103 protein-coding genes and 1 tRNA gene (2 of these 104 only partly in view) are annotated in these 115,343 nt (G+C 66.9%); 66 read left to right on the top strand and 38 right to left on the bottom strand.

Annotation, left to right across the window (positions count from 1 at the left end; translation table 11 throughout):
• The 6 genes from ACZ6IE_RS11065 to ACZ6IE_RS11040 form a co-directional block, all read left to right on the top strand.
• Positions 1-1,429: the final stretch of a DNA polymerase III subunit gamma and tau gene (locus ACZ6IE_RS11065; RefSeq protein WP_464607999.1), read on the top strand. It extends 1,766 nt beyond the left edge of the window; the window shows 1,429 of its 3,195 coding nt (coding positions 1,767-3,195); the start codon falls outside the window, past its left edge; its stop codon occupies positions 1,427-1,429.
• Positions 1,430-1,432: 3 nt separating this feature from the next.
• Positions 1,433-2,029: a recombination mediator RecR gene (gene recR / locus ACZ6IE_RS11060; RefSeq protein ID WP_464607998.1), complete on the top strand. Its 597-nt coding sequence runs from the start codon at positions 1,433-1,435 to the stop codon at positions 2,027-2,029.
• A 168-nt stretch (positions 2,030-2,197) separates the two neighbouring features.
• Complete coding sequence (locus tag ACZ6IE_RS11055) at positions 2,198-3,463, top strand: aspartate kinase (protein ID WP_464607997.1); 1,266 nt, start codon at positions 2,198-2,200, stop codon at positions 3,461-3,463.
• Positions 3,464-3,569: 106 nt separating this feature from the next.
• Entirely contained in the window at positions 3,570-4,625 is a 1,056-nt protein-coding gene (locus ACZ6IE_RS11050) for an aspartate-semialdehyde dehydrogenase (protein ID WP_464607996.1), read from the top strand.
• 14 nt (positions 4,626-4,639) lie between these two features.
• Complete coding sequence (locus ACZ6IE_RS11045) at positions 4,640-6,292, top strand: sensor histidine kinase (protein ID WP_464607995.1); 1,653 nt, start codon at positions 4,640-4,642, stop codon at positions 6,290-6,292.
• A 15-nt stretch (positions 6,293-6,307) separates the two neighbouring features.
• Positions 6,308-7,489 (top strand): diguanylate cyclase, encoded by a 1,182-nt coding sequence (locus ACZ6IE_RS11040; RefSeq protein ID WP_464607994.1) that lies wholly within the window; start codon positions 6,308-6,310, stop codon positions 7,487-7,489.
• 6 nt (positions 7,490-7,495) lie between these two features.
• Here the strand turns inward: ACZ6IE_RS11040 and ACZ6IE_RS11035 are convergent, their stop codons facing one another.
• A complete protein-coding gene (locus tag ACZ6IE_RS11035; RefSeq protein WP_464607993.1) occupies positions 7,496-8,128 on the bottom strand; it encodes a hypothetical protein in 633 nt (210 codons plus the stop codon).
• Positions 8,129-8,360: 232 nt separating this feature from the next.
• Between ACZ6IE_RS11035 and ACZ6IE_RS11030 the strand changes: the two genes are divergently transcribed.
• Complete coding sequence (locus ACZ6IE_RS11030; RefSeq protein ID WP_464607992.1) at positions 8,361-9,851, top strand: glycosyltransferase family 2 protein; 1,491 nt, start codon at positions 8,361-8,363, stop codon at positions 9,849-9,851.
• Positions 9,848-10,231 (top strand): hypothetical protein, encoded by a 384-nt coding sequence (locus ACZ6IE_RS11025; RefSeq protein WP_464607991.1) that lies wholly within the window; start codon positions 9,848-9,850, stop codon positions 10,229-10,231. Before ACZ6IE_RS11030 ends, ACZ6IE_RS11025 begins: the two co-directional genes overlap by 4 nt.
• 275 nt (positions 10,232-10,506) lie before the next feature.
• Here the strand turns inward: ACZ6IE_RS11025 and ACZ6IE_RS11020 are convergent, their stop codons facing one another.
• Both ACZ6IE_RS11020 and ACZ6IE_RS11015 read right to left on the bottom strand, forming a co-directional pair.
• Complete coding sequence (locus ACZ6IE_RS11020) at positions 10,507-11,520, bottom strand: response regulator transcription factor (RefSeq protein ID WP_464607990.1); 1,014 nt, start codon at positions 11,518-11,520, stop codon at positions 10,507-10,509.
• Between the two features lie 95 nt (positions 11,521-11,615).
• Positions 11,616-12,623 (bottom strand): glycoside hydrolase family 6 protein, encoded by a 1,008-nt coding sequence (locus ACZ6IE_RS11015; RefSeq protein WP_464607989.1) that lies wholly within the window; start codon positions 12,621-12,623, stop codon positions 11,616-11,618.
• A gap of 133 nt (positions 12,624-12,756) precedes the next feature.
• Between ACZ6IE_RS11015 and ACZ6IE_RS11010 the strand changes: the two genes are divergently transcribed.
• Positions 12,757-13,473, top strand: a complete 717-nt coding sequence (locus ACZ6IE_RS11010; protein ID WP_464607988.1) for an SGNH/GDSL hydrolase family protein — start codon at positions 12,757-12,759, stop codon at positions 13,471-13,473.
• A 4-nt stretch (positions 13,474-13,477) separates the two neighbouring features.
• Entirely contained in the window at positions 13,478-14,959 is a 1,482-nt protein-coding gene (locus ACZ6IE_RS11005) for a malate:quinone oxidoreductase (RefSeq protein WP_464607987.1), read from the top strand.
• A 776-nt stretch (positions 14,960-15,735) separates the two neighbouring features.
• On the opposite strand, the gene ACZ6IE_RS11000 is transcribed toward ACZ6IE_RS11005, so the two are convergent.
• The gene (locus ACZ6IE_RS11000) at positions 15,736-16,101 is read right to left on the bottom strand and encodes a hypothetical protein (RefSeq protein WP_464608654.1); all 366 of its coding nucleotides are present in this window, start codon (positions 16,099-16,101) and stop codon (positions 15,736-15,738) included.
• Between ACZ6IE_RS11000 and ACZ6IE_RS10995 the strand changes: the two genes are divergently transcribed.
• Positions 16,025-16,186: an LPXTG cell wall anchor domain-containing protein gene (locus tag ACZ6IE_RS10995; RefSeq protein WP_464608629.1), complete on the top strand. Its 162-nt coding sequence runs from the start codon at positions 16,025-16,027 to the stop codon at positions 16,184-16,186. The two genes, ACZ6IE_RS11000 and ACZ6IE_RS10995, sit on opposite strands and share 77 nt — an antisense overlap.
• 641 nt (positions 16,187-16,827) lie before the next feature.
• Here the strand turns inward: ACZ6IE_RS10995 and ACZ6IE_RS10990 are convergent.
• Complete coding sequence (locus ACZ6IE_RS10990) at positions 16,828-17,316, bottom strand: hypothetical protein (protein WP_464607986.1); 489 nt, start codon at positions 17,314-17,316, stop codon at positions 16,828-16,830.
• 49 nt (positions 17,317-17,365) lie between these two features.
• On the opposite strand from ACZ6IE_RS10990, the gene ACZ6IE_RS10985 reads away from it, so the two are divergent.
• The 4 genes from ACZ6IE_RS10985 (at position 17,366) to ACZ6IE_RS10970 (ending at position 19,936) form a co-directional block, all read left to right on the top strand.
• Positions 17,366-17,515, top strand: a complete 150-nt coding sequence (locus ACZ6IE_RS10985; protein WP_464607985.1) for an LPXTG cell wall anchor domain-containing protein — start codon at positions 17,366-17,368, stop codon at positions 17,513-17,515.
• A gap of 215 nt (positions 17,516-17,730) precedes the next feature.
• Positions 17,731-18,378 carry a thymidine kinase gene (locus ACZ6IE_RS10980; protein WP_464607984.1) on the top strand — a complete coding sequence of 216 codons (648 nt, stop codon included), beginning with the start codon at positions 17,731-17,733 and terminating at the stop codon, positions 18,376-18,378.
• Positions 18,375-18,572 (top strand): hypothetical protein, encoded by a 198-nt coding sequence (locus tag ACZ6IE_RS10975; RefSeq protein ID WP_464607983.1) that lies wholly within the window; start codon positions 18,375-18,377, stop codon positions 18,570-18,572. Before ACZ6IE_RS10980 ends, ACZ6IE_RS10975 begins: the two co-directional genes overlap by 4 nt.
• Before the next feature lie 281 nt (positions 18,573-18,853).
• Positions 18,854-19,936, top strand: a complete 1,083-nt coding sequence (locus ACZ6IE_RS10970; protein WP_464607982.1) for a hypothetical protein — start codon at positions 18,854-18,856, stop codon at positions 19,934-19,936.
• Positions 19,937-20,033: 97 nt separating this feature from the next.
• Here the strand turns inward: ACZ6IE_RS10970 and ACZ6IE_RS10965 are convergent, their stop codons facing one another.
• Together ACZ6IE_RS10965 and ACZ6IE_RS10960 are read right to left on the bottom strand one after the other, a co-directional pair.
• Positions 20,034-21,086 (bottom strand): ABC transporter ATP-binding protein, encoded by a 1,053-nt coding sequence (locus ACZ6IE_RS10965; protein WP_464607981.1) that lies wholly within the window; start codon positions 21,084-21,086, stop codon positions 20,034-20,036.
• Positions 21,083-22,117 carry an ABC transporter ATP-binding protein gene (locus ACZ6IE_RS10960; protein ID WP_464607980.1) on the bottom strand — a complete coding sequence of 345 codons (1,035 nt, stop codon included), beginning with the start codon at positions 22,115-22,117 and terminating at the stop codon, positions 21,083-21,085. The genes ACZ6IE_RS10965 and ACZ6IE_RS10960 overlap by 4 nt, the downstream gene beginning before the upstream one ends.
• A gap of 177 nt (positions 22,118-22,294) precedes the next feature.
• On the opposite strand from ACZ6IE_RS10960, the gene ACZ6IE_RS10955 reads away from it, so the two are divergent.
• The 7 genes from ACZ6IE_RS10955 (at position 22,295) to ACZ6IE_RS10925 (ending at position 30,495) form a co-directional block, all read left to right on the top strand.
• Positions 22,295-23,503: a dipeptidase gene (locus ACZ6IE_RS10955; RefSeq protein ID WP_077055161.1), complete on the top strand. Its 1,209-nt coding sequence runs from the start codon at positions 22,295-22,297 to the stop codon at positions 23,501-23,503.
• Positions 23,504-25,120, top strand: a complete 1,617-nt coding sequence (locus ACZ6IE_RS10950; RefSeq protein WP_464607979.1) for an ABC transporter substrate-binding protein — start codon at positions 23,504-23,506, stop codon at positions 25,118-25,120.
• Positions 25,121-25,217: 97 nt separating this feature from the next.
• Positions 25,218-26,180: an ABC transporter permease gene (locus tag ACZ6IE_RS10945; RefSeq protein WP_077055163.1), complete on the top strand. Its 963-nt coding sequence runs from the start codon at positions 25,218-25,220 to the stop codon at positions 26,178-26,180.
• Positions 26,181-26,200: 20 nt separating this feature from the next.
• Entirely contained in the window at positions 26,201-27,214 is a 1,014-nt protein-coding gene (locus ACZ6IE_RS10940; protein WP_464607978.1) for an ABC transporter permease, read from the top strand.
• A 2-nt stretch (positions 27,215-27,216) separates the two neighbouring features.
• Positions 27,217-28,422 carry a M24 family metallopeptidase gene (locus ACZ6IE_RS10935; protein ID WP_464607977.1) on the top strand — a complete coding sequence of 402 codons (1,206 nt, stop codon included), beginning with the start codon at positions 27,217-27,219 and terminating at the stop codon, positions 28,420-28,422.
• A 67-nt stretch (positions 28,423-28,489) separates the two neighbouring features.
• Positions 28,490-29,437: an alpha/beta fold hydrolase gene (locus tag ACZ6IE_RS10930; protein ID WP_464607976.1), complete on the top strand. Its 948-nt coding sequence runs from the start codon at positions 28,490-28,492 to the stop codon at positions 29,435-29,437.
• Entirely contained in the window at positions 29,332-30,495 is a 1,164-nt protein-coding gene (locus ACZ6IE_RS10925; RefSeq protein ID WP_464607975.1) for an Lrp/AsnC family transcriptional regulator, read from the top strand. Before ACZ6IE_RS10930 ends, ACZ6IE_RS10925 begins: the two co-directional genes overlap by 106 nt.
• Before the next feature lie 111 nt (positions 30,496-30,606).
• Here the strand turns inward: ACZ6IE_RS10925 and ACZ6IE_RS10920 are convergent, their stop codons facing one another.
• Entirely contained in the window at positions 30,607-31,551 is a 945-nt protein-coding gene (locus ACZ6IE_RS10920) for an NAD-dependent epimerase/dehydratase family protein (RefSeq protein ID WP_464607974.1), read from the bottom strand.
• A gap of 136 nt (positions 31,552-31,687) precedes the next feature.
• Between ACZ6IE_RS10920 and ACZ6IE_RS10915 the strand changes: the two genes are divergently transcribed.
• Positions 31,688-32,413: a TetR/AcrR family transcriptional regulator gene (locus ACZ6IE_RS10915; protein ID WP_464607973.1), complete on the top strand. Its 726-nt coding sequence runs from the start codon at positions 31,688-31,690 to the stop codon at positions 32,411-32,413.
• 2 nt (positions 32,414-32,415) lie between these two features.
• Here the strand turns inward: ACZ6IE_RS10915 and ACZ6IE_RS10910 are convergent, their stop codons facing one another.
• Positions 32,416-33,297, bottom strand: a complete 882-nt coding sequence (locus tag ACZ6IE_RS10910; protein ID WP_464607972.1) for a MurR/RpiR family transcriptional regulator — start codon at positions 33,295-33,297, stop codon at positions 32,416-32,418.
• 117 nt (positions 33,298-33,414) lie between these two features.
• Between ACZ6IE_RS10910 and ACZ6IE_RS10905 the strand changes: the two genes are divergently transcribed.
• From ACZ6IE_RS10905 to ACZ6IE_RS10885, 5 genes are all read left to right on the top strand, one after another.
• The gene (locus ACZ6IE_RS10905; protein WP_464607971.1) at positions 33,415-34,779 is read left to right on the top strand and encodes an MFS transporter; all 1,365 of its coding nucleotides are present in this window, start codon (positions 33,415-33,417) and stop codon (positions 34,777-34,779) included.
• Positions 34,776-35,942: an anhydro-N-acetylmuramic acid kinase gene (locus ACZ6IE_RS10900; RefSeq protein ID WP_464607970.1), complete on the top strand. Its 1,167-nt coding sequence runs from the start codon at positions 34,776-34,778 to the stop codon at positions 35,940-35,942. Before ACZ6IE_RS10905 ends, ACZ6IE_RS10900 begins: the two co-directional genes overlap by 4 nt.
• Before the next feature lie 55 nt (positions 35,943-35,997).
• Entirely contained in the window at positions 35,998-36,936 is a 939-nt protein-coding gene (gene murQ / locus ACZ6IE_RS10895) for an N-acetylmuramic acid 6-phosphate etherase (RefSeq protein ID WP_464607969.1), read from the top strand.
• 24 nt (positions 36,937-36,960) lie between these two features.
• Positions 36,961-37,731, top strand: coding sequence for a glucosamine-6-phosphate deaminase (gene nagB / locus ACZ6IE_RS10890; RefSeq protein WP_464607968.1), 771 nt, complete (start codon positions 36,961-36,963; stop codon positions 37,729-37,731).
• A gap of 111 nt (positions 37,732-37,842) precedes the next feature.
• On the top strand, positions 37,843-38,787 hold the full coding sequence (locus tag ACZ6IE_RS10885; RefSeq protein ID WP_464607967.1) for an AraC family transcriptional regulator: 945 nt from the start codon (positions 37,843-37,845) through the stop codon (positions 38,785-38,787).
• Positions 38,788-38,817: 30 nt separating this feature from the next.
• On the opposite strand, the gene ACZ6IE_RS10880 is transcribed toward ACZ6IE_RS10885, so the two are convergent.
• A complete protein-coding gene (locus ACZ6IE_RS10880; protein WP_464607966.1) occupies positions 38,818-39,423 on the bottom strand; it encodes a TetR/AcrR family transcriptional regulator in 606 nt (201 codons plus the stop codon).
• A 129-nt stretch (positions 39,424-39,552) separates the two neighbouring features.
• On the opposite strand from ACZ6IE_RS10880, the gene ACZ6IE_RS10875 reads away from it, so the two are divergent.
• On the top strand, positions 39,553-40,587 hold the full coding sequence (locus tag ACZ6IE_RS10875; protein ID WP_464607965.1) for an NAD(P)/FAD-dependent oxidoreductase: 1,035 nt from the start codon (positions 39,553-39,555) through the stop codon (positions 40,585-40,587).
• Positions 40,588-40,656: 69 nt separating this feature from the next.
• Here the strand turns inward: ACZ6IE_RS10875 and ACZ6IE_RS10870 are convergent, their stop codons facing one another.
• Positions 40,657-41,610 carry a lysostaphin resistance A-like protein gene (locus ACZ6IE_RS10870; protein ID WP_464607964.1) on the bottom strand — a complete coding sequence of 318 codons (954 nt, stop codon included), beginning with the start codon at positions 41,608-41,610 and terminating at the stop codon, positions 40,657-40,659.
• A 157-nt stretch (positions 41,611-41,767) separates the two neighbouring features.
• Between ACZ6IE_RS10870 and ACZ6IE_RS10865 the strand changes: the two genes are divergently transcribed.
• From ACZ6IE_RS10865 to ACZ6IE_RS10820, 10 genes are all read left to right on the top strand, one after another.
• The gene (locus ACZ6IE_RS10865) at positions 41,768-43,234 is read left to right on the top strand and encodes a tyrosine-protein kinase domain-containing protein (RefSeq protein WP_464607963.1); all 1,467 of its coding nucleotides are present in this window, start codon (positions 41,768-41,770) and stop codon (positions 43,232-43,234) included.
• 125 nt (positions 43,235-43,359) lie between these two features.
• Positions 43,360-43,965, top strand: coding sequence for an arsenate reductase/protein-tyrosine-phosphatase family protein (locus ACZ6IE_RS10860; RefSeq protein WP_464607962.1), 606 nt, complete (start codon positions 43,360-43,362; stop codon positions 43,963-43,965).
• 3 nt (positions 43,966-43,968) lie between these two features.
• Positions 43,969-44,976 (top strand): hypothetical protein, encoded by a 1,008-nt coding sequence (locus tag ACZ6IE_RS10855; RefSeq protein WP_464607961.1) that lies wholly within the window; start codon positions 43,969-43,971, stop codon positions 44,974-44,976.
• 283 nt (positions 44,977-45,259) lie between these two features.
• Complete coding sequence (locus tag ACZ6IE_RS10850) at positions 45,260-46,963, top strand: sugar transferase (RefSeq protein ID WP_464607960.1); 1,704 nt, start codon at positions 45,260-45,262, stop codon at positions 46,961-46,963.
• A gap of 329 nt (positions 46,964-47,292) precedes the next feature.
• The gene (locus ACZ6IE_RS10845; RefSeq protein WP_464607959.1) at positions 47,293-49,047 is read left to right on the top strand and encodes a glycosyltransferase; all 1,755 of its coding nucleotides are present in this window, start codon (positions 47,293-47,295) and stop codon (positions 49,045-49,047) included.
• Positions 49,044-49,940: a glycosyltransferase family 2 protein gene (locus tag ACZ6IE_RS10840; protein WP_464607958.1), complete on the top strand. Its 897-nt coding sequence runs from the start codon at positions 49,044-49,046 to the stop codon at positions 49,938-49,940. Before ACZ6IE_RS10845 ends, ACZ6IE_RS10840 begins: the two co-directional genes overlap by 4 nt.
• On the top strand, positions 49,937-51,340 hold the full coding sequence (locus tag ACZ6IE_RS10835) for an O-antigen ligase family protein (RefSeq protein WP_464607957.1): 1,404 nt from the start codon (positions 49,937-49,939) through the stop codon (positions 51,338-51,340). Before ACZ6IE_RS10840 ends, ACZ6IE_RS10835 begins: the two co-directional genes overlap by 4 nt.
• Positions 51,341-51,345: 5 nt before the next feature.
• On the top strand, positions 51,346-52,335 hold the full coding sequence (locus ACZ6IE_RS10830) for a glycosyltransferase (protein ID WP_464607956.1): 990 nt from the start codon (positions 51,346-51,348) through the stop codon (positions 52,333-52,335).
• A complete protein-coding gene (locus ACZ6IE_RS10825) occupies positions 52,325-53,788 on the top strand; it encodes a lipopolysaccharide biosynthesis protein (RefSeq protein WP_464607955.1) in 1,464 nt (487 codons plus the stop codon). The genes ACZ6IE_RS10830 and ACZ6IE_RS10825 overlap by 11 nt, the downstream gene beginning before the upstream one ends.
• 53 nt (positions 53,789-53,841) lie before the next feature.
• Positions 53,842-55,086, top strand: coding sequence for a polysaccharide pyruvyl transferase family protein (locus ACZ6IE_RS10820; protein WP_464607954.1), 1,245 nt, complete (start codon positions 53,842-53,844; stop codon positions 55,084-55,086).
• 12 nt (positions 55,087-55,098) lie between these two features.
• Here ACZ6IE_RS10820 and ACZ6IE_RS10815 read toward each other — a convergent pair whose 3' ends face one another.
• A complete protein-coding gene (locus ACZ6IE_RS10815) occupies positions 55,099-56,418 on the bottom strand; it encodes a NosD domain-containing protein (protein ID WP_464607953.1) in 1,320 nt (439 codons plus the stop codon).
• 269 nt (positions 56,419-56,687) lie between these two features.
• Here ACZ6IE_RS10815 and ACZ6IE_RS10810 point away from each other — a divergent pair, with 269 nt between their 5' ends.
• The 3 genes from ACZ6IE_RS10810 to ACZ6IE_RS10800 all read left to right on the top strand — a co-directional run bounded on the left by ACZ6IE_RS10810 (position 56,688) and on the right by ACZ6IE_RS10800 (position 60,601).
• Positions 56,688-58,514 (top strand): DUF4012 domain-containing protein, encoded by a 1,827-nt coding sequence (locus ACZ6IE_RS10810; protein ID WP_464607952.1) that lies wholly within the window; start codon positions 56,688-56,690, stop codon positions 58,512-58,514.
• A 68-nt stretch (positions 58,515-58,582) separates the two neighbouring features.
• Positions 58,583-59,125, top strand: a complete 543-nt coding sequence (locus tag ACZ6IE_RS10805; RefSeq protein WP_464607951.1) for an LPXTG cell wall anchor domain-containing protein — start codon at positions 58,583-58,585, stop codon at positions 59,123-59,125.
• 168 nt (positions 59,126-59,293) lie between these two features.
• Positions 59,294-60,601, top strand: coding sequence for a UDP-glucose dehydrogenase family protein (locus ACZ6IE_RS10800; RefSeq protein WP_464607950.1), 1,308 nt, complete (start codon positions 59,294-59,296; stop codon positions 60,599-60,601).
• 729 nt (positions 60,602-61,330) lie between these two features.
• Here ACZ6IE_RS10800 and ACZ6IE_RS10795 read toward each other — a convergent pair.
• A complete protein-coding gene (locus ACZ6IE_RS10795) occupies positions 61,331-62,341 on the bottom strand; it encodes a DMT family transporter (RefSeq protein WP_464607949.1) in 1,011 nt (336 codons plus the stop codon).
• A 33-nt stretch (positions 62,342-62,374) separates the two neighbouring features.
• Here ACZ6IE_RS10795 and ACZ6IE_RS10790 point away from each other — a divergent pair, with 33 nt between their 5' ends.
• The 3 genes from ACZ6IE_RS10790 to ACZ6IE_RS10780 all read left to right on the top strand — a co-directional run bounded on the left by ACZ6IE_RS10790 (position 62,375) and on the right by ACZ6IE_RS10780 (position 65,273).
• Positions 62,375-62,974 carry a TetR/AcrR family transcriptional regulator gene (locus ACZ6IE_RS10790; RefSeq protein ID WP_464607948.1) on the top strand — a complete coding sequence of 200 codons (600 nt, stop codon included), beginning with the start codon at positions 62,375-62,377 and terminating at the stop codon, positions 62,972-62,974.
• A 298-nt stretch (positions 62,975-63,272) separates the two neighbouring features.
• Complete coding sequence (locus ACZ6IE_RS10785; RefSeq protein ID WP_464607947.1) at positions 63,273-64,295, top strand: acyltransferase family protein; 1,023 nt, start codon at positions 63,273-63,275, stop codon at positions 64,293-64,295.
• Positions 64,296-64,736: 441 nt separating this feature from the next.
• Positions 64,737-65,273: a hypothetical protein gene (locus ACZ6IE_RS10780; protein WP_464607946.1), complete on the top strand. Its 537-nt coding sequence runs from the start codon at positions 64,737-64,739 to the stop codon at positions 65,271-65,273.
• Positions 65,274-65,421: 148 nt separating this feature from the next.
• On the opposite strand, the gene ACZ6IE_RS10775 is transcribed toward ACZ6IE_RS10780, so the two are convergent.
• Entirely contained in the window at positions 65,422-66,456 is a 1,035-nt protein-coding gene (locus tag ACZ6IE_RS10775; RefSeq protein ID WP_464607945.1) for a zinc-dependent alcohol dehydrogenase family protein, read from the bottom strand.
• A 252-nt stretch (positions 66,457-66,708) separates the two neighbouring features.
• On the opposite strand from ACZ6IE_RS10775, the gene ACZ6IE_RS10770 reads away from it, so the two are divergent.
• The 3 genes from ACZ6IE_RS10770 (at position 66,709) to ACZ6IE_RS10760 (ending at position 68,619) form a co-directional block, all read left to right on the top strand.
• Positions 66,709-67,287, top strand: coding sequence for a hypothetical protein (locus ACZ6IE_RS10770; RefSeq protein ID WP_464607944.1), 579 nt, complete (start codon positions 66,709-66,711; stop codon positions 67,285-67,287).
• A gap of 361 nt (positions 67,288-67,648) precedes the next feature.
• A complete protein-coding gene (locus ACZ6IE_RS10765) occupies positions 67,649-68,137 on the top strand; it encodes a hypothetical protein (protein WP_464607943.1) in 489 nt (162 codons plus the stop codon).
• Positions 68,134-68,619 (top strand): hypothetical protein, encoded by a 486-nt coding sequence (locus ACZ6IE_RS10760; RefSeq protein ID WP_464607942.1) that lies wholly within the window; start codon positions 68,134-68,136, stop codon positions 68,617-68,619. Before ACZ6IE_RS10765 ends, ACZ6IE_RS10760 begins: the two co-directional genes overlap by 4 nt.
• A gap of 36 nt (positions 68,620-68,655) precedes the next feature.
• Here ACZ6IE_RS10760 and ACZ6IE_RS10755 read toward each other — a convergent pair whose 3' ends face one another.
• On the bottom strand, positions 68,656-69,153 hold the full coding sequence (locus tag ACZ6IE_RS10755) for a VanZ family protein (RefSeq protein WP_464607941.1): 498 nt from the start codon (positions 69,151-69,153) through the stop codon (positions 68,656-68,658).
• Positions 69,154-69,322: 169 nt separating this feature from the next.
• Between ACZ6IE_RS10755 and ACZ6IE_RS10750 the strand changes: the two genes are divergently transcribed.
• Positions 69,323-70,045: a hypothetical protein gene (locus tag ACZ6IE_RS10750; protein ID WP_464607940.1), complete on the top strand. Its 723-nt coding sequence runs from the start codon at positions 69,323-69,325 to the stop codon at positions 70,043-70,045.
• A gap of 7 nt (positions 70,046-70,052) precedes the next feature.
• Positions 70,053-70,126, top strand: a tRNA-Pro gene (locus ACZ6IE_RS10745).
• A gap of 91 nt (positions 70,127-70,217) precedes the next feature.
• Here ACZ6IE_RS10745 and ACZ6IE_RS10740 read toward each other — a convergent pair.
• Positions 70,218-71,462: a DUF1254 domain-containing protein gene (locus ACZ6IE_RS10740; RefSeq protein WP_464607939.1), complete on the bottom strand. Its 1,245-nt coding sequence runs from the start codon at positions 71,460-71,462 to the stop codon at positions 70,218-70,220.
• A 146-nt stretch (positions 71,463-71,608) separates the two neighbouring features.
• Between ACZ6IE_RS10740 and ACZ6IE_RS10735 the strand changes: the two genes are divergently transcribed.
• Together ACZ6IE_RS10735 and ACZ6IE_RS10730 are read left to right on the top strand one after the other, a co-directional pair.
• Positions 71,609-72,298 (top strand): Pr6Pr family membrane protein, encoded by a 690-nt coding sequence (locus ACZ6IE_RS10735; RefSeq protein WP_464607938.1) that lies wholly within the window; start codon positions 71,609-71,611, stop codon positions 72,296-72,298.
• A 162-nt stretch (positions 72,299-72,460) separates the two neighbouring features.
• Entirely contained in the window at positions 72,461-73,339 is an 879-nt protein-coding gene (locus ACZ6IE_RS10730; RefSeq protein ID WP_464607937.1) for a PfkB family carbohydrate kinase, read from the top strand.
• A gap of 27 nt (positions 73,340-73,366) precedes the next feature.
• Here the strand turns inward: ACZ6IE_RS10730 and ACZ6IE_RS10725 are convergent, their stop codons facing one another.
• The 5 genes from ACZ6IE_RS10725 to ACZ6IE_RS10705 all read right to left on the bottom strand — a co-directional run bounded on the left by ACZ6IE_RS10725 (position 73,367) and on the right by ACZ6IE_RS10705 (position 79,489).
• The gene (locus ACZ6IE_RS10725; RefSeq protein WP_464607936.1) at positions 73,367-74,257 is read right to left on the bottom strand and encodes an amidohydrolase family protein; all 891 of its coding nucleotides are present in this window, start codon (positions 74,255-74,257) and stop codon (positions 73,367-73,369) included.
• A 5-nt stretch (positions 74,258-74,262) separates the two neighbouring features.
• Entirely contained in the window at positions 74,263-75,570 is a 1,308-nt protein-coding gene (locus ACZ6IE_RS10720; protein WP_464607935.1) for an MFS transporter, read from the bottom strand.
• 100 nt (positions 75,571-75,670) lie between these two features.
• The gene (locus tag ACZ6IE_RS10715) at positions 75,671-76,981 is read right to left on the bottom strand and encodes an MFS transporter (protein WP_464607934.1); all 1,311 of its coding nucleotides are present in this window, start codon (positions 76,979-76,981) and stop codon (positions 75,671-75,673) included.
• A gap of 130 nt (positions 76,982-77,111) precedes the next feature.
• Positions 77,112-78,113 (bottom strand): amidohydrolase family protein, encoded by a 1,002-nt coding sequence (locus ACZ6IE_RS10710; RefSeq protein WP_464607933.1) that lies wholly within the window; start codon positions 78,111-78,113, stop codon positions 77,112-77,114.
• Positions 78,110-79,489, bottom strand: coding sequence for a homoserine dehydrogenase (locus tag ACZ6IE_RS10705; RefSeq protein ID WP_464607932.1), 1,380 nt, complete (start codon positions 79,487-79,489; stop codon positions 78,110-78,112). Before ACZ6IE_RS10705 ends, ACZ6IE_RS10710 begins: the two co-directional genes overlap by 4 nt.
• Before the next feature lie 170 nt (positions 79,490-79,659).
• On the opposite strand from ACZ6IE_RS10705, the gene otnK reads away from it, so the two are divergent.
• From otnK to ACZ6IE_RS10685, 4 genes are all read left to right on the top strand, one after another.
• The gene (otnK, locus tag ACZ6IE_RS10700) at positions 79,660-81,000 is read left to right on the top strand and encodes a 3-oxo-tetronate kinase (protein ID WP_464607931.1); all 1,341 of its coding nucleotides are present in this window, start codon (positions 79,660-79,662) and stop codon (positions 80,998-81,000) included.
• Positions 80,997-81,704, top strand: coding sequence for a class II aldolase/adducin family protein (locus ACZ6IE_RS10695; protein WP_464607930.1), 708 nt, complete (start codon positions 80,997-80,999; stop codon positions 81,702-81,704). The genes otnK and ACZ6IE_RS10695 overlap by 4 nt, the downstream gene beginning before the upstream one ends.
• Before the next feature lie 49 nt (positions 81,705-81,753).
• Positions 81,754-82,545, top strand: coding sequence for a DeoR/GlpR family DNA-binding transcription regulator (locus tag ACZ6IE_RS10690; protein WP_464607929.1), 792 nt, complete (start codon positions 81,754-81,756; stop codon positions 82,543-82,545).
• Between the two features lie 61 nt (positions 82,546-82,606).
• Entirely contained in the window at positions 82,607-83,497 is an 891-nt protein-coding gene (locus tag ACZ6IE_RS10685; protein ID WP_464607928.1) for an SDR family oxidoreductase, read from the top strand.
• Positions 83,498-83,685: 188 nt separating this feature from the next.
• Here ACZ6IE_RS10685 and ACZ6IE_RS10680 read toward each other — a convergent pair whose 3' ends face one another.
• The 5 genes from ACZ6IE_RS10680 to ACZ6IE_RS10660 form a co-directional block, all read right to left on the bottom strand.
• Positions 83,686-83,916, bottom strand: coding sequence for a hypothetical protein (locus ACZ6IE_RS10680; protein ID WP_464607927.1), 231 nt, complete (start codon positions 83,914-83,916; stop codon positions 83,686-83,688).
• A 144-nt stretch (positions 83,917-84,060) separates the two neighbouring features.
• Positions 84,061-84,606, bottom strand: coding sequence for a Dps family protein (locus ACZ6IE_RS10675; RefSeq protein ID WP_077055207.1), 546 nt, complete (start codon positions 84,604-84,606; stop codon positions 84,061-84,063).
• Positions 84,607-84,729: 123 nt separating this feature from the next.
• Positions 84,730-85,623, bottom strand: a complete 894-nt coding sequence (locus ACZ6IE_RS10670; protein ID WP_464607926.1) for an SMP-30/gluconolactonase/LRE family protein — start codon at positions 85,621-85,623, stop codon at positions 84,730-84,732.
• A complete protein-coding gene (locus tag ACZ6IE_RS10665) occupies positions 85,620-87,416 on the bottom strand; it encodes a glycoside hydrolase family 15 protein (protein WP_464607925.1) in 1,797 nt (598 codons plus the stop codon). The genes ACZ6IE_RS10670 and ACZ6IE_RS10665 overlap by 4 nt, the downstream gene beginning before the upstream one ends.
• A 77-nt stretch (positions 87,417-87,493) precedes the next feature.
• On the bottom strand, positions 87,494-87,976 hold the full coding sequence (locus tag ACZ6IE_RS10660; protein ID WP_077055210.1) for a pyridoxamine 5'-phosphate oxidase family protein: 483 nt from the start codon (positions 87,974-87,976) through the stop codon (positions 87,494-87,496).
• Positions 87,977-88,217: 241 nt separating this feature from the next.
• Between ACZ6IE_RS10660 and glgX the strand changes: the two genes are divergently transcribed.
• From glgX to treZ, 3 genes are read left to right on the top strand one after another with little or no spacing between them, the layout of a single operon-like run.
• Positions 88,218-90,413, top strand: coding sequence for a glycogen debranching protein GlgX (gene glgX / locus ACZ6IE_RS10655; protein ID WP_464607924.1), 2,196 nt, complete (start codon positions 88,218-88,220; stop codon positions 90,411-90,413).
• Entirely contained in the window at positions 90,413-92,887 is a 2,475-nt protein-coding gene (gene treY / locus ACZ6IE_RS10650) for a malto-oligosyltrehalose synthase (protein ID WP_464607923.1), read from the top strand. Before glgX ends, treY begins: the two co-directional genes overlap by 1 nt.
• A complete protein-coding gene (gene treZ, locus ACZ6IE_RS10645) occupies positions 92,884-94,659 on the top strand; it encodes a malto-oligosyltrehalose trehalohydrolase (RefSeq protein ID WP_464607922.1) in 1,776 nt (591 codons plus the stop codon). Before treY ends, treZ begins: the two co-directional genes overlap by 4 nt.
• Before the next feature lie 96 nt (positions 94,660-94,755).
• Here treZ and ACZ6IE_RS10640 read toward each other — a convergent pair whose 3' ends face one another.
• Positions 94,756-95,754 (bottom strand): metallophosphoesterase, encoded by a 999-nt coding sequence (locus ACZ6IE_RS10640; RefSeq protein WP_464607921.1) that lies wholly within the window; start codon positions 95,752-95,754, stop codon positions 94,756-94,758.
• Positions 95,751-98,288, bottom strand: a complete 2,538-nt coding sequence (locus tag ACZ6IE_RS10635) for a transglycosylase domain-containing protein (protein ID WP_464607920.1) — start codon at positions 98,286-98,288, stop codon at positions 95,751-95,753. Before ACZ6IE_RS10635 ends, ACZ6IE_RS10640 begins: the two co-directional genes overlap by 4 nt.
• 54 nt (positions 98,289-98,342) lie before the next feature.
• On the opposite strand from ACZ6IE_RS10635, the gene ACZ6IE_RS10630 reads away from it, so the two are divergent.
• Together ACZ6IE_RS10630 and ACZ6IE_RS10625 are read left to right on the top strand one after the other, a co-directional pair.
• Positions 98,343-98,513: a DUF4177 domain-containing protein gene (locus ACZ6IE_RS10630; RefSeq protein WP_143459285.1), complete on the top strand. Its 171-nt coding sequence runs from the start codon at positions 98,343-98,345 to the stop codon at positions 98,511-98,513.
• Positions 98,513-98,983, top strand: coding sequence for a RidA family protein (locus ACZ6IE_RS10625; protein ID WP_464607919.1), 471 nt, complete (start codon positions 98,513-98,515; stop codon positions 98,981-98,983). The genes ACZ6IE_RS10630 and ACZ6IE_RS10625 overlap by 1 nt, the downstream gene beginning before the upstream one ends.
• Here the strand turns inward: ACZ6IE_RS10625 and ACZ6IE_RS10620 are convergent.
• Positions 98,980-101,343, bottom strand: a complete 2,364-nt coding sequence (locus tag ACZ6IE_RS10620; RefSeq protein ID WP_464607918.1) for a glycosyltransferase family 39 protein — start codon at positions 101,341-101,343, stop codon at positions 98,980-98,982. The two genes, ACZ6IE_RS10625 and ACZ6IE_RS10620, sit on opposite strands and share 4 nt — an antisense overlap.
• On the opposite strand from ACZ6IE_RS10620, the gene ACZ6IE_RS10615 reads away from it, so the two are divergent.
• A complete protein-coding gene (locus ACZ6IE_RS10615) occupies positions 101,342-102,529 on the top strand; it encodes a ThiF family adenylyltransferase (protein WP_464607917.1) in 1,188 nt (395 codons plus the stop codon). The two genes, ACZ6IE_RS10620 and ACZ6IE_RS10615, sit on opposite strands and share 2 nt — an antisense overlap.
• Positions 102,530-102,538: 9 nt before the next feature.
• Here the strand turns inward: ACZ6IE_RS10615 and ACZ6IE_RS10610 are convergent, their stop codons facing one another.
• From ACZ6IE_RS10610 to ACZ6IE_RS10600, 3 genes are read right to left on the bottom strand one after another with little or no spacing between them, the layout of a single operon-like run.
• On the bottom strand, positions 102,539-102,904 hold the full coding sequence (locus tag ACZ6IE_RS10610) for a MoaD/ThiS family protein (protein ID WP_464607916.1): 366 nt from the start codon (positions 102,902-102,904) through the stop codon (positions 102,539-102,541).
• A gap of 3 nt (positions 102,905-102,907) precedes the next feature.
• Positions 102,908-104,077, bottom strand: coding sequence for a GTP 3',8-cyclase MoaA (moaA, locus tag ACZ6IE_RS10605; protein WP_464607915.1), 1,170 nt, complete (start codon positions 104,075-104,077; stop codon positions 102,908-102,910).
• Positions 104,078-104,086: 9 nt separating this feature from the next.
• The gene (locus ACZ6IE_RS10600) at positions 104,087-105,547 is read right to left on the bottom strand and encodes a glycosyltransferase 87 family protein (RefSeq protein WP_464607914.1); all 1,461 of its coding nucleotides are present in this window, start codon (positions 105,545-105,547) and stop codon (positions 104,087-104,089) included.
• 144 nt (positions 105,548-105,691) lie between these two features.
• Here ACZ6IE_RS10600 and ACZ6IE_RS10595 point away from each other — a divergent pair, with 144 nt between their 5' ends.
• Together ACZ6IE_RS10595 and ACZ6IE_RS10590 are read left to right on the top strand one after the other, a co-directional pair.
• Positions 105,692-106,975: a molybdopterin-dependent oxidoreductase gene (locus ACZ6IE_RS10595; protein WP_464607913.1), complete on the top strand. Its 1,284-nt coding sequence runs from the start codon at positions 105,692-105,694 to the stop codon at positions 106,973-106,975.
• On the top strand, positions 106,972-107,478 hold the full coding sequence (locus ACZ6IE_RS10590; protein ID WP_464607912.1) for a hypothetical protein: 507 nt from the start codon (positions 106,972-106,974) through the stop codon (positions 107,476-107,478). Before ACZ6IE_RS10595 ends, ACZ6IE_RS10590 begins: the two co-directional genes overlap by 4 nt.
• A gap of 3 nt (positions 107,479-107,481) precedes the next feature.
• On the opposite strand, the gene ACZ6IE_RS10585 is transcribed toward ACZ6IE_RS10590, so the two are convergent.
• From ACZ6IE_RS10585 to ACZ6IE_RS10575, 3 genes are read right to left on the bottom strand one after another with little or no spacing between them, the layout of a single operon-like run.
• Positions 107,482-108,198, bottom strand: a complete 717-nt coding sequence (locus ACZ6IE_RS10585) for a class I SAM-dependent methyltransferase (RefSeq protein WP_464607911.1) — start codon at positions 108,196-108,198, stop codon at positions 107,482-107,484.
• Positions 108,179-108,874, bottom strand: a complete 696-nt coding sequence (locus tag ACZ6IE_RS10580; RefSeq protein ID WP_464607910.1) for a TIGR04282 family arsenosugar biosynthesis glycosyltransferase — start codon at positions 108,872-108,874, stop codon at positions 108,179-108,181. The genes ACZ6IE_RS10585 and ACZ6IE_RS10580 overlap by 20 nt, the downstream gene beginning before the upstream one ends.
• On the bottom strand, positions 108,871-109,542 hold the full coding sequence (locus ACZ6IE_RS10575) for a glycosyltransferase family 2 protein (RefSeq protein ID WP_464607909.1): 672 nt from the start codon (positions 109,540-109,542) through the stop codon (positions 108,871-108,873). The genes ACZ6IE_RS10580 and ACZ6IE_RS10575 overlap by 4 nt, the downstream gene beginning before the upstream one ends.
• 105 nt (positions 109,543-109,647) lie before the next feature.
• Here ACZ6IE_RS10575 and ACZ6IE_RS10570 point away from each other — a divergent pair, with 105 nt between their 5' ends.
• Positions 109,648-111,474 (top strand): molybdopterin-dependent oxidoreductase, encoded by a 1,827-nt coding sequence (locus ACZ6IE_RS10570; RefSeq protein WP_464607908.1) that lies wholly within the window; start codon positions 109,648-109,650, stop codon positions 111,472-111,474.
• A gap of 665 nt (positions 111,475-112,139) precedes the next feature.
• Here ACZ6IE_RS10570 and ACZ6IE_RS10565 read toward each other — a convergent pair.
• The 3 genes from ACZ6IE_RS10565 to ACZ6IE_RS10555 all read right to left on the bottom strand — a co-directional run bounded on the left by ACZ6IE_RS10565 (position 112,140) and on the right by ACZ6IE_RS10555 (position 114,760).
• The gene (locus ACZ6IE_RS10565; RefSeq protein ID WP_464607907.1) at positions 112,140-112,517 is read right to left on the bottom strand and encodes a hypothetical protein; all 378 of its coding nucleotides are present in this window, start codon (positions 112,515-112,517) and stop codon (positions 112,140-112,142) included.
• Between the two features lie 252 nt (positions 112,518-112,769).
• Positions 112,770-113,852: an NAD-dependent epimerase/dehydratase family protein gene (locus ACZ6IE_RS10560; RefSeq protein WP_464608628.1), complete on the bottom strand. Its 1,083-nt coding sequence runs from the start codon at positions 113,850-113,852 to the stop codon at positions 112,770-112,772.
• 8 nt (positions 113,853-113,860) lie between these two features.
• On the bottom strand, positions 113,861-114,760 hold the full coding sequence (locus ACZ6IE_RS10555; RefSeq protein ID WP_464607906.1) for an MTAP family purine nucleoside phosphorylase: 900 nt from the start codon (positions 114,758-114,760) through the stop codon (positions 113,861-113,863).
• Between the two features lie 158 nt (positions 114,761-114,918).
• Between ACZ6IE_RS10555 and ACZ6IE_RS10550 the strand changes: the two genes are divergently transcribed.
• Positions 114,919-115,343, top strand: partial view of a molybdopterin molybdotransferase MoeA gene (locus ACZ6IE_RS10550; protein WP_464607905.1) — the beginning only. The gene runs 964 nt beyond the window's last position; 425 of the gene's 1,389 nt are visible here — the first part of the coding sequence; it begins with the start codon at positions 114,919-114,921; its stop codon lies beyond the right edge, outside the window.

The following is a 115,343-nucleotide window of genomic DNA, read 5'->3' as shown; positions in this document are numbered from 1 at the left end:
GCCGTCTGCCGACGAGCCGTCTGCCACTGTGCCCCTCGCCGACCAGCCCCTCGTCGATGCCGCGGACACCGCGTCGCCGGGTGCCGACCAGGTCGATGCCCCGATCGCCGCCGACACGCATCCGGCCGCGGCCTCCGCACCGGGCGCTGCAGAGAAGGCCCCCGACCTCGCGGCCGCTCCTGCCGTTCCCGCTGCCGACCTGGCATCCCCGGCGTCCGGCACCGCCGCGGCACCCGTGTCGCTGCAGCAGCTCAAAGACGCCTGGCCCGAGATCCTCGAACGCGTCGCCGACACGAGCCGCCCGGCGTGGCTCGTCGCCGCGACGGCAACCGTGCGAGCGCTGCAGGGAGACATCCTCACGCTCACCTTCCCGAGCCACAACGACGTCGAAGGCTTCAAACGGGCCGACGCCGGCGAGGGCCCGAGCGAATGGCTGCGCCGCGCGATCGTCGATGTCCTCGGCATCCGGGTGAAATACATCGCCCGCGTCGACCCCGGTCCCGGATCGGGTGGCACGCGCGGTCCCGCCGCCGGGCCGCGGGACGGAGAACCCGGCGCCCCCGCGAACGCGCCTCGTGCGAACCCGGCACCCGCCGCCGGTCGGCCGGCCGACGACACCAGCGCGGACGCCTCCGGCGGTGCGGACCAGACCGCGTCTTCCTCCTCCCCGGCCTCAGCACGCGACGCGTCCGCGGGGCGTTCCGCGAACCGCGCCGCCGCCGCTCCGAACGCACCCGCCGCGACTGTCGACGGCTCTGGCTGGCACGTCGTCGCCATCCCGCAGTCCGACGTCTCGTCCGACGACGACAACAGTGCCGCGGCGTCGGCCGCGGATTCCGGCCGGGCCTCCGGGGCGACCGGTGGCGACGCGGGAATCGCCGCTGCCTCCGAACGTGTCGCCGCCGAGACCACGGGCGCACCAGAGCCGGGCGCGGCATCTGCAACACCTGCGGCTGCCGCCGCCCCCGCGAAACTTGCCGCTGTCGGCACCCCCGCGACATCCGACGCCGAGGCGCCGCCCATCGACGACGAGCCGCCCTACGACGACATGCCTCCGCCCGAAGACGACGAGGCGCCGTTCCCCGACCCCGGGTTCGGTTCGACCACGCCCGCCGAGGCCTCGCCCTGGGCCACGCCGTCTTCCGGCCCCACCATCATCCCGCCGGTCGGCCCGCCGCCCGTCGCGCCGCGCGCCCGCCCCGCCGCGGCCCCCGCAGCCGCCGCCCCCGACGTGCCGGCACCCGCCGTCGCTCGCGCCAAGAAGCGCGCCGCCGAGCCGAAAGTCGACCCGGGCCCCACCGCCGGGCACCAAAGCCACCCCGCCGCCTCCACCCGCTACGGCGAGGCGGTCGTGCGCGAACTCCTCGGGGCCACGTTCCTCGAAGAGCAGCCGCACGTACCCGCCACACGATTCAATCGAGGCCAATAAGCAATGTACGAAGGAATCGTTCAAGAACTCATCGACGAATTCGGGCGCCTGCCCGGCATCGGCCCGAAGTCGGCGCAACGCATCGCGTTCCACATCGTGCAGACCGAAACGTTCGACGTGGCCCACCTCGCCGAACTCCTCACGATCGTGCGCGACAAAGTGCACTTCTGCGTCATCTGCGGAAACGTCGCCGAACAAGAAACCTGCTCCATCTGCCGCGACCCGCGCCGCGACCTCAGCCTCATCTGCGTCGTCGAAGAAGCCAAAGACGTCGTCGCCATCGAGCGCACCCGCGAATTCCGTGGCCGCTACCACGTGCTCGGCGGGGCCATCAGCCCCATCGACGGCATCGGTCCCGACGACCTCCGCATCCGCCAGCTCATGCAGCGCCTCGCCGACGACACCGTCACCGAGGTCATCATCGCCACCGACCCCAACCTCGAAGGCGAAGCAACAGCCACCTATCTCTCCCGCCTGATGAGCCCCCTCGGCATGCGCATCACGCGCCTCGCCTCGGGCCTGCCCGTCGGCGGCGACCTCGAATACGCCGACGAAGTCACCCTCGGCCGCGCCTTCGAAGGTCGCACCGTCGTCAAATAAGCGGCGTGCACGCTCGAACAGAGGGAACCCTCGCACCGGCCGCCGGCAACGAACCGGCGGCGAACGCGGCCGTCTCGTGAGGGTCGCCGACACATTGACGAAGCGGCATGTCGCCGCCCCTACAATGGTGGTTCGGGCCCCGGCCCCACGCCCCCACAGGAGAACCACGTGAGCCTCATCGTGCAGAAGTTCGGCGGATCATCCGTCGCCGACGCCGAAAGCATCAAACGCGTCGCCAAGCGGATCGTCGAAACACGCCGCGCCGGGAACGACGTCGTCGTCGCCGTTTCGGCCATGGGAGACACCACCGACGAACTGCTCGACCTCGCCCACCAGGTGACGCCGATGCCCGAACCCCGCGAACTCGACATGCTGCTCTCGAGCGGCGAACGCATCAGCATGGCCCTGCTCGCCATGGCCATCAAAAGCATGGGCTACGACGCGCGCTCCTTCACCGGCAGCCAGGCCGGCATGATCACCGACGCCCAACACGGCGCCGCCCGCATCGTCGACGTCACACCCGTGCGCCTGCGCGAAGCCCTCGACGAAGGCTCCATCGTCATCGTCGCCGGCTTCCAGGGCTTCAACCGCGACACGCGCGACATCACCACCCTCGGCCGCGGCGGCTCCGACACCACCGCCGTCGCCCTCGCCGCCGCCCTCGGGGCCGACGTCTGCGAGATCTACACCGACGTCGACGGCATCTTCACCATGGACCCGCGCGTCGTGCCGCGCGCCCGCAAGATCGAGACCATCACGAGCGAAGAGATGCTCGAACTCGCAGCGGCCGGCGCCAAAGTGCTCTACATCCGCGCCGTGGAGTACGCTCGACGCCACGGTGTCACCCTGCACGTGCGGTCGTCGTTCAACAACAACGAGGGAACCCTCGTCATCAACCCGAAAGAAGGCGAACAGGTGGAACAGCCCATCGTCACCGGCATCGCGACCGACCTGTCCGAGGCCAAGATCACCGTCGTCGGCGTGCCCGACGTGCCCGGCAAAGCCGCCCAGATCTTCAAGATCGTCGCCAAGACCAACGCCAACGTCGACATGATCGTGCAAAACGTGTCCGCCGCCGCGACCGGCCTCACCGACATCTCGTTCACGCTGCCCAAATCCGAGGCGCAGTCCGTGCTCAAAGCCCTGCAGGCCGAACAGTCCGAGGTGGGCTTCACCGGCCTGCAGCACGACGACCAGATCGGCAAGCTCGCCCTCGTCGGCGCCGGCATGCGCACCAACACGGGCGTCTCGGCCAAACTCTTCGAAGCGCTGCACCTCGCCTCCATCAACATCGAGATGATCTCGACCTCCGAGATCCGCATCAGCGTCGTCACGCGCGCCGACAGCGTCAACGACGCCGCGCGCGTGCTGCACGCCGCCTTCGACCTCGACGCCGACGAAGAAGCCATCGTCTACGCGGGCACCGGCCGCTAAACAGCCCGGCCCGCAGCTCGGCGCGCAGCACAAGCCCGCACCGCCCGCACCACCGCACGCGCACCATCCGGAGCACCCCACTCCCCGAACAAGCGAGGTCCCCGCCATGGCAACAGGAGTACACGTCGGCATCATCGGCGCCACCGGACAGGTCGGACGCGTCATGCGCGAACTGCTCGAGGAGCGCAACTTCCCGCTCGCCAGCATCCGCTTCTTCGCCACCTCGCGCTCGGCGGGCAGCACCATCCGCTTCGCGGGCGAAGACATCGTCGTCGAAGACGTCGCCACGGCCGACCCGTCGGGCCTCGACATCGCCCTGTTCTCGGCCGGAGCCACCGGTTCGCGCGCCCACGCCCCCCGCTTCGCCGAGGCCGGCGCCACCGTCATCGACAACTCGAGCGCCTGGCGCATGGACCCCGAGGTTCCCCTCGTCGTCAGCGAGGTCAACCCGCACGCCATCGACCAGGCGGTCAAGGGCATCATCGCCAACCCCAACTGCACCACCATGGCCGCCATGCCCGTGCTGAAGGTGCTCGACGCCGAGGCCGGCCTGCAGCGCCTTATCGTCTCCACCTACCAGGCGGTGTCCGGTTCCGGACTGGCGGGCGCCGAAGAACTGGCCACCCAGATCCGTGTGGCCACGGCATCCCCCAACCTGCTGGGCCTCGTGCACGACGGCCGTGCGGTCGAGCTGCCCGAACCCGTCAAATACGTGCGCCCCATCGCCTTCGACGTCATCCCGTTCGCCGGCAACCTGGTCGACGACGGCGACAACGAGACCGACGAAGAGAAGAAGCTGCGCAACGAGAGCCGCAAGATCCTCGAGCTCCCCGAGCTGCTCGTCTCGGGCACGTGCGTGCGCGTCCCCGTCTTCACGGGGCATTCGCTGTCGATCAACGTCGAGTTCGAGCGCGAGCTCACGCCCGAGCGCGCCACCGAACTGCTGTCGGATGCTCCGGGCGTGCAGCTCAGCGATGTGCCCACGCCGCTCGAGGCCGCCGGTCAAGACCCGTCGTTCGTCGGCCGCATCCGAGCCGACCAGAGTGCCCCGAAGGGCCGCGGTCTGGCGCTGTTCATCAGCAACGACAACCTGCGCAAGGGTGCCGCCCTGAACGCCGTCCAGATCGCCGAACTCATCGCCGCACGCGTCGCCGCCGTCTGAGCTAGTCTCATGCAATGACCACTTCCGCCGAGCCCGTCGAGGAGTTGGCCGGGCAACGCGAAAGGCTCGAGAGAAACGTCTTCCTGACGCAGTTGCTGCTGTCGGTGGCGGTCCTGATCCTCGTCTGCGTCGTCATCGTCCTCAACCCGCAGACGGCGTCGTCGCCTCTCTTCCTCATCGGCGCGGGCATCGTCTTCGTGTCCACCGTGCTCTCGGCGGTCATCCCCTGGGGCGTGGTGCCCCGAGCATCCGTCATCATTTTGCCGCTGCTCGACTTGATCGCCCTCGCCTTCCTGCGCGAGGGCGAACCCGCGCTCGGGGCCTCGCTCTTCATGGTCTTCCCGATCATCTGGATGTCGACCTACTTCGGCTTCCTTGCCGCAGCGCTCGGGCCCTTGGTCGCCTCCATCTATCTCTGGATGTCGGCCGCCCTCAGTCCAGGAACCCTCGAGGTCGACGACCTCCCACGCCTGCTGGTTCTCCCCATCACCTTCTTCTTCGTGTCGACGACGGCCTACCTCACGGCCAAACGCTCGCGCGCCCAACGCACCCTCCTGCGCCAACAGGCGCTCCTGCTCGAGGATGCCCTCTCCCGCGCCCGCCGCGATAAGCGCACGCTCGACGAGGTGCTCAACGCCGTCAACTTCGGTGTCGTGGGCTTCGACGACGTGGGCCGCGTCACCATCTCGAACGAGCCCTACCGCCGCCTGCTCGACCAGTACGGCGCCCTCGAGGGAACCTCGTTCATCTCCAACCTCTACGACGAAGACCGCACGACCCCGCTCACGGTCGACCAGCGCCCGTCGACCAGGGCCATGCGCGGCGAGACGTTCGACAACGTCACCGTCTGGATGGCATCCGCCGACAGCCCCTCGACCGCGCACTCGTTCTCGGGCCGGCAGCTCGTCACCGAGAAGGGCGAACGCGACGGATCGGTCATCGTCTCGCGCGACGTGACGACCGAGCTGAAGGCCATCAAGGCCCGTGACGACCTGGTCGCCTCGGTATCGCACGAACTGCGAACGCCGCTCACCTCCATCCTGGGCTATCTCGAATTGGTGCTCGACTCCGAGAGCGTCGACGAAGACTCGCGCGCCATGATCGAGGTCGCACTCAACAACGCCGACCGCATGCTCGCTCTCGTGGCCGACCTGCTCACCACGGCGGCCGACTCCGAACACCTCTACCTGCTCACGTTCAGTCGCACCGACCTGAACCAGGTCGTCGAGCAGTCGCTCGAGGGCCTGCGCCCCGCCGCATCCGAGCGGGGCATCACCCTCGAAACGGTTGCCGACCCGGGCATCGTGCTGCAGGCCGACGGCTTCCGCCTGCGCCAGGTGATCGACAACCTGGTCTCGAACGCCATCAAATACAACACCGAGAACGGCATCGTCATGGTGAGCATCTCGGAAACCGACGACACCGTCACGTTGCGCGTCGCGGACACCGGCATCGGCATGTCGGCCGAGGAGCAGAAGGGTCTGTTCGAGAAGTTCTATCGCGCCGACTCGGTGCGCCAGTCGAGCGTGCACGGCACGGGCCTCGGGCTCAACATCACCCGCAACATCATCGAACAACACAACGGCCAGGTCCAGGTCGAAAGCATCCCGGGGGAGGGCACGACCATCATCGTCACGTTGCCCCGCCAGGCTGTCCTGGGCGCCTGAGCGCGAAAGGCCCTCATGAATCTCGACCTCAACACGCTGCTGATCGTCAACGGTCTCGTCGTCGTGCTGTGCGGTGTCTCCTTCGTGCTCAACACGGCCCTGCGCCGCAACGACCCCGTCGGCCGCCTGTGGTCGATCGCTTTCGTCATGGGCATGCTCACAGCGCTCAGCTACGCCGTCTGGGGCACGGTTCCGGATGCCTGGTGGGCCGTGGCCATCGGCAATGCGGCGTTCGTCACCTCGCTCGGGGCCATGTGGTCGGGTGCACGTATCTTCAACGGCCGCCGCTCCTGGTTCTTCATCGTGGGGATCGCCGCCATCCTCGTCGCCGCCAACGTTGTCGTCTACGGTCCGAGCGGTGGCGACTGGGCCGGAGGCGAGGCGCAGCTCGGGGGAGTGGCCCTCTTCGCGGCCCTCGCGGGCATCGAGACGCTGCGCGGTCGCCTGAACGACAAGATCAATGCCCGCATCCTCTCGGCCGTGCTCTGGACGGTAGCCGTCTTCTTCGGGGCGCGCCTGCTCGTCTTCGTCACGCTCGGCCCGCTGAGCGACGTCTTCCAGACCTACTTCAACACCCTCATCTCGACCTTCATCGCCACGCTGCTCACGCTGTCGGCCGCGCTCTCGATGTCCGTTCTGCGCACCGAATGGTCGGCACAGCGCCCGGGCGACGCCTCGGGCCGCGGTCGCGGAACGGCGGCCGAGGCGCAGTTCTCGATGGGGGTCTTGAGCGACGGGGCCTTCGCCCGCCTGGCCGAGGACCGGGTCGAACGCGCGCGCCTGCAGAAGCAGCCCATCGCCATGATCGGCGCCGAGGTCGACAACCTCACCGACCTCAACAACGCGTTCAGCCGTTCGCTCGGCGACCAGGCCATCGCGCGCTTCGCGGCGGCGCTGCGCGAACAGGCGCCGCTCTCGGCCATCATCGGCCACAACGGCGGCGGGCGTTTCACGATCCTCGCCATCATCAACCACGAGCGCGAGGTGCAGCCCCTCATCGAGCGCGTGCAGACGGCGCTCGTCGACCAGCCGCTCGACCGCGTGACGGGCATCCGCATCTCGGCCAGCTTCGGCGTCGCGACGACGACGCGCGGCCCCGCCGACTACGCGACGCTCAGCGAACAGGTGCAGACCGCTCTGCGCGCGGCCCGGGCGGCCGGCGGCAACCGGTCGCAGTCGTTCGCGGCCCTGCGCTAACCCGACCTACGGCGCGATGGCGATGGTCAGCGTGTCGGTCGCCGTCTGCTTGGCATAGGCGGTCGACGTGGGCGTGGTCTGCAGCAGCAGCTCATAGGTGAACGACAGCGTGACCTCGGTGGCCGCGGCATCCACGGCCGGCAGCACGAACGTCTGGCTGTAGCTGTAGGGCGACTTCACGAGATAGCCCGGCGCCACGGATGCCTGATCGCTCAGCGCACCCGGCGCGGGAAGCGAGACGCCACCCTTGCCCTGCACGGACGTCGTGACGCTCACGCGCGAGAGGAAGATGTCTTGCCCGTCGTCGTCCGACGCCAGCGCGCCCGTGAGCGAGAAGCTGATGGGCTTGTTGGCCCCGGCTGTCCACTCGTTCATCATGAGCGTCGAGAAGTAGTCGACCGTGATGTTGATGTTGCCGGCCGTGAGGTTGCGCTTGGTGCTGCCCGCCGCGAGGTCGTTCTGGATCGTCTCGATCGTCGGAACGGGTGTGGGCGTGGGGATGGCGACGGCGGTCGGTGTGGCCGAGGGCGATGCCGAGGGGGTGCGCCCCGTCATCCACGGCGGCGTGCCGCACGCGGTCAGCGACGCCACCACGACGGCGGCGAGTGCGGTGCTGACGAGTCGTCGGCGCAACGGCATGGGGTCCCCCCGGGAGGTATGAGCTGGTCTCGGGTTTCGGGCCCCGACCGGAGCTGAGCAAATCTTGAGCAAGTCTTGACGCGATCCTAGCTGATCCCAGCGCAAACCCTGTGGTGGGCCGTGGAGACTCTAATCAGCACCCCGAAGTGCCACGGAAACACCAGCACGAACCCCAGACTTCAGCTCGACCCGCTCAGCATCTATCCGAACCCTCAAACGAATGGAGTAGGCAATGTCCAACCCGACACCCGAGAAGGCATTGCCAGAGCCCATCATGGCAACGAACGAGAACCCCTACGTCTCTTCCCGCGTCGAAATCGACCCCGACCTCGAGGCCTACGCCGCCGACTTCATGGAGTCGGTCGAAGCGCTGCCCACCTACAAGCCGACCATCGGATGCATCATCCCGGCCTACAACGAGGCCGAGTCGATCGCGTCGGTGCTGGATTCGCTGCTGAACCAGACGCGCATCCCCGACGTCATCCACGTGATCGTCAACAACACGACCGACGACACCGTCGAGATCGCCAGCCACTACGCCGGTCCGCACACCCGCGGCCAGGGCGAGGGCATGCAGTCCACCGAGATCTACGTTCACGACATCGGCGAGAACAAGGACAAGAAGGTCGGCGCCCTGAACTACGGCTTCTCGCTCGTCGAGGGCTGCGACTACCTGCTCGGTGTCGACGGCGACACCACGGCCGAACCCATCGCGGTCGAACAGCTCGAAGCCGAGATCGCCTCGGACAGCCGCATCGGTGGCATCTCGGCGATCTACTCGATCGACGACAGCGACATGAAGGGCGTCATCCCCTCGTTCCTCATCGCCGGCCAGCGCGCCCAGTTCGCCGCCTTCAACATGCAGAACATGCTGAAGGGCCGCAACATGGCCGTGCTCGGCGGCCAGTTCTCCATCTTCGCCGTCAAGACGCTGCGCGAGGTCATGGTCGACAACCACCAGGCCACCCCGTGGGTCAAGGACTCAGAGGTCGAGGACTCGCTCCTCTCGCTGCAGATCAAGAGCGCCGGCTACCTCACCAAGATCAGCGCCCAGTCCCGCGCCAACGTCGGCGGCATGACCACTCTGCGCGGCCTCGACGCCCAGCAGGTGAAATGGAACTTCGGCGCCATCGAACTCATGTGGCCCGGCCAGCGCGGCGACACCAAGGGCCAGCCGTTCCACCCCAACCTGCGCCTGCGCTGGTTCGAGCACTTCTCCATGCTGATCAACATGTTCAGCCGCCTGCTCTTCGTCACGCTGCTCGTCGCATCGCTCTCGATCAGCGCCTTCGTCTTCAGCCCGATCTGGCTCATTCCGCCGATCACGGCCATGGCGCTCAACCTGCGCGTGGCCCTGTCGATGAAGAACCGGAACGCCAAGGACATCCTGTTCGCGGTGTTGTTCTTCCCGGCCGAGATCTACATGATCGTGCGCCTAGGACACTTCGTCCGCGCCTGGACCAAGTTCGCCAGCCGCAAGCAGGTCGACAACTGGGCCGCCCAGGCCAAAGCCGAGCGCGGTGCCGGACAGGCCTACCTCGTCCCCCTCGTCGTCGCCGTCGCGATCTTCGCGGTACTGGTCTTCACCTGGTTCCAGCTCTCGGTGGTCGTTCAGTCCACCGTGCTGTGGATCGGCTGGCCTATCCTGGGCGTCATCACCGTGCTGCAGACCCTCAGCATGTTCACCAAATTGATCCGTCGTCAGCGAGGCTACAAGGTTTGATCCAGACCAGATACATCGAACACCACCGCTACTCGCGGCTCCTCGACCACCTGTCGGGGGATGCCGCGAGTCAGCGGCGCTTCGTCCTCGACTTCGTGAGTCTGTGGACACCGCGCACCGAACGCCTGCAACAGGCCCTCGCCACCAACAACCTGCAAGATGCGGATGTCGTGCTCCTCTCCATCCGCTCCTCTTCCACCATGATCGGCGCGATGATGCTCGAGGCAGCTGCCGGACTCATCCACTCGGCCGTGAAACGCCGCGACGTGGCCGGGGCCGAGAAGCATGTGGCCCGCCTGCACGAACTCGGCGGCCTGACCTGCGCCGAGCTGCTCTGGATCCTCGAGCATCCCGAGCCCGCCGGCACGAGCGCCTCCTAAGCGCACCGCACCACCGCATCACCGCATCACCGCATCACCGCACCACCTGCAACACCTGCAACACCGCACTACACCCGCCCCGGATGGCCTCAGCCACCGCCGCGGAACCGCCTCTCTGTTCTCCCCGCTCCTCCCGTTCGCCCCCCGCGACTCCGCCAGATTCGCCGCCGCTCCCGCCGAGCAGTATTCGTCGTACCCGCCGCCGCATCCCGTGCCATCCGGGCACGAAAAAGCCCCGCCGTGAGCGGGGCTTCATCGTGTGCGTCGTCGGGCGATCAGGCCTCGACCGCCGCCAAGCGGTAACCGACACCGCGCACGGTCTCGATCCAGCGAGGCGACGTGATGCTGTCGCCGAGCTTGCGCCGCAGGTTTCCCATGTGCACCTCGACGACGCGTTTGTCGGCCTCGTTGATGTAATAGGCCGTGACGTAGCTCTCGCCGCGCAGCAGCAGCGCCAGGTCGGCCTTCGAGCGCACGCGCCGGTTCGATTCCATGAGCGCGTGGATGAGGTCGAACTCGCTGCGGGTGAGGTCCACTTCTTTTCCGTCGTGCTCGACGATGCGCATCTCGGGGTGCAGGCGCAGCCCGTTGTGGGTCAGCCATCCCTCGGTCTGCTGGTGGGCGGCGGATGCGGGGGCGGTGGCTCCGTCGTTGGCACCGGGTGTCGTGGGCGCGCCGTCCGTGGGTGTTGCGGCGGCCGCGGGGTCTGCCGGCGTGAACGCGGCAGGCGCCGACACGGCCGGCTCGGCGGGGGAGTAGCTGACGGGCGCCGGGGCGGCGGGTGTGTGCGTGGTCTGCTCGGGCGGGGCACTCACGGGCGTGATGACGCCCGGCGCGGCGGGAGCGTTCGACTCGGAGCCGAAGGGCTGCACGGCCACGGCGTCGGCGCTTCCGAGAGGGGAACCGGCCGCGCGCGGACGGCGCAGCATGGCTTCGATGCGGGCGCGCAGTTCGCGCGGACGGAAGGGCTTGGTGAGGTAGTCGTCGGCCCCGGCCTCGAGCCCCTGCAGCGTGTCGATCTCTTCGTTCATGGCGGTCAGCATGACGATGTAGGTCGACGAGAAGGCGCGGATGCGGCGGGCGGCCTCGAAACCGTCGATGCCGGGAAGGCTCACGTCGAGCGTGGTGACGATGGGGTCGTAGGCGCGGACGGCCTGAACACCATCCAGCCCGTTGCCGGTCGATACGGTCTCGAACCCGGCCTGCGTGAGCACGGTCTCGAGCAGGTGCCGGATGTCCGGGTCGTCTTCGATTATGACGGCGACGCGCCGTTCCCCCTGAGTCATCATCAGGCCGATGCTACCAATGGAGAAGTGCTAAAACGCATAATTCCTCGGTTCAAGAGATAAACGGTGTCATTTTGTCCCCCGCGTGGGTGACGTGGCTACCAGCCGGCGTTGCGCGTGAGCTCGAGCGCCGACGTCGGCCACCACGCTCCCGCGACCGGTCCGCCGTTGCACTGCCCGTCGCTTTCGCCCGGCGCCTTGATCCAGAGGTTGGCGTCGTGGTGGCTGCCGTCGGTGACGATGCCCGGGGTGACTCCGAGGGCGCGGCCGCTCGGGTTGCACCAGTCCCCGTTCGATCCGTTGCCGTTGCGCGACGTGTCGATCACGTAGTGACTGTTGCCCGTGAGCTGTGAGAGCTTCTCGGCATAATCGTGTTCGAGGTCATCCGCGTTGTAGTTCGAGACGTTGCTGGCGAAACCGCGTGCCTCGCCGATGCCCGCGTCGTTCAGCAGTCGCGCCATGTCCTCGGCGCTACGCCAGGTGGAGTGCCCGCCGTCGAGGTAGATGGTGGCCTCGGCCTCGTGCAGGATGTCGACGGCCGACCGCACTTCGCCCACGCGCTGAGCTTCGTTGTTGCACTGCTGGGCGAGGGCGAGGGCATCCGGTTCGACGATGTAGATGGGGGATCGCTCGGATTCGGCCGAGCTCTCCTGGCCCGCTGTCGCGATCTCGCCGACCCAGGCGTAATAATCCTCGGTGCTCGACAGACCACCGGAGGACTCGTTGCCGCAGTCGCGATTGGGCACACCGTAGACCACGAAGACGGGTAGGCGGCCCGTGCGGAACGCGTCGTCGGTGACCTGGCGCACATAGGTGCCGACCTCGCCGCGCGGGTACTCCTCTGGGGTCAACCAGATGGCGGCCGGGGTGGCGGCCAGGCGTTGGTACAGGGCTGCGTTCGCCGTTTGGCCGGCGCGCGTCGCGTCCTGGGCGGCGTTGGCCGCGAGTGAGTCGGGGTCTGCATACAGACTCACGTCGGTGAACGGGTTGCGATCGGGCGGCGGCGCGAGGAACACGATGGCGAACACACTCCCAATGGCGAGCAGCGGCGCGAAGATGATCGCCAGCGTCGCCGTGAGGCGTCGGCGTTTCGGGGCAGCGCCCACGGTGTCCTCGCGATTCTTTCGGGGCCTGAAGTGTGCATAACTCTATCCCCCGAAACGAGGCGGACCCGGCGAGATCTTGTCCCCAGTTTGTGCCGTGCGCAATCCGGCATGTCGCCCGCGCCGAACAAGAGATATGACGAAGCCTCATTCCGCGCGCAACCGCCTCCGCCGCTGGGGTGCCCTGCTCGGGGCCGCTGTGGCCGTGCCGCTCGCGCTCGCCGGATGCACACCGGGTGGCGGGGATGCCGCGGGCCCGACATCCACCGTGCCCGCCCCCGACCTGCCGGCCGACGCCCCGGTCGTCGCGTTCTATGGCGACTCGTACACGCTCGGCACGGGCGCGACGGATGCGGCCAACCGCTGGTCGACCGTCATCAGCCGCGAGAACGGCTGGCGCGAGGTGAACCCGAGCGTGAACGGCCTCGGCTTCGTCAACAACCGCACGCCCGACGTCGATCTCGTCGAGCAGGTCATCGACGCCGACCCCGACATCGTGTTCGTGACCATGGGTTTGAACGACAATTTCTCGTACGACAGCCGGGCGGATGACATCCATGCGGCCATCGACCGCGACATCGACGCCCTGCATGGCGCGCTGCCCGACACCCGCCTCATCGTGGTCGAACCGTTCTGGTACACCGACGACCGCCCCGAGTCGCTCGACGTGATCAGCGGCTGGGTGAAGGATGCCGCGAAAGAGGCCGATGCCGACTACATTCCGGGCGCCTCGCACTGGATCGAGGGGCACCCCGAATGGATGGCGGGCGACGGCCTGCACCCCAACGACGAAGGCTACGCCGAGATGGCCGATCGCATGCGTGAAGAGCTCACGAAACTCGGCATAAGCTAGGGGAATGACCGATAATAAGCCGGTTGACGTCGTCCTCATCGGCGGCGGCATCATGAGTGCCACCCTCGCCGTTCTGCTGAAGCAATTGCAGCCCGATTGGACCATCGAGGTCTTCGAGCGACTGGGCGACGTCGCCCTCGAATCATCCAACCCGTGGAACAACGCGGGAACGGGCCACGCGGCCCTGTGCGAGCTGAACTACATGCCCCAGGGTGCTGACGGAGAAGTCGACCCCGCCAAGGCGATCAGCATCAACGAGCAGTTCCAGCTCAGCCGCCAGTTCTGGGCGCACCTCGTGCGCGAAGGCCAGCTGGGCGACCCGTCGACGTTCATCAACACGGCCCCGCACATGACCTTCGTGCGTGGCGAACGCGACGTCGAATACCTGAAGAAGCGTTACGAGTCACTCAAAGACCAGCCCCTCTTCGGTGACATCGAATACTCCGAAGACAGCCGCGTCATCAATAAATGGGCGCCGCTGCTCATGAAGAAGCGTCGCGCGGGCGAGCCTTTCGCCGCCACGCGCGTGCACACGGGCACCGACGTCGACTTCGGCGCGCTCACGCACAAGCTCTTCGACGCGGCCGTGGCCGACGGTGGCGTGGGTCTCAACCTCAACTTCGAGGTGCGCGGGCTCAAGAAGCACAAAGACGGCACGTGGGGCATCCGTTTCCGCGACCGCGTGGGGCGCACCCCCGGCACCGTCAACGCGCGTTTCGTCTTCGTGGGCGCGGGCGGTTGGGCTCTCAAGCTGCTGCAGAAATCGGGCATCCCCGAGGTCAAGGGCTACGGCGTCTTCCCCATCTCGGGCCAGTTCCTGCGCACCGACAACCCCCAGGTCGTCGCCGAGCACACCGCCAAGGTCTACAGCCAGGCCGCTGTCGGCGCGCCGCCCATGTCGGTGCCGCACCTCGACACGCGCGTGGTCGACGGCCAGGCCAGCCTGCTGTTCGGTCCCTACGCGGGATTCAGCCCCAAGTTCTTGAAGAACGGGTCGATCACCGACCTCGTCACGCAGGTGCGCCCGCACAACCTGGTGCCCATGCTGGCGGTCGCGAAAGACAACCCGTCCCTGCTGAAGTACCTCATCGGTGAGCTGCTGGCCTCCCGTGCCAAGAAGTTCGACGCGCTGCGCGAGTTCATGCCCACGGCACGCGAAGAAGATTGGTATCTGATCACGGCCGGCCAGCGCGCCCAGGTCATGAAGAAGGATGCGAAGAAGGGTGGCGTGCTGCAGTTCGGCACCGAGGTCATCGCGGCGGCCGACGGCTCGATCGCGGGTCTGCTGGGTGCCTCGCCCGGCGCCTCGACGGCCGTTCCCATCATGTTGGATGTCCTGAAACGCTGCTTCCCCCACGAGCTCGAGTCCTGGCAGCCCCGCATCCGCGAAATGATCCCCACCTACGGCGAGACGCTGAACGGCGACCCCGAGAAGGCGCGTGCGGTCATGGCCGACACCGCGCAGGCACTCAAGATCGCGGACTGACCACGTCCGTCCGCCTGTCGGCGGGCCCGCGGCTGCGAACGGCACCTCTTTCGGGAGGTGCCGTTCTGTGTTGCACGACCTCTAGAACTGCTACATTGAAATATCAGTGTACGAATCGAGAGGGACGAGATGGCGATGACAACCACCAAGCGGCGAACCACGGCGCGAGTAGGGGCGGTGGTCGCGCTCCTGGGCGCGCTCATCTGCGGACCGGCCGTTGGAGCGGCTTTCGCCGCGGAACCGTCGAGCGCGACCGTCGTCTCGACATCCGAAGCGCGGTTCACGCTTCCGGGTGGCGTCGAAGCGACGCTGAAGACAGCCGGTTCTCCCGAACGCGAGTTCCGTGCGGGAGCATTCAACAGCGGCGCATCTACCGCCGGCATGTATGACCCCCAGATTTCGCCGGACGCGCTGCCCGGGGTGCGGATCTTGGTGCCGACCAAGTGCCCCTCCGGCCAGTTCTGCCGTGAGGGCTCCCTCGTGGTGACGTTCAGTGCGCCCGTGACGAAGGTCGCGCTTCACATCTCCGAGTTCGGCGGGTCCGGCGGGTCCGACGGTTATCGCCTGGCCAGTTCGGTGCCGGCCGGGGCGGCCCTGTCGACGTCGGCCGGATCGACGTTCACGAGCGGCGGAGACGGCTATTGGCGGGGACAAAGCAACGGATGCTCGTCCGACAGTGGCGGTTGCGGATCTCTCATCGTGACGAGCGCCCTGCCGGTGACACAACTGACGTTCGATGCTCGAGTCATCGGCACGCGCCCCCTGGCCGATAGCGCTCAGGATGGGTATGGCATCTCGCTGACGGCCGAGGTTGCTCCTACGCCGACTCCGACGCCGACGCCGACGCCGACTCCGACGCCGACTCCTACTCCTACGCCCACTCCTACTCCTACGCCCACTCCTACGCCGACTCCGACGCCTACGCCTACGCCTACGCCTACGCCCACGCCCACGCCTACGCCGACGCCGACTCCTACGCCGACTCCCACACCGACGCCGACACCGACGCCAACTCCCACACCGACGCCGACGCCGACGCCGACGGCAACCGCGACGCCGACGCCCGTGCCTGCGGCCGCGGCGCCGAGCGCCACGCCGCCGAAGCCGGCAGCGTCGCTCCCATCGACCGGTCCTGAGGGCACCGCCGTCCTAGCCGCAGGAGCGATTCTCCTCGCCCTGGCGGGCGCCGCGATTGCCGGGACACGCCGAATCCGTCGTCGGGCCTAACGACTCCTCAGATGGAGAAGCCGCGGCGGGTGCCCAGATCGACCGGGCTCTTGCCGCGGCTTCCGCGCACGAACAGTGCCGACCGCCGCATCGGCGTCTCCGCCACCTCACCCAGAATTGAGAGAAAGACCCATGTCACCTCGCACAAAGTCTCATCGCACCTCGACCCTCGTAGGCGCAGCCGCTGTGCTCGTCATGGCGGCGGTCATCGGGCCTGCCGTCTCCGCGGCCGTTGGCGCAGAACCGAACTCGATCAAGATGGTCTCGGATTCCGAGGCTCGGTTCTCCCTCTCGGACGGCGTCGAGGCGACGATGAAAATCGACGGCGCGGGGAGTCGCAAATTCACCGCGGCCAAATTCCAATACGGAAGCTCGCAAAGCGCCATGTTCGACCCCCAGATCCCGCCGACGACAGTGCCCGGCATTCAACTCAGGACCATTTCGTCGTGTGGGGGAGACCGAGTATGCGACGAGGGCACCCTGACCGTCAGTTTCACGAGGCCGGTGCGCGGGGCATCCCTGCACATTGCAGAATTCTCGGGGAACATGGGGTCGGATGCGATCCGCCTGAACTCTTCGGTGCCGGCCGGTGCGACCGTGGCCCCCTCGGGTGGCGCGACATTCACGGACGATGGCGACGGCTACTGGCGTGGCAACAACGGGGACTGTGCTCCCGGGGCGGGCGGCTGTGGATCGTTGGTCGTGAGCCACGCCGAACCTGTCACGGAACTCGTGTTCGGCCTGAGGGCGCGGGATAAGAGCACCCTGCTCAACCCGTCGACGGACCAGTTCGGGGTTTCCCTGTCGGTGAACACCGCTGCTGAGCCGACGCCGACGCCGACGCCGACTCCGACTCCGACTCCGACTCCGACTCCGACTGCGACTCCGACTGCGACTCCGACTGCGACGCCGACTCCGACGCCGACTGCGACGCCCACTGCGACGCCCACGCCAACTGCGACTCCGACCCCCACTGCGACTTCGACGCCGACGCCGACTCCGACTGCGACGCCGACGCCGACTCCGACTGCGACGCCGACTCCGACTGCGACGCCGACGCCGACTCCGCCTCCGACTGCGACGCCCACTCCGACTGCGACGCCGACAGCTGCTCCTACGAAGACTCCCACGCCGACTACTGCTCCGATTCCGCCGACATCCACTCCGACCCCGGCGGCCGTGATCGTCCCCGAGAAGCCGAGGCCGACCCCGGCAACCCTTCCGTCGACCGGCGCGGGTGACGCATCGCTGGTTGCGGGTGGCGCCGTGATACTGGCGCTCGCCGGTGTAGCGATCGCCGCGACGCGACGGGTCCGACGCAGTCGGTAGGGCGACGCACGACGGTCAGCCCGCCCGCAGGCGCGGGGCGATGAGATGACCGAGGAGGCCCGGACGGCAGCGGTCGTCCGGGCCTCCTGTCGTCGGGGCGCGGTCGTGTGGCACCGTTGCCGAGACGCTGTCGCCGCGGCGCCGTTGCCGGGGTGCCGTCGCCCGGGCGGCGTCGCACGTTTCGGCCGCCTGGCGCCGCCGACTAGGCTTTCCGCGTGGCAAAACTCTACTTCCGCTATGGCGCGATGAACTCGGGCAAGTCGACGGCGCTCCTGCAGGCGGCCTACAACTATGAGGAGCGCGGTCACAGCGTGCTGCTCGCGAAGCCCGCCGTCGACACGAAGGGTGACCGCCACATCCAGAGCCGCCTGGGTGTCGCGCGCGAGGTGGACTACGTCATAACGGGTGCCGACGACTCGTATGAGCTCTTCCAGCGCCATCGCGCCGAGCGGCTCGCGGCCGACAAGCTCGACGTCAGCTGCCTGCTGGTCGACGAGGCTCAATTCTTGACCGATGCTCAGGTGGACGGGCTGTTGCGCATCGCGTTGCTCGAGGGCATCCCCGTTCTGGCCTACGGCATCCGCACCGATTTTCTGACCGTGGCCTTTCCCGGCAGTCGGCGGTTGCTCGAGGTGGCGCACAGCCTCGAAGAGTTGAAAACCATCTGTCGCTGCGGCCGCAAGGCGATCTTCAACGGCCGCCTCATCGGCGACCGGTTCACCTTCGATGGCGACCAGGTGGCGATCGACGGTGAAGAGGTCGGCTACGAGTCGCTCTGCGGGGTCTGCTATCTCCAGGAATCCGGTGGTGTGCTGGGCGCGGGCCGTTCCTCCCGGCAGGCCGATGACCGGGATGCCTCGTGAGCGGCTCGCCGGGACGGCCGTTCATCGGCACGATCCTGTGCGGGGTGGCGGCCGTGATCTTCGCGAGTCTCGCGGCGCTGTCGTTCACGGGCGGCGACGCGGGAACGGGCGTGCTCTATCTCGTCCTGACGGCGTTGTGGGTGGGCATGGCGGCCGTCTTGCAACGTCGACGCGGCGGCAACCGACGCCGCTAGTCGCCTCGACGCATCACAGCGACGGAACGTTCTCCCCAACCGGGACGGTCGGGGATTGCCCACCGATGGACGCGACACGCCGATCCAGGCGCAGCGATATGCATCGATTCTGAGTGCCACCCGGGCGGGGGCCCCTCGTCCGAGGGCCGAGAATGCGCCGCACAGCGCCGGTCTCGGTCCGCTCAAGCCGACGGAGCGTCGAGTTCTGCCAGCAACGCCCCCGCGAGCGGTGGGAGGAGTTTGCCATTCTGGAATTCCACTCACCGATCAAGGGATCCATCATGCAGCTGTCATATTCGGCCACCCCCGCCGCTCGCGCCGCGGGCCTCCGTCGGCGCCAGATCGGCCTCCTCACCGCCGCGGTCGCAGCCGGCGTCGCACTGTCGGCCTTCGGGGCGTCCGCCGCCTTCGCCGACGACGCCACCGGCGTCACCGTGAACTCGACGACGTCGGCGACGCTGTCTCTCGGCTCGGGGGCCACGGCGAACCTCACGCTCTCGGGCACGGCCGAACGCTACTTCATGACCGACGCCGCGCAGGACCAGTTCACCTACCTCGGCACGGCAAGCCAATACGACCTCGACGGGCCGTTCGCGTCCGCCCTCGGCGCCAAGGTGCAGACAGTGACCGACTGCCCCGGCGACACGACCACCTGCGCGCCCGGCCGTCTCGTCATCGAGCTGAGCGAACCCATGACCGATGTGAAGGTGCACCTGTCCGATCTCGGATCGCGCGGGCCCATCATCACGGGTCAGCCGACCGCCTTCTTCAGCGACGCCTACCGCCTGGTGTCCTCGCAACCGGCCGGAGCCACCGTCACACCCTCGGCCGGTGCCTCGTTCACGACCGACGCGTCGGGTGCCGTCTGGGGCTTGAACAGCCCGTGCAACGAAACGCCCGGCGCCGGATGCGGCTCCCTCGTCGTCTCGTCGCCGACGCCCATCACGCGGCTCGAGTTCGAGGTGGCGCTGCGCACCGTTTCGCCCATCGCGAGCGACAGCAACGACAACACCATCATCTCGGTCTCGGGAACGACCGTGCCGAAGCCGACCCCGACGCCCACCCCGACGGCGCCGCAGCCGACGACGCCCGCGACCCCCGTGGTGACGCCGACCGATCCCGCCACCCCGACGGCCGGCCCGACGCCCATCGCACCCGTGCCGTCGGCGTCGGTGACGCCCACGACGACTCCCGCGGCCGTCGTCCCCGGTAAACCGACCGGCGCCAAGCCCGCGGGCTCGGGCCTGGCCAACACGGGAGCCGAGGCATCCGTGTTGCCGGTCGTGGCCGGTTCGGCACTCGCGGCCGGTCTCGCGTTCGTCGGAATCGCCGCGTTCCGCCGCCGCCGCGCCGACCGCGCATAGGTAAGACCGGGGCATGACCCCGTGACAGAAGGGCGTCGGATGACATCATCCGGCGCCCTTCTTATGTGCGGGCCCGAGACCCCCGACGTGGCGCAACTCAGCCGGCCGCCGACAGCTCGGCGACCGCCCGCTCGGCGTGGTGGCACGCGACGGTGCGCGGGGCGCCCTCGGGGAACTCGCGTCGCAGCGGCACATCGGTGCGGCATTCGTCGGTCGCCAACCAGCAGCGCGGGTTGAAGCGGCATCCCGTCGGCGGGTTCACGGGCGACGGCGGCTCGCCCTGCAACACGCGGCGGCGGGCCAGGCGACCTCGGTCGGCACGATCGAGCGTGGGCGAGGCCGACAGCAGGGCCTGCGTGTAGGGATGCGAGGGCTGGTCATAGATCGTGGCCGTGTCGCCCTCTTCGGCGATGCGCCCGAGATACATGACGGCCACGCGGTCGGCGATGTGCCGCACCACCGACAGGTCGTGCGCGATGAACAGGATCGAGACGCCGAGCCGCGTCTGCAGATCGCCCAGCAGGTTGATCACCTGCGCCTGCACCGACACGTCGAGCGCCGAGACGGGCTCGTCGCACACGAGCACGTCGGGGTCGAGTGCGAGCGCCCGGGCGATGCCGATGCGCTGCCGCTGACCACCCGAGAACTGGTGCGGAAAACGGCTCATCATGCTGGGCGCGAGCCCGACGAGTTCGAGCAGCTCGGCCACGCGTTCGCGGCGCGAGGCGGCCGTGCCCGTGCGTGTGGCGGCAAGGGGCTCGGCGATCAGGTCGGCCACGGTCATGCGCGGGTCGAGCGACGTGTAGGGATCTTGGAAGATCATCTGCACGCCGCGCCGCAGCAGCCGCCGGTCGCGCACGCGCCCCGCCGTCACATCGTCGCCGTGGTAGCGCAGGGTGCCGCCATCCGGTTTCTCGAGGCCCACGAGCATGCGGGCGAGCGTGGACTTGCCGCAGCCCGATTCGCCCACGATGCCGAGCGTCTCGCCGGCCCGCAACGTCAGGCTCACGCCATCCACGGCCGAGACGTGTCGCGGTTTCAGGCGGCTGCCGCCCGAGAACGTGCGCACCAGATCGGATGCCTCGAGCACGACTTCTGGCTCGGTGCGCGTCGGTCCGAGCTCGATGAGGGGTGAAGAAATGTCGCTCATGACAGGGCTCCCGTCAGCAGTTCGTCGCTTCGGTGGCAGGCGGCCGCACGGCCCGGTGCCACATCGGCGAGAGGGGGTCTGGTCGTGCGGCACACGTCGACCGCGAAGAGGCAACGCGTGTGGAACGAGCATCCGGTCGGCACCTGACCGGGGCTCGGCGGCGACCCGGGAATGGTGAGCAACCGCCCGCCGCGCAGGCTCGCCTGCGGCACCGAACGCAGCAGGGCCTCAGTGTAGGGGTGGGCCGGCCGGGCCAGCACGGTGTCGGCGTCGCCGCGTTCGACGACGCGCCCGGCATACATGACGGCCAGGCGGTCGGCGACCTCGGTGACGACGCCCAGGTCGTGCGTGATCAGCAAAATGCCCATGCCGAGCTCGGAACGCAACCGGTCGAGCAGGTCGAGGATCTGCGCCTGCACCGTGACGTCGAGGGCCGTGGTGGGCTCGTCGGCGATGAGTAGTTCGGGTTCGAGGGCGATGGCCATGGCGATGAGGATGCGCTGACGCATGCCGCCCGAGAACTGGTGGGGGTAGTCGTCCACGCGCTGTTGGGGTGCCGGGATGCCCACGAGCCCGAGCAGTTCGACCGCCGACGCCTTGGCCTGTTTGCGCGTGGCGCCACGGTGCACGCGGAAGAGCTCGCCGATCTGGTCGCCGATCGACAGCACGGGGTTGAGGGCCGAGAGCGCGTCCTGCAGCACGAGGCTCATGCGCTCGCCCCGCAACCGGCGCCGTTGCTCGGGCGTGATGGCGAGCAGGTCGGTGTCGCCGAGGGTCAGCGTGTCGGCACTGACGCGCGTGTGCTCGTCGACGAGGCCCATGATGGCGCGCGCCGTGACCGATTTGCCCGAACCCGATTCGCCGAGCAGGGCCACGACCTCACCGCGTCGGATGTCGAGGCCCACGTCGCGCACGGCCGGAATGTCGTCGGGGCCGCCCGTGAAACTGACGCTCAGGCCGTCGACGCGCAGGACGACGGGTGGGGCGAGCGTCGCCCGAGCCGTTGATGCGTTGTTCTCTGAGATGTCCACAAATTCATAATGTCACGCCAAAAGCGCCGAAATGTTTCAAATTGGTAAACACTGCGCCGGATATCTTCGATTTTATTGACACCAGCGCCGGTCGTAACCGACAGTGGGGGCTAGGACGCCGAGAACAGTCGGTGCACACCGCCGCTCGCGGCATCGCAATCGTTAGGAGAACCACGCGTGCTTGAACCCTCTGAGCGCTACACCGGCTACACCGCCTACGACTACCTCGAAGCCGGCAAGGACTACCGCCACTTCGACTACGCCAAGCAGATCGGGCGCGTGCCCGAATACACCGGCCTCGACCTGTCCGATGCCGAGAAGGAACGCACGACGAAGCTGTTGCGCGAAGAGACCGTCATCTCGCTGCACGACCACGTGCAGGTGTTCCCCGAAGACATGACGCAGCTGCGCGACCACATCCGCCAGGGCCGCGAACCCACGGGCTATGAGGGCCTCTCGCGTTCGGGCATCACGGCCGTCTTCGACAACGGCATGGACGGCACGTGCTGCATCTCGAGCGACGCCGGCTGGAAGTACCAGGATGTGCTGTTCGACCTCGGCGTGCGCATGGCCGACCTCGCGCACCAGGACTTCGTCATCAAGGGCGAGACCATCAAGGACATCGAGTACGCCGCCGCGACGGGCCGCATCGCCCACGTCTTCGCGCTCGAGGCATCCACCATGATCGAGAACGAGGTCGACCGGCTCGACGTGCTCTACGGTTTCGGCGTGCGTCAGATGGGCATCGCCTACTCCGAGGCCAACACGCTCGGCTCGGGCCTGAAGGAACGCGGCGACGGCGGCCTGACCTACTTCGGCGAGCGCGCCGTCGAGCGCATGAACAAGCTCGGCATCGCCATCGACGTGTCCCACTCGGGCGACGTCACGGCCGTCGACGCCATCAAGGCCTCGAAGAAGCCCGTCTTCATCACGCACGCCGGCGCCCGCGCCGTCTGGCCCACCAACCGCATGAAGACCGACGAGACCATCGTCGAATGCGCCAAGCGTGGCGGCGTGATCGGCCTCGAAGCCGCACCCCACACGACGCTGTCTCCGAAGCATCCCCGCCACTCGATCGAGTCGGTCATGGATCACTTCGAGTACTGCGTCGACCTCGTCGGCCTCGAGCATGTGAGCTTCGGGCCCGACACGCTGTTCGGCGACCACGTCGGACTGCACGATGCCTTCAGCTCCAACCTGTCCCTCGGGCAGGCCCACGGCGCTGTCGAATACGAGAAGGTCGCCTATGTCGACGGTCTCGAGAACCCGGCCGAAGAGTTCTTCAACATCATCGGCTGGTTGGTCAAACACGGTTATTCCGATGACGAAATCCGCGCCGTCGTCGGTGGAAACACTCTGCGGGTACTGAAGGAGGTTTGGGTCTAAATGAAAAAAACTACGCGAATCGCCGCGGTGGCCGCCCTGGCCGCATCGGCACTCGCACTCAGCGCGTGCGCCCCGAGCGCCCCGCCAGAAGCCGGCGGGGGAGAGGCGACGGCGTCGAGCGAGACGCTCACCATCGCCACCACCACCGACGTCGTGAACTACAACCCGCTCATCGGCAACAGCCGCAGCGACTACTGGATCACGAACCTGATGTACCCCCACCTGTTGTCGATCGCCGACGACGGAACGAAGGAAGCCCAGGTGGCGACCAAGTGGGGTTATGTCGACGAGACCACGGGTTACTACGAGATCCGCGACGACCTGTCGTGGTCCGACGGCGAGAAGCTGACGGCCGAAGACGTGGCCTGGACCATGAACGCCGTCAAGCAGGATCAGCCCTCTGGCACGTTCTACGGTCAGCTCGCCAACTTCGAGTCGGCCGAGGCCGTTTCTGACACGCGGGTCGAAATCAAGCTCACGCAGCCCGACTCCTCGATCGTCGAAGAGATCGGCTTCTGGGGCAACGTCGTGCCGCAGCACGTCTTCGAGAAGGCCGACTCGGTCGCGAACTTCCCGAACGACGGCAGCGACGGCGGCTGGGTCTCGGCCGGTCCCTACGTGCTCACCGACGTGCAGGTCGGCCAGAGCTATTCGATGGACCGCGTCGACGACTACCCGCTCGTCGAGGGTGGCACCCCGTCATCCGCCAAGGTCGTCTACCGCGTGTTCCCCGATATCAACACCGAGATCCTGGCGTTGCAGTCGGGCGAGGTGGATGTCATCGCCAACGCGCTGCCCCCGGCGCAGGTGAAGACGCTGCAGAACACGCCCGGCATCGAGGTGGAGGAGTCGGTGGGTCTCGGTTATGCCCACATGACCTACAACATGACGAAGCCCGACCTGGCCAAGGTCGAGGTGCGTCAGGCCCTCGCGCACGCCGTGGACTATGACGCTATTCGCAAGGTCGTGCTGCAGGATCAGGCCGTGTCGACGGGTTCGAGCCCGCTCATGCCCGTGCTGGCCGACTACTACGACAAGTCGATCAAGGAGTACACCTTCGACACGGACCTGTCGCGTGAGCTCATGGAGAAGGCCGGTTACACGGCCGACGGTTCGGGTATGTTCCCCGTGTCGTTCCGCCTGATCTACTCGTTGCAGGACTCGGTGACGAGCCAGTGGGCCACCCTCGTCAAGGATTCGGCCGCGAAGGCCGGCATCACGATCGAGCTGCAGGGCACCGAGCGCAACACCTACCTGGCACAGACGAACGCCGGCGACTTCGACATCTATGCGGGCAACTTCGCCATCATGGATGACCCGGTCACCAACATGACGCTCGCCTACCTGCCGGACGGTGCCATCAACTACAGCTACGTCGACGACCCCGAGCTGAACGAACTCATCACGACCGCATCGGCCACCACCGATAAGGACGAGAAGATCAAGCTCATGCAAGAGGCCGCCGCCATCGTCAACGAGAACGTGTACGACAACATCATGTACACGCAGAACCTCTACTTCGCGCACAGCGACAAGTGGACCGGGTTCGTCTCGAAGCCGAGTGAGTTGCTGTCGATCGTCAACCCGATCAGCGTGGCATCCGCTCACCTGAAGTAACGAGCAGAGCGGCATCCGCCCGAGCCCCAAACCGGGCGGATGCCGCCTCCACGCGTTTTTCCTCGCTCCACCTCTTCTCTGGAAAGGGCCGCGCCTCGTGTCTCTGTGGTCATTCGTCCTCCGCCGCTTCGGCCGAGGAATCCTCACGATCTGGTTCGCCGTGACCGTGACGTTCCTGCTGCTGCGCCTGCTGCCCGGCGACCCGGCGCTCGCCGTCGCCAGCCCGAACATGACCGACGAGGCCCGCGAGGCCCTGCTCACGCAATACGGCCTCAACCAGCCCCTCATCGTGCAATACGGCCTCTACCTCTGGCAGCTCGTGCAGGGCAACCTCGGCGTCTCGTTCACGCAGTCGATCCCCGTGCTCGACGTGCTCATGCAGCGCCTGCCCTGGACGCTCCTTCTCACCGGAACGGCCCTCGTCTTCACGGTTCTCGTGGGCGTGCCGCTCGGTGTCTTGGCCGCCGCCCGCCGCGGAACCGGCTGGGACCGCCTCGTGCAGATCGTCGGCGTCACGGGTCAGTCGCTCTTCGTTCCGAGCGTCGGTGTGCTGCTGCTCTTCACATTCGGGCTCACGCTCGGATGGTTCCCCATCGGCGGCGCCTACACGAACGGCACCTACGGCGGCGAGTGGTACCTGAGCGTCATTCAGCACCTGGTGTTGCCAGCGACATCCCTCGTCCTCATCCAGCTCGGCTCGTATGTGTTGACCATGCGCTCGACCCTGATCGACGCCCTGGGCGAGGACTACACGACCCTGGCCCACGCCAACGGCATGCCGCCCCGCCGCGTGCTCTGGAAGCACGCTCTGCGGAACGCCCTGCTGCCCACCACGACACTCATCGGCCTGCAGCTCGGATTCCTCGTCGGCGGCGCCGTGCTCACCGAGACCGTGTTCGCCTACCCGGGCATCGGACGCGGCATCTTCGAGGCCGTCACGCAGCTCGACTTCCCTGTTCTACAGGGAGCGTTCCTCATGTTGGCGCTCACCGTCGTGGTCATCAACATGCTCACCGACCTCGTCTACGGACTCCTCGACCCCCGGGTGAAAACCTCATGAGCGCGATGAAAGGCGAGCGGATGTCTTCTCCCACCGACTCTTCCACCGGAACCGAACCCGGCGCGGGCATCGACCCCGCCGAGACCGCTGCCGCGACCGACGCTGCGACCGGTCAGCCGGCCGACGCGAGCGAGAACGCGGAGCGCGACCGCGCCGCCGTCGCCTCGACGGGCGCCGAACCCGTCGCGACGGAGAGCCTGCGCGCCAGCGCCGCGACCTGGCGGGCCTTCCGCAAGGAGCCCCTCGGCCTGCTCGCGCTCGCCGTCATGGCGATCCTCGTCTTCGTGGCCGTCGCCGCGCCGCTGCTCGCGCCCTACCCGGGCAGCTACGGCGACACCGTGCTCGAGGGCCCCACCGGCGCCCACTGGTTCGGCACCGACTCGCTCGGCCGTGACGTCTTCGGCGAGGTCATCTGGGGCACGCAGCAGAGCCTGCTCGTGGCCGTGCTCGCGAGCCTCATCGCCATCGCCGTCGGCACGCTCGTGGCGGTCATCGGCGCCTACTTCCGCAAGCTCGATGGCCCCATCTCGGTGCTCGTCGACCTCATGCTGTCGCTGCCCGTCCTGCCCCTCATGATCCTCATCGCGGCGCTCGTCGGGCCGTCGACCACGACGATCATCCTCGTCGTCGCGGCGTTCTCGTGGCCCGAGGTGACCCGCATCGTGCGCTCGCAGGCCCTGACGGTGGTGGGCCTGCCCTATGTCGACGCGGCGCGTTTGATGACGACATCCCCGGCGTGGATCATCACGAAACACATCATCCCGGCTGTGACCCCCGTCATCGTCGTGTCGGTCGTCGTCACCGCCTCGCGCGCCGTGCTCTCGGCGGCCGGGCTCGCGTTCCTCGGCCTCGGCGACCCGAACACGTGGTCGTGGGGCCGCATCCTCTATGAGGCGCAGCAGTCGGGCGCCATGTCGAGCGCCTGGTGGCTCACGCTGTTCCCCTCGCTCGCCATCCTCGCGCTCGTGCTCTCGGCCACGCTGCTGTCGATCGCCTACAACGACGCGCGCAACCCCAAGTCCCGCCGGAGGTAGACATGGTTTTCACACAACGCCTCGGCTCTGAATTCTTCGAAACCGTGCAGCGGGGCGTCATCGAGCGCCTGCACGAGGCCGGGCTCGATGCCGTCGTCACGGCTGATCCCGAGGATGTCGCCTACCTCACGGGCTTCTTCCACCACCCGGGCGAGCGGCCCGTGGTCGTGTGGCTCGAGGCATCCGGTCGGTGCGTGCTGCTGCTGCCCGCGCTCGAGCGCGAACACGCCGAAAGCCAATCCGCGCACGCCGAGTTGGTCGACTACCCCGAGTTTCCGGGCGTCGTCAGCCCGTGGGATGTCTTGGCCGAGCGTGTGCGACCCGCGACGGTCTCGTCATCCTCCGCCGCCCCGTCTTTCCGGGTCGGCCACTCGACCACCATCTCGTATGAGCGGCTCGTCGCGGCCACGCGGGCCTTCTCGTTCGCGCAGCTCGAACCCACCGATGTGATCCTGCGCTCACGTTTCATCAAGCAGCCCGGCGAGGTCGAGTTGCACCGCGAGGCCGCGCGCATCACCGACCGCATGCTCGACGCGGGCGTGCGGCTCGTGCGCGACGCCGTCGTGGCGGGTGGCCAGATGCCGAGCGAGGCCGAGCTGGCGGCGCACGTCGGTCGCATCGGCACGGGCATCATGTACGACGAGCACGCGGATGTCGTGGTGGGCTCGTTCCTGGCCGGCGGCCTCGTCTATTCGGGCGCCAACAGTTCGAAACCTCACGGTTTGCCCTCGAGTTATCGCCTGCGACCCGGAGACACCTTCATGTTGTCGCTCGGCTGCGCCGTGGGCGGGCGTTTCGTCGAGGGGGAGCGCACGTTCGTGATGGGCGAGCCCACGGCATCCCAGATCCGCTATCACGACGCCATCTACGAGGCGCAGAAGCGTGGCCGCGAGACCATCCGGGCCGGGCTCGAGTGCCGCGAGGCCAACGAGCTGTGCCTCGACGTGATCCGCGACGCCGGGCTCGGCGAGTACATCCTGCACCGGCAGGGTCACGGCATCGGGCTCGGCATGCACGAGCCGCCGTGGCTCGAGGCGGGCGATGCCACGGTGCTCGAGGCCGGCATGGTCGTCTCGAACGAACCGGGCATCTATGTCACGGGGCACGCGGGCTACCGCATCTCGGACAGCATGCTCGTCACGGCCGAGGGGGCCGAACCCCTCACCTCCTTCCCGCGGCGGCTCGACGATTGCCTCATCGAGCTGTGATGGGCACCGAACGCACCGAACGCACCGAGCGCACCGAGCGCACCGAACGTCGACAGAAAGGTCAGCGATGACATCCGAAACCGTTTCCCCCGAATTCGCCCGCGCCACGAGCGAAGCCCAGATGGTCGAGATCAACGGCAACCGTCTGGCCGTCGAGGTGCTAGGGCCAGAGGGTGCGCCCGTCATCCTCACCCACCACGGCGCGCCGGGCCTCGGCTCGCGGGCCGAACCGCGCGCGAGCTTCGGGCGCCTGGCCGACGAGTACCGCGTCATCGTGTTCGACGCGCGCGGCTCGGGCCAGAGCGAGGGCAACGGCGAGTTCTCCCACGAGCAGTGGGCGGCCGACCTCGACGCGCTGCGCGAATGGGCGGGCGTCGAGCAGGTCGTCATGGCGGGCGGCTCCTACGGCGGTTTCATGTCGATGGAGTACGCCATCCGCTACCCGCACCGCGTCGCCGCCATGGTGCTGCGCGACACGGCCGCCGACAACAGCCACTCCGAGCTGTCGCGCGCCAACGCGCTCGCCAGCGACCGGGTGACGGTCGACATGGAGAAGTTCGACCGCATCGACGAGGGTCGCGTGCGCGACAACGACGATCTGCGCGACTGCTGGCGCGAAATTCTGCCCCTCTACGACTTCGAATACGACCCCGCGGCCGTGGAACGCAAGGTCGAGGCCACGCCGTATCGATACGAAGCGCACAATTACGCCTTCTCGCACAACCTTCCGCACTACGATCTGAAAGAGGCGCTGCCGGGGGTGACGGCGCCGACGCTCATCACGGTAGGTCGCACCGACTGGATCACGCCGGTATCGTGCAGTGAGACGATCGATCGGCTGATTCCCGACAGCACGTTGAGAATCTTCGAGAAGTCGGGGCATTCACCCCAGATCGAGGAGGCGGAAGCATGGACCGACGAGGTGCGCACGTTCCTGCACCGGGTCTACCCGCCGACGACGACGCCCGCGACCGGCCCGAGCGACACGCCGAACCCGACCCCGACGGCGCCGTAGGGCAGCCGAACGTGTCGGTGAAAATGCTCGACGAGCTGACCGAGCTCGATCGCCGCATCATCGTGGCGTTGCAACACGACGGCCGGGCCAGCTGGCGCGCCATCGCCGAGATGGTGGGCGGCACGGTCGCCACGGTCACGCGGCGCGGGCAGCAGTTGCTCAGCTCGGGTGTCGCGCGCATCGCGGTGCTGCCGGCGCTCGGTTCAGAGGGTCCCGTCGACGCGTTCCTCGTGCGCATCAACTGCGCCCCCGGCACGCAGTTGCAGGTGGCTGAAGAATTGGTCGGGCATCCGGATGTGCGCTTCATCACGCTCGTGACGGGCGGCTATGACCTGATCGCCGAGCTCGTGGTGCACGGTGGTTCGACGCACTACCCCCAGATCATCCAGCAGTTGCAGTCCATCCGCGGCGTGGAGCGGTGGCGCAGCGACCTCATCATGCACGTCTACAAGGTGAGCTACGACTGGAGCCGGCAGCTGTTCGCCAGCACCATGAAGCTGCCCGAGTCGGCGGCCGAATCGCTCGCGCAGGTCGACGCCGGGGTGTGCGACCCGACCCACTTCGACGACCAAGACCGAGCCATCCTCACCGCTTTGCGCGACGACGGCCGCCTCACGTTCAAGTCGGTGGCCGACGGCCTGGGCATGAACGAGTCGAGCGTGCGTCGCCGTTTCGAACGCATGCGGCAGCTCGGATGCATGGACACCCTCACGCTCGTGCCCGCCTCTGCCCTCGGCATGGGCGCCGAGACGCTGCTCACCGTGAACGTGGCACCAGGCCAGCTCGAGGCTGTTGCCCAGGCCCTGCGTGCCTATCCCGCCGTGCGTTATCTCGCGGCGACGCTCGACCAGAACTCGCTGTTCTGCGAGGTCATCACGCCGTCGACCGAAGATCTCTACAGCTTCATCACGTCGTCGCTGTCGACGCTCGAGGGTGTGCTCGGTTGGAACGCCGCCATGGAGCTGCTGTTCCTGAAGCGCGGTTTCGTCGAGACGCCGTGGTGGCGGGCGCAGGTCGGCCTGCCCGCGCGTCGCGGCGCCTCGACGACGTCGGCGTAGCGGCTCGGCCGCCGATCGATCGGTCGAGCGGCACCGCCGGCCCACGGCACAGTCGTCTCTGACCGGGCGATCGTGCTGCGTGCCGGCTCTCTTGCTGGTGTGCTTGTCGCCTTAGGCGGCAGCCGCGGTTTCGCGCGCCCGCTGCTGCGCGAACGCGACAGCCGCTTCGAGAGCCTCCTTCTCGGGCGTCGCGGCAACGCCCAGCGTGCGTTCGGTGACGGTCGAATCGACGAGGAACGGTTCGTTGAACTGGTAGGCCATCTTGCGAAGTTCCCTCATGAAGGGGTTGGTCGCGGCGGCCAGGGCCAGCCCGATGGGCGGGATGTCCCGCGTGCGACCCGTCGAACCGGCGATGGCGTTGATGCGCGCGGCGAGTTCGGTGCGGGGCGGCTCGGACGAGTTGGGGGCGAGCCAGGGACGGCCCCATGCGACATCCGATCGCGCCGCCGTCACGAGGGTCTCGGCGAAATCGGGCAGGTAGGTCCAGCTGTGCGGCTGACGTGTTCGCCCGACCTGCCACGCGGTCTTGCCGGCCAACAGCGGGTCGAAGAAACGCGCGCCGATGTGGGCCGAGGCCGTCGGGGCGGCGCCGAAGTAGTCGCTGCCGCGCACCTCGGTGGCCCGCACGTCGCCGCGATCGTTGGCCTCTTTCAGGCGCTGCCACATCTCGGCGCGCACGCGGCCCTTCATCTCGGTCGAGGCGAGCGGCGCGTCTTCGGTCATGCGGGCGGTCATCGGCCCGTAGCCGTAGAGGTTGCCCGTCATGACGATGTCGGCGCCCGTCGCGCGCGCGGCCTCGAGGATGGCGTCGGTGATCGCCGGCCAGATCGTCGCCCACTCGGGGTAGGGCGGGTTGGTGCACACGTAGAGGGTCTGTGCGCCGTCGAGGTGGGGGATGAGTGAGGCGGCGTCGAGCGCGTCGGCCGTCACGGCCGTGGTGCCCGGATGCGTGGTGCCCGAGCGCGTGGCCAGCGTGACGTCTTCGCCGTCCCGCAGGAGGGCGTCGGCCACATGCGTGCCGATGGGGCCGGCACCGAGGATGAGTGAGCGGGTCATGGGATGTCCTTCGTGAGGGTGATGCGGGAACGGGAGAGAGCAGTGCTCTCGGAGTGAGAGTATGCCTGAGTCGGCCGCACTGTCAAGAGCGGTGCTCTCGTTTGCGAGCAGGGCTCCGTTACGTGACACTGGGGGGATGCCTGACATCGATCGCGTCGAAGCTCCTCACGCCGCCGAACCGCCGCGCCCCCGCGCCCGGGAGCGCGCCCGCGAACGCGTCCGCAGCGAAGCTCTCGACATCGCCGCGCGTCAGCTCGCCGACGTCGGCGCAGCCGCCCTGTCGGTGCGCGCCGTGGCGCGCGAACTCGGCATGGTCTCGTCGGCCATCTACCGCTACTTCCCGAGCCGTGACGCCCTCCTGACGGCCCTCATCGTCGACGCCTACACCGAGCTCGGCGAGACCGCCGCGCGCGCCGAAGCCGCCGCCCCGCGCGACGACTACCGCGCACGTTTCGCGGCGCTCGCTCGCGGGGTGCGCGGCTGGGCGCTCGAGAACCGCCACCGCTACGCGCTCATCTACGGCTCGCCCGTGCCGGGTTACGCGGCACCGCAAGACACGGTGGCTCCGGCATCCATGGTCTCTCTGCTCATCGCGAGCGTTTTTCAGGATGCGGTGGCCGCGGGGCACCGACCGGTCGTGACCCCAGCCATGACGGCGTCGGCCGATCTGGTCGAACCCCTCAAGCGCTATTTCGAGATCGACGCCGCGGGCGAACTCGTGATGGTCGTCATCTTCGCGTTCACGAACCTCTTCGGCACGGTGTCGTTCGAGCTGTTCGGGCACCTCGACAACACGACGGGTGACGCCGACCGCTGGTTCGAGATCGTCATCGACGAGCTTGCCGGGCGCCTCGGCCTCTGACCTCAGCTGCGCGCGACCGCCCGATATGTGCGCTGCAAGGCCGACGTCGACGCCTCGTAGTTCGCCTGCGCCACCCCGGTGAACAGGCAATCCACGACGAGTAACTGCGCGATGCGGCTGCCGAGCGCCCCCGACCGCAGCGGGCTCTCGCGCGCGGCCGTGCGCAAAACGGTGTCGGCCAGCGTCGCGAGCGGCGAGTTCTCGTCGTTCGTGATGGCGATGGTCGCCGCGCCGGATTCCTTCGCGAGCCGCAAGAACTCGTAGGTGTCGGTCGTCGCCCCCGAGTGCGAGATGGCCACGGCCACGGCGTCACCGTCGAGCACGGCGGCCGCGGTCCAGGCGGTGTGCGCCTCCGACCATTCGAGTGCCACGCGCCCGATGCGCGACAGCTTGCGCTGCAGGTCCATCGCCACGATGGCGCTGGCACCCACGCCGTAGATGTCCACGCGGCGCGCACCCGTGATCGCCGCGACGGCGCGCTCCAGGTTGTCGATGTCGAGAATCTCTGCCGTGTCGGCGATCGAGAGGGCCTCGGTGGCGGCGATCTTGGCCACCACGTCGGTGAGCGAATCGTCGGGCGAGATGTCGGATGCCGGAACCGACGACTCGGAGGTCGCCATCCGTTCGCGCAGGTTCTGCTCGGTCAGGTCCTGCCGCAGGTCGCGGTATTTCTCATAACCCATGCGCCGCGTGAACCGCACGACCGTGGTCGTCGATGTCTCGGACTGTTCGGCGATCTCGCCGATCGACCGCCCGGCGAACGCCTCGGGGTCGGCCAGCAGTGCCTCGGCGATGCGCCGCTCGGCCGGCCGCAGCGTGGGCAGCAGCGCGCGGACCTCGATCAGCACCGTGCGCGATCCGGGCCGCCCCTTGCGTGGGTTCATGCTGTCATTGTCCCGTGTTCCGCCGTCAGGAACAAAAGTTACACGCCAGTAACAAACTGAGGTAACTTTATGACCTAGGGTTGGTGACATCCCCGCCGGAACCAAAGGAGGTACCCCGTGTCTATCGCCACCGCTCCCACCGTGAGCCCGAAAGCACGTCGCCGCGCCATCGTCGCCGGCAGTGTCGGAAACTTCATCGAATGGTACGAATTCGGCATCTACGGATTCTTCGCCACCATCATCGCCAGCCAGTTCTTCAGCGGCGGCCAGCAATCGGGGGTCGAGGCCCTCATCGCCACCTACGCCTCCTTCGCCATCAGCTTCTTCTTCCGCCCCGTCGGCGCCGCCCTCTTCGGGCGCATCGGCGACCGCATCGGCCGCAAACCCACGCTCATCATCGTGCTCATCATGATGTCGGTGGCCACGGCGCTCATCGGCGTTCTGCCCACCTACGCCTCGATCGGCGTCGCCGCGCCCATCCTGCTGACGCTCGTCCGCATCCTGCAGGGTCTCTCGGCCGGTGGCGAGTTCGGCGGTGCCGTGTCGGTCATGACCGAGTTCGCGCCCGCCGGCAAGCGCGGCATCTACGGCGCGTGGCAGTCGTTCACGGTCGCCCTCGGCCTCCTGGCGGGTGCCGGCACGAGCGCCCTGCTCGCGACCCTGCTGAGCGAAGCCGATCTCGCGGCCTGGGGATGGCGCATCGCCTTCCTCGTGGCGCTTCCCCTCGGTGCCGTGGCGCTCCTGTTGCGCCTGAACCTGGAGGAGACCCCCGCGTTCCAGAAGGTGGAGCAGGCGAAGGCAACCGGTGCGCCCGCCGGGACCGCTGCCGCCGCGAAATCAGACGCCGACGCCCTGGCCGACGCCCCCGTCATCCGTGCCGGCGCCGCCGAGACGGCTAAGGCCATCTTCGTGGGCATCGCGCGCCTCATGGGCTGGTCGGCCGCGGGTTACACGTTCCTCGTTGTCATCCCGTCTTATCTGCAGAGCACGCTCAACGCCTCGTTCCAGCAGGCGCTGCTCGCCACGGTGTTCGCCAACCTCGGTTTCGCCGCCGCGATCCTCCCGGCCGGATGGCTGTCCGACCGCATCGGGCGGCGCTGGGTCATGCTCACGGGTTCGCTCGCCATCCTCGTGCTCGCCCTACCCCTGCTCAACCTGCTGCAGGACCCGAACTCCACTGTCGAGGTTCGCTCGTTCGCCGTGATCGTCGCGGGCTTCGCGGTCGGCCTCATCGCGGGCCCCGGACCGGCCATGCTCGCCGAGATGTTCCCCACCACGGTGCGTTACACGGGTCTCGGCCTCGCCTACTCCATCTCGAACGCCGTCTTCTCGGGTAGCGCGGGCCTCATCATCACGTCGCTCATCGCCGCCACGGGCAACATCGATGTGCCGGCCTACTACGTCATGGCCACGTGCTTCGTGAGCGCCATCGCGATCGCCACGTTGAAGGGCGACGCCCACCGCAAGGAGCTGCGCAAATGACTTCTGTACCCACCCGTGTGATCGGCCTCATGTCGGGCACGTCGCACGACGCCATCGACGCCGCGGCCGCCGACATCCGCGTCGAGGGGGACACACTCGTAGTCACGCCGCTCGGCCTGATCAGCGTGCCCTACGCCCCCGAACTGCGGGCCGCCATCTCGGCCGCCCTGCCGCCCGCGCGCACCACGGTCGACGAGGTCTGCCGGCTCGACACGCGCATCGGCCAGGCGTTCGCGGATGTCGCAGCCCGGGCCCTCGACGAACTCTGCGACGGCCGCGCCGACCTCATCGTCTCGCACGGCCAGACGCTCTATCACTGGGTCGAGGACGGCCGCGTCGAGGGCACCCTGCAGCTCGGCCAACCCGCCTGGATCGCCGAGAAGACGGGCCTCACCGTGGTCGCCGACCTGCGTTCGCGCGATGTCGCCGCTGGTGGGCAGGGTGCGCCGCTCGTGAGCATCATCGACGCGCTGTGGCTCGCCGGCGAATCGGCGGCCGCCGTCAACCTCGGGGGCATCGCGAACGCGACGCTCGTGTCGCCCTCGGCCGACCCCATCGCCTTCGACACGGGGCCCGCCAACGCCCTCATCGACGCCGTCGTCGCGGAACACACCCTGGGTGCCGAGCACTTCGACGCCGACGGGGCGCTCGCGGGCGCCGGCACGGTCGACGACGCGCTGCTCGAACGCCTGCTCGACGAGGACTACTACGCGCTTCCGGCCCCCAAATCGACGGGCAAGGAGCTCTTTCACCTGGGCTATCTCGGGCCCTTCCTTGCGGGCCACGAGACTCCCGGCATCCAGGATCTGGTCGCCACTCTGACGGCCCTGACGTCTCGCACCGTGGCCGATGCGGTGCGCGGGGCCGACCGCGTGATCGTCGCGGGCGGCGGAACCCTCAACCCCGTGCTGATGGGCATGTTGCGCGCCGAGTTGCCGCACGCCGACGTGGTGACGAGCGACACGCTGGGCCTGCCGTCGGCCGCCAAGGAGGCGCTCGCGTTCGCCGTGCTGGGCTTCCTGACGGTCAACGGCCAAGCCGGCACCCTGCCGTCGTGCACCGGCGCACGTCACGCGAGCGTGCTGGGCGCCATCGTGCCGGGGGAGTCGCTGCCCGAGCGCGTGCTCACCGGCCCGCCCCGCGCCCTGCGCTTCGAGCGCTGACCAACCGACCGGCTGCCCAGGCCACACCTCGCCGAACGTGAACCAAGGAACGCAGATGTCCTCAGAAGAACTCGACTCCCTCGCCTCGCTCTACACCGAGGGGCCGAATGCGAAAACGACCGACCTCGACACCTTCGACACCCTGCGGGTGCTCGAGGTCATGAACGACGAAGACCAGCTGGTCGCGCCGGCCGTGCGCCGCGTGCTGCCCGAGATCGCGCAAGCCGTCGAGCTCATCGCGGCGGCACGTCGCGCGGGCGGACGCCTCATCTACATCGGCGCCGGCACGAGCGGACGCCTCGGCCTGCTCGACGCCGTCGAATGCCCGCCCACGTTCGGCACCGACCCCTCCGAGGTGCTCGGGCTCATCGCGGGCGGCGAGAACGCCTTCGTGCGGGCCGTCGAGGGCGCCGAAGACGATCCGGCCCTCGCCGTCACCGAGCTCGAGGCGGCGCACGTCGGGCCATCCGATGTCGTCGTCGGCCTGGCCGCCAGCGGCCGCACGCCCTATGTGATCGGCGGCCTGCGCTATGCGCGCGAACAGGGTGCCGCGACGGTCGCCATCTCGTGCAACCCCGGCGCCCGCATCAGCGCCGAAGCGGATGTCGCGATCGAGGTGCTCACGGGCCCCGAAGTGCTCACCGGTTCGACGCGTTTGAAGGCCGGCACCGCGCAGAAGCTCGTGTGCAACATGCTCACGACCGCCAGCATGGTGCGCACGGGCAAGGCCTACGGAAACCTCATGGTCGACCTACGGCCCACCAACGCCAAACTCGTCGACCGGGCGCAGCGCATCGTGGCCGAGGCTGCGCACGTCGACCGCGACCGTGCCGATGCGGCGCTCGAGGCCGCGAGCGATCACGCCAAAACGGCCGTCGTCATGCTGCTGGCCGACCGTGACGCCGAGCAGGCCGCCGCGTTGCTCGCGCTGGCCGACGGCAATGTGCGGCGGGCCGTCGCGCTCGCCGCCTCGCCCTCCGAGCGCTCGATCTAGAGAAAACGTATTCAGGAGATATCCGTGGAAGTCATCATCGTCCCGACCGCGCAGGAGGTCGGCGAGCTCGCCGCCGCCCGCATCGCCGACCTCGTCGAGCGCACACCCGACGCCGTGCTCGGCCTCGCCACCGGTTCGAGCCCGCAGGGTGTCTACGCCGAGCTGCACCGCCGCGTGCGGGCGGGTGCGCTCGCGTTCAGCGGCGCGCGCGGTTTCGCGCTCGACGAATACGTTGGCCTCCCGCTCGAACATCCCGAGTCCTACGCGAGCGTCATCGCGCGGGATGTCGTCGAACCGCTCGGTTTCGACCCGTCGAACGTGCGCGTGCCCGATGGCCGCGCCGACGACCTCGACCGCGCCGCGCGAGAGTACGACGAGGCCATCGCGGCGGCCGGCGGCATCGACCTGCAGATCCTCGGCATCGGCGCCAACGGCCACATCGGCTTCAACGAGCCCACCTCATCGTTCGCGTCCCGCACGCGCATCAAGACCCTCGCCCCGCAGACCCGGCTCGACAACGCGCGCTTCTTCGACCACCCCGACCAGGTGCCCACGCACTGCCTGACGCAGGGGCTCGGAACCATCCTCGAAGCCCGCGAGGTCGTGCTCGTGGCCCAGGGCGCGGGCAAGGCGGCGGCCATCGCGGCGGCGGTCGAGGGACCGCTGACGGCTCTCGTGCCGGGTTCGGCACTCCAGTTGCATCGACGCGCCACGGTCATCGTCGACGAGGATGCGGCATCCACCCTCACGCTCGCCGACTACTACCGCTACACCTACGCCCACAAACCCGCCTAGGCGGGATTCTCTTCGAACCGTCGAGAGCGGGGGGCGTCGTTCATCGAAGCGGTATGCGCATTTTGGCCACTTGCCACCGGGGGGTATTGCGGGCGAAAATACTTATGAGATATGAACGACGACTTCACCGCCTCGCGGTTCCGCACACGCGATCCCGAAGAGGCCCTGCCGGTGCTCGCGCGGCACTATTCAGCGGTGTCTCTGTCGACCGAGGAGCCCGAGCGTTTCGCCATCGATCACGCGATCTCCGGCGACAGCAGGCTCGCGGTCAGCCGAGTCGCCTTCGACTCGCGCGCCGAGGGCAACGTGCAGCTCGAGGACCGCTACTTCGTCGGGCACCTGCTCGCCGGTCGCATGAGCCTCGTCACGGGCCGCGACTCGGTCGACGTCACGCAGCCCATGCTCTACCCGCGCACCCTCTGCACGGTCGGGTGGCAAGATCTGCGAATGGCCATCGTCACGATCGACGTCAGCGAGGTCGATCGCCTCGTGCGGCTCATGGGGGCCAACCCCCGCCGGCACTCGTTCACGGGCGTCAACCCGATCTCCCCGGCCCTCGGCACCCAGTGGGCGGCCATGGTCAAACATTTGAATCGGGATGTCTTCGGCCCCGCGAACCCCACTCCGACCCCGTTGCAGCGCGCTGAGGCCCGAGAAGCTCTCGCCTCGACCATGCTGCGCGTCTTTCCGAGCACCACGATGGATGGCTCCAACGCACGCGAGCAGCTGTGGGCTCCCGCCAACCTGCGCCGGGCCCTGCGCTTCATCGAAGAGAACGCGTCGGGTGCGGTGACGGTGTCGTCGATAGCCGAGGCGTCGGGCTACAGCATCCGGGGCCTGCAGAATGCGTTCCGCCGGTCGATGGACATGACGCCGCTGGCCTATCTCCGCCGCGTGCGCCTCGACGCCGTGCATTCGTCTCTGCGCGCGGCGACCCCGGCCGATGGCACGATCGCCGATATCGCCCGCGCCGCCGGGTTCACCCACATCGGCCGGTTCACCGAGCAGTACCGAGACGAATTCGGCATGACGCCGCGTCAGACCCGCGGGCTCTGAGTCGGCGTTCAGCGGGCCCTGAGGCGGGGCTCAGTCGTTGTAGCGCTCGGCCCCGAGGCTGCGGTCGTCGAGCCGGCGCAGCGCGTTCTCGACGAGGTAAGCCGCGCGGTTCGGCGGCATGCGGGGCGGTTCGGACGCTCGGGCCAGCGCGATCCCGTCGAGGGTGGCGAGCAGGAGTGCGCTCTCTGAGCCGGCATGCAGTTCGGGGTATATCTCGGCGACGACCTTCTCGAGTCGCTCCTCGAGCCGCTTCCAGGCGCCCTGATAGTTTTTCGCGAACTGGTCATTCGACGTCGACTTCGCCGCGAACCACAGCCACACGATGGCCGCCTCCCGCCCGTCGTCGGTCACGCAGGCGAGCGCCATGCACATCTGCTCGAAGCGGTCACGCACGCTGGGGGTCGCGGCCTCCATGGCCTCGAATCGGCGCCGGAAGCCCGCGATGATGTGATCCATCGCGGCCTGCAGCAGTTCGTCCTTCGAGGGGAAGTGTGTGGTGAGCTCGGCGACCGTCACATCCAGCTCGGCCGCCAGTCCGTCGATCGACGCCGCTTCGAGACCGTCGCGGGCGATGACGTGGACGAGTGCGTCGAGAACGTGGGCCGTCGCCGTTGAGGCCCGAGGTTCAGTTTCCATACCCGTAAGTATCCGCCATCCGCGGGCTTCTCCCGCGCACACGGCGAATCCGCGCCGATCTTGCGCATTCAGCAAGGTCTCTTGCTCCTCACGCTCAACCATTCGAGGATGGGGGAGAAGGAGATCACCATGACATTCGTTTCACAGCCCACCACTGCCCCCGCCGCCCGCCCCGACGTAGCCGACGTGCTCATCATCGGGGGAGGAGCCGCGGGCCTCTCGGCCGGCCTCGTCCTCGGCCGCGCCCGCCGCAGCGTGCTCATCGTCGACGGCGGCCAGCCGCGCAACGCCCCCGCCGAGGGCGTGCACGGCTACCTCACGCGCGACGGCATCCCGCCCGCCGAGCTCGTCGCCCGCGGCCGTGCCGAGGTCGAACACTACGGCGGTGTCATCCGCGACGGCCAGGTCGTCGACACGCGCCGCGACCCCGACGGGCTCTTCGTCGCCACGCTCGACGACGGTTCCGAGGTGCTCGGGCGTCGGCTGCTCATCGCGACCGGTCTCGTCGACGTGCTGCCCGACATCCCGGGTCTCGCCCCGCTCTGGGGCAAGGACGTGTTGCACTGCCCGTACTGCCACGGCTGGGAGGTGCGCGACCGCCGCATCGGTGTGCTCGCGACGAGCCCGCTGTCGTTCCACCAGGCCTGGATGTTCCGCCAGTGGTCCGCCGACCTCACCTTCTTCCTCGACGACGTCTTCGAGCCGAGCGACGAGCAGTGGGAGCAACTGGCGGCCCGCGGCATCCGTGTCGTGCGCGGCCCGGTCGCCCAGGTGACGCTCAACGACGACGGCCGGATGTCGGGCGTCACGCTCGCCGACGGCACCGCCTTCCCACTCGACGCCCTGGCCGTCGGCTCCCGCGTCGAGGCCCGCATCGCCCCGTTCGCGCCCCTCGGAGTCGTCGCCACCGACCACCCGACGGGCATGGGCACGTTCGTCGCGGTCGACGAGGCCGGGGCCACGGGCATCCCGGGCGTCTGGGCCATCGGCAACGTCTCCGAGCTGCGCACCCAGGTCTCGACCGCGGTCGCCGCCGGCAACTTCGCCGCCGCGCAGATCAACGCCGACCTCATCGCCGCCGACACGGCCGAGGCCGTCACCGCCTACCGCGCCCGCGCTACGGCCGCAGCTGCCGCGCCCGCCCCCGCGACGGTGTCTGCCTGAGTCGGCTCGCTCGTCGTCGTGGCGAAGGCGCAGGTCGTCTTCGCCGCGCGACGGGGCCGGCCGAGCGGTCTAAGCGACCGTGAGCCCCGCGATGATGATGAGGCCGTTGAAGGTGGCGTGCGCGATGATGGCGCCGCCGAGGCGCCCGGTGTAGGCCGCGAGGGCTCCGGTGCCGAGGCCGAGGATGAGGGTCGAGAGCCCGACCGACCACATGCCGACGCCGAACTGCGTCTGCAGCACGTGTACGACCGCGAAGACGACCGACGAGGCGATGATGGCGGTCACGGTGGCGCGGCGGCGATCCCGCGACACTCCGACGGGGCGGGCCGCGGCCAGGGCTGCCGAATCGGCGAGGGTCGGATGCGGGTGGGTGTGCGAGGCATCCCGGTGCGCGTGGTCGAGAGCCGACGTCGCGTGGCCGAGGCCGGTGGTGGGCTGCGGACCGGTCGCGGCCAGCACCACGGGAGCGGTGGCCGTTGCCAGGTCGCCGGCCGCGTCATCCGTGAGTCCGTCTCGTGAAGAGGCGACCGCGCCGTTATAGATAGAGCGCTGCAGCAACCCGCGGAAGAACAGCTCTTCGATGAGCGGCGCCAGGACGATGGGCGCCAGCAGTGTGCCGAACACCCACACGGCGTTGTATTCGACTTCGCCGATGGTGACGAAGCCGATGCTCATCTGCCCGTAGAAGGCGATCTCGATGAGGCTGGTCGCGACGCGCGCGAGCAGCCCGACCCCGAGGCCCCACAGGATGTCGATGAACCGGAAGCGCAGCCCGAAGTCGGCGGTGAGCGACCGGCGCCCCCGCAGGAACGAGGCCACGAGCACGGCGCCGAGCAGTGGAACCCACACGACCAGATAGCTGAGGAACGTGGCGACACCGATGGTCGTCGTCCACCCGGAGGTGAGGATGAGGGGCAGCAGCGCGGCGAAAACGAGCGCCAGACCGACCCCGATGGCCGCGTCGGTGGCACCCCAGCGCGGCACGCGTGGCGTGGCGAGGGGTCGAGACGTGGCGGCATCCATGTCACCAATGTAGGGGTTCGGCCCCCTCCTGTGGGCGGGGCTGGCGGGGTTAACCTGCTTGTAACCCCCCAAATGCGCGCATCCACCCGCCGTGTGGGATCATGAACCCGGGCATTCTCTCGTTCTGCCCGCTCGTTCAACAGGGGAGGACGCTCGAGTGGAGCTTCGCGACTACATCCGTATCCTGCGCAAGAGTTGGTTGCTCATCGTGTTGCTCACCCTCGTGGGTGTGGCGGCGGCGGCAACGTTCTCTCTGCTGCAGAAACCCATGTACACGGCATCCACGAAGGTCTTCGTGAGCACATCGGCGGGTCAAAGTGTTTCTGAGCTGGCGCAGGGCAACTCGTTCACGGTGCAGCGGGTCAAGACCTACTCCGACCTGGTGACGACCCCCATCGTGCTGCAGCCCGTCATCGCGGCCCTCGAGCTCAACATGACGTCGGATGACCTGGCGTCGGCCGTTTCGGCCTCTGCCCCTCTCGACACCACTCTCATCGAGATCAGCGTGTCGAACGAAGACCCGGTGCTCGCCGCCGACCTGGCCAACGCCATCTCGCAGTCGCTCACGGCCGTCGTGCAAGACATCGAGGCCCCAGAGGCCGGCAGTGAGAACACCAGCCCCGTGAAGCTCACGCGCGTTCAGGATGCCCCGGTGCCGCAGTCTCCCGTCAGCCCCAAGGTTCCGCTCAACGTCGCCCTCGGCGCGCTCGTCGGCCTGGCCCTCGGCCTCGCCATCGCGGTGCTGCGCGAGACGCTCGACAACCGGGTGCGCAACGAACGCGACGTGGCCCAGCTCACCGACGCCCCCATCATCGGCGGCATCGCGTTCGACCCCAAGGCCAAGACGCGCCCCCTCATCGTGCAGGCCGATCCGCGCAGCCCGCGGGCCGAGTCGTTCCGCACGCTGCGCACCAACCTCTCGTTCCTCGATATCGGCTCGGAGGATCGCAGTTTCGTGGTCACGAGCTCGGTGCAGTCCGAGGGCAAGAGCACGACGGCCGCCAACCTGGCCATCTCGTTGGCCGACTCGGGCGCCCGCGTGCTGCTCGTCGACGCCGACCTGCGCCGCCCGAAGGTGGCCGAGTACATGGGCCTCGAGGGCGCCGTCGGCATCACCGACGTGCTCATCGGCCGCGCCGAGTTGCTCGACGTGGTGCAGCCGTGGGGCCGCTCCAAGCTCTTCGTCCTGCCGGCCGGCAAGATTCCGCCGAACCCGTCCGAGCTGCTGGGCTCGTCGGCCATGGCCGACCTCATCGCCCTGTTCAACCGCGAGTTCGACGCCGTCATCTTCGACGCCCCGCCGCTCTTGCCCGTCACCGACGCGGCCATCCTGTCGAAGAGCGTCGGCGGCGCGATCCTCGTGGTCGCCGCGGGCCACACGCACAAGAACCAGTTGAAGGGTGCCGTTTCGGCACTCGAGAACGTGGGTGCGCCGATCTCGGGTCTCGTGCTGACCATGCTGCCCACCAAGGGCCCCGACGCCTACGGTTACGGCCGCTACGGCTACGCCTACGGGTATGGCTACGGTGACGAGGCGACGGTCGACCAGTCGGCCGTAGCCGAAGACGGTTCGCGCCCCGCCAAGCCCACGCCCTCCAAGAAGACGACCACCAAGGGCGCCTAAGCCCCTCACACACGTTTGTTCGCGCGATGCCGCGCACCGCGTCGGGCGTCCGCCAGCCAGCCCGTTCACCCGCGGTGTAGCGCGCAGTTCTACCCTGGGATGAAGTTCGGGAAAGGTTTTCGCTCGTGTCTGACGCAATCCGTGTACTACCCACTGTGAAGGTTCCTGCTTTGCGCGTTCTCACCGTCTGCACCGGCAACATCTGCCGCTCACCGATGGCCGAGCAGATGCTCGAGTCGGCGTTCCTGCAGGCGGGCATCGCCGCGCACGTGTCGAGCGCGGGCACACAGGCCATGGTCGGCCACGACATCACGCCCGAGACGGCCGCGCAGCTGAACGCCCACGGCGTTGCCCCCAAGGCGCACCGCTCGACGCAGCTCACCGAGGGTCTCGTCTCGGCCGCCGATCTCGTGCTGGTCGCCACGCGCGCCCACCGCAGCGAGGTCGTCTCGCTGCTGCCGCGGGCGTCGCGCTACACGTTCACCATCCGTCAGTTCGCGCGGCTGGTCGATTCGCTCGACGAGGGGGAGTGGCGCGACATCCGCTCGCTGTCCGATCTGGTGATGTCGGTGGCCGCGCAGCGCGGTTTCGCCCTGCCGCCCGAAGACCTCACGGTCGATGACGTCGTCGACCCCTACCGCCAGTCCGAGGCCGTCTATGCCGAGGTGGCCGACGAGCTCGACTCCTCGGTCGCCACCATCACGGCCGCTTTCGCGCGAGCGACGAAGTAGCCCATGGCACGGGGTAAGGGTTCGGGGGCGCCGCGTTCGCTGTGGCGCCGCGACGGCAGTTCGTCTGATCAGCCGCGGTGGCGCACCTGGTTGATCGTCGGTGTGGCGCTGTTCCTCGTCATCGACGTCGTCGTCATCGCCCTGGCTTTGGCGCAGAACCGCGCGCCGGCCGACGAGTCGACGTCCCGCCCCATCCCCACGTTCACCGACACGCCCGCGACTCCGGCGACCCCCGCCGCTCCGGGTGCCGGTTCGGGTGCCGGCGCGACCGGCGCTCCCGGCGCCGTCGACGACACCCTCCCCGTCACGCGCTTCATCGCCGCCGACAACGGCACGTCCGCCTGGCGGGCCACGCAGGGCTCGTGCCCCACGGGCGCCGGCGTGATCGAGCGCACCACAGACGGTGGCGTCACCTGGGTCAACGTGCCTGCCGCATCCCTCGACCTGCGCCAGATCTTCCGCTTCACGTCGCTCGGGGCCTCATCGGCCGCCATCGTCGGCACCACGGGCGACGACTGCACGCTCGAGGCGTTCCGCACGTTCTCGGCCGGCAGCACGTGGTCGGCCAACGCCGCCGAGCTCGCCGCCGCCACCTACATCGACCCGGCCGAGCCCACCGTGGTGCAGACGCCCGCCGGCCCCGTCACGCCGCCGTGCCCCAACCCGCGCCAGGTCGTTCCGGGCACCGCGAACCTCACCGTGCTGTGCACCGACCAGCTGTTGTCGCAGCAGTCGGGCGGCGCGTGGTCGAGCGCGCAGGTTCCGGGTGCGCTGGCCGCGACATCCACGTCGGATGGTCTCACGGTCGTGTCGACGGGCGTGCAGGGCTGCGCGGGTCTGTCGATCGCGACGCTGCCCGCCGACCTTTCGGGCGCACGCCTGACCCCGGTCGGATGCCTCGCCGCCGAAACGTCGCCCGCCGAGGTCGCGATCTCGGAGTCGATGGGGTCGCTGTGGCTCTGGTCCAACGCGGCCAGCTACGTCTCGCCCGACGGTGGAGCCACCTGGTAGGTGCTTTCACCCCACTTCGGGCGATGGATGGGCTTACATTCCGTCACGTGTCATTACGGACGGAATATCACCTCGTGCACATACTAAACTGGTCCATACGTTGTGTAACCCTTTCGGGGGCCGCGGTGGGTGCTCATGTCCCCTCTTCGGACACTTGTTGTATGACAAGACTGTGCCGAAGTATTAAAGGTGCATTAACGCTCATATCTCCAGCCATAGCGCCAGATATGGTTGGCAAACCGGTCAACGTTGACGAACTCAGCACCAGTACATCGGGGACAACATGATCGAGGACGTTTCGACGACAGCACGTGACCGTGCTGCGTCTGCCGCGCGGCCTGGGCCAGACGCGCCGGCTGCCGCAAGCGCCGCCGGCCGGCCCGGCACCCTCGACGACGCGCCCGCCTCGTCCGCCTCCTCCGCTTCGTCCACTTCCTCCACGTCTGGCTTCGGCACCGAGGGTGCAGCCACGGCTGCCTCGGCCTCTCGCCCCGGCGACCCCGACCGCAAGCCGGGCCTTCCCGGCACCCTCTCGGCCGCCCGCGCCGCCGCCCGCAACTGGCGTTCGGCCTACGGCTCCCGCCTCGTCTTCAGCGACCTGTTGGTGCTCGTCTGGGTCGTCTTCGGCGTGCAGATCGGCTACTTCGGTTACGACACCGCCAACGCCAACTTCGTGGGCGACCTGGCCGGCACGGTCGTCAGCTACACGGCCATCTCGTTGGCCATCATCGTCGGCTGGATGATCTCGCTCACCGCTTTCGGCAGCCGCGGCTATCGCGTGGTCGGGGTGGGCGTCACCGAATACAAGCTGATCGCCGATGCATCCGTGCGCTGGTTCGGGCTCGTGGCCATTATCGCGTTCCTGTTCAAGATCGACCTGGCCCGCGGCTACATCCTCATCGCGTTCCCGGTGGGCATGTTGTTGCTCATGTTCTCGCGCTGGATGTGGCGCCAGTGGCTGGGTGTGCAGCGTGCGCGCGGGGCGTATTCGTCGCAGGTGCTGTTGGTCGGCAGCGAAGAGTCGACGTCGCATATCGCGCGTGAACTGCAGCGTCAGCCGGCCGCCGGTTACCGCGTGGTGGGTGCCTGCATCCCGTCGGGCCGTGTCGCCGATTACCTGCCCGGCACCACCATCCCCGTCTCGGGCAACGTCGATTCGGTGATGGAAGCCATGGATGCCACGGGCGCCGACACCCTGGTCATCACGTCGTCCGATGAGCTGTCGCCTCAGAAGGTGCGCGAGCTCAGCTGGAACCTCGAGCCCGGCCGCCAACACCTCGTCGTGGCGCCCGCGCTGACCGACCTGGGTGGCCCCCGCATCCACACGCGCCCCGTCGCCGGCCTGCCGCTCATTCACGTGGAAACGCCGCGCTATGAGGGCCGCAAGCAGGTCGCGAAGCGCCTCTTCGACATCCTCGCCTCCGGCCTCCTCATCGTTCTGCTGTCGCCTGTGCTCGCCATCATCGCCATCACGGTGCGCCTCACCAGCCCGGGCCCTGTGCTGTTCCGCCAGCAGCGCGTGGGCATTCGGGGCAGTATGTTCTCGATGCTCAAGTTCCGCAGCATGGTCACGGATGCCGAAGCCCTCCTCCCCGCTTTGCAAGCCGAGTCGCGCGAAGCCGGCAACGAGGTGCTCTTCAAGATGAAGGACGACCCTCGCATCACGCGCATCGGCAAGGTGCTGCGCCGCTACTCCCTCGACGAGCTGCCCCAGATCTTCAACGTCTTCGCGGGCACCATGTCTCTCGTCGGCCCCCGCCCGCCCCTCGAATCCGAGGTCTCGGCCTACGAGAAGCACGTGCACCGCCGCTTCCTCGTCAAACCGGGCATCACGGGCCTCTGGCAGGTCTCGGGCCGCTCCAACCTCTCGTGGGAGGACACCGTGCGCCTCGACCTCTACTACGTCGAGAACTGGTCCATCACGGGCGACATCATCATCCTCTGGCGCACAGCCAAGGCCGTCGTAGCAAAAGAAGGAGCCTACTAATGGTGAGAAGGGCCAGTTTGAAGACTCGGGCTTCGTCAACGCGTGTCGTACACATAGGGGTCGTCGGGGACATCCCCGGGGGGATGGCACAGGTGGTCAATGAATATCTTTCATGGTCATTCGATCGTGTCGAACTCTCGGCGTGGGCATCCACCACTGGCAAGCATGACCCTAAGTCTGCTTTGCGCTGGGGGCGGACCATCGTGAGAGTCGTTGGATTGAGGTTGAGTCGGCGGAAAGCGGTAATCGTCGTCCATTTGTCCCAAGGGGGCTCATTCATTCGCGAAGGGTCTCTCATCGTTCTTGCGCGAACGCTAGGACTGCCGGCGGTGGCGCACCTGCATGGAAGTGACTTTGAAGCTTTCGCTGCTAAATCAAAAAAGCTCGTGAGTTTCGTCCTTCGAAAGGCCTCGAAAGTTCTGGTGTTGACGTCGGCATCTGCGAGGGTGGTGGAGCGCCGGCTCGGTTCCTCGCCAGTTCCAGTCAGTATTGTGTCGAATGCTGTTCGACTGTCTGACACACATCAAGAAAAGAACAACCTCGTTATTTTCGCCGGCGAAGTGGGCCAACGTAAAGGCGCGGATGTGCTCATTGAAGCTTGGACGAAAATTGATGAGTCAATCAAGTCGACATGGAAGTTGCATATTTGTGGTCCGCTGGCGGAGGGGTTTCGGCCCGATGTAAAAGACGACGACGATCGAATTGAGCTTCACGGTGCTGTCGACAGGGCGTTGGTTGGGTCGCTTCTTGGTAGAGCGAAGATAGCTGTTCTTCCCTCGAGACACGAGGCTCTCCCTATGTTCTTATTGGAAGCAATGGCGCACAGGGTAGCGGCGGTGTCTACGCCCGTCGGAGAAATTGAGGCCTTGCTGGCGGATGGGGCGGGTGTGCTTACCCCTGTGGGCGATTCAACTGCATTGTCGGCAGCCTTGAGCTCTCTTATGCGGAACCCGCGAGACGTACAGAACATAGCCGACACAGGTCTGGCAAAAGTGGAGTCCACCTACTCTTCTGAGGTGGTGTCAAGCGTTCTGGAAGAAGAATGGCTCTCCGTCGTTCATGATGGCGACAATCGCGATCCGTTGACGAGCGGGCGGTCAACTTTGGGGGAACTCGGGGGCAAGACGGCCTTACTTGTTGCATCGACTGGAGGGCATCTCGCTCAACTCGACAAACTGCATGCCAGTCATCTGCGCGTAGCCGAAGAATCGACGTGGGTGACATTCGAAAATGAACAGTCACGTTCCATCCTCTCCCAGCGAAAAGTCTTTTGGCTGCCCTACATCCCGTCCCGGGGGTGGCGTGAATCGATCTCCGCACTTCCCAAAATGTTCCGGGTGCTCCGGCGGAGCAATGCAGAAGTCGTTGTAAGCACTGGCGCCGCTATAGCGATGGTTGCGCTGCCTATGGCGCGCTTGATGGGCAAGAAGGTTCACTACATCGAAAGCGTTTCCCGTTTCGATGGACCTTCGCTGACTGGGCGCATGATTTCCTATTTCCCCGGCATCCGACTTCACACACAACATCCGAACTGGGCTTCCAAGCGATGGGTGAACGACATTTCACTCTTGGATGACTACAGGATTGTAGAGGCGCCGATTCGCGGCCGGGCCGGAACAGATGCGCCGACTGTGTTTGTCACATTGGGAACGATCAAGCCGTATAGGTTCGACGCCCTTGTCGACCGGCTCATGGAGATATTGCCTTCTGGAGCACGGGTCACTTGGCAGGTTGGCGAGACCGAGCGCAAAGATCTCCCAGGGGACGTTCGCACCTCTATGTCGTCCGCCGACATGGACAAACATCTCTCGGAATCGGACTACATCATCAGCCATGCTGGTGTGGGGACTGCCCTACGAGCAATGGATTTAGGACGTCGACCGGTCCTTGTGCCTCGACGTTCCGCTCGTGGCGAGCATGTCGACGACCACCAGATACAGATCGCGAGGGAGCTTGCCGTCCGCGGTCTCGCCATTGCGAGTGAGGTGGATGACCTTACTTTTGAAGACCTAGTTTCTGCCTCCGCTTTTGAACTGGAATTCGAGCCAGCTGGGACCGAGAAGTCAGAGAGCGAGGCAGCATGAGTGACTGGCCTTCACAGCTCGATTCAATTGCGTGCGTCATTCCGACACACTCTCGAGATGAGTTGCTCAGCGAAGCTATCGAGTCGGTGCTGGGTCAGACGGTGAGGCCCGAGCGGATCGTCGTCGTCGACGACGTAGCTTCCGCTGAAACAGAGTCATTGCTGAAGCGACTCGACGAAACAGCGAGCATTCCTCTCCACTATTTGACCAACCTCGATCCATCAACTCCGGGTGCGAGCGGTTCAAGAAACGCTGGAGCGGCCTTTGTTGAAAGTGAATACATCGCCTTTCTCGACGATGACGACTTATGGGAGCCTCGCTACCTCGAGGAATCTATGGCTCAACTTCGTGGAAATCCGGAAATCAGTATGGTCGTGACTTGGACCAAAATGACACGTGGGAAATTTGAAGGGCCTGGTCTAAGTATCGAGCCAAATGCTTCGTCTTCGGATGTACTTCATCGGAACCCCGGTCTTACCGGAAGCAACTTCGTTATTCGGCGTTCGGCGTTCGTCCGCCTTCAGTTTGATCCAGGTCTTCCAGTTGCCAATGACCGCGACTTCCTTATTCGATTCCTCGATGGCGGCGGCAGGTATGGTATCGCCGAGGAGCCGCTGGTCGTTCAGCGAGCTCACGACTTCGGGCAGCTCACGTCCCGCACGGAAAGACGGGCGCGCGGTTTAGAAGCGTTTCTCGCGAAGTATTCTGACCGCATGACACGAGCTGACCGTTTGGAGCTCGAAAGGATCATTCACAGCATTCGTCGGGTTTCAAGCGAAACGCGCCTGGGACGGCTGAAGCATTCCTTATTGCAAGTAGTCAAGGATTCCCCGAAGAGGATGGCGATCGCCGCGTTGGAGCGGCTGAGTGGAAGACCGACGATATACAAATGAAAGAACGAGTATCCCTTCGCTCCGACCGTCTATTCCCTGAATTCGCGTCAGGCGGAGCCTTTTGGTTCCTCACAGGGCTAGTCGTCACTGTCTTCCTTTCGCTCGGAGTGACGTTCTCCCCCCTGTGGGCAGTCGCGCCGATCGCTTTGGCCGTGTTAGGTGTAATGCTGTTTGCGCCGATTCCAGTCGGGACGTTCCTCCTCATCCTCCTAAGGACCCTGAGTGACTCGGCGGTGTTTTCGGCTTCGCTTTCGTCTGTTCTCAACATCGGAATCGCTGGGCTCGCTGTTCTAATGGTGATTGTTCAGATGCTTGGGCCGAGCCGGCATATCAGGCTCGGACGATTCAGCATTTTGCTCCTGGTCGGACTTTTCGTGTTTACTGTGGTCGGGATCTCGTCCTTCGGACCCAATGGCGACATGTTGAGCGACTCGTTGCGGTTGATCTCTGTGGTGAGCATCGTTGCCCTTGCCACGATGGTGGTTCGCCGATATTCGTCGAAACTGCTGTGCCTCTTACTTCTCTGGGCCAGCGTGCCTGCAGCGCTACTCACTGTCTTCGGATTCATCACACATAACGCTCTGTTTTATTCGTCTTCGACAGGCAGGGCTTTCGGAAGCTTCCCACACCCGGTAGCTGCAGCTGGTTACTTCTCGATCCTCGCGATCGTGGCGCTATTTGCTCTCCTCCAATATCGACAACGAATCTCACTCGTCTTGTTCGGCGTGTTCGCGCTAGCCGCCTTGGGCACGTCAAGTCTTGGGGGCCTCGTCACGTTGGCCGTGGGCATCGGCGTTCTTTTGATCCTCCTCGGCGCCAGAACGCGAGGCCGGAACGCCGTGGTCGTTGGGGTAGCCCTGATCGCCACGGTCGGTCTCGTTGTTGCCGGACAGTCGGTCGTAGAAAGAATTGTCGGGCTGACGGACACCGATTTGTTTGCTGAGGTGGGGCAAAGCGGCGCTACTAACAGCACTACGTGGCGATTCAGGAACTGGCTTGCTCTTCTCCAGTTCTGGCAGGAGCGTCCGGTGCTCGGTTGGGGGTACGGGGCAACCACTACGCAAATCCGACCTCTGGGTGAGCTGCCCCACAGCGGCCCGGTGAAGCTACTCGTCGAAACCGGCACCATCGGCTTTGCGGCAGCAATCATCGCCGTTATCGGGCTTGTAATTGTTGCTATGCGGAAACTGCGGACCGCGGATCGAAACCTAGCAGCTCTCCAACTTGCCGTGCTTAGTGCTGCAATGACTAATTCGCTCACGTCGAACACACTGACGTACATTCCGATGTTGATTGCGATTGGCGTTGCGTGGGCAGTGGGGGCGGGTGAGCAATCTTCAACTACCGACCGAACGAACTCCTTGCCCGTCAAAGCGTACGCACGCCCAAGGTACAAATGACTCGCGTGAAACTGCGCATTTTGCAGTCCAGTCCCAGACAATCCGGTTTCATCACATTCGTCGATCTCATAACTGACGACCAAATCGATTCGATCCCTTTCTCTTGGAAGGCCGCGCTACTTGGTCGCTATGACGTCTTGCACGTGCACTGGCCCGAGATGTTTGTGCGTGACACATCGTTCCTGAGACGAATAGTTAAACGCGCAATGTACGTCTTCTTGATGGTGAAGCTGAAAATCTTCAAAATTCCCATCGTGCGCACGCTACATAATCTGCGACCACACGAAGCGGGATCCAAATTGGAGGCTTTTCTCATTGGGTGGCTAGAGCGGAGCACAAACGCCTACGTCAGCCTGAACCCGTTCTCTAAGGTTCCGACCAGAGCGCCCAATCGATTGATCCGTCACGCCGCCTACGATGAGGTATTTGCTCGTTTTCCCCATATCCCTCAAGTGCCGGGTCGCGTGCTGTATTTCGGGTTGGTCCGGCCATACAAGGGTGTTGAATCGCTTTTGACTGCATTCAGCACCGTCCGACTCGCCGCCACCCTGCGCGTCGTTGGGCGCCCCAGCGACGATCTGAAATCCCTCCTGGAAGTCGCGCAGGTGACGGATTCGAGGATAACTGTCAATGCGAGGTTCGTCTCTGACGCGGAACTAGTGGGAGAGATAACGTCGGCGGAACTTGTAGTTCTTCCCTACGCTAAGATGCACAACTCGGGCGCCCTTCTAGCAGCCCTTTCGCTGAATCGGCATGTATTGGTTCCTGACACCGAGGTCAATCGTTGGATTGCGTCCGAAGTCGGCGAGGAGTGGTTTTCGTTCTTCTCATCGCGTCTGACCTCCTCCGATATCGAGAATGCAATCGTGTCCGCCACCAAACAAGCGCAACCACCCAACCTGACAAATCGGTCGGTCGAAGCGGCGCGGGCTGCCTATCGAGACGTTTTCGCACGGGCAATTCGCGAACGAGGGGGAAGAAAAAGTGGCGGATAGAGGAGGACTCGGGTCGCTCGCAGCAAGAGGGGCTTTCGTCACATTTTCCGGTCAGCTGGTGCGGATTCTGGTGCAATTGGCCAGCGTCACCGTACTCGCACGTTTGCTGGCGCCGTCCGATTACGGCGTAATCGTTATGGTGACAGCACTGATCGGGGTTGGCGAGATCTTCAGAGATTTCGGGCTCTCCAGTGCCGCAATTCAGGCAAAGGTTCTCAGCCGCCAGGCGCGAAGCAACTTGTTCTGGATGAACACCGGCCTGGGCGTCTTGTTAAGCGCCTTGGTTTTTCTGTCCAGCTGGTTCATCGCCGCGTTCTATAGCGACGATCGCTTGACCGCTGTGGCGCAAGCATTGTCGATTACCTTCATGCTCAACGGCATGTCGACGCAGTACCGTGCCAGCCTCAACAGGGACATGAAGTTCACTGCTTTAGTCCTAGCTGATCTGGCAGCGGCTGTGATTGCCTTGATCGCTGCAGTTGTCACCGCTATCTTGGGCGCCGGATACTGGGCGCTCGTGGCGCAACAACTTACTTTGCCCGCCGTTAGTCTTCTGGTCCTAGTAATCTTCTCTCGCTGGCTTCCTGGATTGATCAGGCGAGAGGCAGGAATGAGCGCCCTTGTAAGATACGGGGTGAACGTATCGGCGGCGCAAGTGCTCACTTACGTAGGCCGAAATTTCGATAGCATCTGGATCGGAAACCGGTTCGGCGCGAGCGCTCTCGGATACTACGACCGAGCTTTTCAGTTGTTGATGCTTCCCCTCAATCAAATAAATGCTCCAGCCACGAAAGTCGCGTTGCCTGTTCTTTCGCGGCTGCAAGATGATTCTGCTCGGTACGACGCCTTCCTTCTCCGCGGACAATCCATCTTGCTCAACGTAATTGTCCCAATTTTTGTTTTTGCGTCGAGCAGCGCGGCAATATTGGTTCCGCTCGTTCTGGGTTCTCAATGGGCGCCAAGTGTGGTTCTCTTCCAGGTACTCGCGCTTGGCGGTTTAGCGAAAGCCGCGGCGTACGCAACGTATTGGGTAGCGCTTTCCAAGAACCTCACTCGTATTAGCCTGCTCTTGGCATTGGTCACGACGCCTCTAACTATCGGTGCCATCATCATCGGCTCTTCATGGGGAGTTCTTGGGGTCGCAATAGGTGTTGGCGGTATCAGCTTCGTCATCTGGCCTCTAGGCCTGTGGTGGTACGGACTGCGTTCTGATGCGCCTGTTTGGAATATGTTCAAGAATGGGCTCCGCACGATGGCTGCCTGGGCTGTCCCGGGAGTTGCGACCTGGGTCACTGTAGGTCAGATTCGCGAATTACCCGTCCTCATTCAGCTTCTGATCGGTGCTGGCATCTTTGTTGCTGGTGGCGCTTTGATGGCGCTCATCTGGCCCAGTTTCCGGCGGGACATTTTCACAGTCGCGGCGAGTGCGCGGCTGTTGCGCAAGAACCGCTAGCCGCGCTAACACGTGGGCGACCGTAAATGAATCTAGTGAAAGGGACTGCAGGCATGATCCTGAGACTTCGAGAAAAGTTGCGCAACTTTGCTGCGGGCAGTAGAGCTTTAGGCATCGTGGAAGGTGGTCTTGAGAAAGCGCTGGTCGCGCACGTGCGGCGGGGAAACCCGGCGTCTGAGAAGCAAAACCTGAACGTGTTGCTCGTAGCGCCGGGTTCGGGCAGCGTCGGTGATCAAGCCATGTTTGAGGCTTTCTCATACAACACCGAAAATGACCTACTTGTCGTCTGCCGCCGACGAAGTGACTTGCTTCGTGTTCCCGACTTGGGTGCGCGAAAAGTGCATGTCTTGGTGTTGGACAAGCTGCTTTACGGTTCGGTTCTGCCGCATCTCGCTCAGTTCCTGCGGCTCCTCAACGCCCTGAGGGACGCTCGATCGTTCAGCGTAGTTGGTGCCGACATCATGGACGGCCTCTACAGCCCCTTGGCATCGGAACGCCGATTCCGAATTGCACGGTCTGCCGCCCTGTTAGGGCTAGACTCTCGAATTCTAGGGTTCAGCTGGAACAAATCACCAAATAGCCGCGCCAATCGAGCAATGCTGAATGCCAGTACCCATGTGAAGCTCATGGGGCGAGACCCTGGGTCAGCTAATCGACTTCGTGACTCCGGCGCTGAAAATGTGGTCGACGTTGCGGACCTCGCATTCTTGGTACCCAGGGAGCCCCTCCATGTGCCCGGTCTTGAGGCTTGGGCAACCGAACAGCGTGCCGCTGGTCGAGAGGTGGTTATCTTGAATGCGAACTACCTGCTCGAACGCCACTTCGATCAAGTGTCCGTCTATAGCAAGTTTGTGAAAGAAGGGGTCTCGCAAGGACGGTCATACATTCTGTTGCCTCACGACTCGCGCACCGCGAACAGCGACATTCACCTGCTTGCTCGGATCCGGGACGCCGTGAACCAAGAAGAAGTTTTCCTGCTTGACGAAGTACTCATGCCAGGACAGGTCATAGCGGCTGCAACCCTTGCCGACTACGCGATTACAGGGCGGATGCATCTGGCAATTTTGTGCGCGAATGCCGGCATCCCTGCAATTGCGATGTCCTACCAGGGGAAGATCGAGGGGCTTTACCAGCGGTTGGGGCTCTCATGCTGGATCGATCCCGGCGACAATATTTTGACGGACCTGGAGACTGTTTCGACTGGCCTAGCGCGAGACCTACCCATGCAACGCGAGGTCCTCTCGGCGCACCTTCCGGCCATTGTGGACCTTGCGCGCCTGAACGTGAATGGCATCTAGCGCCCGCGGCTATCACCAGTCGTCAAAGGTCGTCTCCGTTGCGTCTTGAACGCCGGATACCTTGGTTTCCACGTCAACAAAACTGTTCTGGCCAATCATGGTTCGGCCGGGACTTTCATTCTTTACTTTTCGCAGAACTACGGCACGCCGGGATCCAAGAAAGGTGTTTGAGGTAATCAGGACGTCCCTCGATCCTGCCTCTATGAGAATGCCGTCATAACCCGTCGTCGACGCGAAAGTATTGCTCGCAATGTTTGTGTTCTTGGCTTTGCTAAGCCTCACGAGAGTCTCTTTGCCTGAGGGCGACGGGATGAAAATGTTTCCCGCAATTGTGACGTTCTCTGCTCCTTCTAGGGCAATAGCTTCGCCATTGCCCGTGTGTAGGTTATTCGAAATGATGCAGCTTGTCTGTCGACTTGTATCGCGTCGGTCATCCCCGATTCCGACCCGATTATCTTGAATGGTGCATTCGAGTATTCTCGAGAAGGCGGTGGACCGAAGTGTGATTCCTTTGTTCGAGGAACCGCGAATTCGACAGCCCGAGATCCGAGTGAAGTCGCTGAGTACGACGATCCCCTCTTCGCAGTTGTTTATCTCGGATTCAGTCACATCGATGCCCAGCGAGCCGCTCAATATATAGATACCGTTGTCGAGCATGCCTGAGACCATTGTTTGGTCGATCCGGACGGCGCGCGATTCCTGCACCAGTACGCCGACGCATCCTCGTTCGACTACTGACCGTTCAATGGTCACTTGATCGGAGAAGAATACGCCGATGCCATAGACCTGACCGTTGGGCTGCCCTTTATCGTTTCGAAGCTGTTCGGTGTCCTGCGCTGAGCCGTAATCATAAATACGAACAGTATTCAGCCGTGCACTACGAACTTTTCGAAGTTCGATTGCAGAATGGAGTGGCGCCATCGTTGGGTTGTTTCCGACGCGGATGCTCGAGACGATGAGGCCGAGGACTGGCGAATGCAAAGCATCCGAACCGACCGCAACTGCGGTGTGAGAGCGTTTGTGTAGATCGATGTATCCATCGTTTCCATCCAATTCGAAGCCATTGGCTTGTTCGCAAATCAGCACCGGGTCACTGTGGTCGGCAATGAGGTGTGTGGACGGAGATAGGGATAGCTTCGTGCCGTCTTTACGGATTTGAAGTGAACGCCGGAGAACGATTCGCCCCCCAGCGATTTTCACGGGCCGACCAGAATCTAGCGCAACTTGGATCGCATCAGCTTGGTCCGCATTGCCCTTCGCGGCCTTTATGACGATGACGTCCTCGTCTCCAGCGGGCCGTGGGTCGAAGCCGACAAGGCGCGCGAGGGTCACGGCTCCCAGCGCGGTGGCCGCATATCCTAAGAAAGCGCGTCGGCGAGGTTCTCGCGGACGAGGCTCATGCGACGGGTCCATGCTTTACCTCCCTCACAAAGCTCAGGCGTCTTGCATCCCCCGCGAGGCTATCGGACACGCGTTTCAACCATGAGTCGTGCGCAATAGACGCAGTGTACGAGCATCCGGGCCCGCGGGTGCTCATCTGAGGCTACGCCAGGTAATGTTTGGCAGGGCGGCCTGACGCCCTTCCGGAATATGGGGACTCAATGGTTGAAGAAAATTCTCATCGCTCGCGGTCGAAATCGCGCCGTCGGTCACGAAGAAGTGGACGCTCTGCACTCATCGTCACTGCCGCCCTGGTGGTCATCGTGTTGGGCGCTGTCGCGTGGGTGGGTGTCCGGGCTTTGATGGCGAAGGGGGAACTCGAAGCCGCGGTGCCCCTAGCGGCGTCACTGAAAGATGCTGTAGCGCAAAATGACATGGCGCTTGTGTCTAGGACATCTTCCGAACTTCACCGACACTCATCATCGGCCGCCGCACTCACTTCCGACCCGATTTGGCGTGCCGCCGAAATCGTGCCTTTTGTGGGACCGAATCTGGCAGCGGTTCGCCAACTGGCTCAGGTCACGGAGGACCTGTCGACGAACGCGATAGGCCCGCTCACTCGGCTTGCCACTTCGATCGAACTCTCGGATTTCAAACCGGTTGAAGGTGCAGTCGATTTGCGCCCCCTTGTGAGCGCCCAGCCAGTAATCGCGCAAGCTTCGACCGCCCTTCGCAGCGCCAACAAGCAGCTAGACGCGATAGACACTTCTCGCACTCTTGGTGCAGTAGCTGAAGCCAAGAGCAAGCTCAGTGATCAACTCTCAACTATTTCTCCGACGATCGAGGTCCTACGTAACGCCGTAAGTTTGTTGCCCTCGATGCTCGGTAATGAAACGCCACGGACGTATCTCGTACTATTCCAAAATCCTGCCGAATTAAGAGCGACGGGCGGCATTTCCGGCGCCATGGCGCTCATCAAGACGGATAACGGAAAAATCAATTTGGCGCAGCAAGCTTCATCCTCAGACTTCCCGCACTATGCGCAGCCAGTCGCAGATTTGCCTATTGACACCAGAGGTCTCTTCGGAGACATCGTTGGCGAATACATTCAAGACATCAACTTGACTCCGAACTTCCCTCTATCAGCGTCTTTGGCGAAGAAGATGTGGAGCGACCGATTCGGGACCGAAGTTGACGGCGTTATTTCCATGGACCCTGTTGCGTTGGGTTATCTTTTGGAGGCAACAGGGCCGGTGAAGCTGGCCACGGGTGATGAGGTGACCTCGTCAAATGCCGTTTCTCTATTACTCAATGAGGTCTATAAGCGATATCCCGTACCTGCACAGCAAGACCTCTTCTTCGCGTCGGCTGCAAAGGCTGTGTTCGACAAGGTGGCCAGTGGCGATCTAGACCCGTCAGAGCTCATCGAGGCCCTTAGCAGATCCGGAGCGGAAGGCCGAATTCTCGTTTGGAATAGCCAGTCGGACGAGCAAGCCCAGCTTGCCGGCACATCCCTAGGCGGAGCCCCCCTGCCTTCTCGCGGAAGCAAGAATAGTTTGGGCCTATATCTGAATGATGGAACTGGCGCGAAAATGGGGTACTACCTTGACGTGGCCACCGCTGCGGGCGCCACAACGTGTCGTGATGATGCTCGCCCGTACGTCGGCGTTCAGGTGACCCTGACGAACTCGGCGCCAATCGACGCTGCAGGTCTCCCCAGTTACATCACCGGTGCCGGCGAGTACGGCGTGGCGGCGGGAACAATCCGCACCATTGTTTCTGCTTACGGCACTGCAGGCATGGCTAACTTAGGGGTGGCTCGAGACGGGGCGGTTGAGGCTTCTCACAGTGCGCAAGACAATGGGATGCCCGTCACTCAGTTCTCAATCGATCTGGCGCCAGGCCAAAGCGCGACTCTTCTATTCGGTTTCATAGGAGCCGCTGGTGAAACCGTGCAATCGCCGAAGGATCTATTGCAGACAACGCCATTTATTAACATGAATGAAACCTCAGAGTTGGCACTGACCTGTGAATCTGCTCTATGGTAGAGACTGTCTACTCAGGAGAGCGTGGCCACACGTCTCCTTTCATAATCCAATTCGGGGGTTACATCCACATGGCAAAGAAGATTTTCGCAGGCCTCGTGCTTGCGGTCCTCGCGTTCTTCTCGGTTCCCGCCGCGGCAAACGCTGCCGGCTACGTGCCGAGCACCAACATCTCGGGTGACAACACCGTTGTCGCCGGTGGCACGACCATCATCAACTTCGCTCCGGGCTCCTTCGCCGGCAGCGAGAACGTGTCCATCACCATCACCGGCGCTGGCTCGGCCACCATCGGTGCTTTCAAGGCTGAGACCATCACCGTCACCAAGCAGGCAGCTGCTGACGGCTCGCTCAGCATCTCCGTCAAGCTCCCCGCCGGCGCCACCGGCACCTACTCGCTGACCGCGACCGGTGTCACCTCGGGCAACGTGGGAACCTACACCATCACCGTCGTTCCGGCCGACTCGGCTAACGGCTCCGGCTCGGGCGCACTGCCCGACACCGGTTCGTCCGTCTCGATGCTGGCCGTTTGGGCCGGTGCCGGCGCGCTCCTCCTCGGTGCCGCTCTGATCGCCGTCATGACGGTCGTTCGTCGCCAGCGTCTCGCGCAGGACTAATCACCTAAGAGTCGCAACCGCTCGAAGAGAAGGGCCCCAGATCCTCACGGAACTGGGGCCCTTCTTCTATGCAGCGACCACGGCTTATGTAAATTCTTTGTGCACACGAAGCGTCGTATAGGCCGTCTTTCCTCGGCGGCTACCCTGCGCAGATAGGCTTGCAGCACTATGAAAATGTCAGTAATCGGATGTGGATATCTCGGCGCTGTACACGCGGCTTCAATGGTCAAACTCGGCCATGAAGTCGTTGGTATCGACGTCGACAATGCGAAGATCGATGCTCTAGCGGCCGGTCATTCTCCTATCTACGAGCCGGGGCTTCCGGAGCTCCTCGTTGAGTCAGTAGGCAGTGGACGTTTGACGTTCAGCACCGATCCTTCGGCGGCGAAGGGGAGCAAAGTTCACTTCGTTGCGGTGGGAACACCCCAGAAGGCGGGAAGCTACGCGGCAGACCTTCGGTTTGTCGACGCAGCAGTTCAAGGGTTGTTGCCCTACCTCTCTGAAGGTGATCTCGTCGTAGGAAAGTCCACGGTTCCGGTCGGGACCGCTGAGCGCCTGGCGAAGATGGTTGAGCCGACCGGTGCGCGCCTGGCTTGGAACCCTGAGTTCCTCCGCGAAGGATTTGCCGTGAAGGACACCATTAGCCCGGACCGGCTCGTCTATGGTCTCCCGGCCGATGCTGGTGATGCCGCTCGAGCTAAGGCGTTGCTCGACGAGGTGTACGCTGAAGCGCTCGCGGCCGACACCCCTCTCGTTGCGACCGACTACGCGACCGCCGAGCTCGTCAAGGTCGCCGCCAACGCATTCCTTGCGACAAAGATTTCGTTCATCAACGCGATGGCAGAGATTTCAGAAGCCACCGGGGCCGACGTGACCCAGCTCGCCGACGCAATCGGGTACGACGCTCGTATCGGGCGCCGGTTCCTGAATGCCGGTGCCGGGTTCGGTGGCGGTTGCCTTCCGAAAGACATCCGTGCGTTCTCTGCCAGGGCTGAAGAGCTCGGTAAGGGCGAAGCGCTCAACTTCCTCAAGGAAGTCGACGGCATCAATTTGCGTCGCCGCGACCGTGTCGTCGAGCTGGTAGTCGAAGCGTTGGGTGGTAGTGCCTACAACAAAAAGGTCGCAGTGCTCGGTCTCGCGTTCAAGCCGGACAGCGACGACATCCGTGACTCGCCGTCGCTTGACGTTGCCGTGCGCCTGAATGGTCTCGGCGCGAACGTTGTCGCTAGCGATCCTCAGGCCATCGCCAACTCTCGGCGTATGCACCCGCAGCTCGTGTTTGGAACGACCGAGGAGGCTCTGCAGGATGCGGATGCTGTAGTCGTCGTGACCGAGTGGAAAGAGTACCGAGAGCTGGATCCGAAAGCTGTCGGCGAAATGGTTACGTCGAAGATCGTGATCGACGGACGCAACTGCCTCGATGTCGCAGCCTGGCGCGATGCAGGCTGGAAGTACACAGGAATGGGCCGTCGATAGGGGGCCAGCAAAGGTCTGAAAGGCGGGCTCTCATTCGTGGGAGCCCGCTTTTCTTGCAATAGGCGCGACGGTTTGGTCGCGTGCGCTCTCTGTTGCCATCTCGCTGTCGTGCGTCCAAATGAACTCACTCGCGGCTCGGAGCCTTGATAGCGGCTGGGGGCTCGAGCATCCAATTGGGGGTTAGGGCTTTCTTCTCGCGGGGATGCGTGGGAGAAAGAGAGGCCGGCGTTGTGCCCGGTGGCGGGGTGTTGCTTAAGGGGAGACTGCGTATGAGTGGGCAGAACGAGTATGGGCTTGATGTGAGCGGATCAGAGGAGCGCCGCATCGGAGGTGTCCAGCCGATGGGCCAGCAGGAGGCTGGTGCGGCACGGCCGCGGGTGTGGGGGTTGATTGCGTGGGCGGCGGGGGCCGTCGTGGTGGGGGCGGTGTTGGCTGTGCCCGTGATGATGCTGGCGCAGTTGGTGTCGTTGGGGCGCGTGTCGGGGGACTGGACGAGCGATGAGTACGCGTTGTTTGCGTGGATTGCGTATACGGCTCTGGCTGTTCTGCCGATCTCGTTGCCGGGCGTTTTCAACGTGATCATGACCGTGGTGTTTGCGGTGCTGGCGCGGGGGAAGCGCGGCATCCTGTGGGTTCAAGGCTGGGTATGGGCGTTGAGTGGTGTGGCCGTGCTGCCCGCGATCGTGCTGGGGCTGTGGGGGCCCGAGATGGACGTGCTCGGGGACAACTTCACCTTTGTGCTGATGAGTTCGAACGCTGTCGGCTGGGCGGTGATGGTTGCCGTGTGGGGTGTGGTGCAGCGGCGGCGGCAGAAGACGCAAGGTCTTCAGGCGATGAGCGGTGGCGCGGGGGCAGAAGCACGAGTGTGATGGCGGCGGCTCCAAGGAGGAGGCCCGCGGCTGTGGCGAGGGTGAACGGTTCGCCGAAGATGAGGGCTCCGAGGACGGATGTTGCCGGCGCCACCAGGAAGAGCAGCGCGTTCAGGCCCGTGATGCCGAGGTGGCGGAGGAGCGCCCAGTAGAGCGCGTAGGCCAAGAGGCTGGGGATGAGGGCCGTGAGGGCCGTCGCGAACCAGAAGCTGGGCTCGGCGGGCGGCGCCCAGGTGTTCGTGGCGACGGCGACGATCGTGATGGCGACGAGGGAGACGGCGGAGTGCACCGCGAGGGTGGGGAAGACTCCGAGCGTTGACGAGGTGCGGCGCTCGAGGAACGTCGCCGTGACGAGGCAGGCCAGCGCGACGAGGGGGAGCAGGTAGGCGGGGTTGGGGGATGCGGCGGCTGCGGCATCCGACCAGACGATCATGACCACGCCCGCCGCGCCGAGTGCCAGGCCGAGCCATTGGAGTGCGCGGACGCGGAGGCCGAGGAGCGGGCCGACCAGGGTGGCCACGACGAGCGGTTGGACGGCGTCGATGAGGGCGGTGGTTCCCGAGGAGACGCCGGCTGCGACGGCCAGGTAGATGGGGACGACGTAGCCGAACTGGGCGAAGAGGCCGATGGTGAGGTGTGGGCGGATATCGCGCCAGGACGGTATGCGCAGGTGTCCGCGGGCCGCTAAGAAGAGCGCGCCGGCGGCTAGAAGGCCCGCGACGAGGACGAAGCGCCAGAGGACGAACGTGATGGGGTGCGTTTCGGCGGTGCCGGCTTTGGCGATGAGGAAACCGGAGCTCCAGCTCAAGACGAAGACCACCGACGCGGCGGTCAGGAGGACAGGGCGAGGTATACCGATCTGTTTACTCATGGGTCCGACTATACAGGGCGGTATAGTTGCGGGATGCGAAAAGAGTTCGAGCCCGAGGTGGCGCCCGTGATGACATCCGGGGCGACGAAGGTATTGGCGGCGGCGACGGACCTGTTCTATCGCGAGGGGATTCATGCGGTGGGCGTCGACGCCATTGCGGCGGCAGCCGGGGTGACGAAGAAGACGCTGTATGACCGGTTCGGGTCGAAGGATGCGCTCGCCGTGGCTTACCTGCGCGGGCGCGATGAGCGGTGGCGGGCCTATCTGGCGGCCGGCCTCGAGAAGGTGCCGGCAGGGACGATCGACCGCGTGCTGGCCGTCTTCGACATCACGGATGCGTGGGCGCGCGAGAACCTGTCGAAGGGGTGCGGGGCGATCAATGCGCGCGCCGAGTTCGAGGGGATCGGCCATCCGATCGCGGGTGAAGCGATCAGGCAGAAGAAGTGGATGCGTGAGCTGTTCGCCGACCTGTGCCGCGAGGCTAGGGTCGATGACCCCGAGGGGATGGCTGACACTCTCATGTTGCTGCACGAGGGCGGGCTTGTGACCGGCGGGATGGGGACGTTTGAGAGGCCATTCGCGGTTGCTCGGGTTGCTGCCGAGCGGTTGATGCGGGCTTCCGTCGAAGCGTAAGCGCGCGCAGCCCTGGCCGTCGGATTGCTTGTTCGCAATATTGGATGCCTGCTCGTCGGAGTCGTTGAGATGCTGACGAGCTGAATGAGGTTGCACCTGTTCGAGTTATGGAGCAGCGGAGGCCGCTGACACTGATTCTTCGCCGTTCATTCGGGGTGATAAACGCGGTTAGTGGAAGGGTCTTTTCTTCACTGAAAGCTTCTATGCTCCTTCTGTGTCATCGCATGTCGAAGAGCCTTAGAGTAGCCAAATAACGTAGGTGTGTCCGGGCGAAACGTTAAACCACTATGGTTACGCGGTGACTACAACGAGCCGCGCCGAGCCTGGCCCCTTCGCCGCTACCAATCCACGCGAACCTTGGATCGACATAGCGAAGGGAACGGCGATCGTGCTCGTGGTGCTGCACCACACCTGGCAATTTCTGGGCTCCCAAGGCTGGTCTGTCGGGTGGTGGGATGCTACCGACGAAGCCCTCACCACGCTTAGGATGCCCTTGTTCTTCACCGTATCGGGCATGCTTGCGGCGAAGATTGTCACCAAAACACTGCGAGAAGTGTTCGTCGGAAAAATAGCTTTACTGCTCTACCTTTACCTGCTCTGGAGCTTCGCGCGTTCAATCTGGTTCTCGTTCGTAGAATGGCCGCTTAGCGACTTCTCGCCAGTCGGAAATTTCGCCCTCGCCCTTGTGTGGCCGACGAATGGTCTCTGGTATCTGTACGCGCTGGCCGTATTCACCTTTGCTGTCTGGGCCCTCCGGAAAGCATCTAGCGCGGTTGTGATCCTTGCAGCCGTCATAGTGTCCATTGCCTTTGCCTCGACACCTTTGACCACAGGTAACTGGGTATTCGATAACTTCCTTACGTATTTCATTTTCTTCGTTGCAGGTAGCCGGTTGCGGCATTTGATAGTCGCAGCGGTGAAAGCGTCGACGCCCTGGCACGCAATCGGCCTCGCAGTCGGATACATCGCCTTGACCATCGGTGCGTCTGTCATTGGCGGACGAATCGAGGCACTGGCTCGCGTGCCCCTATCCGCCCTCGCGGTTGGCGCAGGCCTGGCTATCTCACTCCAGCTGGGCCGATCTATCGTGGGCTTGCCGCTCGAGAAAATTGGGCAACAAACTCTCCCTATCTACGTCACTCACATCTTCATCATCTCGCTCGTTGTCTTCATACCGTCATCGAGCGGCGTCCCGCTGTCGGTGCTGGCGTTCATGGCGACGTCTGCTGTTGCGATTACGGCATCGCTGGCCATTTATCGAGTCGTACGGGTTCCGGGTGTCTACTCGCTGCCCTGGGCTAAACCAGAAATGCGCCGCTAGACGCTTACGCGACCGCGGGTTGTCTGTGGTGTGCGGCTACGTCCGTTGAGCGTTTAGAGGCTTGGCTAGCATTCTGAAAATACTGCGCTGAACCATGCGCGGAGCGCGCACGGTCAGCAAAGGTCCCAGTCTGCGCTGTATCGCCTTCCGCTTGCGCCGTGAAGGCCGTGCCCCAAATGCTCGCTTCAATCGGGCTTCAACTTGTGACAGTGGTAGCGAACCCGCGGATGGGCACCGTCGCAGTGTTCGAAACACATAAGCCAACACGGAATGAGACCTCAGAGGGGACAACGGGGGTCGTGATACGAGCTGAGCGAACAACGGACAAATTGTGACAAACCGGAAACGATTGCGCGCAGGCGCTGCTCGGGGGTGGGTGTGTCCGATAGCGTGGGCGCAGCGCGGGTGTCGCGCAGGGGGTTCGGGGGAAAGATGCGAACGATGACGTCGATGCGGGTGGCTGCGGTTGGTGCGGTGGCCGTGGCGGGGGTGCTGGTGTTGAGTGCCTGCACGAACGGGCCCGAACCCACGGGGTCGCCGACCGCCACCGCGACCAAGAGCGCGACGCCGGTGCCGACATCCACCACGACGGTCACCGCGACACCGACGGCCAGTGTGACGCCCACGGCTGCGCCGCCCGCCGAGGGAGGGGACGGGGGAGCCGCACTGGCCCCCATCAGCAAGACGGCCGCCTACAACGAGTGTGTGCCGTGGGCGAGCATCAGTTCGTCGAACCCCGGGGCCGTGACGGTGAACAGTGAGGCTGAGTCGACGATCATTCGCCGGGCCGACGGCCAGTGGTTCCTGCACATTCCTTATAAAGACCCCGAGAACAACGACCCCGCTCCCACCGTGGTCGTGTGCGTGATCGGCGGGTCGGATGCCGCGCCCACCACGGATTTCGCCAACCGGTCGTCTCTCATCGAGCCACTCCCGTACAGTCCGGACAGCTGGGAAGACCAGGTCCCCACGCACTGAGCGATGTGAGCCTCGCTGAGGGTCCACCCTCCGAAGCTTGCAGCGCCTGGACGCGATGTTGCTGAACGCGGGGCGCTGAACGCGGGGCGCTGAACGCTGGGCGCCGACTTTCCCCGGGGCCGGCTGTCTGGGCGTTTGAGTGCCTCGGCTACTCGGCCGGGTGGATGACCGTGATGCCCGTGGGTGGGGCCGTGGCCGTGAGGGGCAGCAGGGTGGCGCCCTCGGCGAGGGTGACGGCGCCGCCGACCAGGTCTTGGGGGCGCAGCGTGCCGTCGGCGACGAGGGTGAGCATGGCGGCGTAATCGGCGGCGGCCATGCCGTGGCTGCCTAGCAGGTCGAGTTCCCAGCCGATGACGCGGTCGAGGGGGAGGCGCGGCAGTTCGTCGGCCGAGAGCAGGCCGATCTGCACGTGGCGGCCGCGGCGGCGCAGGGACAGGAGCGCGTCGGTGCTGGTGGATGCCGAACCGACGGCGTCGAGGGCGACGTGGGCTCCGCCATCCGTGATGCTGATGACCTGGTCGACGACGGATGCTGTCGCCACGACGGTGGCCTCGGCGCCCACGCTGCGGGCGAGGGTCAGGGCGTCGGGGTTGCGGTCGATGGCGACGACGCGCGCGCCGAGGGCCGAGGCGATCATGACGGCGCTGAGGCCGACGCCTCCGGCGCCGAAGACGGCCACCCACTCGCCCGGCTGCACGTCGGCTCGGGCATGCACGGCGCGGAAGGCCGTGGCGAAACGGCAGCCGAGGCTGGCGGCCGCGTCATCCGAAATCGTGTCGGGCACGGCGACGAGGTTGGTGTCGGCGGCGTGGATGGCGACCAGCTCGGCGTGTGAGCCCCAGCCCGTGAAACCCGGCTGCGTCTGGTTCGGGCACACCTGTGCGTTGCCGCCGAGGCACCACTCGCATACGCCGCAGCCGCACACGAACGGCGACGTGACGCGGTCGCCGACCGACCAGTTGCTGACGCCGGCGCCGACGTGCTCGATGGTTCCCACGAACTCGTGGCCCGGAACGTGCGGCAGGTGCACCGTGTCGTCGTGCCCGGCCCACGCGTGCCAGTCGCTGCGGCACAGGCCCGACGCGGCGACCCGGATGACGACGCCACCATCGGGTGCGGTCGGGGCCTCGACCTCGCGCACCTCGGGTGCGGTGCCGAAACGGTCGTAGACGATTGCTCTCATCGGGGGAGCTCCAATCGGGGATGTTGTGCGGGGCTGTGCGCGGTCGGGTGTCGAGGTGCGGGTGTCGGCGCACGGTTGGGGCTGTCGGCTGTCGGCTGTCGGCTGCCGGTGTCGACGCCCAAGACCACGCTAGTCGCCGAACGGAGCAGCCGAGGATGCAGGGCCGGTGACGGGATCTCGGCCGCCAGGTTCGCTAAGTATCAGAATGTTAGCTTCGGGGAAGTTGATTGTCTGATTCGAAGGGCTCCGCCGTTGTTCACAAAAGTAGTTGTTGCAGTAGTCATCGGCGCCGCCGCGCTCGCCGGTCCGATCGTTGCGGGCGAGGGCGGGGCGGCGAACGCAGCCGTGACCGGGTACGTGCCGAACACGTCGGTCACCGTCTCGGGCGAGCGGGTGCCGGGCGGTGTGATCGTGATCGACTTCTCGCCGGGGTCGTTCGGCCCCGGGGAAGCCGTCGTCGTGACAGTGACCGGTAGTGGTGGCTATGAGCACACCGAGCGACTCCTGGCCGGGGCTGACGGGGCGTTGCGTTACGAGTTCCGGGTGCCTATGGATGGCGTGGGTAGCTTTGACGTGGTCGCGACGGGTGTGTCGAGTGGAAGCATCGGCATGGCGCGCATCGACCTGGTGCCGGCGGATGCGGGTGGTCCGGCATCCGGTGCACTGCCCTCGACCGGGCTGCGCGACCCACTGCTGGTGGCGTGGGTCGGGGGCGGCGCAACCGTGCTGGCGGGGGCCATGGTGAGCACGAGTGTGCTTCGGCGGCGACAGCGCGCGCGGCGCTATGTGACGCGGCCGATCAGCGGGCCGCGGTGGCCCTCGCTGCAGTAAATCCCGGCGGCGGCGGCGACACGCCGCTCACGGTCGTGTGCGATCACCCGATAACGCCCCGAACCTGGGAGCGGCGCCAGAAAAGCCGAACGGCTTCTGAGTCTCGGGGGAGGGGCTCAGAAGCCGTTCGCGGCCTGTTGTCTGGGCAGGTCGTGGCTACAGCATACGTCCTTCTTAAGGTGGACAACCTGAACATTTGGTCGAAAACATCGGCGTGTTGCCAAGAAGACGGGATTGCGGAAACCCGCAACGGCGTCAGGTGCTGAAAGAGCCGGTCATAACCGGGTTGGGTGCTTCATCTTCGAGAAGACCCGCGAATGCCGATAGGTTGTTTCCAGGGGACAGAAGACCCGGGGGATTCATGACACGGCACCACTTCTTTACGCGCACGCTGGGTGCCAGCATGCTGGCCGCGGGCGCGGTAGTGGCGCTCGTCGCCTGCTCGAGCCCGACGCCCACACCGACCGTCACGGTCACCGACGCACAGACCGTCACGCCGTCGCCTGTGGCCGAAGAGGTCGAGCGTGTCGGCGAGCTCACCGGCCCGCAGGCGTGGGGCCTCTGCTACGCGCTCACCGTGAAAGGCGACGTGCTCGGCAGGACGATCGAGCCGCCGCTCTACGCCGATAGCGTGGTCGAGGCCCGTTCTGACGACTCCTGGTTCATCGGTTTCAACGGTGAGGTGTCCTCTGAAGGGACTTCGGCTCCGGGCCGCACGTGGTGTCTCATCAGCGGTCCGCCCGAGAACTTCAGCGACATCGCGCACGCGAGCGAGGTGGGCAAGGCCATCCAAGACCTCGACCCGCAGGCCGACCGTGATGACGCGCAATTCTCGGGGAGCGAATCATGAAGCGTGTGACCCAGGCATCCATCGCGGGTGCGGCTGTCGTGCTCGCCCTCTCGCTGGCGGGATGCTCGACGGCCGAACCCCAGCCGGCCGCCACCGTGACCGCTACCTCTGTCGAAACCCTCGCGCCCGAAGTGACGAAGGCACCCCTCGCCCCGCTCACGGCCGAGGAGGCCTACGGCGTGTGCGACGCGCTGATTCTGCGCGAGACGTCCGACCAGGTCACTTACACGCACGAGCCCTTTGCCGATTCCACGATCGTGCAGCGCCCCGACGGCTGGTGGTATGTGGGTGTCGAGGGAACGACCACCACCACCGAGACTGGTCAAACCCAGGTGTCCGGCGACTTCTGCTTGATCAAGGGCACGATCCTCGACACTGAAGTTCACTCCCTGAGTTCGCAGCTCCGGTCGATCGCCGACCTCGATCCGCAGGCTCCGCTCGACGACGAGCAGTGGGGCGCCTCGGGCCCGGGCGGCATCTAGGCGTTCAGTCGTCCACTCACCCAGGCGCCCAGCTGTCTAACGACCGCGCAGGATGCTCTCGCGCGCCGCTTGCATCTGCACCAGGTCGGCGGCCCGCCGGCGTTCGCGGTCGCGGCGTCGCACGCGTTTGACGATGACGATGGCGATGAGGGTGCCGAGGATGGCGCCGGACGTGTTGGCTGCGACATCCAGGATGCTGGCGAAGCGGTGCGGCAACAAGAGCGCCTGACAGAGCTCGATGCCGAAGCTGAGGCTGGCGCACAGCAGCGGCGAGAACCACAGCAGCCAGCGGGGGAGCGCGAGCGCGACGAGCAGACCGAGTGGCAGGAACATGAGGATGTTTGCGCCGAACTCGACCATGCCGTAGGTGACAAAGCGCGGCAGGCCCACGCCGTAGAGGGTGTCGAGCACGCGCGCGATGGTGCCGCGGGCGCCCGCGTCGACGGGGGTGGGCCAGAAGACGATGACGAGCACGGCGACCGTGACGACCGCGAGCAGCCAGCTCGAGATCTGTCGAAGTCGGATGTCGGTCATGCGGTCCTCGCGCTCGGAAGGGTGGCCAGGGGGCCGTCGGATGGATCCGCGCCGATCGTGTGCGCCAGCCTACCCCCGACCGCCGACGCGCGTAGTGTGGATGTGCGCGCCACGCCGTCCGATGTTTCGAACACTTGTTCGAGTGGGGGTTTTTCTCTACACTCGCCATATGGAAGTTCTGTTCGATCATCTCGCCCGTGCCGCCGCCAAGGTGGGCACGCAACGTCTTCGCTCGCCGTCGGCCACGTCGCCCTCGGCCGTCTATCGCCAGCTGCCCGACGACGCGCTCAACCAGGCGCTGTGGCAGCTCGGCGAATTGCAGCGCGCCACCGAAGCGCTGTCCGCCGTCATCGCCGGAGAAATGCTCACGCGGGATGAGGGGCGTGCCGACGTCACCCTGCGGCGCATCCGCGGCCTCACGCGCGCCTCGGGCGACACCGTCGAACGTCTGCTGCGCGTCGGCACGGTCGTCGCCGAAACCGAGCAAGCCATCGATGCGGCCGCCACGTTCGACGAGGCGCAGCCGCTGTGGCGGGAGCGCGGTGTCGCGGATGCGGCATCGAGCGCGGACGAGGAGGGCGACACGTCGCTCGGCTCTCAGCCCGTGCACCTGCCATGGGCCGCACCCGTCGCGCTCGCCGTCGTCGCGGGCGAGCTGTCGGCCGAGACCGCCGGGGTCATCCTGCGTGGGCTCGCCCCGGCCGTCGAACGCGCCGATGTGCGCGAACTGCAGGCCGCCGCCGAGTCGCTCGTGCTCGCCGCCACCGAGCACACGCCCGAATGGTTGGAGCGCCAAGCATCCAAGATCTGCTGGCGGTTGTCGTCGCCCGTGTCGGTCGCCGGCCGTGTACGCGAGGGCCGAGAATATCGGCTATCCTTAGTGAGGCCTTAGGGCCAATCGGGGTGTGGCGCAGCTTGGTAGCGCGCCTCGTTCGGGACGAGGAGGTCGTGGGTTCGAATCCCGCCACCCCGACACACACAGCAACACGCAGTAGACACAGAAGCCCGGCCAGACAGAAATGTCAGGCCGGGCTTCTGTGTTGAGGGGCTTCTGTGTTGCCGGGCTAGCCGAGCGCTTCGAATGGGGGCGGCTCGTAGGCGCCGTTCTGCACCGCCTCGCTCGGGCCGTAGAGACGCAGGATGAGGTAGGTGTCCTTCTCCGGGATGGGAAGGAAGTTCGGGTCGCTCTGTGCTGCGGCGGTGTCGGCCCCGAGCTCGAGTGTGAAAGTGCCGTCGTCGTTGGCGACCATGGTGCGGTCGCCGCGAGAGTGCCGGTTGATGTCGTTATGGGCCATCAGCCTGTTGTCGACCCCGTAGGCGGTGTACGACCAGAACTCGCTGACGTCCGGAGGCAGGAAGGTGGCTCGGTAACGTTTGCCGTTCGCGCCGTTGAGGGGCAAACCATCCGACCCGGTCTCGACCTTCAGGTAGACGGACTCGATCGGCGGGAGTCCCCATTGGCCCACATAGGTGCCCTCGGCGAAAAGGTCGCGCGGTCCGGTTTGTAGGTCGTCGCGTGTGCCGAGGAGCTGTTTCGAGTTCGTCATCGACGGCGCTAGCGCGACGATGTGAGCCATGCCCAGCTGTCGCCCACGCTCGGCGGCCTCGAGCTGCTCAGCCGTGAAATCGGTCTTGCCGGGTTCGAGGCCGATCTCGCGGTGAGGCGACAACCACTCGGCATCGGCTTCGGCCATGGTGCCGTCGGCGAGCACGAAGTCGACGCGTTCGAGCCAGGTCGAGGTCGAAGGGTCGGGAAAGGTGCGTTCGACCGGTGCCGGCGATTCGGTGCCGAGATACTCGGAGAGGGGCTGAAGCATCCAGGCGTCCTGAAGTGCGCGCGCGGCGGTGAGGTCGTCGCCGCCGACGGTCATGATGCGGCCCATCACCTTGATCAGATTCGACTCCGACCGGATGACCTCGTCGACCCCCTCGGGCACCTCGCCGGCCCACGCGCCGCCCGCGAACAGGAATACCCCGCCCCGGGTGCCTCTCGTGCGGGATCCGATCATCGCCGTCGTGTAGTGCCCGAGGTCCATGGTGTGCAGAATCCAGTAGCGGCCCTCGTCGAAATCGGGGATGGTGACGACGACGGGTTCCGCCGCGACATCGAACCAGCCCTGCAGGTGCAGGGTGTCGTTATTGATGGTCGGATGCGCGGTGTAGGTGTCGTCGGCCAGGTCGCGCAGTCGCTGGAATTCGTTCAGCGGCAGGCCCGGCTCGATCGTCGTTTCGTAGAGGAACTTGTATGCCTCGTCGATCGAGTACCCGTACAGATACGCGTCGCGGGCCGAATCATCCGAAATTGTCACTGGATCCTCCTTGATGCCGATGCCGATGCCGATGCCATTGCTGGTTGGCTCCCAAACTGCCATATCCCCGCCCGGACCGACACCCCGTCGTGACCCGGGCACTGGTTACCATCGACTGAAGGAAGTCATCTGGCGAAAGGTCGACCGTGCGACTGGGTATTCTCGCGTTGCGCCTCGGTGTGCTCGCGTTGACGTTGTGGGCGCTGCTCGCGCGGACCAGTTGCTTCTATCTGGCGAACTCGTGCCGCGCCATCAACGTGCTGAGCTATTTCACGATCCACAGCCACATCATCATGATCGCCGTGCTGTCGGCGGCGATCGTCTTCGCCGCCCTGGGCAAGACGGAACCCGCCTGGCTGACCACGGCGCGCCTGTTGGCCACGACGTACGTCGTCATCTCGGGCGCGGTCTTCGGCCTCCTCATCCTCGACGGCAGCCGGTCGCAGTTCTTGCTCCTGGCGCCGCCGTCTTCGATGGTTCTGCACTTCGGGCTACCGTTCTACGCGATCGCCGACTTCCTGGCGTTCACCCGCCGCAGGCTCCCGCTGAAGGTGGCATGGGTTTCCCTCGCTTTTCCGGTGGTGTGGGCCATCTACACGCTCCTCCGGGGGCGGGCGGCCAACTGGTATCCGTACTTCTTCCTGAACCCGGAACGGGTGGGTGGTTACGGCATGATCGGGCTGTACGCCCTCGGTCTCTCGGCGGTCATCCTGGGTCTCGCGGCCCTTCTCCTGCTTGCCTCGAACGCGCTCGTGCGAACGAGGATGCGGGATGCCGCGCGCTCTGTGCCCCAGGCCACGCGCCGTTCAGCCTCGAGCGAGCCTGCCGAGGTCTGAAGCCGTCGAAGTCTGAGTCCGTCGAGGTCTGAGTCCGTCGAGGACTGAGTCCGACGAGGACTGAGTCCGACGAGGACTGAGTCCGACGGGTTCGTGCCGCGGGCCGGTGCCGCGCGTGACAGGCTAGAGGGGCGCGCAGGCGCACAACGAAAGGTGGATGCCGTGGCAGATGTCGTCGTCATCGGGGATGCTCTCATCGACGAGTTCGAGCACGACGGGCAGACGGTCGAAGCCGTCGGTGGCGCCGCGCTCAACGTGGCCCTCGGCATCCGCATTCTGAAGCGGCGCTCGGCTCTGATCGCCATGGTGGGGGACGACGAGGCCGGCGACGCCATTGCGCGACACGTGCGCGAGGCCGATGTGGCCCTGTTGCGCACCGACGCACCCTATGGAACGGCGCGGGCGGTGTCGACGCGTGTCGGAGGTGAGCCCACCTATGTGTTCAACGAGGCCGCTCAGAAACGCCGGGTCGAATTCGATCGCGATGCCCTGCTGCTCGTGCGCACCGCATCCATCGTTGCCGTCAGCTGCCTGGCGCTCGACAACGACGCCCAGGTCGACGACCTGCTCACGGTCGTCACCGACCCCGAACGGCGCCTCGTGCTCGACCCCAACCCACGCCCCGGCATGATGAACAACCTTCCGCTCTTCGCCGCCAATTTGCGCCGCCTCGCCGCCGTCAGCCTGCTCGTCAAGGTCAGCGACGAGGATGCCGCACTGCTCGGCTACCTCGACCTCGAATCCCTGGCCGAGGACCTGCTCATCTCCGGCGCCCGCTACGTGCTCGGCACGGCCGGAGCCCAGGGCGCCACGCTCTACGGCGACGGCCTCGAGGTCAGCGTGCCCATCGCCCACCTCGACGCGCCCATCGTCGACACCATGGGCGCGGGCGACTCGGTCCTGGCCACGACGGTCGCGGCCCTGCTCGGCGGCATCCCCGAAGACGGGGATGACTGGCAAGAAATCCTCGAGCGCGCCATGTCGGTCGCCGCGGCCACCTGCCGCGTCGCGGGCCCCACGCTGCAACTCCCGCGCGGCTGAACGTCACGCGTGCGAGTCAGCTAGCGTCTAGGGCGCCTCGAAGGGGAGCGGCTGGTAGACGCGGTCGGCCGTGTCGTAGAAGAAGGCTCGCTTTTCGGCGGCCGTGAGCGGCGCCGTGATGTCGAGGTAGCTGTCGAGCAGCTGGTCGTAGCGGGCGAAGAGGCCGTCGACGGGAAAGTTGCTGCCGAACATGAGGCGGTCTGCGCCGAAGAGTGAGACCAGCTCGAAGACGATGTCGCGGTTCAGGTCGGTCGTCCAGGGCTGCCCCTCGACACACAGGCCGGATGCCTTGACCACGACGTTCGGCCGCTCGGCCAGGCGTGCCATCGCCTCGCGCCAGCCGGCAACCGTCTCGGGCCGGCGATCGAGCAGCACGCCCGAGTGGTTGACGATGAGGAGCGTGTCGGGGAAGTCGCGCGCGAGGTCGGCCGCGGCATCCAGGTTCTGCCACGGGGTCTGCAACTCGAAGTGCAGACCGTGCCGGGCCAGGAGCGCATAACCGGCCCGCCACGCGTCGTCGCGCATGAGTGTGTCGCCCGGCTTGTGCCGCACGCTCTTGACGAGCGGGAACGAGGCTTGCTCGGCGAGCACCCGCGCCACATCGGGGGCATCCAGCCAGGCCTGCGCGGCCATCGCACCGGGAACGCCCGACGACGCCGACAGCTCGCTCACATAACGCGTCTCGCCGATCGGGTCGGTGTCGTCCCACTCGGCTTCCATGTAGACGCTCGCGACCACGCCCGTGCCCTGGATGTCGCGGCGGTAGTCGCCCGGCAGGTAGGTGTGCTTGATCTCCGAGTAGTCGCCGTAGCGGTGCGGCACGCGCGCGCCCGGTTCGAGCCACGGATAGCTGTTGCGCTCGAGATCCCACACGTGGTGGTGGGCGTCGATGATCGGGCCGTCGTAGCGCTCGCTCATGCTCGTCAGACCTTCTCGGGGGTGCGGGTCGGCGCGACAGGAGCCTGCTTGTTGCCCTCGAAGTTGATCGACAGCGACGCCACCAGGTAGACGGCCGCGGCGGCCGCGAGGAACACGAGCACGGCGATGAAATCGCCTGTGACATCGAGCAGCACACCGGCGACGATCGGCACGATGATGCCGGCCGAGGTGCCCGCGAAGTTCATGACGCCGCCCACGAGGCCGACCTTCTCCTTCTTGGCGAGCATGGCGGGGATGGTCCAGTAGAGCCCGCCGAACAGGTTGAAGAAGACACCGACGCAGAGCAGCACGACGGCGGTCGTGGCATCCGAGACGAAGGGCAGGGCGATGAGCGCGGCCAGGCTGAGCGCGCCAGAACCGCCGAAGAGCAGCTTGAACGAGAAGTTGCGCGAGAACCGCTTCTGCAGCTTGTCGGCCAGGAAACCCGAGAGGATCTCGCCGACGGCGCCGCACAGGAAGATGAGGAAGGTGGCGAAACCCATGGCCTGCAGGTCGAGACCGCGAGCCTGGCTCAGGTAGGTGGGGCCCCACGTGACGAGACCCCAGAACACCATGGCCCAGCCGAGGCGGCCGATCACCATAGCCGTGACGTTCTTGGCGCTCACGCCGGGCTTCGGGCCCTCGGCCTCGTCCTCGGCGCTGACGAGCTCGACCTCGGCCGCGTTCACGAGCTTGTGCTCGAACGGGTGGTTACGGATGTAGAGGAACACGAGGAACCCGATGACCACCGTCGAGATGCCGACGATGACGAACGACCAGCGCCACGAACCCGTCGCCGTGATCAACCACGCGATGAGCAGACCACCGAACGCGGCACCGAGGGGCGCCCCCGAGTCGATGAGCGTCACCCCCGAGGCGCGGCGCTTGGGCGGCATCCAGTTGGAGACGAGCTTCGACGCCGACGCCATGTAGGGTGCCTCGAACGCGCCGAGACCCAGGCGGGCGAGGATGAGCATGAAGCCGTTGACCGCCAGGCCCGTGAGCGCCGTGAACGTGCCCCAGATGGCCGACGCGATGCCGATGACCTTGCGCGGCCCGAAGCGGTCGGCGGCCAGACCACCCGGAATCTGCAGCAGGCAGTAGGTCCAGAAGAAGGCGCTGAGGATGACGCCCTTCATGGTCGCCGTCAGTTCGAAGTCCTCGCTGATCGACGGCAGGGCGACACCGAGCGCGGACCGGTCGATCGAGTTCACGGTGTAGAACACGAACAGGATGATGACGACGCTCCACCGGATGTTGGTGGGGCGGGGCGAACGCCGCGCGGCGTCGGGGCTGATGCGGGTCTGGCTCACGGGAAGCTCCTCAGGATGGTTCGAGGCGAGGGATGCGGGGAAGGGGAGGGGGAGGGCGTGACCCGGAGTGGGCCCCCGGGGTCACGCCCGGTCTGGAGCGCTAGCCGCGACCGGTTAGCGCCGGATCGGCTGGCTGCTCGACGCGGGCATTCTTCGCCGCCCGCACCGACAACACCAGCACGGCGCCCAGCACCATGAATCCGGCCGACACCACCAGTGCGATGTTGGGGCTTCCCGTCGCATCGCGCACAAAGCCGATGAGGTAGGGCGCCGCGAAACCGGCCAGGTTGCCCGTCGAGTTGATGAGCGCGATGCCGCCGGCCAGCGCCGTGCCCGTGAGCATGGCGGTCTGGAAGCTCCAGAAGATGGCCGGGATGGCGAGGGCTCCCGCATTTGCGAGGCTCAGGCCGATGATGCCCACGACGGGGTTCGGGCCCGCGACCACGCAGATGATGAAGCCCGCGCAGCTGAGCGCGAAGGCCGCCGCGATGTGCTTCTTGCGCTCGCCGTGGCGGTCGGAGCTGAAGCCGAACAACACCATGGCGACCATGGCCGCGAGGCTCGGGATGGCCGAGATGAAGCCGATCTGCAGCGACCCCTCGATGCCGAGTCCCTGAATGAGGCTGGGCAGCCAGAAGCTGATGCCGTAGAGCGCGAAGTTGTACGAGAAGTAGATGAGCGCCAGCAGCCAGATGAGGGGGCTTTTGAAGACATCCACCAATTTTGCGTGACCGCCGACGGGTCGCTCGGCATCGAGCATCTCGCCGAGACGGTTCTTCTCGGCATCCGTCAAGAAGGTCACCGTGCGGTAGTCCTCCTTGAGGAACTTGAGAATGACGAAACCGAGGATGACGGTGGGGATCGCCTCGATGATGAACAGCCACTGCCAGCCGGCCAGGTCGAACACCTGGTGCGTGCTGTTGAGGATGATGCCCGAGAGCGGGCCGCCGATGACACCCGACAGCGCGAGCGCCAGGTAGAAGATGCCCCACGCGCGGCCGCGGCGGCTGGCCGGGAACCACTGCGACATGTAATAGAGCACGCCGGGGATGAAGCCGGCCTCGGCGACACCGAGGAGGAAGCGCAGCAGGTAGAAGAGCCACTCCGAGTTCACGAGGAACATGCATCCCGAGATGATGCCCCACGTGATCATGATGCGGGCGATCCAGACGCGCGCACCGACCTTCGAGAGGATCAGGTTCGAGGGGATCTCGAAGATGAAGTAACCGATGAAGAACACGCCGGCGCCGAGGCCGAAGACGGCATCCGAGAAGCCGAGGTCCGAGCTCATCTCGAGTTTGGCGAACCCGACGTTGACGCGGTCGAGGTAGGAGAGGAAGAAGCCGACCATGACGAGCGGCAGAATGCGGGTATAGATCTTGCGGAACAGCTTGTCGTCGTTGACGCCCATGTCGGGTCCTTCTCGTGTGGGTGCTGCGGGAGCGGGGATGCGGGGGTGATGCTTCGGGGTGATGCGGTGGTGCGTTGGTGCTGTGGTGCGGTGGTGCGGTGGTGCGGTGCTGCGGGTAGCTGAGGATTGCTCAGGCGGGGGAGGCGCCGGGCAGCCGCACGCGGTAGAAGCGGGCGGCCGTGCCCGAGAAGATGCTCTCGAGCTGGTCTGGCGTGGCGCCCGGAAGCGCGGCGAAGACGGTGTCGACGATCTCGCCGAAGGTGGGGGCGGTGAGCGTCGAGACGGGCAGGTTCGAGGCGAACATGGAGCGGTCGGCCCCGAAGATCGCCACGGTGTCGGCCACGACGCGCTCGTTGGAGGCGCGGTCCCAGCGGTTGCGCGGCAACCCGAGTTCAGAGACCTTCACGGTCACCTGCGGCAGGGCGGCGAGCTTCTCGAGGCCGGCGCGCCAGGCGGCGAGCCCCTCGTCGGAGCGGTCGAGCGGCAGCCCGCAGTGGTTCACGACCACGGGGATGCCGGGCAGGTCGGCCAGCACGTCGGCCGCCTCGGCGAGATGCCAGAACGGAACGCGCAGGTCCCACGAGAAGTTGTGCTGTTCGAGCAGCGCGAGGCCCGCGACGAAGTGCGGGTCCTGCAGGGTGCCGGGCTGGCCGAACACCGAGTCGCCGGGTTTCGCGGTGGCGGCCGTGACGGGCTTCGAGCGGATGCCGCGGATCAACTCGATGCGGGCGTGCGCGTCGAGCACCTCGGCCACATCGGGTTGGGTGAAGGAGACGTGTCCGACCGCCGCGGCGGGGAACGCCGCATCCGCTTCGTGCAGGCCCTCGAGGAACAGGCTCTCGGCGACCTGCTCGGTGCGGGATCGCTCGGCCTCGACGTGCACGGTGCCGACAACACGGAAACCGGCGGTCGCGCGGCGGTACTGCTCGGGCAGGAACGTCTGCAGCATGGCCGTGTAGTCGCCGAGGAAGAAGGCGTCGTTGTATTCGCCCTGCAGCCACGGGTAGTAGCCGTCGCCCTCGAAGTCCCAGAAGTGGTGGTGTGCGTCGAGGATGGCGAGGTCGGCCGCGCGCACACCGTTGGGGTGCACGAGGGTGGAGGCGGCGGGCTCAGCGTGCTGCGGCGTGCTCACTCGGTGCCTCCCGACAGGGCGCGGCCGGCCTGGAACGCGGCCCACAGGTTGAGGTCGACGCCGTCGAGGTCGTCGATCGTGATGAGTTCGCCCGCGGCGACGGTTCGCGACAGCGTGCAGCCGCCCAGCAGATAGAAGGGCGCGACGTTGGGCGCGGTCTCGGGCGTGGCGCGCAGCACGGGGGCCACACCGGCGATCTCGTGGTGGTGGCCCGCAACCGTGAGTGGGGTGCCGGCGGCGAGGTCGATCTCGGCACGACCCGACAGGATGGTGTGCTGCCGCGGGTCGGCGGCCACGCGGTGCGGGTCGACGGCGCTCAGCACCGAGAGCGGCGTCTCGATGCCCATCAGGTGGTAGGGGTGGAAGATCGCGGCGTAGCGTCCGTCGCGGCTGACGACGTGGCCCTTGCCGCGCAACATGCGCCAAGTCTCGGCGTCGTGCGTCTTGACGATGACGAACTCGCCGCCCGCGAAGCTGGCCTCGCCCGGCAGACGCAGCATGCTGAAGACATCCGTGGCGCCTTCGTTCTCGAGGATTCCTCCGTGCTCGCGCAGGGAGTAGATGTCGGCGAGCTCGTCGGGGCGTGCGATGGGGTAGTGCATGGTCTCGACGTCGGGCGTGAAACCCGTGTACTGCGAGACGACGGCCATCTCGCAGTAGTCGGCGGCCGCGGCGCGTTTGAAGGCGCGCGTGGCCTCGTGGCGGGCGGCGAGTGTGGCGGCGAGGTCGTCGCCCAGCTCGAGCAGGTCGCCGAGGGCCGGGGCGTGCGTGTCGACATCCAGCTGGCGGGCCATGCCGGTGGCGGGGTCGTAGGTGAGGTCGTATTCGCTCGATTTGCCGACGGCGACGACCTCGAGGCCGACCGCCTGCACCCAGGAGAGCAGGGCGAGCAGGTTGGCGGGCTGGTCGCCCATGCCGGGCTGGTAGCTGACGCCGCGCTCGCGGGCGAGTTCGGAGAGGAAGACGCCCGAGAGGCTCTCTACTTCTTTGCTCACCATGACCACGTGGCGTTCGGCATCGAGAGCCTGGCGCGCGAAGGCGAATCCGGCTCGCATGTTGCCCGTAGCCTCGACGAGAACGCGGTAGGAGGAGGGGACGAGGAGCGCGGCATCCGAGATGAGGGCCGTGCGGCCGTCGGCGACGACGCTCTCGACATCGGCGGCCGAGTCGACGATCTGCCAGGTCGAGCGGTCGTAGCCGAGGTCGTCGAGCAGGGCGGAGAGCGCGGGGAGGTTGAGGTCGACGAGAACGCTCGGGCGCATGGTGGGGATGATGGCGAGCTGGGCCAGGAACGTGCGGCCGAAGCCTCCGCTCGCACCCGTGAGGGCGACGGTAATGGGTTCGGATGGGGCCGGGGCCGTGTGGGCGTACGTCATCGTGGTACCGGGTTCTCCTCTGAACGGGGCACCGAGCGTGCCTCACAGCGTTTCACACAAGTTAGGACGGATTTATACTATTGTCAAATATGTGCACAGATCTTAACAACGTGCTTGACTAGTCCTGCTGCCACCACCGCCGTTGCCACCCCACAGAAGGAGTTCGATCCGTGAGAAGACTGGGCGCGATCGCCGACGACTTCACCGGGGCCACCGACCTCGCCACCAATCTGGCCCGCCGCGGGTTCCGTGTCGTCGTCATCCCGGGTGGTGCGCTCGATGCCGCCGAGGCCCGCGTGCGCGGCTTGGCAGAGCAACCGGATGCCGTCATCATCGCGCTCAAGAGTCGTACCGCGCCCGTCGCCACCGCCGTCTCCGACTCGCTGCGCGCGCTCGACGTGCTCGTGTCGCTCGACTGCGATCGCTTCTATCTCAAATACTGCAGCACGTTCGACTCCACCGACGAGGGCAACATCGGCCCCGTGCTCGATGCGCTGGCCGAGCGGCTCGATGCCGGCCGCGTGGTCGTCGTGCCGTCGTTCCCCGCCAACGGCCGCACGGTCGAGGGCGGCATCCTGAGCGTGCACGGCGTTCCGCTGGCCGAATCGCCCATGAAAGACCACCCGCTCACGCCCATGCGCCGGTCGCGCGTGGCCGAGCTGCTGGCGCCCCAGACATCCGCTGCGGTGGGCGAGGTGTTCGCCGACGTGGTCGACCGGGGGAGTGAGGCGCTCGCCGAGGCTTTGTCGCACTCGTCCGCGCGCTACGTGGTCGTGGATGCCGCGACCGACGCTCAGCTCGAAACCATCGCCCGTGCGACCGCGGGTGACGTGCTCGTCTCGGGCGGCTCGGGTCTTGCGCTCGGCCTGACGCCTCCGCAGGGTGATGCCGAGCAGACCTCGCCAGCCCTCGCCGGCACCGACGACACACCCGATGTGTCCGCCCGCCCGCACGCCGGCAGCCTCGTCGTCTCGGGCAGCGCTTCATCGATGACCCGCGCCCAGGTGGCGCATGGGCGTGCGCACCTGCCCACGCGCAAGATCGACGTGCAGGCGCTCATCGACGACGCTCCGGCCGAGCTCGAACGGGCCGTCGACTGGGTGCTCTCCCATGCCCACGAGGAGAACGCCGACGGGTCACCGCGACCCCCACTCGTCTACGCCGTCGACTCGCTCGACGACCTCGCCGCCTCCTACCGCTATCCGGATGGCCTCGCGCCCGTCGACCGCCCGCACCCCTCCGAACTCATCGAGCAGCACCTGGGCGCGCTGGTGGCGAGCGTTGCCGAACGCGGGGTGACCCGCATCCTGGTCGCGGGAGGCGAGACCTCGGGCTCGACCGTCACGGCGCTCGGCCTCTCGGAACTCGTGATCGGCGCCGAGATCGCCCCCGGCGTCTGCTGGGCCCAGGGCCACACGGCCCACGGCACGCTCGTCGACATCGCACTGAAATCGGGCAACTTCGGCTCGGAAGACATGTTCACCTCCGCCTGGAAGGTTCTGCACCCATGACCACCTCACCCCTCCACACGCGCGAGGATGTCTCGACACACCCCGATGCCGGCGCGCTCGCCTCGGCCGCCGAGACCCTGGTCGACGCGGGCGTGCGCATCGTCGACGCGGGCCTCAGCCCTGGCTCGAGCGGAAACGTGAGCGTGCGCGTCGGCGACCGCGTGCTCATCACCCCCGGCGGTTCCAGCCTCGGGCGCCTCGATGCGGCGCGCCTGTCGGTGCTGACGATCGGCGGCGAGTGGCTCGCGGGCGACAAACCCTCGAAAGAGGCATCCCTGCACTTGGCGTTCTATCGCAAGAACCCGACCCACACCGCCGTGGTGCACGTGCATTCGGCGCAGGCCGTCGCCGCATCCTGTCTCGAACCGTGGGCCGAGAACAGCGCATTGCCGCCCCTCACGCCCTACTTCGTCATGCGGGCCGGCCAGACGCCGCTCGTCGCCTATCGCGCGCCGGGCTCGCCCGAGCTGGGTGACCTGCTGCTCGACATCCCGTTCGATTTTCATGCCGCGCTGCTGCAGAACCACGGGCAGATCACGAGCGGTGCCACGCTCGACGCCGCCCTCGACGCGGCCATCGAGGTCGAAGAGGCCGCCCGCATCGCGCTCGTGACGGCCGGGCAACCGCGCCGCCTGCTCGCCGCCGACGAGATCGCCGCGCTCACCGCGGCGCACGGCTCGAACTGGGACTCGCCCGAGCGGTAATCTTCTACACAGCGCCGCACGACAACACACCGAACGGGGAGGGGACGACATGGGATCGGATGCCGCAGAGCTCGCCCCGCTCATTCCCGAGCAGCGCCGCGAACTCATCCTGAAACACCTGCGCCGCGAACAGGTGCTGAGCTTCAATCAGCTGTCGGCCCTGCTCGACGTGAGCCACATGACCATCCGTCGGGACATCTCGGTGCTCGAAGAAGAGGGCCGCGCGCTGTCGGTGCCGGGTGGGGCCAAGATCGCGAGCCGCCTGCACGTCGAGCCCAGCCACGACGAGAAGGCGCTCGTCGATTCGGCCGAGAAGACCGCCATGGCCGCCGTCGCCGCCACGCTGGTGCGCGATGCCATGACCATCTACCTCGACGCGGGCACCACCATGCTCGCCATGGTGCCGCACCTGGCCGAGCGCCGAGACCTCACGGTCGTCACCAACGACGTCGCCATCGCGCGCGAACTCATGGATCACCCGACGACCGAACTGCTGCTCGTCGGCGGCCGCGTCGACACGCACAACCAGTCGACGGTGGGGCGCCTCGCGGCCATGATGTTGCGCGAGCTCGTGGTCGACGTCGCGTTCATCTCGACCAGCTCGTGGGACCTCAAACGCGGTGTCACGACGCCCGCCGAGTCGAAGGTCGAGGTGAAGCAGGCCGCCGTCTCGGTGTCGAGCGAGACCGTGCTCGTCGCGGCCAGCTCGAAATACGGCACATTCGGCAAATACAAGGCTCTGGATGTCGCAGACGTCGACGTCGTCGTCAGCGACGCGGGCCTGAGCGACGCCACGGTCACCGGCATCGGCGCACTCGGCGTCCGAGTGCTGCGCGCCTAGGGCTTCTGCGCCTGTTGGTCAACCCCGCGCGCCCCGAAGGATGCGCGCCTAGCGTTGAATCATGTCGAACATCTACGAACCGCAGAACCCCCTGACTCAGTACAAGCAGCCGCCCTTCAAGCCGCAGCAGCAGCCCGACCCGGGTGACACGTTCCAGATGGACCCGAAGCCCGACCACGGCGAAGAGAGCTACATCGGTCACGGCCGTCTCGCCGGTCGCAAGGCGCTCATCACGGGTGGCGACTCGGGCATCGGCCGAGCGGTCGCCATCGCCTTCGCACGCGAGGGTGCGGATGTCGTGCTCAACTACCTGCCCGACGAGCAGGCCAACGCCGAAGACACCAAGAAGGTGCTCGAAGAGACCGGCCGCCAGGTCGAGCTCATCCCCGGCGACCTCACCGACGAGAAGTTCAACTATGAGCTCGTCGAGAAGGCCGTCGAAGCCCTCGGCGGCCTCGACCTCCTCGTCATGGTCGGCGGCTACATGCAGACCGTCGACAGCTTCGACGACTTCACCACCGAGCTGCTCGACCACACGTTCAAGACCAACGTGTACTCGCTCTTCTGGCTGACGGATGCAGCGCTCAAGCACCTCAAGCCCGGTGCGGCGATCATCACCACGTCGTCCATCCAGGGCTTCAACCCCTCGCCCGGCCTCATCGAGTACGCCGGCACCAAGGCCGCCATCGTCAACGTGACGCGTGGCCTCGCGGCCCAGCTCGCGGAGAAGGGCATCCGCGTGAACGGTGTCGCTCCCGGCCCGTTCTGGACCCCGCTGCAGCCGTCGGCCGTGCCCAACGAGAAGATCGAGTCGTTCGGCTCGGAGGCCGCCTACGGTCGCCCCGGCCAGCCGGCCGAGCTGGCGAGCACGTATGTCTACCTCGCCTCGCAGGAAGCCAGTTACACGAGCGGCGAGACCATCGCCGTCACGGGTGGCACCGCGGTTCACTAGCCCGCCAGCTAGCTAGTCCGCCCGGCGGCGCATCCTCGGATGCCGCAGCCGTCGCGGAAGGTCCGGAACACGACTCTCGGGGGAGGTCGTGTCCCGGACCTTTTTCGTCCGCCCCGCGCCTGCTGCAGCCGCCATCTCGCGGGAATCGCCCTTCTCAGGTAGGGCGACAGAATGGTCGAGAATCTTGGTCACTTCGCCGGCGTGTCGCCTGGCTCCGAAGGCGAGTGTCGACGGCGTTGCTTGGCTTGATACTCAGCTTGATTGATAGCTCGCACTTTTTTGAGGATGGGGCGCAGCAGAGCAATCGGGAGAGTTGTGGCCACCGTCGTGATCCAGGCGGTCTCCGTGAGGAGCCAGGCGACCAGGCCGAAGAGCATGCTCAATGCGAGGGGTAATAAGACGAGGCCGAGTTGTTTCATGAGGCGTCCTTCCAGATCAGTGGCCCCGAGCTTAGGTGCGCGCGAATCGGCAACCTGGGCGCTGGTGCGGGGGACACCAGCGCGCACGACGAAGCCCCGGCCGCCAAAAGGCGGGCCGGGGCTTCGGGTGGTGCGTCGCGCGTGTTACTTGGTGCGCGAGGTGACGCGGTTTTCGGCGCTGACCATCCACGCGTACTGCTCGAGCTTCGCGATGATGGCGTGCAGGATGTCGGCGCTCGTGGGGTCTTCTTCGTCGATCTCGTCGTGGACCTCGCGCATAGTGCCGACCGTGTTCTCGAGGCGGACCGTGATGAGGTCGACCGTCTCAGCGGTGTCGATCTCGCCGTGCGGGTATTCGGGCAGCGTGGTGGTGGCGGCGACCGTGTCGCTGCGGCCGTCGGGCACGGCATGCAGTGCGCGCAGACGCTCGGCGACCTCGTCGCTGAATTCGCGCGCGGCGTCGATGATTTCGTCGAGCTGCAGGTGCAGGTCGCGGAAGTTCTTGCCCACGACGTTCCAGTGCGCCTGCTTGCCCTGCAGGTGCAGCTCGATCAGGTCGACGAGCACCTTCTGCATGTTGTCGGTGAGGGTCTTCGACGCCTTGAAGCCCTTTTCGGCGTTCTGGCGGCGGGTGGTCTTGGCGCCCGCGCCGGCGGGTGCTTCGACGTGGCGTTCGAGTGTGGTGGTCATATGCGACTCCTTTTTCGTGGGCGGGATCTGTTGGTGGCAAACGAGCCATTCGAGTAGCCCGTGTTAAGCGTACGACCGGGATGTCCCCGTGGCGAGGGGTAGCACTCGGGCGTTCGCTGTGCTTTAGCTCGGGTTGCTGGGTGCGCTCCCGAAACGGTTGACGGGGCGGCCGGTGGCGAGGCCGTCGACGCGGAAGATGCCGCCCGAGAGCGGCGCGGATTGCAGGTCTTCTTCGGCGAGACCGTCTCGCGAGGTGCCGATGAACAGGGTGCCGAGGCCGGGGCCGCCGAACGCGACGCTCGTGACGTTGGGCACGGGGACTTCGATTTCGAGCGTGATGTCGCCCTCGGAATCCCACCGCACGACCTTGCCCGCGCCGGAGAGCCCGTTCCAGAAGTTGCCGTCGGTGTCGAGTGCGAGCCCGTCGGAGGGCTGACCCACGAGGAAGGGCTCGAGTTCGCCGAGCGCCCCGTCGGGGGAGTAGTCGGCCCGATAGACCGTGGAGGTGCTGGTGTCGGTGAGGTACATGATCGAGCCGTCGTCCGACCACTCGAACCCGTTGGTCACCCCGAAGCCGCCGTGTAGCGTGCGCAGCGTGCCGTCGGGGTCGACCGAATAGACGGCCGCGTCGGGGTCGTCGCGCGTGACGCCCATCGCCCCGACGACGAACCGCCCGAACGGGTCGCATTTGCCTTCGTTGAGGCGCATATCGGGGTGGGCGTGCTGGATCTGGGCGAGCGTCTGCACGATCGTGCCCTGTTCGTCGAGCAGCACGACGCGGTCGCCGAGAGCCGCCACGAACCCGCCGTCGACGGTGGGCTGGAATGAGGGCAGGGGCGGCGGCAACCGTGTGGCCCAATCGCGCGACCCGTCGGCGGGGTCGTCGAGCCGGCCGCGATGCAGCGTGCCCGCGGTGATGTCGGCCCAGCGCAACTCGTCGGTCGAGGCATCCCAATAAATACTCTCGACGAGGATTGCGTGGGTGTCGCGAAAAACGGTTGCGGTGGGCGTGGTCACTTTTCGGTCAACTCCTCGATCGTGATCGCCGCGTTGATGAGGGCCAGGTGGCTGAGGCCTTGCGGCAGGTTGCCCCAGAACGACCCGTCGTGTTCCGAGATCATCTCGGCATAGAGCCCGACGTCGTTGGATGTCTTGACGAGCTTGTTCATGCGCCCGATCGCCTCGTCGTGCCGGCCCACACACACGAGCGCTGACGCGGCCCAGAAGCCGCACGCCACGAACTGGTGTTCCTCTTGCTCGACGCCCGAGTAGCGGTACATGTGGGCACCGCGCCCGAGCTCTTTCTGCAGGGCGTCGATGCTGCGCGACATGCGCTCGCCGCGCTCGAACCCGCTCGGCCCGTGCAGCAGCACCGACGCGTCGAGGTCGGTCGTGCCCGGGAACATGACATAGCTGCCGAGTTCTTCGTTCCAGCAGTTCTCGTCGACCCACGCCTTGATGCGGTCACGTTCGGCGGCCCAGCGCTCGGAGCTGCCGGCCACCTGGCCGAGGTCGGCGAGGTGCACGGCCGCGTCGAGCGCCTGCCAGCAGCCCATCTTCGACGACGTGTAGTGCTGTTCTTCGGGCAGCTCCCACATGCCGGCGTCGCGGTTGCGCCACAGGTCGCACGTGCGATCGGCGATGGATGCGAGCAGCCGTCCCGTCTCGACGTCGAGCACGTTGCCCGCGTCGACGTAGAGCCGGCAGATGTCGAAGAGGTCACCGAACACGCCGAGCTGCAGCTGCCCGTGCGCCGGGTTGCCCGAAACGACGGGGCCGACGCCGCGCCAACCCGGAACGTCGTGCGTGGTGACGCCGTCGCTCACGTTGCCGCCGAGGTCGTAGAAGACCGCCAGGTCGGGCCCGTTCTCCTTGATGGTGCGCAGCAGCCACGAGATGGCCGCCTGGGTCTCTTCGCGCAGCCCGAAACGCACGAGCGCGTGGGCCGTGTAGGCCAGATCGCGCACCCACGCGAAGCGGTAGTCCCAGTTCTTGCCGCCCGTCGGGTTTTCGGGCAGCGACGTCGTTGCCGCGGCCGCGATGGCACCCGTGGGGCTGTAGATGAGCAGTTTGAGGGCGAGCGCGCTGCGCTGCACGTGTGGCGCCCAGGGCCCCGAGTAGTGGAACTCGCGCGACCACATGCGCCAGTTGTCGATGGTGCGGTCGATGCCCTTGTCGACGTTCTCGGGCACGGGGAAGTGCAGGGGCTCGTTGTCGGTGGCGACCATGACGAGCAGGTGTCGCGAATCGGAGCGCGTGGTGAACTCGCCGCGGATGGACCCGCTGTTCGCGTCGTCTTCGCCGGGCTTCGAGACACCGTGATCGAGCCCCGTGACGGCGATGTTGGTGTGGCCGACGCGCATGATCGTGCCCTCGGTGGTGGTCTGCAGCCACGGCGAGGCCGTGCCGAGCTTGGTGCCGGGTTGCACCTTCCAGGCCATCTTCACCGAGCCCTCGAGGCCCTCGATGCGGCGCGCGAACTCGGCCCACGGCAGGCGGCCCGCGATGCCCGTGACGAGGGCGTCGGTCACGCGCACCGAACCCTTGGCCGTGGTGAACGTGGTCTGCAGCACGTTGGTGCCCTGAACGTAGCGGCGCTTGACGTCGAAATCGTCGACGGGCGCGAGCTGGATGCATCCGCCCGTCTGTGCATCGAGGATGGCGGCGAAGACGGGCGGGCTGTCGAGATTGGGGATGGGCAGCCAGTCGACCTGGCCCCGCTTGCCGATGAGGGCTACCGTGCGGCCGTCTCCGATCGCGGCGTAATCACGCAGGTCGGAGTAGTCGGGCTCGCCGGAGTCATCAGTCATGCTCGAACCGTAGCCGTGACCTCTGACAGCGGGCCCGGAGTTCCGCCCCGAGCGAACGGCACCCCGGACCCCTTGCATCAGAGTTCGACGGCCTCGTTCTCGCCCACATCGGGCGACTTCTTCTGCGTCGTGGCCTTGGCCACCTTGAACAACGTCACGATCTTGGGGTCGTTGTTCACCCAGTACTCGGCCGAGTCGGCGCTGACCTTGACGAGAGCGATGCGCGGGTCTTCGCGGCCCTTCTCGAACCAGGCCTCGGCCGACGGGCCCCACAGCTCGTCGATCTTCGCCTCGTCGGTCACGATCGACGCCGTGCCCGCGATCGAGAGGTAGCCGTCGCCGCCGTGCACGGCCACGTTGACGTTCGGGTTCTGCGCGATCTCGTCGGTCTTCTCGGTGGGCTTGGGCGTGAAGAACCAGAGGTCGCCGTCGAACTCCCGCTCCTGCAGGGCCAGCGGGCGGCTGTGCAGCGCGCCGTCCGAGGCGACCGTCGTGAGGGTGGCGATGCGCGCCTTGGTCAAAACCTTCGAGATGTTGTCGAGTTCTTCCTGCGTGGCCATGTGGCCCTCCTTCTCTCGTGTCATCGGGCGGTGAGCGGATGCGTCGCCGCACGTTGCCGGATCGGCTATAGCAGCCCGTCCTCATCCCACGCTAGCCCCGCCCGCTCTCGGCGCAAGGGGGAGAGCGGAGTCGGTGGTTCCCCGTACGATCGATACGAAGCTGAATACCGTTGGACCTCTTGTTGAACCTCTCCGCCCGGGCTTTTCCCGCGGACGGAAACCCCCGCACGAATGGATACTGATGGAAACCTGGCCCGGAAACCCCTACCCGCTCGGAGCGACCTTCGACGGCAGTGGCACGAACTTCGCCATCTTCAGCGAGACGGCCGATCGCGTCGAGCTGTGCCTGTTCGACACCGACGGCACCGAGCACTGCGTCGACCTGGTCGAGGTCGACGCCTACGTGTGGCACGCCTACCTGCCGCAGGTGCACCCGGGGCAGGCATACGGCTACCGCGTGCACGGCGAGTACGACCCGGCATCCGGCAAGCGTTCCGACCCGTCGAAGCTTCTGCTCGACCCCTACGCCAAGGCCGTCCAGGGCGAGATCGACTGGAACCCGGCGATGTACTCCTACAGCTTCGACGACCCGACCGTGCGCAACGAAGACGACTCCGCCCCCTTCGCCTCGAAGAGCGTCGTCATCAACCCGTTCTTCGATTGGGAGGGCGACCGTCTGCTGAAGACGCCCTACAACGAGACCGTCATCTATGAGGCGCACGTCAAGGGCCTCACCGAGATGCACCCCGAGATTCCCGAAGAGCAGCGCGGCACCTACGCCGGAATCGCGCACCCCTCGGTCATCCAGCACCTCGAGCGCCTGGGCGTCACCGCCATCGAGCTCATGCCCGTGCACCAGTTCGTGCACGATTCCACTCTCGAGGAAAAGGGCCTGCGCAACTACTGGGGCTACAACACCATCGGCTTCTTCGCGCCGCACAACGGCTACTCGTCCACGGGCGACGCCGGCCAGCAGGTGCAGGAGTTCAAGTCCATGGTGCGCGCCCTGCACCGCGCGGGCATCGAGGTCATCCTCGACGTGGTCTACAACCACACCGCCGAAGGAAACCACCTCGGCCCCACCCTCTCCATGCGCGGCATCGACAACGAGGCCTACTACCGCCTCGTCGACGACGACAAGCAGTACTACATGGACTACACCGGCACGGGCAACTCGCTCAACGTGGGCCACCCGCACGCCCTGCAGCTGATCATGGACAGCCTGCGCTACTGGGTCAACGAGATGCACGTCGACGGTTTCCGCTTCGACCTCGCGTCCACGCTGGCGCGCGAGTTCTACGACGTCGACAAGCTCGCCACCTTCTTCGAGCTCGTGCAGCAAGACCCGGTGGTCTCGCAGGTCAAGCTCATCGCCGAGCCCTGGGATGTCGGCCCCGGCGGCTACCAGGTGGGCAACTTCCCGCCCCAGTGGACCGAGTGGAACGGTAAGTACCGCGACACCGTGCGCGACTTCTGGCGCGGCGAGCCCTCTACGCTCGGCGAGTTCGCGGCCCGTCTCACGGGTTCGGCCGACCTCTACGAGCGCGACGGACGACGCCCCGTGGCATCCATCAACTTCGTCACCGCCCACGACGGCTTCACGCTGCGCGACCTCGTCTCCTACAACGAGAAGCACAACGACGCCAACGGGGAAGACAACAACGACGGCGAATCGCACAACCGCTCGTGGAACTCGGGCGTCGAGGGCGAAACCGACGACCCCGCCGTGCTCGCCATCCGCACGCGGCAGCAGCGCAACATCCTCGCCACCCTCCTGCTCTCGCAGGGCGTGCCGATGGTGCTGCACGGCGACGAGTTGGGGCGCACCCAGCACGGCAATAACAACACCTATGCGCAGGACTCCGAGATCGCCTGGCTCAACTGGGCCGAGGCCGACGAGTCGCTCATCGAGTTCACCTCTGCCGTGATCCGCCTGCGCCGCGAACACCCCACCTTCCGCCGCATCCGCTACTTCGACGGCCGACCCGTGTCGCGCACCAACGAAGACCCGCTGCCCGACATCGTGTGGCTCAACACCAACGGCGCCGAGATGGAGGAGAGCGACTGGGACTCGAGCTACGCCAAGGCCGTCGCCGTGTTCCTCAACGGAAACGGCATCCGCGGGCGTGACCGTCAGGGCCGCGAGGTCACCGACCAGCACTTCATCCTGGCGTTCAACGCGTCCGACACCGATGTGCCGTTCACGCTGCCGCCGGCCGAATACTCCGAGAAGTGGGACACCGTCATCAACACCGCCGGGGGAGTCGCGGGGCTGAGTGCCCTGCCCGCCGGCAGCGAACTCACCGTCGCCGGCCGCTCCATCGTGGTGCTGCGCGAACACGTCGAGAAGCCCATCGCGGCCGACGACTCGATTGCCGAAAGCCTCACGCAGACGGCCAGCCACCCTGTCATCGAATCGGGATCACCGGAGGTCTGATGAGAATCCCCGCCAACACCTACCGCCTGCAGCTGCAGAAGGACTTCACGTTCGACGACGCGGCCAAGGTGCTTCCCTACCTGAAGCGTCTCGGCGTCGACTGGATCTACCTGTCGCCCATCCTGAAGGCCGAACCGGGGTCGAACCACGGCTACGACGTCGTCGACCACACGAAGGTCGACGACGAGCGCGGGGGCCGCGAGGCCTTCGCGCGCCTCGCCGAGCGGGCCCACGAGATGGGCTTCGGCGTGCTCGTCGACATCGTGCCCAACCACGTGGGGGTCGCAACGCCCCACATCAACGGCTGGTGGTGGGATGTCCTCACGCACGGTCAGGCCTCCCAGTACGCGTCCTTCTTCGACGTCGACTGGGCAGCGGGTGGCGGCAAGCTCGTCATCCCCGTGCTCGGCGACGAATCGGGCGACGGGCTCGAAGTGGTCGGCGACCAGCTGCACTACTACGAGAACCGCTACCCCATCGCGCCCGGCACCACCGAGGGGCTCGACGCCGAGGCATCCGACTATGCCCTGTCGGTGCACGAGCGCCAGAACTACCGCCTGGTGCACTGGAAGCTGGCCGACACCGACCTGAACTACCGCCGGTTCTTCGCGGTCAACACGCTGGCCGCCATCCGGGTCGAAGACACCACGGTGTTCAACGCCTCGCACGTCGAGATCGAGAGCTGGTTCCAGGAGGGACTGGCCGACGGCCTGCGCATCGACCACCCCGACGGCCTGTACGACCCGTCCGGCTACCTCGAGGGTCTCTCGGCTCTCACGGGCGACGCCTACCTCCTGGTCGAGAAGATCACCGAGCCGGGCGAGCAGCTGCCGACCGAGTGGCGCACGGCGGGCACCACGGGCTACGACATGCTGGCCACCATCGACCGCCTGTTCGTCGACCCGGCCGGCGAGTCGGCGCTCGACGCCATCGACGCCGAACTGCGCGCGCAGACCGAGATGGGCGAGGCACCCACGTGGGCCGACCTCATCCACGACACCAAGCGCGGCATCGCCACGGGAATCCTCGGCAGCGAGACCCTGCGCCTGGCGCGCGAGCTGGGTCAGGCCAACGACGACAACACCATCGATGCGCTGAGCGAGATCCTGGCCAGCTTCCCCGTCTATCGCAGCTACCTGCCAGAGGGCTCGAGTGCTCCTCTCATGGTGGCAGCGGGGGATGCCGCGGCCCGTCGCCCCGAGCTCGAACCCACGATCTCGGCCCTCGTCAAGCGTCTCGCCGACCCCTCCGAGCCGGCCGCGCGCCGCCTGCAGCAGACCTCCGGCATGGTCATGGCGAAGGGCGTCGAAGACACGGCGTTCTACCGCTACACGCGCCTTACGTCGCTCACCGAGGTGGGCGCCGACCCGAGCATCTTCGCCACCGACACGGCCGAGTTCCATCGTGTGCAGGCCGAGCGTGTCGGGCGGTGGGAGCGCGCCATGACGACGCTCTCGACGCACGACACCAAGCGCGGAGAAGACGTGCGCGCCCGCATCAGCACCATCGCCGAGATTCCGGGCGAGTGGGCCGAGACGCTGCGCGGCATCCGCGCGACGCCCAACGGCTCGACGGGTGACGGCCCCTTCGACAACCTGCTGTGGCAGGCCATCGTGGGCGCCTGGCCGCTCAGCCGCGAACGCGCACACGCCTATGTCGAGAAAGCCTCACGCGAGGCGGGCAACTCCACCACGTGGACGGCACCCGACGAGGCGTTCGAGGCGCGCATGCACGCGGCCGTCGACGCCGCGTTCGACGACGAGACCGTCAACGAGCTCGTGACGTCGTTCGTGGCGCGCGTGAACGACGCCGGGCGCAGCAACGCGCTCGCCGCCAAGCTCGTGCAGATCACCTCCGTGGGCGTCCCCGACGTCTACCAGGGCACCGAACTGTGGGAGGACTCGCTCGTCGACCCCGACAACCGTCGCCTCATCGACTACGACGCGCATATCGCCACGCTCGACCGCCTCGACGCGCTCGAGTCCGGCACCGTGCCGGCCGTGAACGACGACGGGCTCGCCAAGCTGCTCGTCACGCAGCGTGCGCTGACGCTCACGCGCGACCGCACCGACCTGTTCACCGGCTATGCGCCCGTGACCGTGTCGGGGCCCGCGGCCGCGCACCTCATCTCGTTCGACCGCGGGGGAGCGATCACGCTCGCCACGCGTCTGCCGATCGGCCTCGCCGCTCGCGGCGGCTGGGAGGGCACCACGGTCGCGCTTCCCGAGGGCCGCTGGCGCGACGCGCTCAGCGGGCGTCCCATCGGGTCGGGCGAGGTGACGGCCGCTGAGATCCTCACGGCGCTGCCCGTCGCACTGCTCGTGCGCGACGAGGGCGACAGCGGTGCCGATGCCGATGCCGAGGGCTCGGTCGAGGCCGGTGCCGAGGGCTCGATCGAGGCCGACGTCGAGCACGCCCCCGACCACACCCCGACCGACACGTTCGCCCAGCCAGATGCCGAAGGAACATCATGACCCGCCACGAACCGTTCTCCGTCTGGGCGCCCCGCGCCGACAACGCCGAGCTCGTCGTCGGCAGCGACACGGTAGCCCTCGAACCGGCCGGTGACGGCTGGTTCGTCGCCCCCGCCGACACGGTGGCTCAGGCATCCGCTGCCGGCGACGTCGACTACGGCTACCTGCTCGACGGCGAAGGCCCGTTCCCCGACCCGCGCTCGCGCCGCCAGCCGAAGGGTGTGCACGAGCTCTCGCGCACCTGGGATGCCTCGGCCTACGCCTGGGGCGACCACGCGTGGTCGGGCCGTCCGCTCGCCGGCGGAGTCATCTACGAGCTGCACATCGGAACCTTCACGCCGGGCGGCACGTTCGAAAGCGCCATCGAGAAGCTCGACCACCTCGTCGAGCTCGGCATCGACTTCGTCGAGGTGCTGCCCGTCAACGGATTCAACGGCGTGCACAACTGGGGTTACGACGGCGTGCTGTGGTACGCCGTGCACGAGCAGTACGGCGGCCCGACCGGCTACCAGCGGTTCGTCGACGCGTGCCACCAGCGCGGGCTAGCCGTCATCCAGGACGTCGTCTACAACCATCTCGGCCCCTCGGGCAACTACCTGCCGAAATTCGGCCCCTACTTGCACGACGGCAGCAGCAACACGTGGGGCGCGTCGCTCAACCTCGACGGCGAAGAGTCGGATGCCGTGCGCGATTACATCGTCGACAACGTGCTCTCCTGGTTCACCGACATGCACGTCGACGGCCTGCGCCTCGACGCCGTTCACGCTCTGCGCGACGACCGGGCCACCCACATCCTGCAAGAGATGGCCATCCAGACCGAGCGTGTGAGCGCCCGCCTGAACAAGCCGCTCACTCTCATCGCCGAATCCGACCGCAACGACCCGCGCACCATCACGCCGCTCGAGGCGGGCGGCATCGGCATGGCGGGGCAGTGGTCCGACGACTTCCACCACGCCGTGCACGCCAACGTCACGGGCGAACACGACGGCTACTACTCGGACTTCGCCGGCATCGAGAGCCTCGTCAAGGTGCTCACGCGCGGCTTCTTCCACGACGGCACGTATTCGTCGTTCCGCGGCCACCACCACGGAGCGCCCATCGACACGCTGCGCACGCCCGCGTGGCGTCTCGTGGTGTGCAACCAGAACCACGACCAGATCGGCAACCGCGCCATCGGCGATCGCCTGACGGCCACGCTCGACGAGAACCAGCTGGCACTCGCCGCGGGCCTCACGCTGCTGTCGCCCTTCACGCCCATGCTGTTCATGGGCGAGGAATGGGCCGCATCCACACCGTGGCAGTTCTTCACGTCGCACCTCGAGCCCGAGCTGGGCACGGCGACGGCCGAGGGGCGCATCGCCGAGTTCGCCAAACTGGGCTGGGACCCGAGCATCGTTCCCGACCCGCAAGACCCCGAGACGTTCGAGCGCTCGAAGTTGCAGTGGGGCGAGATCGAGGGCGACGGCATCCACGGCCGCACGCTCGAGCTCTACCGCCGCCTCATTCACCTGCGCCGCAGCATCCCGTCGATCACCGACCCGTCGTTCCGCGACGTCACGGTGCACGCCCCCGCCGAGACGCTTCTGGTGATCGAACGACCGGATGTCGCCATCCTCGTCAACCTGGGAGTCGACACCGTCGAGCTGCCCGACGCCCTGGCGGCACGCTACACCGGATGGTCCGAGGCCCTCGTCTCGGGCGACTACACGGCCACGCCGACGCTCGGAGCGCACACGCTCGTCGTCCTGACGCGCACGCCCCTCGCGGACTGAGCTGCCCCGGTAACCCGGCTCCGGCTCCCCGCCGCATAACGAAGACCCCCTCACGAATATGTGAGGGGGTCTTCGTTATGAAACTCGAACGGACGTCTACGGCTTCGGAACGAGCGTGAGCAGCGTGGCTTCCGGACGGCACGCGAACCGCACGGGGGCGTAGATCGAGGTGCCGAGGCCGGCCGAGACGTGCAGGTGCGCGGCCCGCCAGGCATGTCGCCAGATGCTGAGCCCCTTCACCTGTGCGCGCGGGATGTCGCAGTTCGTGACGAGCGCGCCGTAGCCCGGAACGCAGACCTGCCCGCCGTGCGTGTGCCCGGCGAGGATCAGGTCGGCGCCGTGGGTGACGAACGAGTTGAGCACGCGCTGGTAGGGCGCGTGGGCGACGCCGATGGTGACGATGTCTCGCGTGGTGCGCTGCGCGTCGGCCGTGTCTTCGTCTTCGAAGTCTTCGTCTTCGCGCTGGGCGTCGATGAGCCCCGTGAGGAGGTCGAGGCGGTCGACGCCGATGTGCGGGTCGTCGACGCCGAAGAAGTCGAGCCGGGTGCCCTTGATGGTCACGCCACCGACGGCGTTGTTGAGGTTCTGCCAGCCGAGCGAATCGGTGAAGAAACGCTCGAGACGCGCGGTGTCGAGGTCGCGCGTGCGGCGCTTGGGGCGGCCGGCGGCGCGGGAGCTCGGCCCGAAGAAGTAGCGCAGCCAGTTCTTCTTGACCGGGCCGTAGTAGTCGTTCGAGCCATTGACGTAGGCGCCGGGCACGCCGCCGAAGTTGGCGAACGCCAGCTCGATGCCGGCAATGCCGTCTTTGTGGCCGAGGTTATCGCCCGTGTCGACGATCAGGTCGGGCTTCAGCTCGGCGAGATCACGCACCCACTGCTGCTTGTCGGCCTGCCAGGGCGCCATGTGCAGATCGGAGACATGCAGGATGGTGAGGGGCTCGGCGCCGTGCGGCAGCACGGGCACCTCGACACGGCGGAGGGTGAAGAGGCGCCGCTCGATGAGCGACCCCCAGGCGAAGGCCAGAAGCCCGGAGAGGGCCAGGGCGCCTACGGCGACCCCGGCCCCTCCGGTGGTGCGGCGGAGCGTTTTACTCAACCGCAGTTCTTCTTCTTCAACGCGACGGTGACCGTGGTGTTCTCGGGATTGGCGTTGGTGTTCGCCGCCGGGTTCTGCCCGGTCACCTGCCCGTCGTTCGGGGCCCCGGGGTCGGCGGTGCACATGAACTGCACACCGAAGCCGGCGTCTTCGAGCGACTTCTGGGCTCGTTGCTGGTTCTGGTTAGCCACGTCGGGCACGGCGACCTCGGCCGGTTGCCCGCTCGACGGACGCAGCGTGATGGTCGAACCGACCGACACGTTCACACCGGCGCCGGGCTCGGTGGCCGCGACAACGCCCTCTTGCAGCTGCGACGCGACGGGCTCGCCCGTGGCGACGGTGAATCCGGCGGACTGCAGCGTGGTGGTGGCGTCGGCGACGGACTTGCCGCGCACATCGGGCACCGCGACCTGCTTGGCGCGGATGAGGCTCTGCGAGGGCTGCGGGAACGCATCCCCGCCGAATTTGCCAACGGCCGAGTTCATGATCTGCGACCAGACGCGGAACTTGGCGCTGAAGCCGGTCTGCCCGCCGAGCACGCGCACGTTGTACATGCTCGCGTCGCCCGTGACGTTGCCGATCCAGAGCGAGGTGACGGCCTTGGTGGTGCCACCCGTGATCCAGGAGTGCAGGGCGTCGTCAGCGGTTCCCGTCTTGCCGAACAGGGGAGCGCCGCGCACGGTCGTGGCAGCAGCGGTTCCACCGGGCTGGAAGACGGTCTGCATGGCGTAGGCCGCCGTGTTGGCGATCTCGGGTGTGACACCCTGCTTGCAGTTGGCGTTCGGCGGCGTGAGCTTCTCGCCGTCGGGCTTGACGATCTCGTCGATGACGACGGGCTCGCAGTACTTGCCCTGGGCGGCGATGCCGGCGAACGACGCGGCCATGGTGAGGCCGGCGATGTCGTTCGAGCCGAGGATGGAGCCGGGGAAGTCGACGAGCTGCTTGCCGTCGGCGCGGTGAACGCCCATGGACTCGGCGGTCTGACGGATCTCGCACAGGTCGAGTTTCTGGGCCATGGCGACGAAGGCCGAGTTGACGCTTCGCTTGGTGGCGTCGATTGCCGTGATGGCTCCCGGGCTCGATCCGTCGAAGTTCTGCGGGTTCCACGCGCCACGCCAGTTGCCCTCACACGTGTTGGTGAAGGACGTGAACGTGCGGCGCTTGCCGTCGACCGTCTCGTTGAGCGAGTGGCCGTTCTTCAGCCAGTCGAGCAGCGTGTAGACCTTGTAGGACGATCCGACGGGGAAGCCCGTCGACCCACCGTAGGCCTGGTCGGTGTTGTAGTTCACGGCCGTGAAGCTCGGGTCGGGCGAATCGCCCGCCGTGTAGTTCTTGTTCTGCGCCATGGCGAGGACGCGGCCTGTGCCGGGCTGCACGGTGGCGGCCGTTGCGCCGATGTCGACGCGGGCCATGGCCTTGGGGATGTAGGCGTCGATGGCGGCCTGCGAGGAGTTCTGCAGGTCGAGGTCGAGCGTGGTGTAGACGTCGAGTCCGCCGCGCTTCAGCAGCGCCAGGCGCTCTTCGTCGGTGGCGCCGAAGGCCGGGTTGCGCTTGATCACCCAGGTCACGTAGTCACAGAAGTAGGCCGCGTTGCCCGCGGTCTGGCAGCCGGATGATGGCTGCACGATGTTGGGCTCGACCGCCGACGCGAGAGCCACGTCGTGCTCTTCTTGTGTGATCTTGTTCTCTTCGAGCATCTTGTCGATGACGTAGTCGCGGCGGACCTTCGTCAGCGAGTAGCCGTCGGCTGCGCCGTTGACCTCCTGGTCGGGACGGTCGATGCGCAGACCCGAGGGGTTGTTCAGCATGGCGATCAGCGTGGCCGCCTGCTGGATGTTGACGTCCTTGGAGGAGACCCCGAAGTAGTACTTCGACGCTGCCTCGACGCCGTAGCTCTGCCCGCCGAAGTTGGCGATGTTGAGGTAGCCCAGGAGGATCTGGTCTTTGGTGTAGTTCTTCTCGACACCGACCGCGAGACGCATCTCTTTCAGCTTGCGCTCGGGCGTGGTCTTGGTGGCCTCTTTGTAGGCGGCGTCGCGCTTGTCTTTGTCGGCGATCTGCTCGGCCTGCTGCACGAGGACGTTCTTCACGTATTGCTGCGTGATCGACGAACCACCCTGGGTGTCGCCACCGACCACGTAGGTCTTGATGACGGCACGGGCCGTGCCCATGATGTCGATGCCGCCGTGCTCGTAGAAGCGGGGGTCTTCAGCCGAGACCGCACCGTCTTTCAGGAACTGCGAGACGTTCTCCCACGCCACGTCTTCGCGGTTCTGGTCGAAGAAGGATGCGAGGAGCACGTGCGTGCCGTCGGCAGCCGTTGCGTAGATGTTCGACTTCTCCATGGGAGCGTCGACGTTGAGGTAGTTCGGCAGGTTGTCGAAGACGCTGATTGCGTTGTTCGCGGTCATGCCGGTGAGGGCGAGAGCGGGTGTGACAGCGGCGGTGACCAGCACCCCGGCGGCGACGCTGAGGCCGACGAATCCGAGGAGGCCGCCGAGCGCACCCCTACCCGTACGTTTTTCTTGAGGCATAGGATCGAGCCTAAGCGACAAAACTGTAAAAGTGCCCGAATAACGAGGAGAACCATGCCCCGCTGGGAGTACGTCACGACCCCCCTGCTCATCCACAACACCGCCGCGATCCTCAACAACTGGGGCAGCGACGGCTGGGAGCTCGTCCAAATCGTTACCGGACCGGAAGGCGGCCTCGTGGCCTACCTGAAGCGCCCGGTCGCCGAGGCCGGAGCGGGCGCCTGATGCCCGTCATCGCCGACCGGCTCGCCGAGCTCGGCATCGAGCTTCCCGAGGTGGCCGCGCCGGTCGCCGCCTACGTGCCCGCCGTGGTGCAGGGCAACCTGGTCTACACGTCCGGCCAGCTGCCCTTCGTCGCGGGCGCGCTGCCGGCCACGGGCAAGGTGGGCGACGGCCACGGCCTGGTGCCCGCCGCCGACGCGCAAGACTTCGCTCGCACGGCCGCCCTCAACGCCCTTGCCGCCGTGCAGAGCGTCATCGGCTCGCTCGACCGCGTGACCCAGATCGTCAAGGTCACGGGTTTCGTGGCCTCCGCCCCCGAGTTCACCGGTCAGCCGGGTGTCATCAACGGCGCCTCGACGGTGCTCGGCGAGATCTTCGGCGACCTGGGCGTGCACGCGCGCTCGGCCGTCGGCGTCGCCGTGTTGCCGCTCGACTCGCCCGTCGAGGTCGAGATCATCGTCGCCTTCGCCTAGGGCGCGGGCGTCGCGACCGGAACGGTGGGAGCCGACGTCGACCCCGGTTCGCCGGGCAGCGGCGTCGGCATCCCGAACGGGTCGGTGGGCGGCGTCGTGAGCGACGGGTCGACGTAGTCCTCTGGCGGGGCGCCTCGCGTGGGGGCATCCCCGTCGTCGGTGGGAACGCGCTCGAAGCGCAAGACGTTCACGCCCGTGAGCTTCCACTGCTCGGTGATCGAGAAGCCGAAGGGCGCCAGCCGTGCAGCCACGCCGCCGCGCCAGTCGCGTTTGTTGCTGGTGATCAGGTAGATGACATCCGCTTCGTTGGCCACGTCGAGGCGCTCAGAGAGCGGGTAGATGCTCTCCCAGAGGGTGCCGCGCAGGGCGCCGGGGGTGTCGAGGTTGATGTCGGTCATGCCCGCGAAGGCCTCGGGATAGGCGACCTCGATGACGCGGGAGGTGGCCGTGGGGTGGCGTCTGACGGGGCCGAAGATCACGGCATCCTTGGTGCCCACCGTCTCGGCGGCACGCTCGCGCGCGATGAGGTCGGCCACCTGCGACCACGCCGAGTTGTCCTTGGCCTCTGGCAATCGCTGAGAGACGATGGATGGCGCAGCCACCGCCGCGATGACCGTGACGGCGACGGCGATCTGCCACTTCTTGCGCAGCACCGCCACGATCGGCACGGCCATCAGCAGAGCGAGCGCGGGAGCGGTGAAGGCCAGGTAACGCGGCGAATACAGCGGCGAGAAGATCTCGGAGGCGACGACGAGCCCCGACAGCGGCACGAGGAGCCACGGCACGGCGACCTGCAGCAGCGTGAGACCGCCGCCCGCGATGCCGCCCGGTTTGGCGGGGGAGCGGAACCGCACCCAGCCGCCCCAGGCGAGGATGACGACGCCGACCGCGCCGAGAGGCCAGCCGATCCACGCGAGAACGGGATTCTCGGTGAAGAACTGGGTCGTGAAGATCTGGCCGCGCGTGGCGTCGCTGATGGGGGCGATCCAGCTGACCTGTTTGGCCTGGGCCCGGATGGCGAGCACGAGTGGCAGTGCGCCCGCGGCCGCGATGCCGGCGGCGACGAGGAACGATCCGAAGACGCGGGCGGTGTTGGCCGCACGGGCTTTACCCCGCAGCCGCGTGAGCGCCCACCACACCATGGTCGCGCCGTGGGCCGCGAGCAGGAGGGCGAGGTAGGCGAAGACGGCGACGCCGCCGACGGCCAGGATCACGTAAGCGACCCAGGGCCAGATGCGGCGACGGCTGCGCACCGCATAGACGAGCACGAGAGTGAGCGTGATGGCGATGAGCGTGGTCAGCGCGAACGAGCGACCCTCGGTTCCCATCCACGCCACGCGCGGCATGAGGAAGAACAGGATGCCCGCCACCACGGCGATGCGGTGCGTGACGAGGCGTCCGCCCAGCCACACGATGAAACCGGAGGACAGGCCGATGCAGATGGCGCTCGGCAACCTGAGCGTCAACGGGCTGTAGCCGACCAGGTCGAACCAGAGGTGCATGAGCGAGTAGTAGGCGGCGTGCACGGCGTCGACGGTCTGCACCATCTGCCAGAGCTGGCCGAAGCTGCGCGTGGCCGAGGTGACCGTGGCGGCCTCGTCGTACCAGACGGAGGGAACCCAGAGGAAGGCGCCCGAGACGAGGAGGCCCGCGAGGCCGACGAGGATGGCGTCGCGCAGGCGCCGGCCGCGACCGGGGGCTGCGGGGGAGCGCTTCGACGGGCGACGGGGGGTCTTCGTCGAGGTGGCGGCTGAGGATGTCTCGGCCGAGGGTGCGTGGGCTGAGGGTGTCTGTGCTGCGGGTGTCTGGGCTGAGGGTGTTTGGGCCGAGGATGTTTCAGCCGCGGATGTTTCGGCCGCAGGTGTGCCGACGGAGGAAGTCTCGGGTGAGGCTGTTTCGGGTGAGGTCGTCTCGACTGCTGAGCGGGTGGGCTGGGCGCGCTGAGCGGCGGCGGCCGGAGTCGCCACACCCGCGACGGCCGGGGCGCCGGAGGTTTCGTCCCGGTGTGCTGCGGTAGGCGTCTCGGCTGTCGCCGGAGAGTCGTCCGCGGGCGAGGGGGCGCTCGCCGGGTTCTCGTACGCCGAGGGAGACGCCGAGGCATCCGTGCGCGCGTTGGTGCTGGCGTTGGTGCTGGTGCTGGAGCTGGTGCTGGAGCTGGAGCTGGAGCTGGCGTCAGCCGGGTCACCGAACACCTGGGTCGCGCGCGTGATGGCGGCGTCGAGTTCGTCGGGGGACGATGCGGCGGGGGAGTGGTCGGGCTCGTCGGGACGGTCGGACGCCTGAGGTGCGGCGTTGTCACCCGCGGTTAGGCTGGGGTCGTCGCTGCCGCGCGCCGAGTGTGCGCGAGGAAGGTCAGTCATGAATTCTCTGCCTCCGCTAGTGGAACCCGGGCCGGCGCTCAGCCCTGCCCAACTCGAACGTTTCTCACGTCATGTTGCCTTGCCCGGCCTCGGACTCACCGGTCAACGACGGCTCTCGAACGCGCGTGTGCTGGTGGTGGGGGCCGGGGGTCTCGGCTCACCCGTGCTGCACTACCTTACCGCGGCGGGCATCGGAACCCTGGGAGTGCTGGACGACGACACCGTGGATGTGAGCAATCTTCAGCGTCAGGTCATCCACTCGACGGCCACGGTCGGCATGCCCAAAGCGGAGTCGGCGGCCCAGGCCATGTGCGCCATCAACCCCGACGTACGCGTCGAGGTGCACCCCGTGCGGCTGACGCCCGAGAACGCGCTCGACCTCTTCGCGCGCTACGACGTCATCGTCGATGGAACCGACAACTTTTTCACCCGCTATCTCGCCAATGACACCGCGGCCGTGCTCGGCAAGCCCTATGTCTGGGGCTCGGTACTGCGCTACGACGCGCAGGTGAGCGTGTTCTGGCAGGGAGCCCCAAAGGGGCGGTCGCTCGACTACCGCGACCTGTTGCCTGTCGCGCCGAACGACGACGACGTTCTCTCGTGTTCGGATGCCGGCGTGCTTGGCGCCGTGTGTGGCCTCGTCGGTTCGATGATGGCGACCGAGACGATCAAACTCGTGGCCGGCGTGGGGGACGTGCTGCTCGGGCGCGTGCAGAACTTCGACGCCCTGGCCGGCACCTGGCGCGAGTTCGAGCTGCGCCGCGATGACGCCCGTCGGCCCATCACGCTCGACGAGTGGCACGAGCGGTGGGGTGACGGCGCCACGGGTGCGTCAGCTGATCGAGCGCCCGTCGATGCGAGCGTGCCACTCATCGAGCCGCGCGAGTTGGCGGCGCTTCTGCGCGACGCGGATGCGGGTATCGAACTCGTCGACGTGCGTCAGCCGTTCGAGCGCGACATCGTGTCCATCGCGGGCTCATCCTGGCTCGACCCCGAGGCGCTCGTCGAGGGCCTGCGCCGACGCGGGGTGGATGCCGGAACGCCCGTGGTCGTGCTGTGCAAGTCGGGCGTCCGCTCGGCCCGCGCCGTGCGGGAGCTGCGGGAACACGGGGTCGACGCGCGGTCGTTGCGGGGCGGCATCCTGGCCTGGGTCGACGAGGTCGAACCCGAGTTGCCGCGCTACTGAGAGCTCGGCTCAGCCGCCGGCGAAGGGCGGCATGACGTCGATCCGGTCGTCCGCCGCGAGGGTGCGGGCGTGGTCGGTGACCGCCACCCCGTTGACGAGGAACGAGCAGCGCCCGAAAACTGCTTCGGCGTGAGTGACGGCGATGGCGTCGGTCGAGGTCGAGGCCGCCGCAGGGGCTGGTGCCGGGGCTGCGTCAGCGACGGGGGATGACGGTGCCGCGAGTTGCCCAGCAACCGCCGCGAGGGCATCCGCGATGGTGGAGCCCGCCGGAAGGTCGACCTCGGCGGTGTCGCGACCGACGGCGGCGCGCGCGGCAGCGAAGAAGCGCAGGCTGACGCGCAGGGCTGTGGCGGAGGCATCCGCTCGGGTGGTCACGCGTCAGCCGCCGATCGCGCTCATGCTGCGGGCGGGCTGCACGAAGTCGGGGTTGTCGAGGCCGTGCCCGGCGGGTTTGCCCCACATGGCTTCGCGCCACAGGTCGGCGACCTCGGCGTCGGAGGCGCCGGCGCGCATCGGGGTGAGCAGATCGGTCTCGGTGTGCGAGAAGAGGCAGCTGCGCACGCGGCCGTCGGCCGTGAGGCGCGTGCGGCGGCAGTCGGCGCAGAACGGTTCGGACACCGACGCGATGATGCCGACCGTGCCGAGCTCGACGCCCGAGCGGTCGAACACCCGGAAGAGTTCGGCGGGGGCGCCGTCGCGCGGGGCCTCGTGGGGCGTGAGCGTGAAGCGTTCGGTGAGACGGGCTCGAATCTCGGTGGCCGTTACCATATCGGAACGGCTCCACGTGTGATCGGCGTCGAGAGGCATCTGCTCGATGAAACGCAGCTGGTAGCCGCGCTCGAGGCACCACGCCAGCAGCTCGGCCGCCTCGCCGTCGTTTACGCCGCGCAGCAGCACGGCATTGATCTTGATGGGGCCGAGACCCGCCTCGGCCGCCTTCTCGATGCCGTCGAGCACGCGCTCGAGGAACGGGCGGCGCGTGACCTCGAGAAAAGTCGCCGCGTGCACGGTGTCGAGCGACACGTTGATGCGGTCGAGGCCCGCGGCGGCGAGCCCGGCCGCGCGCGACGACAGGCCGATCGCGTTGGTCGTGAGCGAGACCTCGGGGCGCGGCTCGAGCGCGGAGCACGCCGCGATGATCGAGGCCAGGTCGGCGCGGAGAAGCGGTTCGCCGCCCGTGAAGCGCAGCTGACGCACCCCCAGCAGCGAGACGGCGATATGAGACATCCGCACCACTTCGTCGGCCTGCATGAGCGCGGCGGCGGGTTTGGTGGGCAGGCCCTCGGCGGGCATGCAGTAGGTGCAGCGCAGGTTGCAGCGCTCGGTGAGCGAGATGCGCAGGTCGGTGGCCGAGCGGTTCCAACGGTCGACCAGGCCGGACGCCGCGGGGCGCGCTCCGGCGTGCACGATCGGGCCGAGCCCGAGACCCACCGGGGTGGCGGCCGCGCGCGAGGCGGTTGAGCCGAGAGACGCGAGAGCGACCGGCTCGGGCGCTCCACGGCCCGCGCCGGCAGCCGGCACGGCGGGTACTCCGAGAGAGACGGTCACAGGTTGAGGCTAAGCGACATCGGGTCGATCCGCCACGTCGGGCGTCCTCGCGGCAACACTCGAGTCGGTTGCGACATCTTTTCGACGCCCCGGCAGCCGACGACGGATGCTGCGCCACAGCTGTTGCGGAGCATCCGGCCCCTGACGCCACCACGACACCGCCACCAGCACGACGATCGACACCGCGATGCCCCACCGCTGCACCGCGAGGCTCGGGAAGATCTGCCGGTTGAGAATCGAGAGGCCGATCACGAACCACTCCCACCGCCCGCTCATGGCGATGAACGGCACGAGCAGCAGGGCGTACCAGGGGTAGCGCGGGCTCACGATGAGGAGCGTCACGCCGATCATGACCAGCTGCGCCACCCACGGCCGTTCTGGGTCGGTCGCCACGATGACGGCCACGGCCGTGACCACGAGCAGGATGGCCGCGACGGGCAACGCCGCGCTGCCCGGGGCGAACAGGGAGATGAGACCGAATCTGCTGCCATCCTCATAACCCTCTTCGCTGAGGTAGCCGGGCAGATAGCCGAGCACGCCGATGCCGGTCGACAGGATGTAGGGGATGTAGAGCACGGCGAACGTGGCGACGGCCGCGACGACGACCTTCCAACCCTGGCGGCGCAAGAGGGCGGGGGCCGCGATCACCGGGATGAGTTTGACGGCTATGGCGCCGCCCAGGGCCACACCTCCGAGCGCGCGTCGGCCGATCGTGACCGACAGCGTGGCCACGAGGATGAGCACGGCCCCGACGAGGTCGACGTGCGAGTTCGTGACGCCCTCGGCCAAGACGAGCGGACACCACGCCCACAGCGCCGCCTGCCAGCCCGGCAGACCGCGCCGGCGCAGGGCCCGCAGCAGCAACGCGGCCGTGCCCAGCACGAAGAGCAGCCCGACGGCTTGGAGTGGCCAATACTCGGCCGAGGGGCCGACGAAGAAGCGCACCCCCGCGAACAGCATCTCGGCGAGCGGCGGATAGATCGTCGGCACCTGCGGGCGGTTGATGGCCGTGCACAGCACCTCGCCCGTGCCGACCTCGCGCGTCTTCGAGATGCGCTCGCCGTCACAGCTCTCGGAACCGTCGGCCGCGACCGTCGGCGCCGGGAACAGCCAGTCGGTGCGCAGCTCGGCGAGGGCCGGGTCGGCGGGCACGTATTTGTAGGGAGAGATGCCCGCGTTCTGCACGATTCCGTCCCAGGCATACCGCGCCGAATCGGTGCTCGTGTTGGGCGGACCCGCCATGGCCGCGGCGCCGAGCACCGCGCATCCGATGAGCACGAGGGCCGTCACCGCGCGGCCGCGCACGCCCTTCAGCGCCCAGATCGACAGCGCGAACAGGGCCCACAGCGTGTAGGTCGCCCACGCCATGGCCGGGCGGTCGTCGTCGCTGTAGACGCCCAGATTCAGCACCGTGAAAGCCGTCAGAACGGTGGATGCCGCCAGGAGAACGGCGGTGAGAGCGATACGCACGTCCCCATCTTGAAGGAAAAGCCGGCCGAGACCCATCCCGAATGGCCACGGTGACGAATAAAGGTCAGCAATACGTGTCGGCAGGCATCCGCCCGCCTAGGCTCAGAGCCACACCGCGCAGACGCGCTCGACGAAGGGACCGGCATGCGATTCCTTCTCTATCGACTGCGCCGCAGCATCGACTCGCCCTCGCGCAACCCGCGCATGGCCACCGTCACCGGCCGGCTGCTCGGCCTCGCGTTCCTGATCTGCTTCGGCACGGGGCTCTACAGCCACTTCCTGCAGGAGCCGCTGGCCTGGATGACCTTCACCACGCGCCCCCTGTGGCTCTACCAGGTGACGCAGGGCATCCACATCACGGCCGGCATCCTGTGCTTCCCGCTGCTGCTCGGCAAGCTCTACGTGGTGTTCCCCGACCTGTTCCAGTACCCGCCCGTGCGCAGCCTGAAGAAGGGCGGCGCCGTCGACCTGCTCGAGCGCGGGTCGATCGCGCTCTTCGTCGGGGCGTCGCTCGTCGAGATCACGATCGGGTTGCTGAACACTTTTCAGCTCTACATCTGGCCATTCGGCTTCCGGCAGGTGCACTACGCCCTCGCCTACGTGATCATCGGGTCGCTCGCTATTCACATCGCGGTGAAGCTGCCCGTGATCAGGCGGTACTGGTTCAAGGGGCGCATGCCAGAGGGTGAGCCGGTTCTCGCCAGCGGGCGTCAGGATGCCGAAATCGGTCAAGAGATGGCGGATGCTCGCGCGGCGAGTGCACCCTTCGCCGCTCGCGGGATCACCGGGCGGGTCTTCGACTGGATCGACACGACCCCCGCTCCGGACAAGGCCGTCAGCCGGCGCGGTTTCGTCGCCACGCTCGCCGTCGCGGCCGCGGCCCTCGTGGCATTAACGGGCGGCCAGTCGTTCCGCGTGCTCGACCGCCTCAACGCCTTCGCGCCGCGCAAGGCCGGCATCGGCCCGCAGTCGCTGCCCATCAACCGCACGGCCGCTGCCGCGAAGGTCACCGAGACGGCCGTCGACCCGGGCTGGACGCTGACCATCGCCAACGGCGACCGCAGCATCGACCTCACTTACGCCGACCTGACGGGTATGCCGCAGACCGCCGTCGACCTGCCCATCGCATGCGTCGAGGGGTGGAGCCAGATGGCCAGCTGGAGGGGCGTGCGCATGAGCGAGTTGGCGGCGCTCGTGGGCGCGACATCCGCCGACGCTTTCAAGGCCACCAGCCTCGAGACGAATTCGCGCTACGGCGTGATGACGATGGGCCCCGAATACGTGAACGATCCTTTGACCCTGGTGGCCGTGCAGCTCAACGGCGAACCGCTCGACATCGACCACGGCTACCCCGCGCGCATGATCGCGCCCGGTCGCCCCGGTGTGCTGCAAACCAAATGGCTGAGCCGACTGGAAGTGACCTCATGACCGGAGTCGTGGCAGAAGCCCCCGAGAGCGTGGGGCGTGGCGTCACCGTTGTGCGAGGCATCCTCATCGCCCTGGGCGTGGCCCTCATCGGTTTCGGCGGCTACACGCTCGTCATGCTGCAGCCGAGGCCGAACCAGCTGATCGGCGTGGCCGTGTGGCTCATCGGCGCGATCGTGCTGCACGATGCCGTGCTGTCGCCGCTGCTCGTGGGCGTCGGCCTCCTCATGCGACGGGCCGGGCATCGCGTGCCCTGGACCGTGATCGCGCTCGTGCAGGGCGCCGTGGTCATCGGATGCCTCTTCACGCTCATGTTCTTGCCCGAGGTCGCCGTGCAACAGCGCGGGCCGAAGAACGCGACCGTCGTGCCGCTGGACTATGCGCAGAACCTCGTGATCATGTGGGCCGTGCTCGCCGCGATCGTGATCGTCGGCAGCATCATGCTCGTGCGGCGCACGCGGCGCGGGGGACGCAGCCACAGCAACGTGCGCCCGCCGCGCGCGTAAAGCCTAGGAGGCGTCGAGCGCCAGCGACACGAACGTGCGGCCGTCGGCCACCCAGTTCTGGTCCGGTACGAGGCCGGCGTGGGCGGCGCGGGTAGTCAGGGCGCGCTGGCCGATCTCGGCCCAAGGGAACGGGTCGCTCTGGTGGCCGTGGCCGTTGACGACGGCGCCCTCGAAGGCGCGGTCGTGGTCGTCGTCGGGATGGGTCTCGACGATGACGCGCCCGTGCGGCGCCAGCAGCTCGGCGACACGCGCGAGCAGGGCGCTCGGGTCTCCGCCGATGCCGATGTTGCCGTCGAGCAGCAGCGCCGTGCCCCACGCACCTTCACGCGGCAGCGGGTCGAAGACCGAGCGGCGCAGCACGTCGAGTCCGGCCGCCTCGGCGATCTCGAGGGCCGCGGGCGACACGTCGATGCCGAAGGCCTCGAAACCGGCGTCGGCGGCGGCTTTCACCATGCGACCCGGGCCGCAGCCGATGTCGAGCACGGGGCCCGTCGCTCGCGTCAGCACGTCGCGGTCGGTGGCATCCGCGTCGGCGCTCCACTTCGACACGTCGAACGGCGCCGGATGCCGGGGCGAATCGCTCGCCGTCTCACGCAGGTAGAGCACCTCGTCGTCGTGGCGAAGCGCCCGGGCATAGGGCTCGCCGCCGCCCGAACCGAAGGTGGCCGGGACGGTGGGGGTGGCGAAATCATCCGAACGGTCAGTTTCGGTCGTGCTCATGGCGGGCTCCTTCGGCGGTGGCGGAGGTAGCGCCCTCGATGCGGCGCAGAGTTTCGGCGAAACGCGTGTGCGGGGCGATGGTCGCCACGGTGCGCGCGTCGTCGATGGTGTCGACGTCGACGAGTTCCGGGACGAGGCTCGCGCTGAGGCCGGCCGCTTCGAGGCGGTCGAGTTGCACGCGGCCGGTGTCGTCCTGTGACATGGGCACGCCGCGAATGAGCGAGCCGTCGGGTTCACGCATGCCGAGTGTCCAGAAGCCGCCGTCGTTGGCGAAGCCGAAGAAGACGTCGGTGGTGGCGGCATCCGTGGCTTCGTCTTCGTCTTCGGCGGCCCACCGCGCGAACATGTCGCGCAGAACCTGGGCGTCGAGCTGGGGCGTGTCCATGCCGATCAGCACGGTCGGACCCGTGCAGTGATCGAAAATGTGCGCCAGCCTCACGTCGAGGTCTCCTGTTCCTTGAGGTACTACCTCATAGTCTTCGGAGCCCGGCGGGAAAAGGTTTCCATCGAAGTACAGGATGCGGCGATCAACGTCGACGGCGCTGGCCGCGGCGAGCGTGTCCTGGATGGCGGCGGCGGCGACCTCGGCGGCCTCCTCGTAACTCAGCGGCGGATGCAGGCGCGTTTTCACCTTGCCGGGAATGGTCTCTTTCGCGATGACGATCAGCGTGGTCACGGGCGGCGCACCTCTCTCAGCAGGCGGGACATGTCTTGGATGGCGACCACGGTGCCCTTCAGGGTTCCGGTCACCTTCGAGCGGCCGACGCGTTCCGTGTAGGGGGTGTCGGTTTCTTCGATGCGCCACCCCTTGGCTTTCGCGCGCAACACCATCTCGAGCGGGTAGCCGCTGCGGCGGTCCTGCAGGTCGAGGGCGAGCAGGCGCTCGCGGTGGCCGGCTCGCATCGGGCCGAGGTCGTGGATGTCCACATGCGCGCGTCGGCGGATGAGGAACGACAGCGCGAGGTTGGCGGCACGGGCGTGCAGGGGCCACGATCGGGCGGTTGTCGGGCGTCGGCGCCCGAGCATCAGGTCGACGTCGTCGCGCTCGACCGGATCGACGACCAGCGGCAGATCGGCGGGGTCCATCGAGGAGTCGGCGTCGCAGAACGCCACGATGGGTGCGGATGCGGCGAGCAGACCCGTGTGGGCCGCCGAACCGAAGCCCCGGCGCGCTTCCGAGACGACGACGGCTCCGTGCTCGCGGGCGACCTCGGCCGACCGGTCAGTCGAGCCGTTGTCGACGACGATGGCGCGGTAACCCTCCGGCAGGCGGGACATGATCCAGGGCAGCGAGCCTTCCTCGTTCAAACAGGGGAAGATGACGTCGACTCGGGGCTGAACCATTTTCTGAGAGTACAAGCAAGCGGTGTGGCATCCGTGCACCGGGAGTTGGCCTTGACAACCGCTCGACGGGCGTCGAAACGCAGCGGGGCGACTTATTCTGAGGCGATGAGCACAGACGACGAGCGGGCGGACCCGGCGACCACGTGGGACTCGCTGGCCGTGGGCGACGCGGGCGACGCGGGCCGGGGGCGTAACGTCGGGGGCGACTCGGGCGTCGCGGCCCGCGGGGGCAGCGCTTCCGGTGCCGGCCCCAGCATCGATGAACGTGGCGGCGAGAGGTCCGGCGTCCATGGCTCAGGCGCTCGCGCCGGCAGCCTCGGCCGGAGCTCGGGCTCGGGTGAACTCGACGCTGGCCCACGTCTTCCGCTGTTTCGTGACCCGGCCACCTGGTGGGCTGCGCTCGCGGGCATCGTCTCGGCCATCGTGGTGCTCGCCGTCGCCGAAGTCATCGCGGTGTTCCTCGGCCTGGCGGGCAGCCCGTTGTTCGCGGTGGGCGCGTGGGTCATCGACCTCGTCCCCGGCTGGCTGAAGGATGCCGTCATCCAGGCGTTCGGCACCGCCGACAAAGTCGTCCTGCTCGGTGTTCTCGCCGTTGTCGTGCTGCTTCTCGCCGCCGCGGCCGGTCTCGCGCAATATCGTCGCGCGCCGTGGGGCGTCGTTATCCTCGTCGCGGTCTCGGCCGTCGCCGCGGTCGCCGTGACGACCCGACCCGAGGCGACGGGTGTGGATGCCATCCCCACCGTCGTCGGCATGATCGCGGGCGCCGTACTGCTGCGGCAGGCCGTGCGGGCGCTCGCCGACTGGCGCGAATCGGCGGCCCGTGAGCGGGGCGCTGTCGCGCGTTCGGGCGGGCTCGCCCAGCTCGACCGTCGCAAGTTTCTCGGCCTGACCCTCATCGCCGGCGTCGCTGCGGCGGCCGCCGGGGCCGGCGCGCGGGCCTTCAACCAGGCCGTCACCTACGTCTCAGATCTGCGCGCCAAGATCACGCTGCCCGCCGCCGCGACGACCGAGGCCCCCGCTCCGGCCGGTGCCGACCTCGACATCGACGGCGTGGTCTCCTACATCACTCCGAACGAGGAGTTCTATCGCATCGATACGGCCCTGCAGGTGCCCAACATCGACCCTGATGCCTGGAGCCTGAAGGTCACGGGGCTCGTCGATCGTGAGGTCGAGATCACCTTCGACGAGCTTCTGGCCAAACCGCTGATCGAGCACACGACGACGCTCGCGTGCGTCTCGAACGAGGTCGGTGGAACCCTCATCGGCAACGCGGTGTGGCTGGGCTATCCGATCCGCGAACTGCTCGCGGAGGCGGGAGTGCAGGCGGGAGCCGACATGGTGTTGTCGCGCAGCGAGGACGGTTTCACGGCATCCACCCCGCTCGAGGTGCTGCAGGAAGAGGGCCGAGAGGCGATGCTGGCGGTCGGCATGAACGGTGAGCCGCTGCCGCTCGAACACGGCTTCCCGGTGCGCATGGTGGTGCCGGGGTTGTATGGCTACGTGTCCGCGACGAAGTGGGTGGTCGAGCTGACGGTGACGACGTTCGCGGCCGAAACCGCCTATTGGACCGACCGCGGCTGGGGCGAGCGCGGCCCGATCAAACAGTCGTCGCGCATCGACACGCCGCGGCAACTCGGCAAGATCGCCCCGGGGCGCACGGCCGTCGCGGGTGTGGCGTGGGCGCAGCACACGGGCATCCGCGCGGTCGATGTGCGCATCGACGACGGCCCGTGGCAGCCGGCCCGCCTCGCCGACACCGTCGGCCCCGACACCTGGGTGCAATGGGTCTACGAATGGGATGCCTCGGCCGGCCAGCACCAGGTGCAGGTGCGCTCCACCGACACCACGGGCCAGCAGCAGACCGAAGCCCTCGCGGGCGTGCTCCCCGACGGCGCCACGGGCCTCCACACCATCACGGTGAACGTGGGCTGATCGCTCGCGCGGAGTCGTGTTGGGTCTCTCGGAAGCGGGAACGGAACTCGCGTGCTGGCCCTCACCGGCCCGCTCATGCCCGCCGAGGTTACCCGGACTTCTGGGGGTGTGTGTCCGCGGTGGTGTCGGGGCCGGGGTGCCGTAGTACTCCTCGTATGGATCAGGAAGCGTCTTGGAGATCTCCTCATCGATATCGTGCCAGTCGCCAGGCACGCAGGCGCCCTCTACGGAGATGACTATGGCTCCGGAATCGAAACTGTAATCCAGCACCGCGCCGCTCGGAGCGGTGGCGACGATGGCGCGGTGCCCGGGCGCGAAAGAGGCCGTTTCGAGTGCGAACCCTTGGGCTTGCCAGTAGTGGAGCATCCGTTCGGTGGGGCCGTCGATGTCTGTGAGGCCTTCTTGCCGTCGCCCACCGGTCCAGTACACGCCGTCGTCTTCACCGGCGACGTCGCACATCTCCGGGAGTGCGCTCTCTTCGATGTACCACTCGCCGCCGAGGACGCTCGACGCGTTCTCGAGCAGGGTGTGCATTTCGGCGCGAGCTTCTTCGGGCGTCATCACGGATTCAGGGCTTCCTTGCTTGTGTTCGATCGAGCGCTCCGTCGAGCTACATCCCGACAGAGCGAGGACCATAAAAATTGCTGCAACTGTGCTGGTCCTCGTCATCGGTCGTACACCAGACGCGGGTGCGGATCATTACGCATTCCCTCCGTGACGGACTGGCCACGAACGATTCTCTGGATATTGCGGAGGCTCTCGGTGCGGGGGCCGAAGTACTTTCGCTGATCGTCGGTTTCACTTCCGCCGACCGCATTGTGCCCTTTGACGGGTTCGAGACCGGCGCCCATCATCTGCACGGCGTGCCCCGCGCTCTGCATCGCCCGCGCCACCACCGCCGACCCGATCGTTTCGGTTGACGCCATGCGCATGCGCGCGAGAAGCAGCGGCACCGTCACACCCGCGATGTAGGCCGCGACGGCCCGATCGACGAGCACCTTTCCTTCGTCGATGTCTGAATATGTGATCGTGAGATCGGCCATGGCGCCCCCGCCCCGGAACCGTTGGCTACTCAGCAGGGCGGCGGTTCCCTCATCCGCGATGCCCTGCCAAAGTAGCCCGCTTGCGCGACCGCCCGAGGGCATATTGGGCGCTCGAAAACGGCGAACGTGAGGCTTATTTCAGAACGACGAGGAGGTGGCCCCTGTTCGGGTGCGTCGGCCCCGTCGAGGCGAGTTGCAGCCGCCGAGTAGTCGGCTCGAAAATCTGCGCGCCCGACGGCGTGTCAGCAGAAACTACCGCTGCACGGCATCCCGCAGCGGCGCGGTCGCGAACTCCCGCATACCGTCGTCGAACCCCACGCGCGCCCGATAGCCCAGCTCGGTCGCGAGCCGCTCCGACGAAGCCGTGATGTGGCGCACATCGCCCAGGCGGTACTCGCCGGTCACGATGGGAGCCGGACCGTCCGCATGGCGGCTCAACGCCTCGGCCATATCGCCGATCGTGTGCACGTGGCCCGATCCGACGTTATAGGCGCGGAACGATCCGGATGTCGCATCCGCCGTCCTTGCCAGTGCCGCCAGATTCGCCCCGGCGATGTCGTCGACGTGCACGAAGTCGCGGCGCTGGCCACCGTCCTCGAACACGCGCGGCGCCTCACCGCGCGCCAGCGCCGAACGGAACAGTGACGCCACCCCCGCGTAGGGCGTGTTCTGCGGCATGCCGGGCCCATAGACGTTGTGGTAGCGCAGCGCGATCGCACGTCCGCCCGTGCTGCGCGCCCACGAGGTGGAGAGGTACTCCTGCGTCAGCTTCGTGATCGCATAGACGTTGCGCGGGTCGAGCGGCGCATCCTCCTCGATCAGCACGGATTCGAGCGGCTCGCCCGTCGTGTCGTCCAGGGGGTCGAACCGTCCGGCGTCCAGGTCCTCGACGCGCCGCGGGCCGGGGCGCACGAAACGCTCGCCCGAGCGGTAGCGGCCCTCGCCGTAGACGACCATCGACGAGGCGACGACGAGCCTGTCGATGCCGGCCGTATCGAGCGCGGCGAGCAGCACCGCCGTGCCCAGATCGTTCGAGCCGACATAGTCGGGCGCGTCCTGGAAGTCGACGCCGAGCCCGACCTTCGCGGCCTGGTGGCACACGGCGTCGACGCCGTCGAGGATGGCGGGCATGGCGTGCGGGTCGGTCACATCGGCGCGGATGAATTCGGCGCGCGGGTCGATGGCGGGCGGCCCGCCGTGCACGTCGGCCCGAAGGTTGTCGGCGATGCGCACCTGCCACCCGGCGTCGAGGGCCGCGCGCACGATGGCGCCGCCGATGAAGCCTGCGCCGCCCGTGACGAGCAGTCGCCCGGGAGACGACGGCGACGGCGACATCGCGTCGCTCACAGTGCGGCGGTGGGGGCGGCGTGGGCTCCGGCATCCGCGCGTCGAACCGGGCGCGAGAGAACCTCGGCCACGGCGTCGGGGGCCACCTGGTCGCGCGGCTCGAAGTCGGCGGGGATGGAGCGGATGATCGCCTCGAGCGCGGCAACGATGCGCGGCTGGGCGTCGGCGAGGCGCTGAAGCACGAGCTGGTGGCTCACCGCATCCTCATCCTTCTCGGCCCCGGCTTCGGGTGCCAGGCCCGCGTCGCTGTCGGTCACGAAGGAGAGGTTGATGGTCTCGATGTTCAGCTCGCCGGCGAGCGGAACCTCGGGATACATCGTCATGTTGATGGTGTGCGCACCGGCGGCCCGGAACCACAGCGATTCGGCGCGCGTGGAGAAACGCGGTCCCTGAATGACGACGCAGGTGCCCGAGGCGCGGAAGGGCCCGCCATCTTGACGCACGGCCTCGACCGCGAGCGCGTGCAGCTCGGGCGAGAACGGGTCGGCCTGCATGAGGTGCTGCACGGCACCCTGATCGTAGAACGTGTCGGGGCGCGACGACGTGCGGTCGATGTACTGGTCGGTGACGACGAGCGTGCCGGGCGGAACCTCGGGGCTCACACCGCCGACGGCCGACGACGACAGGATGGTCTTGACCCCGAGCGAGGCCAGCGCCCAGATGTTGGCGCGGAAGTTGATGAGGTGCGGGGGCACCGAGTGGTCGGAGCCGTGCCGCGTGAGGAACGCGACGCGGCGCCCGCCCATCTCTCCCACCGTGACGGGGCTCGAGGGCCGGCCGTAGGGGGTGTCGATCTCGACGGTTTCGGCGGTGCCCTCGGCGAAGAGCCGGTAGAGGCCCGAGCCGCCGATGACGGCGATGTCGGCGTGCAGGGTGGGGGATGTCGTGTCGGTCACGGTGCTCCAGACGTGTGCGTGCGCGGGTGGCACGGGCGAGGAGGGCGGCGAACCGCCCAGAACAAGTATGCGGGTGGCCGTCGGGCGCGCCAAGATAGGGGGAGGAGCGGGGTGAGCCTTGCGGGCCCTCCGCCTGGCGACTATGAGACGAGACGGTCATGAGCGACGGGGTGGTGCCGGCATCCGTTCGGGTGGTGCGTTCGGTCGATGAACACCGCGAGGTCGTGCGCGTTCTGCTCGCGCCCTTGGCGGCACGACTCGGGGCTGAAGATCTGGCGGTGTCGGCCGAGCGGATGTCGAGGCATCCTCATGACTATGACGCCCGGGTGTTGGCCGCCGACGTGCGGGCCCCCATCGATCTGCCGCCGTTCGACAACTCGCAGATGGACGGGTACGCCGTGGTGAGCGACGATCTGGCGGATGCTTCGGGGGAGCGTCCCGTGGAGCTGCGGGTGGCCCCGCACATCCCCGCCGGCTCGACCGGCAGGCCGCTCGAGCGGGGGTGGGCCGCGCCGATCATGACGGGCGCGCCGATCCCCGAGGGTGCCGACGCCGTCGTGCCCATCGAGCAGGTCGATCCGCC

Source organism: Okibacterium sp. AC114, from assembly GCF_979253355.1.
The sequence above is the reverse complement of the archived record's forward strand: the minus strand, read 5'-3'. Positions and strand labels throughout refer to the sequence as shown.

Coding starts and splice junctions, on each gene's coding strand:
- ACZ6IE_RS10695 (WP_464607930.1), top strand. CDS start 80,997: ATGACCACCTCACCCCTCCACACGCGCGAGGATGTCTCGACACACCCC.
- ACZ6IE_RS10930 (WP_464607976.1), top strand. CDS start 28,490: ATGACATCCGAAACCGTTTCCCCCGAATTCGCCCGCGCCACGAGCGAA.
- ACZ6IE_RS10920 (WP_464607974.1), bottom strand. CDS start 31,551: ATGACCCGCTCACTCATCCTCGGTGCCGGCCCCATCGGCACGCATGTG.
- ACZ6IE_RS10790 (WP_464607948.1), top strand. CDS start 62,375: ATGCGAAAAGAGTTCGAGCCCGAGGTGGCGCCCGTGATGACATCCGGG.
- ACZ6IE_RS11020 (WP_464607990.1), bottom strand. CDS start 11,520: ATGATGACTCAGGGGGAACGGCGCGTCGCCGTCATAATCGAAGACGAC.
- ACZ6IE_RS10665 (WP_464607925.1), bottom strand. CDS start 87,416: ATGACTGATGACTCCGGCGAGCCCGACTACTCCGACCTGCGTGATTAC.
- ACZ6IE_RS10810 (WP_464607952.1), top strand. CDS start 56,688: ATGGTTGAAGAAAATTCTCATCGCTCGCGGTCGAAATCGCGCCGTCGG.
- ACZ6IE_RS10950 (WP_464607979.1), top strand. CDS start 23,504: ATGAAAAAAACTACGCGAATCGCCGCGGTGGCCGCCCTGGCCGCATCG.
- ACZ6IE_RS10625 (WP_464607919.1), top strand. CDS start 98,513: ATGCCCGTCATCGCCGACCGGCTCGCCGAGCTCGGCATCGAGCTTCCC.
- ACZ6IE_RS10755 (WP_464607941.1), bottom strand. CDS start 69,153: ATGACCGACATCCGACTTCGACAGATCTCGAGCTGGCTGCTCGCGGTC.
- ACZ6IE_RS10805 (WP_464607951.1), top strand. CDS start 58,583: ATGGCAAAGAAGATTTTCGCAGGCCTCGTGCTTGCGGTCCTCGCGTTC.
- ACZ6IE_RS11005 (WP_464607987.1), top strand. CDS start 13,478: ATGACCGATAATAAGCCGGTTGACGTCGTCCTCATCGGCGGCGGCATC.
- ACZ6IE_RS10590 (WP_464607912.1), top strand. CDS start 106,972: ATGACCGGAGTCGTGGCAGAAGCCCCCGAGAGCGTGGGGCGTGGCGTC.
- ACZ6IE_RS10635 (WP_464607920.1), bottom strand. CDS start 98,288: ATGCCTCAAGAAAAACGTACGGGTAGGGGTGCGCTCGGCGGCCTCCTC.
- ACZ6IE_RS10760 (WP_464607942.1), top strand. CDS start 68,134: ATGAAGCGTGTGACCCAGGCATCCATCGCGGGTGCGGCTGTCGTGCTC.
- ACZ6IE_RS10795 (WP_464607949.1), bottom strand. CDS start 62,341: ATGAGTAAACAGATCGGTATACCTCGCCCTGTCCTCCTGACCGCCGCG.
- ACZ6IE_RS10965 (WP_464607981.1), bottom strand. CDS start 21,086: ATGAGCGACATTTCTTCACCCCTCATCGAGCTCGGACCGACGCGCACC.
- ACZ6IE_RS10565 (WP_464607907.1), bottom strand. CDS start 112,517: ATGGCCGATCTCACGATCACATATTCAGACATCGACGAAGGAAAGGTG.
- ACZ6IE_RS10620 (WP_464607918.1), bottom strand. CDS start 101,343: ATGACTGACCTTCCTCGCGCACACTCGGCGCGCGGCAGCGACGACCCC.
- treY (WP_464607923.1), top strand. CDS start 90,413: ATGAGAATCCCCGCCAACACCTACCGCCTGCAGCTGCAGAAGGACTTC.
- ACZ6IE_RS10875 (WP_464607965.1), top strand. CDS start 39,553: ATGACATTCGTTTCACAGCCCACCACTGCCCCCGCCGCCCGCCCCGAC.
- ACZ6IE_RS11030 (WP_464607992.1), top strand. CDS start 8,361: ATGTCCAACCCGACACCCGAGAAGGCATTGCCAGAGCCCATCATGGCA.
- ACZ6IE_RS10715 (WP_464607934.1), bottom strand. CDS start 76,981: ATGGGCGTCAACGACGACAAGCTGTTCCGCAAGATCTATACCCGCATT.
- ACZ6IE_RS10800 (WP_464607950.1), top strand. CDS start 59,294: ATGAAAATGTCAGTAATCGGATGTGGATATCTCGGCGCTGTACACGCG.
- ACZ6IE_RS10560 (WP_464608628.1), bottom strand. CDS start 113,852: ATGTCGCCGTCGCCGTCGTCTCCCGGGCGACTGCTCGTCACGGGCGGC.
- ACZ6IE_RS10725 (WP_464607936.1), bottom strand. CDS start 74,257: ATGAGCGAGCGCTACGACGGCCCGATCATCGACGCCCACCACCACGTG.
- ACZ6IE_RS10880 (WP_464607966.1), bottom strand. CDS start 39,423: ATGGAAACTGAACCTCGGGCCTCAACGGCGACGGCCCACGTTCTCGAC.
- ACZ6IE_RS10940 (WP_464607978.1), top strand. CDS start 26,201: ATGTCTTCTCCCACCGACTCTTCCACCGGAACCGAACCCGGCGCGGGC.
- ACZ6IE_RS10575 (WP_464607909.1), bottom strand. CDS start 109,542: ATGGTTCAGCCCCGAGTCGACGTCATCTTCCCCTGTTTGAACGAGGAA.
- ACZ6IE_RS10775 (WP_464607945.1), bottom strand. CDS start 66,456: ATGAGAGCAATCGTCTACGACCGTTTCGGCACCGCACCCGAGGTGCGC.
- ACZ6IE_RS10900 (WP_464607970.1), top strand. CDS start 34,776: ATGACTTCTGTACCCACCCGTGTGATCGGCCTCATGTCGGGCACGTCG.
- ACZ6IE_RS10690 (WP_464607929.1), top strand. CDS start 81,754: ATGGGATCGGATGCCGCAGAGCTCGCCCCGCTCATTCCCGAGCAGCGC.
- ACZ6IE_RS10970 (WP_464607982.1), top strand. CDS start 18,854: ATGCAGCTGTCATATTCGGCCACCCCCGCCGCTCGCGCCGCGGGCCTC.
- ACZ6IE_RS10840 (WP_464607958.1), top strand. CDS start 49,044: ATGAGTGACTGGCCTTCACAGCTCGATTCAATTGCGTGCGTCATTCCG.
- ACZ6IE_RS10630 (WP_143459285.1), top strand. CDS start 98,343: ATGCCCCGCTGGGAGTACGTCACGACCCCCCTGCTCATCCACAACACC.
- glgX (WP_464607924.1), top strand. CDS start 88,218: ATGGAAACCTGGCCCGGAAACCCCTACCCGCTCGGAGCGACCTTCGAC.
- ACZ6IE_RS10675 (WP_077055207.1), bottom strand. CDS start 84,606: ATGACCACCACACTCGAACGCCACGTCGAAGCACCCGCCGGCGCGGGC.
- ACZ6IE_RS10660 (WP_077055210.1), bottom strand. CDS start 87,976: ATGGCCACGCAGGAAGAACTCGACAACATCTCGAAGGTTTTGACCAAG.
- ACZ6IE_RS10935 (WP_464607977.1), top strand. CDS start 27,217: ATGGTTTTCACACAACGCCTCGGCTCTGAATTCTTCGAAACCGTGCAG.
- ACZ6IE_RS11035 (WP_464607993.1), bottom strand. CDS start 8,128: ATGCCGTTGCGCCGACGACTCGTCAGCACCGCACTCGCCGCCGTCGTG.
- ACZ6IE_RS10750 (WP_464607940.1), top strand. CDS start 69,323: ATGGAAGTTCTGTTCGATCATCTCGCCCGTGCCGCCGCCAAGGTGGGC.
- ACZ6IE_RS10885 (WP_464607967.1), top strand. CDS start 37,843: ATGAACGACGACTTCACCGCCTCGCGGTTCCGCACACGCGATCCCGAA.
- ACZ6IE_RS10570 (WP_464607908.1), top strand. CDS start 109,648: ATGAGCACAGACGACGAGCGGGCGGACCCGGCGACCACGTGGGACTCG.
- ACZ6IE_RS11010 (WP_464607988.1), top strand. CDS start 12,757: ATGACGAAGCCTCATTCCGCGCGCAACCGCCTCCGCCGCTGGGGTGCC.
- ACZ6IE_RS11040 (WP_464607994.1), top strand. CDS start 6,308: ATGAATCTCGACCTCAACACGCTGCTGATCGTCAACGGTCTCGTCGTC.
- ACZ6IE_RS10925 (WP_464607975.1), top strand. CDS start 29,332: ATGGACCGACGAGGTGCGCACGTTCCTGCACCGGGTCTACCCGCCGAC.
- ACZ6IE_RS10585 (WP_464607911.1), bottom strand. CDS start 108,198: ATGAGCACGACCGAAACTGACCGTTCGGATGATTTCGCCACCCCCACC.
- ACZ6IE_RS10595 (WP_464607913.1), top strand. CDS start 105,692: ATGCGATTCCTTCTCTATCGACTGCGCCGCAGCATCGACTCGCCCTCG.
- recR (WP_464607998.1), top strand. CDS start 1,433: ATGTACGAAGGAATCGTTCAAGAACTCATCGACGAATTCGGGCGCCTG.
- ACZ6IE_RS10915 (WP_464607973.1), top strand. CDS start 31,688: ATGCCTGACATCGATCGCGTCGAAGCTCCTCACGCCGCCGAACCGCCG.
- ACZ6IE_RS10705 (WP_464607932.1), bottom strand. CDS start 79,489: ATGACGTACGCCCACACGGCCCCGGCCCCATCCGAACCCATTACCGTC.
- ACZ6IE_RS10850 (WP_464607960.1), top strand. CDS start 45,260: ATGATCGAGGACGTTTCGACGACAGCACGTGACCGTGCTGCGTCTGCC.
- ACZ6IE_RS10820 (WP_464607954.1), top strand. CDS start 53,842: ATGATCCTGAGACTTCGAGAAAAGTTGCGCAACTTTGCTGCGGGCAGT.
- ACZ6IE_RS10615 (WP_464607917.1), top strand. CDS start 101,342: ATGAATTCTCTGCCTCCGCTAGTGGAACCCGGGCCGGCGCTCAGCCCT.
- ACZ6IE_RS10870 (WP_464607964.1), bottom strand. CDS start 41,610: ATGGATGCCGCCACGTCTCGACCCCTCGCCACGCCACGCGTGCCGCGC.
- ACZ6IE_RS10685 (WP_464607928.1), top strand. CDS start 82,607: ATGTCGAACATCTACGAACCGCAGAACCCCCTGACTCAGTACAAGCAG.
- ACZ6IE_RS10855 (WP_464607961.1), top strand. CDS start 43,969: ATGGCACGGGGTAAGGGTTCGGGGGCGCCGCGTTCGCTGTGGCGCCGC.
- ACZ6IE_RS10835 (WP_464607957.1), top strand. CDS start 49,937: ATGAAAGAACGAGTATCCCTTCGCTCCGACCGTCTATTCCCTGAATTC.
- ACZ6IE_RS10680 (WP_464607927.1), bottom strand. CDS start 83,916: ATGAAACAACTCGGCCTCGTCTTATTACCCCTCGCATTGAGCATGCTC.
- murQ (WP_464607969.1), top strand. CDS start 35,998: ATGTCCTCAGAAGAACTCGACTCCCTCGCCTCGCTCTACACCGAGGGG.
- ACZ6IE_RS10765 (WP_464607943.1), top strand. CDS start 67,649: ATGACACGGCACCACTTCTTTACGCGCACGCTGGGTGCCAGCATGCTG.
- ACZ6IE_RS10910 (WP_464607972.1), bottom strand. CDS start 33,297: ATGAACCCACGCAAGGGGCGGCCCGGATCGCGCACGGTGCTGATCGAG.
- ACZ6IE_RS11045 (WP_464607995.1), top strand. CDS start 4,640: ATGACCACTTCCGCCGAGCCCGTCGAGGAGTTGGCCGGGCAACGCGAA.
- treZ (WP_464607922.1), top strand. CDS start 92,884: ATGACCCGCCACGAACCGTTCTCCGTCTGGGCGCCCCGCGCCGACAAC.
- ACZ6IE_RS11050 (WP_464607996.1), top strand. CDS start 3,570: ATGGCAACAGGAGTACACGTCGGCATCATCGGCGCCACCGGACAGGTC.
- ACZ6IE_RS10780 (WP_464607946.1), top strand. CDS start 64,737: ATGACGTCGATGCGGGTGGCTGCGGTTGGTGCGGTGGCCGTGGCGGGG.